98 protein-coding genes, 1 pseudogene and 1 riboswitch (1 of these 100 running past the window's edge) are annotated in these 115,343 nt (G+C 66.2%); of the genes and pseudogenes, 46 read left to right on the top strand and 53 right to left on the bottom strand.

Annotated features, from left to right (window positions below; translation table 11 throughout):
• The 5 genes from trpA to VGG53_RS20730 form a co-directional block, all read right to left on the bottom strand.
• Positions 1–797: the 5' portion of a tryptophan synthase subunit alpha gene (gene trpA / locus VGG53_RS20750; RefSeq protein ID WP_331519996.1), read on the bottom strand. 19 nt of this gene lie to the left of the window's left edge; 797 of the gene's 816 nt are visible here — the first part of the coding sequence; it begins with the start codon at positions 795–797; its stop codon lies beyond the left edge, outside the window.
• Entirely contained in the window at positions 791–2,065 is a 1,275-nt protein-coding gene (gene trpB, locus VGG53_RS20745; protein WP_331519995.1) for a tryptophan synthase subunit beta, read from the bottom strand. The genes trpA and trpB overlap by 7 nt, the downstream gene beginning before the upstream one ends.
• A 42-nt stretch (positions 2,066–2,107) precedes the next feature.
• Positions 2,108–2,926, bottom strand: a complete 819-nt coding sequence (gene trpC / locus VGG53_RS20740; RefSeq protein ID WP_331519976.1) for an indole-3-glycerol phosphate synthase TrpC — start codon at positions 2,924–2,926, stop codon at positions 2,108–2,110.
• Positions 2,927–3,006: 80 nt separating this feature from the next.
• The gene (locus tag VGG53_RS20735; RefSeq protein ID WP_331519974.1) at positions 3,007–3,654 is read right to left on the bottom strand and encodes a TIGR02234 family membrane protein; all 648 of its coding nucleotides are present in this window, start codon (positions 3,652–3,654) and stop codon (positions 3,007–3,009) included.
• Positions 3,647–5,188, bottom strand: a complete 1,542-nt coding sequence (locus tag VGG53_RS20730; RefSeq protein WP_331519972.1) for an anthranilate synthase component I — start codon at positions 5,186–5,188, stop codon at positions 3,647–3,649. Before VGG53_RS20730 ends, VGG53_RS20735 begins: the two co-directional genes overlap by 8 nt.
• 60 nt (positions 5,189–5,248) lie before the next feature.
• On the opposite strand from VGG53_RS20730, the gene VGG53_RS20725 reads away from it, so the two are divergent.
• A complete protein-coding gene (locus VGG53_RS20725) occupies positions 5,249–5,704 on the top strand; it encodes a peroxiredoxin (RefSeq protein WP_331519971.1) in 456 nt (151 codons plus the stop codon).
• A gap of 9 nt (positions 5,705–5,713) precedes the next feature.
• On the opposite strand, the gene VGG53_RS20720 is transcribed toward VGG53_RS20725, so the two are convergent.
• From VGG53_RS20720 to hisD, 9 genes are all read right to left on the bottom strand, one after another.
• Positions 5,714–7,273 (bottom strand): HNH endonuclease signature motif containing protein, encoded by a 1,560-nt coding sequence (locus tag VGG53_RS20720; protein ID WP_331519970.1) that lies wholly within the window; start codon positions 7,271–7,273, stop codon positions 5,714–5,716.
• A gap of 113 nt (positions 7,274–7,386) precedes the next feature.
• On the bottom strand, positions 7,387–7,734 hold the full coding sequence (gene hisI / locus VGG53_RS20715) for a phosphoribosyl-AMP cyclohydrolase (protein WP_331519969.1): 348 nt from the start codon (positions 7,732–7,734) through the stop codon (positions 7,387–7,389).
• Positions 7,731–8,528 (bottom strand): imidazole glycerol phosphate synthase subunit HisF, encoded by a 798-nt coding sequence (gene hisF, locus VGG53_RS20710; RefSeq protein WP_331519968.1) that lies wholly within the window; start codon positions 8,526–8,528, stop codon positions 7,731–7,733. Before hisF ends, hisI begins: the two co-directional genes overlap by 4 nt.
• Complete coding sequence (locus VGG53_RS20705; RefSeq protein ID WP_331519967.1) at positions 8,518–9,318, bottom strand: inositol monophosphatase family protein; 801 nt, start codon at positions 9,316–9,318, stop codon at positions 8,518–8,520. The genes hisF and VGG53_RS20705 overlap by 11 nt, the downstream gene beginning before the upstream one ends.
• A gap of 7 nt (positions 9,319–9,325) precedes the next feature.
• Positions 9,326–10,060 (bottom strand): bifunctional 1-(5-phosphoribosyl)-5-((5-phosphoribosylamino)methylideneamino)imidazole-4-carboxamide isomerase/phosphoribosylanthranilate isomerase PriA, encoded by a 735-nt coding sequence (gene priA / locus VGG53_RS20700; protein WP_331519966.1) that lies wholly within the window; start codon positions 10,058–10,060, stop codon positions 9,326–9,328.
• Between the two features lies 1 nt (position 10,061).
• Positions 10,062–10,682, bottom strand: coding sequence for an imidazole glycerol phosphate synthase subunit HisH (gene hisH, locus VGG53_RS20695; protein WP_331519965.1), 621 nt, complete (start codon positions 10,680–10,682; stop codon positions 10,062–10,064).
• Entirely contained in the window at positions 10,679–11,293 is a 615-nt protein-coding gene (gene hisB / locus VGG53_RS20690) for an imidazoleglycerol-phosphate dehydratase HisB (protein WP_331519964.1), read from the bottom strand. Before hisB ends, hisH begins: the two co-directional genes overlap by 4 nt.
• A complete protein-coding gene (locus VGG53_RS20685) occupies positions 11,290–12,414 on the bottom strand; it encodes a histidinol-phosphate transaminase (RefSeq protein ID WP_331519963.1) in 1,125 nt (374 codons plus the stop codon). Before VGG53_RS20685 ends, hisB begins: the two co-directional genes overlap by 4 nt.
• Positions 12,414–13,739, bottom strand: coding sequence for a histidinol dehydrogenase (hisD, locus tag VGG53_RS20680; protein ID WP_331519994.1), 1,326 nt, complete (start codon positions 13,737–13,739; stop codon positions 12,414–12,416). The genes VGG53_RS20685 and hisD overlap by 1 nt, the downstream gene beginning before the upstream one ends.
• An 85-nt stretch (positions 13,740–13,824) precedes the next feature.
• Between hisD and VGG53_RS20675 the strand changes: the two genes are divergently transcribed.
• Positions 13,825–14,235 (top strand): nitroreductase family deazaflavin-dependent oxidoreductase, encoded by a 411-nt coding sequence (locus VGG53_RS20675; RefSeq protein ID WP_331519962.1) that lies wholly within the window; start codon positions 13,825–13,827, stop codon positions 14,233–14,235.
• A 52-nt stretch (positions 14,236–14,287) separates the two neighbouring features.
• Here the strand turns inward: VGG53_RS20675 and VGG53_RS20670 are convergent, their stop codons facing one another.
• The 4 genes from VGG53_RS20670 to nadA form a co-directional block, all read right to left on the bottom strand.
• On the bottom strand, positions 14,288–15,316 hold the full coding sequence (locus VGG53_RS20670) for a zinc-dependent alcohol dehydrogenase (protein ID WP_331519961.1): 1,029 nt from the start codon (positions 15,314–15,316) through the stop codon (positions 14,288–14,290).
• 1 nt (position 15,317) lies between these two features.
• On the bottom strand, positions 15,318–16,172 hold the full coding sequence (gene nadC / locus VGG53_RS20665) for a carboxylating nicotinate-nucleotide diphosphorylase (RefSeq protein WP_331519960.1): 855 nt from the start codon (positions 16,170–16,172) through the stop codon (positions 15,318–15,320).
• Between the two features lie 65 nt (positions 16,173–16,237).
• Entirely contained in the window at positions 16,238–17,824 is a 1,587-nt protein-coding gene (locus VGG53_RS20660; RefSeq protein WP_331519959.1) for an L-aspartate oxidase, read from the bottom strand.
• Positions 17,821–18,843 carry a quinolinate synthase NadA gene (gene nadA, locus VGG53_RS20655; RefSeq protein ID WP_414689017.1) on the bottom strand — a complete coding sequence of 341 codons (1,023 nt, stop codon included), beginning with the start codon at positions 18,841–18,843 and terminating at the stop codon, positions 17,821–17,823. The genes VGG53_RS20660 and nadA overlap by 4 nt, the downstream gene beginning before the upstream one ends.
• Before the next feature lie 100 nt (positions 18,844–18,943).
• On the opposite strand from nadA, the gene VGG53_RS20650 reads away from it, so the two are divergent.
• On the top strand, positions 18,944–19,654 hold the full coding sequence (locus VGG53_RS20650) for an NUDIX hydrolase (protein ID WP_331519957.1): 711 nt from the start codon (positions 18,944–18,946) through the stop codon (positions 19,652–19,654).
• A gap of 62 nt (positions 19,655–19,716) precedes the next feature.
• Positions 19,717–21,060, top strand: coding sequence for a lipase family protein (locus tag VGG53_RS20645; RefSeq protein ID WP_331519956.1), 1,344 nt, complete (start codon positions 19,717–19,719; stop codon positions 21,058–21,060).
• Here VGG53_RS20645 and VGG53_RS20640 read toward each other — a convergent pair.
• The 3 genes from VGG53_RS20640 to bioB are packed head-to-tail and all read right to left on the bottom strand — an operon-like array spanning position 21,055 to position 22,973.
• Positions 21,055–21,687, bottom strand: a complete 633-nt coding sequence (locus tag VGG53_RS20640) for a DUF2567 domain-containing protein (RefSeq protein ID WP_331519954.1) — start codon at positions 21,685–21,687, stop codon at positions 21,055–21,057. The genes VGG53_RS20645 and VGG53_RS20640 overlap by 6 nt on opposite strands.
• Positions 21,684–21,926, bottom strand: a complete 243-nt coding sequence (locus tag VGG53_RS20635; RefSeq protein ID WP_331519953.1) for a hypothetical protein — start codon at positions 21,924–21,926, stop codon at positions 21,684–21,686. Before VGG53_RS20635 ends, VGG53_RS20640 begins: the two co-directional genes overlap by 4 nt.
• A 12-nt stretch (positions 21,927–21,938) precedes the next feature.
• Positions 21,939–22,973: a biotin synthase BioB gene (gene bioB, locus VGG53_RS20630; protein WP_331519952.1), complete on the bottom strand. Its 1,035-nt coding sequence runs from the start codon at positions 22,971–22,973 to the stop codon at positions 21,939–21,941.
• 196 nt (positions 22,974–23,169) lie between these two features.
• Here bioB and VGG53_RS20625 point away from each other — a divergent pair, with 196 nt between their 5' ends.
• The 5 genes from VGG53_RS20625 (at position 23,170) to VGG53_RS20605 (ending at position 28,370) form a co-directional block, all read left to right on the top strand.
• Positions 23,170–23,316 (top strand): hypothetical protein, encoded by a 147-nt coding sequence (locus VGG53_RS20625; protein ID WP_331519951.1) that lies wholly within the window; start codon positions 23,170–23,172, stop codon positions 23,314–23,316.
• A gap of 186 nt (positions 23,317–23,502) precedes the next feature.
• On the top strand, positions 23,503–25,278 hold the full coding sequence (locus tag VGG53_RS20620; protein ID WP_331519993.1) for a hypothetical protein: 1,776 nt from the start codon (positions 23,503–23,505) through the stop codon (positions 25,276–25,278).
• 50 nt (positions 25,279–25,328) lie between these two features.
• Positions 25,329–25,649 (top strand): hypothetical protein, encoded by a 321-nt coding sequence (locus VGG53_RS20615; RefSeq protein ID WP_331519992.1) that lies wholly within the window; start codon positions 25,329–25,331, stop codon positions 25,647–25,649.
• 51 nt (positions 25,650–25,700) lie between these two features.
• Complete coding sequence (locus tag VGG53_RS20610; protein WP_331519950.1) at positions 25,701–27,056, top strand: hypothetical protein; 1,356 nt, start codon at positions 25,701–25,703, stop codon at positions 27,054–27,056.
• Between the two features lie 126 nt (positions 27,057–27,182).
• Positions 27,183–28,370: an NAD-dependent formate dehydrogenase gene (locus VGG53_RS20605; RefSeq protein WP_331519949.1), complete on the top strand. Its 1,188-nt coding sequence runs from the start codon at positions 27,183–27,185 to the stop codon at positions 28,368–28,370.
• Here the strand turns inward: VGG53_RS20605 and VGG53_RS20600 are convergent, their stop codons facing one another.
• Genes VGG53_RS20600 through VGG53_RS20585 form a run of 4 tightly spaced genes read right to left on the bottom strand, consistent with a single transcriptional unit; the run spans position 28,371 to position 32,034 of the window.
• Positions 28,371–28,880: a 2'-5' RNA ligase family protein gene (locus tag VGG53_RS20600; protein WP_331519948.1), complete on the bottom strand. Its 510-nt coding sequence runs from the start codon at positions 28,878–28,880 to the stop codon at positions 28,371–28,373. It lies immediately after the preceding gene.
• On the bottom strand, positions 28,880–29,560 hold the full coding sequence (gene bioD, locus VGG53_RS20595) for a dethiobiotin synthase (protein WP_331519947.1): 681 nt from the start codon (positions 29,558–29,560) through the stop codon (positions 28,880–28,882). The genes VGG53_RS20600 and bioD overlap by 1 nt, the downstream gene beginning before the upstream one ends.
• Positions 29,557–30,705, bottom strand: a complete 1,149-nt coding sequence (locus tag VGG53_RS20590) for an 8-amino-7-oxononanoate synthase (protein ID WP_331519946.1) — start codon at positions 30,703–30,705, stop codon at positions 29,557–29,559. The genes bioD and VGG53_RS20590 overlap by 4 nt, the downstream gene beginning before the upstream one ends.
• 3 nt (positions 30,706–30,708) lie before the next feature.
• On the bottom strand, positions 30,709–32,034 hold the full coding sequence (locus VGG53_RS20585) for an adenosylmethionine--8-amino-7-oxononanoate transaminase (protein WP_331519945.1): 1,326 nt from the start codon (positions 32,032–32,034) through the stop codon (positions 30,709–30,711).
• 91 nt (positions 32,035–32,125) lie between these two features.
• Here VGG53_RS20585 and VGG53_RS20580 point away from each other — a divergent pair, with 91 nt between their 5' ends.
• From VGG53_RS20580 to VGG53_RS20550, 7 genes and pseudogenes are all read left to right on the top strand, one after another.
• Complete coding sequence (locus tag VGG53_RS20580; protein ID WP_331519944.1) at positions 32,126–32,566, top strand: hypothetical protein; 441 nt, start codon at positions 32,126–32,128, stop codon at positions 32,564–32,566.
• A 316-nt stretch (positions 32,567–32,882) separates the two neighbouring features.
• Positions 32,883–33,380: pseudogene (ripD, locus tag VGG53_RS20575) on the top strand (NlpC/P60 family peptidoglycan-binding protein RipD); the annotation flags it as partial.
• A 77-nt stretch (positions 33,381–33,457) separates the two neighbouring features.
• Positions 33,458–35,626: an acyltransferase family protein gene (locus VGG53_RS20570; protein WP_331519943.1), complete on the top strand. Its 2,169-nt coding sequence runs from the start codon at positions 33,458–33,460 to the stop codon at positions 35,624–35,626.
• A gap of 57 nt (positions 35,627–35,683) precedes the next feature.
• The gene (gene glgX / locus VGG53_RS20565) at positions 35,684–37,864 is read left to right on the top strand and encodes a glycogen debranching protein GlgX (RefSeq protein WP_331519942.1); all 2,181 of its coding nucleotides are present in this window, start codon (positions 35,684–35,686) and stop codon (positions 37,862–37,864) included.
• Between the two features lie 3 nt (positions 37,865–37,867).
• Complete coding sequence (gene treY / locus VGG53_RS20560; RefSeq protein ID WP_331519941.1) at positions 37,868–40,165, top strand: malto-oligosyltrehalose synthase; 2,298 nt, start codon at positions 37,868–37,870, stop codon at positions 40,163–40,165.
• Positions 40,158–41,888 (top strand): malto-oligosyltrehalose trehalohydrolase, encoded by a 1,731-nt coding sequence (treZ, locus tag VGG53_RS20555; RefSeq protein ID WP_331519940.1) that lies wholly within the window; start codon positions 40,158–40,160, stop codon positions 41,886–41,888. Before treY ends, treZ begins: the two co-directional genes overlap by 8 nt.
• Positions 41,889–41,924: 36 nt before the next feature.
• Positions 41,925–42,350 carry a hypothetical protein gene (locus VGG53_RS20550; protein WP_331519939.1) on the top strand — a complete coding sequence of 142 codons (426 nt, stop codon included), beginning with the start codon at positions 41,925–41,927 and terminating at the stop codon, positions 42,348–42,350.
• Positions 42,351–42,387: 37 nt separating this feature from the next.
• On the opposite strand, the gene ilvA is transcribed toward VGG53_RS20550, so the two are convergent.
• Together ilvA and VGG53_RS20540 are read right to left on the bottom strand one after the other, a co-directional pair.
• Positions 42,388–43,695: a threonine ammonia-lyase gene (gene ilvA / locus VGG53_RS20545; RefSeq protein WP_331519938.1), complete on the bottom strand. Its 1,308-nt coding sequence runs from the start codon at positions 43,693–43,695 to the stop codon at positions 42,388–42,390.
• A gap of 28 nt (positions 43,696–43,723) precedes the next feature.
• Complete coding sequence (locus VGG53_RS20540; RefSeq protein ID WP_331519937.1) at positions 43,724–44,161, bottom strand: nitroreductase family deazaflavin-dependent oxidoreductase; 438 nt, start codon at positions 44,159–44,161, stop codon at positions 43,724–43,726.
• Between the two features lie 228 nt (positions 44,162–44,389).
• Between VGG53_RS20540 and VGG53_RS20535 the strand changes: the two genes are divergently transcribed.
• The gene (locus tag VGG53_RS20535; RefSeq protein WP_331519936.1) at positions 44,390–45,616 is read left to right on the top strand and encodes an acyl-CoA desaturase; all 1,227 of its coding nucleotides are present in this window, start codon (positions 44,390–44,392) and stop codon (positions 45,614–45,616) included.
• Positions 45,617–45,618: 2 nt separating this feature from the next.
• Here the strand turns inward: VGG53_RS20535 and fadD11 are convergent, their stop codons facing one another.
• Complete coding sequence (gene fadD11 / locus VGG53_RS20530) at positions 45,619–47,451, bottom strand: fatty acid--CoA ligase FadD11 (RefSeq protein ID WP_331519935.1); 1,833 nt, start codon at positions 47,449–47,451, stop codon at positions 45,619–45,621.
• 35 nt (positions 47,452–47,486) lie between these two features.
• On the opposite strand from fadD11, the gene VGG53_RS20525 reads away from it, so the two are divergent.
• Positions 47,487–48,308: a class I SAM-dependent methyltransferase gene (locus tag VGG53_RS20525; protein ID WP_331519934.1), complete on the top strand. Its 822-nt coding sequence runs from the start codon at positions 47,487–47,489 to the stop codon at positions 48,306–48,308.
• A gap of 20 nt (positions 48,309–48,328) precedes the next feature.
• Positions 48,329–49,570, top strand: coding sequence for an amidohydrolase family protein (locus VGG53_RS20520; RefSeq protein WP_331519933.1), 1,242 nt, complete (start codon positions 48,329–48,331; stop codon positions 49,568–49,570).
• On the opposite strand, the gene VGG53_RS20515 is transcribed toward VGG53_RS20520, so the two are convergent.
• Positions 49,546–49,938: a MerR family transcriptional regulator gene (locus VGG53_RS20515; RefSeq protein WP_331519932.1), complete on the bottom strand. Its 393-nt coding sequence runs from the start codon at positions 49,936–49,938 to the stop codon at positions 49,546–49,548. The genes VGG53_RS20520 and VGG53_RS20515 overlap by 25 nt on opposite strands.
• A 58-nt stretch (positions 49,939–49,996) precedes the next feature.
• Here VGG53_RS20515 and VGG53_RS20510 point away from each other — a divergent pair, with 58 nt between their 5' ends.
• Together VGG53_RS20510 and VGG53_RS20505 are read left to right on the top strand one after the other, a co-directional pair.
• Entirely contained in the window at positions 49,997–50,449 is a 453-nt protein-coding gene (locus VGG53_RS20510; protein WP_331519931.1) for a PPOX class F420-dependent oxidoreductase, read from the top strand.
• Positions 50,450–50,513: 64 nt separating this feature from the next.
• Positions 50,514–51,368 carry an MBL fold metallo-hydrolase gene (locus tag VGG53_RS20505; RefSeq protein WP_331519930.1) on the top strand — a complete coding sequence of 285 codons (855 nt, stop codon included), beginning with the start codon at positions 50,514–50,516 and terminating at the stop codon, positions 51,366–51,368.
• 51 nt (positions 51,369–51,419) lie between these two features.
• Here VGG53_RS20505 and dnaE read toward each other — a convergent pair whose 3' ends face one another.
• The 5 genes from dnaE to VGG53_RS20480 form a co-directional block, all read right to left on the bottom strand.
• Positions 51,420–54,962 carry a DNA polymerase III subunit alpha gene (gene dnaE, locus VGG53_RS20500; RefSeq protein WP_331519929.1) on the bottom strand — a complete coding sequence of 1,181 codons (3,543 nt, stop codon included), beginning with the start codon at positions 54,960–54,962 and terminating at the stop codon, positions 51,420–51,422.
• A gap of 74 nt (positions 54,963–55,036) precedes the next feature.
• Positions 55,037–57,952 (bottom strand): RND family transporter, encoded by a 2,916-nt coding sequence (locus VGG53_RS20495; RefSeq protein WP_331519928.1) that lies wholly within the window; start codon positions 57,950–57,952, stop codon positions 55,037–55,039.
• Positions 57,953–58,070: 118 nt separating this feature from the next.
• Positions 58,071–58,502, bottom strand: coding sequence for a type II toxin-antitoxin system Rv0910 family toxin (locus tag VGG53_RS20490; RefSeq protein WP_331519927.1), 432 nt, complete (start codon positions 58,500–58,502; stop codon positions 58,071–58,073).
• Positions 58,502–59,305, bottom strand: a complete 804-nt coding sequence (locus VGG53_RS20485) for an SDR family oxidoreductase (protein WP_331519926.1) — start codon at positions 59,303–59,305, stop codon at positions 58,502–58,504. Before VGG53_RS20485 ends, VGG53_RS20490 begins: the two co-directional genes overlap by 1 nt.
• Positions 59,306–59,312: 7 nt before the next feature.
• Positions 59,313–60,329: an SDR family NAD(P)-dependent oxidoreductase gene (locus VGG53_RS20480; protein ID WP_331519925.1), complete on the bottom strand. Its 1,017-nt coding sequence runs from the start codon at positions 60,327–60,329 to the stop codon at positions 59,313–59,315.
• A 162-nt stretch (positions 60,330–60,491) separates the two neighbouring features.
• On the opposite strand from VGG53_RS20480, the gene VGG53_RS20475 reads away from it, so the two are divergent.
• Together VGG53_RS20475 and VGG53_RS20470 are read left to right on the top strand one after the other, a co-directional pair.
• On the top strand, positions 60,492–60,899 hold the full coding sequence (locus VGG53_RS20475; RefSeq protein ID WP_331519924.1) for a group 1 truncated hemoglobin: 408 nt from the start codon (positions 60,492–60,494) through the stop codon (positions 60,897–60,899).
• Positions 60,900–61,126: 227 nt separating this feature from the next.
• Positions 61,127–61,894 (top strand): DUF732 domain-containing protein, encoded by a 768-nt coding sequence (locus VGG53_RS20470; protein ID WP_331519923.1) that lies wholly within the window; start codon positions 61,127–61,129, stop codon positions 61,892–61,894.
• A 17-nt stretch (positions 61,895–61,911) separates the two neighbouring features.
• Here the strand turns inward: VGG53_RS20470 and VGG53_RS20465 are convergent, their stop codons facing one another.
• Positions 61,912–63,294, bottom strand: coding sequence for a nitrate/nitrite transporter (locus VGG53_RS20465; protein WP_331519922.1), 1,383 nt, complete (start codon positions 63,292–63,294; stop codon positions 61,912–61,914).
• 178 nt (positions 63,295–63,472) lie between these two features.
• On the opposite strand from VGG53_RS20465, the gene VGG53_RS20460 reads away from it, so the two are divergent.
• Positions 63,473–64,648, top strand: a complete 1,176-nt coding sequence (locus VGG53_RS20460; RefSeq protein WP_331519921.1) for a putative sulfate/molybdate transporter — start codon at positions 63,473–63,475, stop codon at positions 64,646–64,648.
• Here VGG53_RS20460 and VGG53_RS20455 read toward each other — a convergent pair.
• The 3 genes from VGG53_RS20455 to glp are packed head-to-tail and all read right to left on the bottom strand — an operon-like array spanning position 64,639 to position 66,844.
• Complete coding sequence (locus VGG53_RS20455) at positions 64,639–65,118, bottom strand: MogA/MoaB family molybdenum cofactor biosynthesis protein (RefSeq protein ID WP_331519920.1); 480 nt, start codon at positions 65,116–65,118, stop codon at positions 64,639–64,641. The genes VGG53_RS20460 and VGG53_RS20455 overlap by 10 nt on opposite strands.
• Positions 65,118–65,615 carry a cyclic pyranopterin monophosphate synthase MoaC gene (moaC, locus tag VGG53_RS20450; protein WP_331519919.1) on the bottom strand — a complete coding sequence of 166 codons (498 nt, stop codon included), beginning with the start codon at positions 65,613–65,615 and terminating at the stop codon, positions 65,118–65,120. The genes VGG53_RS20455 and moaC overlap by 1 nt, the downstream gene beginning before the upstream one ends.
• A 23-nt stretch (positions 65,616–65,638) precedes the next feature.
• A complete protein-coding gene (gene glp, locus VGG53_RS20445) occupies positions 65,639–66,844 on the bottom strand; it encodes a gephyrin-like molybdotransferase Glp (RefSeq protein WP_331519918.1) in 1,206 nt (401 codons plus the stop codon).
• Between the two features lie 121 nt (positions 66,845–66,965).
• Between glp and VGG53_RS20440 the strand changes: the two genes are divergently transcribed.
• Positions 66,966–67,391, top strand: a complete 426-nt coding sequence (locus tag VGG53_RS20440) for a molybdenum cofactor biosynthesis protein MoaE (RefSeq protein WP_331519917.1) — start codon at positions 66,966–66,968, stop codon at positions 67,389–67,391.
• Positions 67,392–67,412: 21 nt separating this feature from the next.
• Here VGG53_RS20440 and VGG53_RS20435 read toward each other — a convergent pair whose 3' ends face one another.
• Together VGG53_RS20435 and moaA are read right to left on the bottom strand one after the other, a co-directional pair.
• Positions 67,413–67,685 (bottom strand): MoaD/ThiS family protein, encoded by a 273-nt coding sequence (locus tag VGG53_RS20435; protein ID WP_331519916.1) that lies wholly within the window; start codon positions 67,683–67,685, stop codon positions 67,413–67,415.
• Between the two features lies 1 nt (position 67,686).
• The gene (gene moaA, locus VGG53_RS20430; RefSeq protein ID WP_331519915.1) at positions 67,687–68,757 is read right to left on the bottom strand and encodes a GTP 3',8-cyclase MoaA; all 1,071 of its coding nucleotides are present in this window, start codon (positions 68,755–68,757) and stop codon (positions 67,687–67,689) included.
• Between the two features lie 142 nt (positions 68,758–68,899).
• On the opposite strand from moaA, the gene VGG53_RS20425 reads away from it, so the two are divergent.
• The 4 genes from VGG53_RS20425 (at position 68,900) to VGG53_RS20410 (ending at position 71,846) form a co-directional block, all read left to right on the top strand.
• Positions 68,900–69,322: a TOBE domain-containing protein gene (locus VGG53_RS20425; RefSeq protein WP_331519914.1), complete on the top strand. Its 423-nt coding sequence runs from the start codon at positions 68,900–68,902 to the stop codon at positions 69,320–69,322.
• Positions 69,323–69,534: 212 nt separating this feature from the next.
• On the top strand, positions 69,535–70,020 hold the full coding sequence (locus VGG53_RS20420; RefSeq protein ID WP_331519913.1) for an oxidoreductase: 486 nt from the start codon (positions 69,535–69,537) through the stop codon (positions 70,018–70,020).
• A 13-nt stretch (positions 70,021–70,033) separates the two neighbouring features.
• Positions 70,034–71,524 carry a molybdopterin-dependent oxidoreductase gene (locus VGG53_RS20415; RefSeq protein ID WP_331519912.1) on the top strand — a complete coding sequence of 497 codons (1,491 nt, stop codon included), beginning with the start codon at positions 70,034–70,036 and terminating at the stop codon, positions 71,522–71,524.
• 1 nt (position 71,525) lies between these two features.
• The gene (locus tag VGG53_RS20410; protein WP_331519911.1) at positions 71,526–71,846 is read left to right on the top strand and encodes a hypothetical protein; all 321 of its coding nucleotides are present in this window, start codon (positions 71,526–71,528) and stop codon (positions 71,844–71,846) included.
• Here the strand turns inward: VGG53_RS20410 and VGG53_RS20405 are convergent.
• Together VGG53_RS20405 and VGG53_RS20400 are read right to left on the bottom strand one after the other, a co-directional pair.
• Positions 71,782–72,159, bottom strand: coding sequence for a hypothetical protein (locus VGG53_RS20405; protein ID WP_331519910.1), 378 nt, complete (start codon positions 72,157–72,159; stop codon positions 71,782–71,784). The genes VGG53_RS20410 and VGG53_RS20405 overlap by 65 nt on opposite strands.
• A 28-nt stretch (positions 72,160–72,187) precedes the next feature.
• Positions 72,188–73,225, bottom strand: coding sequence for a hypothetical protein (locus VGG53_RS20400; RefSeq protein WP_331519909.1), 1,038 nt, complete (start codon positions 73,223–73,225; stop codon positions 72,188–72,190).
• A 157-nt stretch (positions 73,226–73,382) separates the two neighbouring features.
• On the opposite strand from VGG53_RS20400, the gene VGG53_RS20395 reads away from it, so the two are divergent.
• The 5 genes from VGG53_RS20395 (at position 73,383) to nirD (ending at position 82,984) form a co-directional block, all read left to right on the top strand.
• Positions 73,383–73,790 carry a pyridoxamine 5'-phosphate oxidase family protein gene (locus tag VGG53_RS20395; RefSeq protein WP_331519908.1) on the top strand — a complete coding sequence of 136 codons (408 nt, stop codon included), beginning with the start codon at positions 73,383–73,385 and terminating at the stop codon, positions 73,788–73,790.
• Between the two features lie 347 nt (positions 73,791–74,137).
• Complete coding sequence (locus tag VGG53_RS20390; RefSeq protein WP_331519907.1) at positions 74,138–78,181, top strand: bifunctional nitrate reductase/sulfite reductase flavoprotein subunit alpha; 4,044 nt, start codon at positions 74,138–74,140, stop codon at positions 78,179–78,181.
• 56 nt (positions 78,182–78,237) lie between these two features.
• Positions 78,238–79,926 carry an NTP transferase domain-containing protein gene (locus VGG53_RS20385; protein WP_331519906.1) on the top strand — a complete coding sequence of 563 codons (1,689 nt, stop codon included), beginning with the start codon at positions 78,238–78,240 and terminating at the stop codon, positions 79,924–79,926.
• A 159-nt stretch (positions 79,927–80,085) separates the two neighbouring features.
• Complete coding sequence (nirB, locus tag VGG53_RS20380) at positions 80,086–82,578, top strand: nitrite reductase large subunit NirB (protein ID WP_414689016.1); 2,493 nt, start codon at positions 80,086–80,088, stop codon at positions 82,576–82,578.
• Between the two features lies 1 nt (position 82,579).
• Positions 82,580–82,984, top strand: a complete 405-nt coding sequence (gene nirD / locus VGG53_RS20375) for a nitrite reductase small subunit NirD (protein ID WP_331519904.1) — start codon at positions 82,580–82,582, stop codon at positions 82,982–82,984.
• Positions 82,985–82,991: 7 nt separating this feature from the next.
• Here nirD and VGG53_RS20370 read toward each other — a convergent pair whose 3' ends face one another.
• Both VGG53_RS20370 and VGG53_RS20365 read right to left on the bottom strand, forming a co-directional pair.
• Positions 82,992–83,711, bottom strand: coding sequence for a sirohydrochlorin chelatase (locus tag VGG53_RS20370; protein WP_331519903.1), 720 nt, complete (start codon positions 83,709–83,711; stop codon positions 82,992–82,994).
• A complete protein-coding gene (locus VGG53_RS20365; protein ID WP_331519902.1) occupies positions 83,708–84,859 on the bottom strand; it encodes a uroporphyrinogen-III synthase in 1,152 nt (383 codons plus the stop codon). Before VGG53_RS20365 ends, VGG53_RS20370 begins: the two co-directional genes overlap by 4 nt.
• A gap of 365 nt (positions 84,860–85,224) precedes the next feature.
• Here VGG53_RS20365 and VGG53_RS20360 point away from each other — a divergent pair, with 365 nt between their 5' ends.
• Both VGG53_RS20360 and VGG53_RS20355 read left to right on the top strand, forming a co-directional pair.
• Complete coding sequence (locus VGG53_RS20360) at positions 85,225–85,650, top strand: group 1 truncated hemoglobin (protein WP_331519901.1); 426 nt, start codon at positions 85,225–85,227, stop codon at positions 85,648–85,650.
• Positions 85,651–85,707: 57 nt separating this feature from the next.
• On the top strand, positions 85,708–86,463 hold the full coding sequence (locus tag VGG53_RS20355) for a class I SAM-dependent methyltransferase (protein ID WP_331519900.1): 756 nt from the start codon (positions 85,708–85,710) through the stop codon (positions 86,461–86,463).
• Positions 86,464–86,488: 25 nt separating this feature from the next.
• On the opposite strand, the gene VGG53_RS20350 is transcribed toward VGG53_RS20355, so the two are convergent.
• Together VGG53_RS20350 and lspA are read right to left on the bottom strand one after the other, a co-directional pair.
• Positions 86,489–87,415 (bottom strand): RluA family pseudouridine synthase, encoded by a 927-nt coding sequence (locus VGG53_RS20350; protein ID WP_331519899.1) that lies wholly within the window; start codon positions 87,413–87,415, stop codon positions 86,489–86,491.
• Entirely contained in the window at positions 87,412–88,029 is a 618-nt protein-coding gene (lspA, locus tag VGG53_RS20345) for a signal peptidase II (RefSeq protein WP_331519898.1), read from the bottom strand. Before lspA ends, VGG53_RS20350 begins: the two co-directional genes overlap by 4 nt.
• 69 nt (positions 88,030–88,098) lie before the next feature.
• Between lspA and VGG53_RS20340 the strand changes: the two genes are divergently transcribed.
• Positions 88,099–89,019: an asparaginase domain-containing protein gene (locus VGG53_RS20340; RefSeq protein WP_331519897.1), complete on the top strand. Its 921-nt coding sequence runs from the start codon at positions 88,099–88,101 to the stop codon at positions 89,017–89,019.
• On the opposite strand, the gene VGG53_RS20335 is transcribed toward VGG53_RS20340, so the two are convergent.
• Complete coding sequence (locus VGG53_RS20335) at positions 88,984–90,363, bottom strand: DNA polymerase IV (protein WP_331519991.1); 1,380 nt, start codon at positions 90,361–90,363, stop codon at positions 88,984–88,986. The two genes, VGG53_RS20340 and VGG53_RS20335, sit on opposite strands and share 36 nt — an antisense overlap.
• Positions 90,364–90,413: 50 nt before the next feature.
• Between VGG53_RS20335 and VGG53_RS20330 the strand changes: the two genes are divergently transcribed.
• A complete protein-coding gene (locus VGG53_RS20330; RefSeq protein WP_331519896.1) occupies positions 90,414–90,980 on the top strand; it encodes a class I SAM-dependent methyltransferase in 567 nt (188 codons plus the stop codon).
• Between the two features lie 37 nt (positions 90,981–91,017).
• On the opposite strand, the gene VGG53_RS20325 is transcribed toward VGG53_RS20330, so the two are convergent.
• The 6 genes from VGG53_RS20325 to VGG53_RS20300 form a co-directional block, all read right to left on the bottom strand.
• On the bottom strand, positions 91,018–91,923 hold the full coding sequence (locus VGG53_RS20325) for a DUF559 domain-containing protein (RefSeq protein WP_331519894.1): 906 nt from the start codon (positions 91,921–91,923) through the stop codon (positions 91,018–91,020).
• Between the two features lie 45 nt (positions 91,924–91,968).
• The gene (ileS, locus tag VGG53_RS20320) at positions 91,969–95,082 is read right to left on the bottom strand and encodes an isoleucine--tRNA ligase (protein ID WP_331519892.1); all 3,114 of its coding nucleotides are present in this window, start codon (positions 95,080–95,082) and stop codon (positions 91,969–91,971) included.
• Positions 95,083–95,406: 324 nt separating this feature from the next.
• Positions 95,407–95,781 (bottom strand): amino acid-binding protein, encoded by a 375-nt coding sequence (locus tag VGG53_RS20315; RefSeq protein WP_331519891.1) that lies wholly within the window; start codon positions 95,779–95,781, stop codon positions 95,407–95,409.
• A 141-nt stretch (positions 95,782–95,922) separates the two neighbouring features.
• On the bottom strand, positions 95,923–96,159 hold the full coding sequence (locus tag VGG53_RS20310; protein WP_331519890.1) for an Rv1535 family protein: 237 nt from the start codon (positions 96,157–96,159) through the stop codon (positions 95,923–95,925).
• A 297-nt stretch (positions 96,160–96,456) separates the two neighbouring features.
• A riboswitch (M-box (ykoK) riboswitch) is annotated at positions 96,457–96,627 on the bottom strand.
• Positions 96,628–96,751: 124 nt separating this feature from the next.
• Positions 96,752–97,393 carry a TetR/AcrR family transcriptional regulator gene (locus VGG53_RS20305; RefSeq protein ID WP_331519889.1) on the bottom strand — a complete coding sequence of 214 codons (642 nt, stop codon included), beginning with the start codon at positions 97,391–97,393 and terminating at the stop codon, positions 96,752–96,754.
• On the bottom strand, positions 97,390–98,514 hold the full coding sequence (locus VGG53_RS20300) for an NAD(P)H-dependent flavin oxidoreductase (protein ID WP_331519888.1): 1,125 nt from the start codon (positions 98,512–98,514) through the stop codon (positions 97,390–97,392). Before VGG53_RS20300 ends, VGG53_RS20305 begins: the two co-directional genes overlap by 4 nt.
• Before the next feature lie 539 nt (positions 98,515–99,053).
• Here VGG53_RS20300 and pks2 point away from each other — a divergent pair.
• The 8 genes from pks2 to VGG53_RS20260 all read left to right on the top strand — a co-directional run.
• Positions 99,054–105,362 carry a sulfolipid-1 biosynthesis phthioceranic/hydroxyphthioceranic acid synthase gene (pks2, locus tag VGG53_RS20295; RefSeq protein WP_331519989.1) on the top strand — a complete coding sequence of 2,103 codons (6,309 nt, stop codon included), beginning with the start codon at positions 99,054–99,056 and terminating at the stop codon, positions 105,360–105,362.
• A 95-nt stretch (positions 105,363–105,457) separates the two neighbouring features.
• Entirely contained in the window at positions 105,458–106,837 is a 1,380-nt protein-coding gene (locus VGG53_RS20290) for a condensation domain-containing protein (protein WP_331519988.1), read from the top strand.
• Positions 106,838–106,887: 50 nt separating this feature from the next.
• Positions 106,888–110,217 carry an RND family transporter gene (locus VGG53_RS20285; RefSeq protein WP_331519887.1) on the top strand — a complete coding sequence of 1,110 codons (3,330 nt, stop codon included), beginning with the start codon at positions 106,888–106,890 and terminating at the stop codon, positions 110,215–110,217.
• A 12-nt stretch (positions 110,218–110,229) separates the two neighbouring features.
• Positions 110,230–111,480, top strand: a complete 1,251-nt coding sequence (locus VGG53_RS20280; RefSeq protein ID WP_331519886.1) for a glycosyltransferase — start codon at positions 110,230–110,232, stop codon at positions 111,478–111,480.
• Positions 111,480–112,235, top strand: coding sequence for a GAP family protein (locus VGG53_RS20275; protein ID WP_331519885.1), 756 nt, complete (start codon positions 111,480–111,482; stop codon positions 112,233–112,235). The genes VGG53_RS20280 and VGG53_RS20275 overlap by 1 nt, the downstream gene beginning before the upstream one ends.
• A gap of 28 nt (positions 112,236–112,263) precedes the next feature.
• Complete coding sequence (locus VGG53_RS20270; RefSeq protein ID WP_331519884.1) at positions 112,264–113,706, top strand: PE-PPE domain-containing protein; 1,443 nt, start codon at positions 112,264–112,266, stop codon at positions 113,704–113,706.
• A gap of 18 nt (positions 113,707–113,724) precedes the next feature.
• A complete protein-coding gene (locus VGG53_RS20265) occupies positions 113,725–114,555 on the top strand; it encodes a glycosyltransferase family 2 protein (protein WP_331519883.1) in 831 nt (276 codons plus the stop codon).
• A gap of 79 nt (positions 114,556–114,634) precedes the next feature.
• Positions 114,635–115,343, top strand: a 709-nt coding sequence (locus VGG53_RS20260; protein ID WP_331519882.1) for a polysaccharide pyruvyl transferase family protein, incomplete at its 3' end; no start/stop codon positions are given.

Genomic DNA, 115,343 nt, shown 5'->3' with positions numbered 1-115,343 from the left:
TGGCGCACACCGGCAGCCAGTTCTCGACCTAATGCACGCATGGTCGGCAAACCATCAGCCAGCGCAGAGACGAGCGCCGAACCCACGATGACACCGTCGGCATAGCGTGCGATCTGGGCCGCCTGCTCCCGCGACCGAACGCCCAGCCCGACCCCGACGGGGATGTCCGAAACTTCTTTGACCCGGCGCACCAATTCCGGCGCTGCATTCGACACGGCGTCACGAGCACCGGTCACACCCATGATCGACGCCGCATAGACGAATCCCCGCGATGCCTCGACCGTTGCCGCCAGACGTTGCGGTGTCGATGACGGCGCGACCAGGAAGACGCGGTCCAACCGGTGCTGGTCAGATGCCGCCAACCAGTCGTCGGCCTCATCGGGAATGAGGTCGGGGGTGATCAAACCATGCCCACCCGCTGCTGCCAGGTCACGCGCGAACGCGCCGACGCCGTAGCGCAGAACCGGATTCCAGTACGTCATGACCACGGCGCGGCCGCCGGCTGCGCTGATCGCCTCCACGGCCGCCAGCGTGTCGCGGACCCGCACTCCCCCACGCAACGCAACCTCGGCCGCGTCGGCGATGGTTGGGCCGTCCATTCCCGGATCCGAATACGGCACACCGACCTCGATGAGGTCGCAACCGGATTCGGTCAGAGCCTTCATCGCGTCGACCGACGTCGGAACATCGGGGTATCCAGTCGGCAGGTATCCGATCAGCGCAGCCCGGTTGTCGGCCCGGCAGGTTCTGAAAAGTTCTGCCAGACCGCTTTTTTGGCTCTGCTCAACGGTCATGATCGTCCGTTGCCCGCGTCCTTGTCGAGCAAGCCGAACCACTTCGCGGCCGTCTCGACGTCTTTGTCCCCGCGGCCGGACAGATTCACCACAATGATTGCCCCGCTGCCCATCTCGACGCCCAGTTTGATCGCACCGGCCACGGCATGCGCCGACTCGATCGCCGGAATGATGCCCTCGGTGCGGCACAACAGCGCGAACGCGTCCATCGCCTCGGTGTCGGTGATCGGCCAATAGTCAGCCCGCCCGGCATCCCGCAGCCAAGCGTGTTCTGGTCCCACACCCGGATAGTCCAGGCCGGCCGAGATGGAATGCGATTCGATGGTCTGCCCGTCATCGTCCTGCAGCAGATACGAAAACGACCCCTGAAACGCGCCGGGCGAGCCGCCGGTGAATGTCGCGGCGTGGCGACCGGTTTCGACTCCGTCGCCGGCTGCTTCGAAGCCCACCAACCGGACGGCGGGATCATCGAGGAACGCGTGGAAAATGCCGATCGCGTTGGAGCCCCCGCCGACGCATGCGGTGACCGCGTCGGGGAGTCGGCCGGCCTGATCCTGGATTTGCACACGGGTCTCGAGCCCGATGACCCGCTGGAAGTCACGAACCATCGTCGGGAAGGGGTGCGGTCCAGCGGCGGTGCCAAAACAGTAGTAGGTGCTGTCCGCGTTGGTCACCCAGTCGCGGAACGCCTCATTGATGGCGTCCTTGAGAGTTTTCGAGCCCGACTCGACCGACACCACCTCGGCGCCCAGCAGCCGCATCCGAGCGACGTTGAGTGCTTGCCGCGCGGTGTCGACGGCGCCCATGTAGACCACGCAGTCCAAGCCGAGCAGCGCGCACGCGGTGGCGGTGGCCACCCCGTGCTGGCCCGCACCCGTCTCGGCGATCACCCGCGTCTTGCCCATCTGCCGCGCCAGCAAGGCCTGACCGAGACAATTATTGATCTTGTGAGAACCGGTGTGGTTCAAGTCTTCTCGCTTGAGGAATATCCGTGCGCCACCGGCGTGCTCGCTGAGCCGGGCGGCCTCATAGAGCGGCGACGGCCTGCCGGTGTAATCCTTTTGCAACTTGTCCAGCTCGTCCAGATAGGCCTGGTCAGTGCGCACTTTCTCGTAGGCCGCGGTGACCTCTTCGATCACCGCCATCAGCGCCTCGGCCACCAGCCGGCCCCCGTACACGCCGAAATGACCACGAGAGTCTGGATCGTGGTCAGTGGGCTCGGCGATCGCTGCGCTGGAGCGCGGAAGGTCCGGCCGCAAGATATCTGCCATCACCGACGCTCAACGTGCAAGCGGCTCATCGGGTTCACCCGCCTAGCGTGCCGGCTTCGGACACGACGGGTGTTTTCCGGCGGTGACCAGGTCGGCGACGGCCGCCCGCGGGTCACCGCTGGTCACCAGACCTTCGCCGACCAGCACGGCGTCGGCTCCGGCGCCGGCGTAGGCCAGCAAGTCGGCCCTGCCCCGCACCCCGGATTCGGCGATCCGGATCACGTCGGACGGTAGCCCGGGTGCGATGCGCGCGAAGCAGTCCCGGTCGACGTTCAGCGTCCGGAGGTCACGGGCATTCACGCCGATCACCCGTGCGCCGGCCGTCAACGCCCGGTCGGCTTCTTCTTCGGTGTGCACCTCGACGAGCGCGGTCATGCCCAGCGATTCGGTGCGCTCCAGCATCGACTCCAGCGCCGGCTGATCCAGCGCGGCGACAATCAGCAACAGCATGTCCGCGCCGTGCGCGCGTGCCTCGTGAATTTGGTAGGGCCCCACCACAAAGTCTTTGCGCAGCACGGGAATCGACACGCCCGCACGCACCGCGTCGAGGTCGTCGAGGCTGCCGTGGAAGCGGCGCTCTTCGGTCAGCACGCTGATGATCCGTGCGCCGCCGTCTTGGTAGGCGCACGCCAGTGCAGCCGGGTCGGAGATCGACGCGAGTTCGCCTGCCGACGGGCTGGCCCGCTTGACTTCGGCGATGACCCCGATGCCGGGCTCGCGCAACGCGGCCAACACATCAAGCGGTGACGGCGCAGCTTCGGCTGCCGCCTTGATCTCGGGCATGCTCACGGCAGCTTCACGAGCGGCAACGTCGGCACGGACTCCCTCGATAATGGAGTCGAGCACGGTTGCCGAACTCATGCTGTCGATTCCTCTCCCCGGCCGCCGCCAGATTCTTGACGGCGTCCTTCGAAGGGTAGCGAGCGCCGGCGCGCGCTCCGTCACCGACCCTCGGTGTGTCGATTGTCATCCGGCGGCGGCCCGGACTCGGTGGGGTCGCGGCCCTCGTCGAGCTGGTCCCAAATCATGCGCTCCGACACGACACCCTCCGCACCCGCTGCAGTCGACCGGCGGGCTGCGGACGTCAGGTATTTCGTTGCGGTGCGACCGGCCGAGGCCGCCGCACGCATCAACAGCACTGCGCCGCCCAGCGCGCAGACCGCGGTCGCCAGGGTCAGCACCGGGCCCGGGTAATGACGCGCGCTGCCCACCACCTCGAGCAGCGGCACCCGCGCGAGTTCGGCTGCCCGCACAGCGACGTCGGGCATCTCCAGCGTGCTCACCGCCAGGTATCCGGTCGCCAGGCTGGCAACTGCCACCAGTACCGCCAGCGCCCGCAACGCCCACCCCCGCACCGCCAACGCGGCGACGGCGGTAGCCACCAGCACCAGGGCCAGCGGCAGCAGGGCCGACGACCATGCCGCACCGGACAGCGTGACGAGCTTCGGCGGGCCAAGCCCGTCGAACGTGCGCAGGTCGACCCAGGTCAGCCGCGAGGCTGCCCACAATCCGCCGGCAGAGACCACCAGCAGGACCTGGGCGACCCGAATGGTCAGCCGGCCCGGATTGGCGGCCGGGGCGTCAGCCATTCCGATCGGCATCCGGGGCGGTCAGTGTCTCGGCGGCGGCGATCGCGCTGAGCACTGCGCGCGCCTTGTTCGTCGCCTCGGTGTACTCGTAAGGCCCGTTGGAGTCGGCCACTACCCCGCCGCCGGCCTGCACGTAGGCGGTGCCGTCGCGCATCAGCGCGGTGCGTATGGCGATCGCGAAGTCGGCGTTCCCGGCGAAATCGAGGTAGCCGATCACGCCGCCGTACAGGCCGCGCCGGGTCTTCTCCACTTCCTCGATGAGCTCCATGGCGCGGACCTTCGGGGCGCCCGACAGTGTGCCGGCCGGGAAACACGCGGTCACAGCGTCCAGCGCGGAGCGCCCCTCGGCCAGCATCCCGGTCACCGTGGAGACCAGATGCATGACGTGGCTGTAGCGCTCGGTATGGCTGTAGTCCTCGACCCGAACGGTGCCGGGCACACACACGCGGCCCAGATCGTTGCGGCCCAGGTCGACCAGCATCAGGTGCTCAGCACGTTCCTTCTCGTCGGCCAGCAGCTCCTTTTCCAGCAACTGATCCTCTTCCTCGGTGTGGCCGCGCCACCTGGTCCCGGCGATAGGGTGCGTCCTCGCCCACCGGTCCTGCACGGTCACCAACGCTTCAGGGCTGGACCCTGCGATCGAAAATGCTGTTCCCCCTTCATCATTCGGCACATGGAGCAGATACATGTACGGGCTGGGATTGGACACTCTCAGCATCCGATAGACGTCGATCGCCTCGACGTGAGTGTCCATCTCGAAACGTTGCGAGGGCACCACTTGAAATGCCTCGCCGCGCTCGATTTCACCGACGAGGCGTTCGACGATTGCGCTGTACTCCTCCACGGTCCGCTGGGAACGATGCAGCGGCTCGGGGCTGGTGAAGGTGGCGATGGTCGACGGCAGCGGCTGGCCCAACGCGGTAGTCATCACATCCAGCCGCGCGATCGCATCGTCGTAGGCCTCGTCGACACGCTCGTCGGTGCCGTTCCAATTCACCGCGTTGGCGATCAACGTGATGGTGCCCTCGTGGTGGTCGACGGCCGCCAGGTCGGTGGCCAGCAGCAGCAGCATGTCCGGCAGCTGAAGATCGTCGACCGCAAGCTCCGGCAGCCGCTCCAGTCGTCGCACCAGGTCGTAAGCAAAAAAGCCGACCATGCCGCCCGACAGCGGCGGAAGCCCCGGCAGTGCCGCTGTGGCCAGCAACTCCAGAGTCTCGTGCAGCGCGCGGAGCGGATCCCCGCCGGTGGGCGCATCCTGCGGCACGGCGCCCAGCCACACCGCCTGGCCGTCGCGCACCGTCAACGCCGACGGCGCACCGGCACCGATGAACGACCACCGTGACCAGGATCGACCATTCTCGGCCGACTCCAGCAGGAAGGTGCCGGGCCGGTTGTCCGCCAGTTTGCGGTATGCGGATAGTGGTGTCTCGGCGTCGGCCAGCACTTTGCGAGTCACCGGCACCACGCGATGCTCGGCGGCCAGTCCGCGGAAGTGCTCCCGCGATGTGGTGGCGGCGGCGAGGTTGGCGTGCACGCAGCCATCCTCCCAGATGGACAGATCCGCTCCGGTCGCTACTGGCGTAGCGTGACGGCCATGAAAACCGGTGACACCGTCGCTGACTTCGAACTGCCCGACCAGACGGGCACCCCCCGCAGCTTGAGCGCTCTGCTGTCCGACGGGCCGGTGGTGTTGTTCTTCTACCCCGCAGCGATGACGCCCGGGTGCACCAAGGAGGCCTGTCACTTTCGAGACTTGGCTCAAGAGTTCGCTGCCGTGGGTGCAAGCCGGGTGGGTATCAGTGTTGATCCGGTCGCCAAGCAAGCGAAATTCGCCGACACGCAGCGCTTCGACTACCCGTTGCTGTCAGACACCAGCGGCGCGATCGCCAACCAATTCGGCGTCAAGCGTGGGCTTTTTGGCAAGCTGGTGCCGGTCAAACGGACCACCTTCGTCATCGACACCAATCGGACCGTCCTTGACGTGATCTCCAGCGAATTGAGCATGGACAGCCACGCCGACAAGGCGTTGCAGACGCTGCGGGCGCGGTAAACGCGGCCTCTAGAAGGGCGGCGGTTGGTTGCGTTCGGCGATATGAGCACTGTTCAGTGCGCGGTCCGTGTCGATGCGGCGCGCGCGGTCCTGCTCCCGAGTTCGTCGGCGCACCGGCATCATCATCCCGCGGTAGCTCTGCGGTCGATCCACCATTGGGACAGAAGGCAATTCGCCGGTTGGCAGGCAAAGGCTGGGGAACAATAGACGACTTCCGGGGCGGGTGGTGTAGGTCTGGCCGCTGGGAGCGGTCCACACGATGGTCCCGTCCGACCGCTGTTCGTCGTGCCAGCCGTTGGCACCCGCCCAAAATGTCTTGAGCAAGTGGTGTTTTCGACATAGACATTTGAGATTAGAGGCATGTGTCGGCCCGCCATCGGCGTAGGCCACCGTGTGGTCCACGTCGCAGAACTCGGCAGGTCGATCGCAGCCGGGAAACCGACAGGTCAAATCCCGACAGCGGACAAACCGTTCCAGTGCGGCCGACGGCCGGTACCTCGATTCTGGTGGGGCGTTGCCGGGATGCCACAACGGCTGGAGCTTCGCACCACCTCTGATCAGCTCCGCCGAGAGCGGCGTGGGTACCATGCCACCGCTGGTGATGAGCGCGGCCGGCGGTTTGGCCGCCCAGCCGCCGGGTGGGTCGGGTTCCGGGTCAGGGGGCCGCACCAATGGTGCGCCGGGTACCAAGCGTTGGGGTGTTCGCTCGCCCGAGAGGTGCGGGTCGGGTTGCGCGTTCACCGCCGACGCTTCGGCGACGACATGTATCACCACACCCGTAGGGCGTTGGTCGCCTTCGGCGCCAGCCGGGCAATCCGCTTTGCCGCAAACGCACTGTAGCCGTTCGGCTCCGGCGGCCAGCGCCCCCAATGCGTCGGCGCGGCGTTGCGCGATGGTACGCGGATCGTCGTCGCAAACCTGGTGGGCCATCTGCATCAGTCGGCGATCCAGCACGGCCGCGTCGGTACCGAACAGCCGGCCCCACATTGCTGCGGTGCCGGACTGTTGGTCGGCTGAGTCAATCACCACGTCGCGGCTGCGCGCGTTTGCCCGGGTACGTCGCAACGCACCGGGATCGTAGCGATCCACGATCGCCTCGATGGCTTGCACCGTCTTGTTGACCGACATCGGTCCGAAAAGGGCGGCGTCGTCGGCGATGGTCTTATCGACCAACCGCAGGGCTTCGGGGTCTTTGATCAGGTCGGTGTGCCATGCGATCGTCCGCGCCAGCCAGTAGCTGATCATGCGGTCGGCGAAAAGCTCTGCTACGCAGGGCAGTCGATCACGTAATGCGACGGCCAGATACATCTGACCCGACGCCATGCCATGGCTAACGCCTTGTGCAGCAGCAACTTCAGCGGCCATCGCATCCCAGTTGTCGCACGACCACCGCCCGGAATCAGGAGAACCGCCTTCGACCCGGCCACTCACCAGCTCGGCTATGGCAGCAAGACGGCGCGCTGACGCGGCGGCCTCCACCCTCGCCCAGCCGGTGACCGCGGCCACCACCACCATCGAGTCATCGGCGCACTTCAGCTCCTCGAGACCCGGCAGCGCATTATCGAACATAATTTCGATCTTAGGGCCTTCAGCGACCCAACCTTTTCAGCCTGCTCGCAAAATGCTCGACCTGTGGATGAATACCCAACTGTGGATAACCACGCCTCGAAGACCGCCGACCGTCACTCGTCGGGTTGCAGGAGTACGTCGGCATCGAAGCAGCTGTGGTCACCGGTGTGACAGGCACCGCCGACCTGGTCGACCACCAGCAGCACCGCGTCGCCGTCGCAGTCCAGCCGCACCGAGTGCACCCGCTGGGTGTGGCCGGACGTGGCGCCTTTCACCCACTGCTCGCCGCGGGACCGCGAAAAATAAGTGCCCTCACGGGTTTCCAGGGTGCGGGCCAGCGCATCGTCGTCCATCCAGGCGACCATCAGCACGTCGCCGCTGCTGCGCTCCTGCACGATGGCGGTGAACAGTCCGTCGGCGTTGCGCTTGAGGCGTGCCGCGATGTCAGGGGCGAGTGTCATCGCACAGTGATCCCTTCTGCGGCCATGGCTTTCTTGACTTGCCCAATGGTCAACTGCCGGAAGTGAAATACGCTGGCAGCCAATACCGCATCGGCGCCCGCGACTACCGCGGGCGCGAAATGGTCGACCGCACCGGCGCCCCCGCTGGCGATCACCGGAACCGTCACCGCCGCCCGAACCGCCCGCAGCATCGGCAAATCGAACCCGGCCCGGGTGCCGTCGGCGTCCATGGAGTTGAGCAAGATCTCGCCCACACCCAACCCGGCGCCGAGGGCCGCCCACTCAACCGCGTCGATGCCGGTGCCGCGCCGCCCACCGTGGGTGGTGACTTCCCAGCCCGACGGTGTCGGGGCCGAGCCGACGGGCACGGTCCGGGCGTCGACCGACAACACGATGCACTGGGAACCGAATTGGGCCGCCAACTCGGCGAGCAGATCCTGCCGCGCGATGGCGGCGGTGTTGATCGACACCTTGTCGGCGCCTGCCCGCAACAACGCGTCGACGTCGGCGACGGTCCGCACCCCACCTCCGACGGTAAGCGGGATGAACACCTGCTCGGCGGTGCGACGGACCACCTCCAGCATGGTGGCCCGCCCCGACGACGACGCGGTGACGTCGAGGAAGGTCAGCTCGTCGGCTCCCTCGGCGTCGTAGGTGGCGGCCAGTTCCACCGGATCGCCGGCATCGCGAAGGTTTTCGAAGTTGACGCCCTTCACCACCCGGCCGTCATCGACGTCCAGGCATGGAATCACCCGGACCGCAAGGCTTGTGCCGCAGGAGGATTCAGTACTCATCCGGTCGCCCTACCCGCTGCACCATCTCGAGTAACTGGTCGTGAACACCCGGGGCGGCGGCCAACGCCGAACGCGAATCGGGCTTCCATTCTTCGCCGGCCAGCGTGGTGACGACACCGCCGGCCGCCCGTACCAGCGCCACGCCGGCGGCGTGATCCCACACGTGGTCACCGAAACTGATCGAGCCGCCGAGTACGCCGTCGGCCACATAGGCGAGGTCGATGCCGGTGGCGCCGTGCATCCGCATCCGAGACGACACCCGGCTGAGTTCTTCGATCACCGCCAGCCGGTACCGCCCGGGGAATCGGCCACGCGAATCGGCATTGAATGCTCCGACGCCGATGACCGATTCGGTAAGCTCGGCACGCGCCAATGGCTTCTGCGGCACACCGTTTTTCATCACCGGGCCACCCGACACCGCCGCGTAGCGCTCATTCATGAACGGCAGCCAGGTCAACCCCGCAACCGGATCTCCGTCCTGCAGCAGGCCCAGCAGAATCGCGGCCATCGGCGACCCGGCGGCGTAGTTGAACGTCCCGTCAACCGGGTCGAGTATCCAAACCCACGGCGAGTCGAGATCCGCACCGCCGAACTCCTCACCGTGCACCGGAATTCCGGTCGCCGACACCAGCGCGTCGACAACTTGGCGCTCGATGGCCAGGTCGACCTTGGTGGCGAAATCGTCGCCTCGCTTGGCGACCGCGGAGTCCGCTCGATGACCGGCGACAAACGGCTTGGCGGCGGCGTCGAGGATGGCCGACGCCTCGGCCACCAGTGCGTCGAGATCCATTGCGGCCCTAGCCTGCCACCGCCGCCAGGGCCTGCGGCAAGCTGAATCGTCCGGCGTAAAGCGCCTTGCCGACGATCGCACCCTCCACGCCGCTGCCGGTCAACGTTGCGATGGCGCGCAGATCCTCGAGGCTGGACACGCCGCCCGAGGCGATCACCGGAACGTCGGTACGCTCGGCGACGCTGCCGAGCAAGTCGAGGTTGGGTCCGGTCAACGTGCCGTCTTTCGTGACGTCGGTGACGACGAACCTCGAACATCCTTCGCTGTCAAGGCGTTTCAGCACTTCCCACAAATCCCCGCCGTCGGTCTCCCAGCCGCGGCCACGCAGGCGGTGATCACCGTCGACGATTTGCACGTCCAGGCCCACCGCGACCTTGTCGCCGTGCTCAGCGATCGCCTGAGCACACCACCGCGGGTTTTCCAGCGCGGCCGTCCCAAGGTTGACCCGGGCACAGCCAGTCGCCAGCGCGGCCGACAGCGATTCGTCGTCGCGGATACCGCCGGAAAGTTCGACGTGCACATCGAGCTTGCCGACGACCTCGGCCAGCAGCTCGCGATTGGACCCACGGCCGAACGCCGCGTCCAGGTCGACCAGGTGCACCCACTCGGCGCCATCGCGTTGCCAGCCCAGCGCCGCCTCCAGCGCTGAGCCGTACTCGGTCTCGCTGCCGGCCCGACCCTGCACCAAGCGCACCGCCCTACCCTCGACGACGTCGACGGCGGGCAACAAAATCAACGGCACGTCATAACCCCTCAACCCAGTTGCTCAATACGGCCGCTCCCGCATCCCCGCTCTTCTCCGGATGAAACTGGGTAGCGGCCAGCGGACCGTCCTCCACCGCGGCCAGGAACGGCACCCCGTGGGTGGCCCACGTCAGCAGCGCCTCGGGCCCGCCTTCCCACTGCTGAGCGGCATAGGAGTGCACGAAGTAGAAGCGGGCCTCGGTGTCCAGGCCTTTGAACAGTGCGCTGCCAGGCGCGGCCGCCACCACGTTCCAGCCCATGTGCGGAATCACCGGCGCATCCAACCGGGTCACCGCGCCCGGCCACCGGCCGCAGCCGCTGCTCTCCACGCCGAACTCGACGCCGCGGGCGAACAGAATCTGCATCCCGACGCACACCCCCAGCACCGGTCGCCCGGCGCCGATCCGTTCGGCGATGACCCGCGCTCCGTCAATCCCCCGCAACCCGGTCATGCACGCCTCGAAGGCGCCGACGCCCGGCACCATCAGCCCGTCGGCCGCCGCTGCCGCCTCGAGGTCGGCCGTCACGTCCACCGCGGCACCGACGCGCTGCAGCGCGCGTTGGGCCGAACGGAGGTTGCCGGAGCCGTAGTCCAGCACCACAACGGATTTGCTTCTCACAGACTGCCTTTGGTGGACGGCACACCGGATACCCGGGGGTCGGCTTCGACCGCCTGCCGCAATGCCCGGGCGACGGCCTTGTACTGGGCCTCGGTGATGTGGTGCGGGTCGCGACCATAGAGCACCCGCACGTGCAGCGCGATGCGGGCGTTGTTCGCCAGCGTCTCGAACACATGCCGGTTGATCACCGTGTGGTATGGGACCGAGCTGCCGGCAATCGTGGTGTGCCGCAGGTGATCCGGCTCGCCGGTGTGCACGAAGTAGGGTCGGCCGGAGACGTCGACGGCGGCGTGCGCTAACGTTTCGTCCATCGGGATGTAGGCGTCGCCGAATCGGCGAATGCCTTTCTTGTCGCCGAGGGCCTGGCCCAGCGCCTGACCGAGCACGATCGCGGTGTCCTCGACGGTGTGGTGCGCCTCGATCTCGACGTCGCCCTTGGCACGCACGGTCAGATCGAAGCTGGCGTGGCTGCCCAGCGAGGTCAGCATGTGGTCGTAAAACGGGACACCGGTGTCGACCTGAACGACGCCGGTGCCATCGAGGTCGAGTTCGACAACGATCTCAGATTCTTTGGTGGTGCGCTCAACGCGTGCGCGGCGACCGGCGGTCATGACGCTCCTAACGGCTGGGCCAACTCGGTGGTAGCCAGATCCGCGCTGGCCGCCAGGAATGCGTCGTTCTCCGCAGCCAGTCCCGTCGTGGCACGCAGGTATCCAGGGATGCCCACGTCGCGGATGAGGACGCCGGCGTCGAGGTAACGCTGCCAGGTGCTCGGCGCGTCGGCGAACCGCCCGAACAGCACGAAGTTCGCGTCGCTGGGAACGACCTGAAAACCCATGCCGCTCAAAGCCGTTGTCACCCGTTCACGTTCGGCCATCAGTGTCGCGACGCTACCCAGTGTGTCGTCGGCGTGCCGCATCGCCGCCCTGGCCGCTGCCTGGGTGAGCGAGGACAGATGATACGGCAGCCGCACCAGCAGCATCGCCTCGATCACCGCCGGGGTGGCGACCAGGTAGCCCAGCCGCCCTCCGGCGAAGGCGAACGCCTTACTCATCGTGCGGCTCACGACGAGCTTGGTCGGGTACTCCTCGACCAGTTCCACCGCGCTCGGCCGTGATGAGAACTCGCCGTATGCTTCGTCGACGATCAGAATCCCGGGTGCCGCATCCAACAGCCGGCGTAGATCGGCCAGTGAAACACTTTGCCCCGTAGGGTTATTCGGGCTCGCGACGAACACCACATCAGGCCGGCGATCGATGATCGCTGCGACCGCGGCGTCGGCGTCGAGGCTGAAGTCGCCGGCGCGAACCGTCTCCATCCATTCGGTGCGGGTGCCGTCGGAGATGATCGGGTGCATCGAGTACGACGGCACGAAGCCGATCGCACTGCGCCCGGGTCCGCCGAAGGCCTGCAGTAGCTGCTGCAGGATCTCGTTGGACCCGTTTGCCGCCCAGAGGTTTTCCACGCCGAGCCGGACCCCGGTCTGCGCGCTGAGATAGCTGGCCAGGTCGGTGCGCAGCGCCACCGCGTCACGGTCGGGATAGCGGTGCAGCTCGACGGCGGCATCGCGCACCGAAGCGACGACGTCGTCGACGAGCGCCTTGCTGGGCGGGTGCGGGTTCTCATTGGTGTTGAGCCGTACCGGAACCGCCAGTTGCGGAGCGCCGTAGGGAGATTTGCCGCGCAAGTCGTTGCGCAGCGGCAGATCATCGAGCGACGGCCGGCGGGTCATCAACCGAACCTCCGTCGTATCGCCTCGCCGTGAGCGGGCAGATCTTCGGCATCGGCGAGCGTGATCACGTGCCCCGACACGTCTTTCAGCGCCGACTCGGTGTAGTCGACGACGTGGATGCCGCGCAGGAAGGTCTGCACCGACAGGCCGCTGGAATGCGCGGCGCTGCCCGCCGTCGGCAGCACGTGGTTGGACCCGGCGCAGTAGTCACCGAGGCTGACAGGCGAATACGGGCCGACGAAAATAGCGCCGGCCGAACGGATCTGGGCGGCAACCTGGTCCGAGTTTGCGGTTTGGATCTCCAAATGTTCGGCGGCATAAGCGTTGACGGTTCGGATACCGGTTTCGATGTCGTCGACCAGGATGATGGCCGACTGTCGTCCGGCGAGCGCGGTCGTCACCCGCTGACGATGCACGGTGGTTTCCAACTGGGCGGCCAGCTCGGTGTCGGTGGCATCGGCGAGGTCGGCGCTGGGCGTGACCAGGACACTGGCGGCCATTTCGTCGTGCTCGGCCTGGCTGATCAAATCGGCGGCGACGTGCACCGGGTCGGCGGTGTGATCGGCAAGGATCGCGATCTCGGTCGGCCCGGCTTCGGCGTCGATGCCGACCCGCGAGCGGCAGAGCCGTTTAGCCGCGGTCACATAGATGTTGCCCGGCCCGGTGATCAGGTCGACGGGCTGCAGCTCGGTACCGTCGGTGTCCACGCCGCCATATGCCAGCAGCGCCACCGCCTGCGCTCCGCCGACCGCCCACACCTCGTCCACGCCGAGCAGCCGGGCGGCCGCCAGGATCGTCGGATGAGGTAGTCCGGTGAAGCGGCCTTGCGACTGCGCCTGCGGCGGGCTGGTCACCACCAGCGAGCCGACACCGGCGGCCTGGGCGGGTACCACGTTCATCACCACGCTGGACGGGTACACCGCATTGCCGCCGGGCACATACAGCCCGACCCGCTCGACCGGAACCCACCGTTCGGTGACGGTGGCGCCGGAACCCAGTGTCGTCGTCACGTCGGAGCGACGCTGATCCGCGTGCACCGCACGGGTGCGTTCGATCGCCACCTCGAGCGCGGATCGGACGTCGCCGTCCAGGCCGGCCAGCGCGGCGTCCAGCTCGGCACTGGGCACCCGGACCGTCGGCGGGCGTACTCCGTCGAACGATTCACCGTATTCCAGCGCGGCTTCGGCGCCTCGGTCGGCGACCGAGGCGACGATCGGGCGAACCGTGGACAGGGCGGCTTCCACGTCCACTGCGCTGCGGGGTAGCGCCGCCCGCAGCTGGGCGACGGACAAGTCAGCGCCCCGCAGGTCGATGCGCGCCATCACGTTCACGTCAACCATTGTCCCAGAACAGAGCAACTGCATATCGGACCGGTACAGTGACGGCACCGGAAAAGAAAAGAGAGCCGCCATGTCCGCGAAGGACCATCCCAACAACGCCCCGGGCGTTCCGATGATTTTCCCGCCCTGGCTGGAGAGCTTTCAAATCAAATACTTCAACCCCGCGGTCCGGCCGTTCGCGCGCTACCTGCCCGGGTTTTCGGTGATCAAGCATCGGGGCCGCACGTCCGGCAAGCCATACGAGACGATCGTGACGGCGTACCGCAAAGGCAACGTGCTGGCCATCGCGCTGGGCCACGGTAAGACCGACTGGGTCAAGAACGTGCTGGCTGCGGGCGAGGCTGATCTGCACTTCATCCGCAAGAATGTGCACCTGATCAATCCGCGGGTGCTGCCGGCCGGCAGCGACGGCGCGGGGTTGCCCTTTCTGGCTCGGCAGCAGATCGGCCGGGTCGGGGTTCTCGTCGCCGACATCGCCTAGTCCGGATTGCCGCACTCCTCCTCGGGCCGTTCCGGCCCGCATCGTCACACGGCTAACCGCGGGTGAAGACGGTCTTACCGGTCATCGTCGGCCAGACCGACGGCGCTTCCTCCCACGGGACGACGCGGTCGAGCACCGGTGACAGGTCGCACCCGCCGCCCAGCAAATCCAGAATTTCCGGGATCACGGCCCGCGCACTGACCCGCCCGGTGATGAACCGCACTCCTCGCGTGTAGGTCCGCAGCATCGGCAGTTCGACGGTCGGCTGGAAGTAGATACCGGTGTCGGTGCACACGCCGTCCGGCCAGGTCGCGCGGAGCGCCGCGGCGAGCAGCGACGGATCACCGGACGTGTGCACGGTGATCGGGTAGGGGTCCCAGGATTTGTCTGGCTTGGCGGCGTCGTGAACGACTGCGCCGAGTTTCTCCGCTGCGGCGAGGCGGACCGGGTCGGTGTCGACGTAATCGACGTGATAGCCAAGCGCCGCGGCGAGCGCGGCCGCGTACATCCCTATCGACAGTTTGCCGATGACCAGCACACGGCGGTCGGCCGCATCAAGGTCGGCCAATTCCGCCCTGAAGGGGCCAACCGTGCGCCAGCCGTCGGGGACGTTGTCTGACAGCGAGGCGACCGCGATCGGGTCGACGGTTGCCGGCAGGGGGATCAACATCGCATCGGCGTAGGGCACCAGCACCAGATCCGACATGAACCCGCCACCGTCCAGGCCGGCGAGCGGGCCCAGTCCGTACATCGCCATCAACGGCAGCGAACCGCATGAACTCGTGACGCCGCGGCGGCATTCGCGGCAGGTTCCGCAGCTGAGCTGGAACGGCACCACGACCCGGTCGCTCACCGCGACTCCCGAAACAGCGTCACCGACTGCGATGACCTCCGCGATCCCCTCGTGTCCGACCGCATACCCCGGCGGTAGCGGCGCCGCGCCGCGCGCAACCGCGACATCGAGGTCACAGCACGCCACCGCCAAGGGCCGGACCAACGCTTGCTGCGGCTGGGTGATCTCCGGGTCCGGGACATCGCGCCATGCGTATAGGCCGGCCTCTTCGAACGTCAGCTGCTGCATCTCAGATATCCAGCCCGATGTCGAGCACCCGCACCGAATGCGTGAGCGCCCCGACTGCGAGGTAGTCCACCCCGGTCCCGGCGTAATCCGCGGCGGTATCCAGCGAAAGCCCGCCCGAGGACTCGAGTTTGGTGTCCGGCGCGCGGGTATCGCGGCGTTGCACCGCGATCTGGGTCTGCCAGACCGGAAAGTTGTCGAGCAACACCAATTCGGCGCCCTCGGCCAGGATCTCGTCGAGCTGCTCGAGCGAGTCGACCTCGACCTCGCACGGCAGATCGGGCGCGGCCGCCCGCACCGCGCGCAGCGCCGCGACCACCGATCCCGCCGCGGCGACGTGATTGTCCTTGATCAGCGTCGCGTCACCCAGGCCGAGCCGGTGGTTGAGGCCGCCGCCGACTCGCACCGCGTACTTCTGCAAAGCCCGCAGACCGGGCAGCGTCTTGCGGGTGTCGCGGATCTTCGTCGTGGTGCCGTGCACCGCGTCGACCCACGCCGCGGTCGCGGTGGCGATCCCGGACAGATGGCATACCAGGTTCAGCAGCGTGCGCTCCGCGGTCAACAGATCCCGCGTCTGCGCCTCCACCGTCAACGCCGGCGCGCCCGGCTGCAGCCGGGTCCCGTCCTCGACGCGGTTGAGGACTCGGTAGCCGCCAGTACCGAGCACCTCGTCGAGCACCAGCAACGCGACGTCGACCCCGGCGATCACACCGGGCTCGCGGGTGATCAGCGAAGCGGTGGTGATTGCACCTTCGGGCACGGTAGCCGCAGTCGTGATGTCCGGGCCGTAGCGCAGGTCTTCGTCCAGCGCGCGGGTGATCGTGGCACGAGCCTCGGCGAGCTCGTCGTCAGACAACATGACGCCGCTCCTCCTGCTTTGTTCTGATCGCACTGCCCTGTTGATCGTCGCCGGCGGGAGGCCCATCAGCTGACCGCCGCCAACTCCTCGACCTGCGCGCTGTAGTCATCGCCCAGTCGGACGATGAGGCTGCGTGCCGGCGCGACGGCGGCCTTGGGGTATTCGGCGCGGTGGTGACAACCTCGGCTCTCCTCGCGGGCCAGCGCGGCCGTTGCCACCGCGCGGGCGGCGACGGTCAATGCCGCCTCTTCCAGGCCGGCTCGGGAGGTGACCGCGACCCGCGGCGCCGTCGACAGCGTGACGATCAAGCGGTGCAGGCCGTCGGCGTCGCGGACCACCGAGGCATCGCGGCTCATCGCCTGCTGTAGGTCGCTGCGGACCAGCGCCGCACCGTCGGCGGGTTGCACGCCCGTCGCGCGGACACGTCCCAGCAGCGCTGCGTGCTGTGCCGCAGCCCGTCCCGCCCGGCCCCCGACCACCAGGCCCTCCAACAGACTGTTGGATGCCAGCCGGTTGGCGCCGTGCATCCCGGTTCGCGCGACCTCGCCCGCGGCGAACAGCCCCGGCAGTTCGGTGCGGCCGTGCACGTCGGTGACCACGCCACCGCAGCTGTAGTGCGCACCCGGGGCCACTGGGATGGGTCTGCGAACCGGATCGATGCCGGCTGCCCGGCACGCGGCCGCAACGGTCGGGAAGCGGCGGGCGAAATCGTCGATGCCGCGCGCGTCAAGGTAGACGCACTGTTCGCCGAGCGCGCGCAGCCGCGCGTCGATGGCACCGGCCACGACATCGCGTGGCGCCAGATCCCCCATCGGGTGTACCCCGGTGGTCACCGAATTGCCTTGACTGTCAACCAAAACCGCGCCCTCACCGCGAATGGCTTCGGTGACCAGCGGTCGGCGACCGCCGTCACGACCGTCGAAGAGCATCGTCGGGTGGAACTGAATGAACTCGATGTCACTCACCGCGACACCGGCCCACAGCGCCAGCGCGATCCCGTCGCCGGTGGAGCCCGCGGGATTGGTTGTCGCGCCGTAGAGTTGCCCCAGCCCGCCGGTGGCCAGGATCACCGACGGCGCGTGCACGACGCCGATCCCCCTGCGATCGGCCACCAGCACTCCGGTCACGGCGTCGGCACCCGAACCGGCGTCATGCAGCAACCGCAGCGCGGCATGGCCAGCGCGGATGTCCAGGGTGCTCGCCGCATGGTCAAGCGCCCGTTGCACCTCGGCGCCGGTGGCATCACCGCCGGCATGCACGATGCGCCGTCGCGAGTGGCCACCCTCCCGGCTAAGTGCCCAGCCTCCGGTCGCAGCCTGATCGAATTGTGCTCCGTCGCCGACTAATTCGGTGACGGCGTGGAACCCGTCGGCAACGATCGACGTCACGGCGTCGGGATCGCACAGTCCGGCGCCGGCCGCGAGCGTGTCGGCGACATGCGCCTCGACCGAGTCGTCGGTGTCCGGCAGCACCACTGCGATCCCGCCCTGGGCGTAGTGTGTCGCCGTCGCGCCGGGTTTGCGGCCCGCCTTGCTGAGCACCACCACCCGTTGTCCGGCACGATCCGCGGCCAGCGCCGCGGCCAGACCGCCGACACCCGTGCCGATGACGACGACGTCGGCGCTCTCCTGCCAGGCGGGGTAAATGCTCATTCGGCGCCGCCGGGCTGACCGATCGCGATCATTCGCTGCACGCTTTGCCGCGCACGTTGCGCGGTCTGCGCATCGACGTGGACCTCGTCGGCCCCGTCAACCAGGCACCGCAGCAGCGCCGCGGGGGTGATCATCTTCATGTACTTGCACGACGCGCGATCGTTGACCGCGCGGAAGTCGACGCCAGGGGCGGCGTTGCGCAACTGATACAACATCCCGACCTCGGTGGCGACCAACACCTGGCGGGCCTGGGTGGCACGCGCGGCGTCCAGCATGCCGCCGGTTGACAAGATCTTGACCCGATCCTCGGGGAAGGCGCCCTCGCCGGCCAGGTACAGCGCCGAGGTCGCGCAGCCACATTCCGGGTGGACGAACAACTCGGCATCAGGATGCTTGCGCGCCTGGTCGGTGAGCTCGTCGCCGTTGATTCCGGCGTGCACATGGCACTCACCGGCCCAGACGTGCAGGTTTTGTCGGCCGGTCATCCGGCGCACATGGGCGCCGAGGAACTGATCCGGGCAGAACAACACCTCCCGTCCGGCGTCGATGGAGGCGACGACGTCGACGGCATTGGAGGAGGTGCAGCAGATGTCGGTGAGTGCTTTCACTGCGGCGGTGGTGTTGACGTAGGAGACGACGACCGCGCCGGGATGGTCGTCCTTCCAGGCTTGCAGATCCTCGGCTGTGATCGAGTCGGCCAATGAGCACCCGGCGCGCTGATCCGGAATGAGCACCGTCTTATTCGGGCTGAGGATTTTCGCGGTCTCGGCCATGAAGTGCACGCCGCAGAACACGATGGTGTCCTCGGGCGCCTCGGCGGCAACCCGGGACAGCGCCAGCGAGTCACCTACGTGGTCGGCGACATCCTGGATGGCCGGCAGCTGATAGTTGTGCGCCAGGATCGTGGCGTTGCGCAGGTCGGCCAGTCGACGGATCTCGGCCGCCCATCGCGCGTCGCCCTCGATGCCGCCGAAACCGTTGGAAGAGTTGGTGATTCCCGCGGCCAGATCGTTTGCCATGTCTTCCACTAACCCATTTGACAGCAAATCGGTGCGATTCACGACTGTCATAGTCGATCCTTTCGCCCTCCGGCTGGGTTTTCGACTTATAATCGAAAACATGGCCCATATTAGCACTGCGCATGAAGTGCTCGCTGTCGTGTTCCAGGTACGCGGGCTCGGATCAGGCCCCAAAGCACAGAAGCCGCAGCTCAACGTTCTGCTGTGGCAGCGCGCCCGCGACCCGCAGCGAGGAGCGTGGTCTCTGCCGGGCGGGCAGCTGCGCCACGACGAGGACATGACGACGTCGGTGCGGCGCCAGCTCGCCGAGAAGGTTGACCTGCGGGAAGTAGCTCACCTGGAGCAGCTCGCAGTGTTCTCCGAACCCGAGCGACTGCCCGGCACCCGTACGATCGCGTCGACCTTCCTGGGGCTGGTGCCCTCCCCTGCCATCCCGGAGCTCCCGCCCGACACCCGCTGGCATCCGGTCACCGCGCTGCCGCAGATGGCGTTCGACCACGGGCCGATGGTCGGGCACGCTCGCACCCGGCTGGTCGCCAAAATGTCCTATACCAATATCGGATTCGCCTTGGCTCCAACCGAATTCGCGTTGTCGACGCTGCGCGACATCTACAGCGCCACCCTGGGCCACCAAGTCGATACCACTAACCTGCAGCGGGTGCTGGCCCGCCGCGGCGTCATCAGCCCGACGGGTACTGTCGCACAGTCCGGCCGTAGCGGCGGCCGCCCCGCGGCCTTGTACCGCTTCGCGGATTCACAGTTGCGGGTCACCGACGAGTTCGCCGCGCTGCGCCCTCCCGGCTCGACATGACTTTGGTGACTCACCGGCGGGCCGACTGGATTCTTAATGCCCTCTTAAGCAACAATGCCCGGATGGACATTGGCAACCTTGCGAGCGCAACCGAAACCGGTGCCGAGTGGATCGGTCGTACGCCCCATGAGGACCTGCAGGCCAAGACCCGCCCGCTACTGCCGTCGGACGACTCGTTCTACGACCCGCCGCCTGGTTACCAGCACGCCACGCCCGGCACGGTGCTGCGTTCGCGCGACGTGGAGCTCGCGTTCCTGGGCCTGGTCCCGCAGCGGGCCATGGCCACCCAGCTGCTGTACCGCACGACGGGCATGCACGGGCAGCCGGAGGCGACGGCGACGACGGTGATCGTGCCCCCGGACGCCACGCCTGACCGGCCCTGCCCGGTGTTGTCCTACCAGTGCGCGATCGACGCGGTGTCGTCCCGCTGTTTTCCGTCGTATGCGTTGCGGCGACGTGCACAGGCCGTCGGCGCCCTGGCGCAGCTGGAATACCTGCTCGTCGCCGCCGCCCTGGCCGAAGGCTGGGCGGTGTCGATCCCCGACCACGAAGGCCGCGCCGGAATGTGGGGCGCGCCCTTCGAACCTGGCTACTTCATTCTCGACGGGGTTCGCGCCGCGCTGAACACCGAGCGGCTCGGGTTGTCCTCGTCGGCCCCGGTGGCGCTGTGGGGCTACTCCGGGGGTGGGCTGGCGACCGCGTGGGCCGCCGAGCTGTGCGCCGACTACGCGCCCGAGCTGGACATCGTCGGCGCGGTGCTCGGGTCACCGGTCGGTGACCTCGGCCACACCTTCCGCCGCCTCAACGGCAGCTTCTTGTCGGGTTTGCCGGCGATGGTGATCGCCGCGCTGGTCCACATCTACCCCGACTTGGATCGGGTCATCGACGAGCACGCCAGCGACGAGGGACGCGCGCTGCTGCGGCGGCTGGAAACCATGACCACGGTGGGCGCGGTCATCAGGATGGCCAAGAAGGACGTCGGCAAATTCCTGGACCGCCCGCTGGAAGAAATCCTGACGATGCCCGAGGTGCAGCACGTCTTCGACAGCATCAGGCTGGGCGCCAAGGTGCCCACCCCGCCGGTGCTGATCGTGCAGGCGGTGCACGACTACCTGATCGACGTCGGGGACATCGACCGGCTGGCCGACGCGTACTCCGCAGGCGGCGCCGATGTGACCTATCACCGCGATGCGTTCAACGAGCATCTGCTGCTGCATCCGCTGTCGGCGCCGATGGCGTTGCGCTGGCTGCAGGACCGGTTCGCACGCCGGCCGCTGCGCGATCATCTCATCAGAACGACATGGCCGACGATGTTCAACCCGGCGACCTATGTCGGCATGGCGCGACTGGCCGTGATCGCGGCCAAGGTGATCAGCGGAAAGGCCGTGCACCGCCGCCCGCTATAACGGTGGCGCGCTTTCAGCGCTTTCGGTCCGGGGATGCACCGCCTCGACGGCCGGATAGCCACCGAGATCGTCCCGCGCTGTTGCGGCAGCCGGTACCGCGTACACCAGCGCGGCGGTCGCGGCCGGCAGCAGCAGCGTGCAGGTGCCCTGCAGCCGAGAAGGTCCGAAGAACACCGACGGCGTCTCAGTGAAGTAGTACAGCGGGTGATCGTGGCTCACCGGTGCGGCAGCGAAATTCACTGTGCCATAACGCAAGTGCGCCAGCAGAACCCCGACGCCGATCGCGGCGCCGGCCGCGATCACCATGCCCGCGCACAGCCCGGCCACCATCTCGGGGCCGCGATGTGGGCGCCACTGCCAGGCGAGCACCGCTGCCACGGCGGCCACGACGTTCAGCAGCCCGAGCATCAAGAACGCGGCGACGAAGAAATGGTCGGCTTCGCTGCCCAGGTATTCGTGCAGCCGCTCACCGCTATGGGTCAGCGCCACCGCACCCTTGACCGGTGAGGCGAGCCACGCCCAGAGCGCGCCGACCAGCACTCCCATGGGCAGCAGCCCCGCCGCCATCGTGATGGCCGCGCGCCGTCGAGAAATTCGCGGCGCGCTGTGGGCCTGCACGTCGGTCATCGGCGCGCCTCCAGATCGCTCGAGTCCACCAGTCCGTGCCGCGAACACCTGGCCCACCAGCCGTCGGGGCGGACCTGCACCACCATGCGGCGGCCGCACTCGGCGCAGAACCGGGGCGGTTCCAAGCCCAGCTGAGCCGCCGTCGGTATCGGGGTGCCGGCCACATCGTCGGCGCACGCTTCACCCGTATAGATGTTGTAGAGGCCCGCACTGACAGGCACCGGCAGATCGCGGAGCATCACCGTCTCGTTCTACAGGCTGGCGTTGAGCGCCTTGATCGGCATCTGCAGATCGTCGAGCAGCTCCAGATCGGCCTCGGCGGGCCGTCCCAACGTGGTCAGGTAGTTGCCCACGATGACGGCGTTGATGCCGCCCAGGATGCCTTGTTTGGCGCCCAGGTCGCCCAGCGTGATCTCGCGACCGCCGGCAAAGCGCAGCATGGTGCGGGGCAGCGCCAACCGGAATGCGGCCACCGCCTTGAGCGCTTCGCTGGCCGGCAGTACGTCGAGGTCGCCGAACGGCGTGCCCGGTCGCGGGTTGAGGAAATTCAGCGGGACCTCGTCGGGGTCCAGCTCGGCCAGATCGGCAGCGAACTCGGCGCGCTGCTCGACGGTCTCGCCCATGCCCAGGATGCCTCCGCAGCACACCTCCATGCCGGCCTCGCGCACCATCGACAGCGTCTGCCAGCGCTCTTCCCAGCTGTGGGTGGTGACGACGTTGGGGAAGAACGAGCGCGCGGTCTCCAGGTTGTGGTTGTAGCGGTGCACGCCCATCGCCGCGAGCCGGTCCACCTGCTCGGCGCTCAGCATGCCCAGCGAACAGGCGATCTGGATGTCGACGGCGTCGCGGATCGCCTCGATGCCCGCCGCCACCTGTGCCAGTAGTCGCTCATCGGGTCCGCGCACCGCGGCGACGATGCAGAACTCGGTGGCGCCGGTCTTGGCGGTCTGCTTGGCTGCCTCTACCAGGCTGGGGATGTCCAGCCATGCGCTGCGCACCGGCGAGGCGAACAATCCCGACTGTGAGCAGAAGTGACAGTCTTCCGGGCAACCGCCGGTTTTCAGGCTGATGATGCCTTCGACCTCGACCTCGGGACCACACCAGGCCATCCGCACCTCGTGGGCCAGGGCCAACAGCTCCTCGAGCCGTTCGTCGGCTAGCTGCAGCACTTCCAGCACCTGCTGCTGGCCCAGACCCTCGCCGCGCTCGAGCACTTGCCGGCGGGCCACCGCCAGGATGTCGGTGCTGTCGGTATCGGATGTTGACCGAGTCGCCGCCTGCGTCACCAGCTACTCCTTAACTCTTGTCTTTGTCCCGTCCACGCCCGCGGGATGCGGGACGATCCCGGGCTTACGGCAACCAGCGTCGAACGGTGCCCAGGCTAGGCTAGCGGTGTGCACCTGCACAAACGTCATGTGGTCGGCTCGGCGGATGCCGGGTACTCCACTGGGGTAAGTAGTAGAGCCCCGGGAGTGACCGCGATTGAATAGTCCACACGTCGAATACCTGGGCCACCATTGGCTCTTGCTGGCCGGCCCCGCCTTCTTGCCGGCGGTGATCGTCGTCGCCGTGGTGTTGTACGTCGCGATCAAAGACCGGCGCCGCGATGAGGAGGAGCGGCGCCGCTAGCTAATACCGCGAAGTTTGAGCGGACGACCCGCAGGCTACCTACCGTGAAGTCAGTTGGTGCCCCGGGAGACGTCCGGACGGCGCGGCGTGGTGGGAGGTAGCACGGTGATTCCGACACTTCTTGCAGCGGAGCCGCCGGCGCGCGGTGCCGGCCTCAACCAGATAATTGGTCTGTCGTTCGCCGCGATGATCATCGGCGCGGTCATGCTCTATGTCGGCTGGGCCCACCGCACGCACCGGATCACCTGGTTCAACACGATCGCCGAGCGGCTGGGAAACAAGTTCCACCGGCCGTCCTGGGTCGCGCTGACCATTCTCGTTTTCACGACGTCCATCATCTGCGCCCTGTTCGGTTTCATCTGGGACGTCAGCTGGCATATCGGCAACGGCCGCGACCCCGGTCCGCTGGCGAACCCGGCCCACTACTTCATCATCATCGGCCTGTTCGGAATCTTCCTGGCGGGGATGATCTCGGTGGTGCTGCCGTTCGACAAGCCGGGTCCGGCCGCGGTACGCATCACCCGCAACTGGTACGCCCCGGTCGGCGGGATACTGATGGCCGGATGCGGCCTCTACGCGATGCTCGGCTTCCCGCTCGACGACATCTGGCACCGCATCTTCGGCCAGGACGTCACGCTGTGGGGTCCGACTCATCTGATGATGATCGGCGGCGCCAACTTCTCCCTGTTCGCGGTCCTGCTGCTGGAGTACGAGGGCGCGCGCAAAATTGAAGAAACACCCGCTGACGAAGCGCTCGAACGCCATGACAGGCCGTTCATCAAATTCCTCCGCTATTTGTCCGCCGGCGGCCTGCTGATCGGTATGTCGGTTTATCAGATCGAATTCGACTTCGGCGTCCCGCAATTCCGACTGGTCTTCCAGCCATTATTGATCGCCGCGGCCGCTGCCATCGGAACCATCGTCGCCCGGATGACCCTCGGCAAAGGCGCCGCGATCATCGCGGCACTGTTCGCGATCGCGCTACGCGGAGCTGTCGCCTTGATCGTCGGGCCGATCCTGGGTGCCCCGATCAACTGGTTCCCGCTGTACCTGGGTCCGGCCCTGGTCGTCGAGTTGGTTGCCCTGACACCGCTTTTCCGTCGCCCAATCCTGTTCGGCGCCGTGTCCGGACTTGGCATCGGCACAGTGGGTTTGTGGCTCGAGTCGCTGTGGATCGGCGCGGTCTACCACTACCCATGGCCGATCGACCTGTGGCGGGAGGCGCTGCCGACGGCGGTGCCGGTGGCGATTTTGGCCGGAGTGTGCGCGGCGTTGTTCGGGATGGTGTTGACCAGCCAGCGGCTGCCGAGCCGCGCGTTCGGCATCACCGCGGTGGCCCTGACCGTTCTCGTCATCGGCGGCACTGTCGCCAACGGTCTGCACATCCACGTCCCCAAGCAGGACACCGCGACCATCAAGCTGACCGACCTGCCCAGTCCACCCGGACCGCGTCTGGCGTCGGCTGACGTCCAGCTCAACCCGCCCACCATGGCCGGCGAACACCCGGACTGGGTCACGATCTTGGCTTGGCAGGGCAAAATGCAAAACCACCGCGGACTAGTGATCAACCGGCTGCAGAAAGTCGGGCCCGGCCATTACGTGTCCACCGAGCCGATCCCGGTTTCGGGTGACTGGAAGACACTGCTGCGCGTCCACGACGGCCGGGATCTGGCCGCGGTGCCGATCTGGGCGCCGGCCGATTCCGCCATCCCGGTGCCGGAGATTCCGGCGTTGACCAACGGCACCCGGCCGTTCGCCTTCGAGGTCTCAATCCTGCAGCGCGAGCGCGATCCGGGCGTTCCCGCGTGGCTGTTCACTGCGGGCGGAATAGTGGTGTTGTTCTTCACGCTGTGCGTGGTCACCGCGCTGACATGGGGTGCCGGACGGATCAGCAATTCGGAGCACGCACCGAACGAGCCCGGAGAAGAGGCCGTACAGCACGCGCCTCCGCGGGCAGCGTGAGCGCCTTGCCGGGAATTCGCAAAGCGATTGTCCCCGTCGCGGTTTCGGCGCTGTTTGTCGTCGCGGCCGGGTGTGACAGCGCGCCGAAAACCGCCAGCAGCGGCGGCCTGACGGTCGACATCACCATCGCGCACGGGCAGGTCACGCCGGCCAACGCGACATTGCAGGCAACGGTTCGCCAGCCCATCACGCTGCATGTCACCAGCGACGTCACCGACGAGTTGCATGTGCATTCGGTGCCTGACCACAAGTTCGAGGTGGCCGCCGCAGCCAACCAGACGTTCCAGTTCAGCGTTGACGTTCCGGGCAGTGTCGACGTCGAGCTGCATCATCTCGACCGCACCGTCGCGACGATCCACGTGCATCCGTGACCGACGCGCCGGCGACAATGCAGAACGCAGCGATGAGGAGGAGCGGCGCCATTGGCTGAGGTCATCCTGGCGCACGGCCTTGGCGGGTCGAGTGATCTTCCCGTGCCGTACGCCTTTTCGGTGATCGGGGCGGCGTGGGCGTTGACGTTCACCTTCGCCCTGGTCGCCTTCGCCTGGCGCCGGCCACGGTTCGATCCGGATAAGCCCGCGCACCCGTTGCCGGCAGTGTTGACCACGCTGGTGGACTCACGCGTTATCCGCGGGCTCGCCGCCGCCACGGCGTTGGCTTTCACCGGGTGGGTGCTGCTGGCCGGGCTGTGCGGACCACAGACTCAGGCCAACGCGCTGCTCGGCGTCTTTTACGTGTTGCTGTGGGTCGGGCTGGTGGCGATGTCGTTGCTCCTCGGACCCGTGTGGCGGGTCATCTCCCCGGTGCGCACCGTTTACCTTCTGCTGCAACATTTTACGCCGGAACCCTTGGCGCGGCCGCGGCTGTCCTACCCGGAGTCCTGGGGGTATCGGCCGGCTGCGGCGGGGCTGTTCGCCTTCGTCTGGATGGAATTGGCCAGCCCCAACCCGGCCGCGCTGGGTTGGGTGAAAACATGGCTACTGTTTTACGCCGTTGTGCTGTTGGGCGGCGCATGGCTGTGCGGGCAACGATGGTTCGCCCGGACGGACCCGTTCGGCGTGTACAGCATGGCGGTTTCGCGGCTCTCGCCGTTTCGGCGCGATCCTCAGACGCACAGAATTGCGATCGGCAATCCGTTCGATCATCTGCCGTCGCTGCCCGTTCGGCCGGGCGCGGTCGCCGTGCTGGCGGTGCTGTTCGGCTCCACTGCATTCGACAGCTTCTCGTCGTCGGCAACCTGGCGCAACTTCGCCGATCGGCTCGCCCACGGCATTCACGCAGTGCCCGTGTCGATTTCGTTGTGCGCCTTGCGCACGCTCGGGTTGCTGTTTTTCGTCGCGGTGGTGGCGACGACCTTTTCGCTGGCCGCCCGTGCGGCGGGCGGGGTCGACCGTGAGCAGCGTCGCGCGTTACCCGGGCAGCTGGCGCACTCGCTGATCCCCATCGTGGTTGGCTACATCTTCGCGCACTACCTGTCGTATCTGGTCGAGCGCGGGCAGCAGGCGCTGTTCGCCCTGGCCGATCCCCTCGGCCGGAACTGGAATCTACTCGGGCTGGGGCATTTACACGTCACCTATCTGCTGTCGTTGCACCCCACGGTGCTGGCAGTCATCAAGGTGACGTCCGTGGTCACCGGGCACATTGTCGCGGTGATCGCCGCGCACGACAAGGCGCTGAGGCTGTTGCCCACGGGCCACCAACTCACCGGCCAGCTCACCATGATGCTGGTGATGGTCAGCTACACGTTCACCGGGTTGTACTTACTTTTCAGCGCCTAGCCGTCATTCCGGGCCAACGGACCCTGCCGGGCCTTTCGCGATCGGGGTGGTGAAGGCTGAGAGAATCCCGTCGGGCGAGCATCGGCCCCGGGGAGCCGCTGGGCACGTCGAGAAAAGGAGATTGTGATGGCCAAAGTACTGCTTGTTCTCTATCCGGACCCGGTCACCGGCTATCCCCCGGGCTATGCGCGCGACAGCATCCCGACGATCGATGGTTATCCCGACGGACAGACCGTGCCGACCCCATCGGCGATCGATTTCACTCCCGGTGAGCTGGTGGGCTGTGTGTCCGGTGCCCTGGGGTTGCGGCAATTCCTCGAAGACGGTGGCCATCAACTGGTCGTCACATCGGACAAGGACGGCCCGGATTCGGAGTTCGAGCGGGAGCTGCCCGACGCCGATGTCGCGATCTCCCAACCATTTTGGCCGGCATATTTGACCGCCGAGCGGATCGCCAAAGCGAAGAATCTCAAGCTGGCTCTCACCGCCGGGATCGGTTCGGACCACGTCGACCTCGACGCAGCGATCGCGCGCGGAATCACGGTTGCCGAGGTGACCTTCTGCAATAGCATCAGCGTCGCCGAACACGCGGTGATGCAGATCCTGGCGCTGGTACGCAATTTCGTCCGCTCACACCAGTGGGCGGCCGACGGAGGGTGGAACATCGCCGACTGCGTCGAACGCGCCTACGACGTCGAGGGCATGGACGTCGGCGTGGTCGCGGCCGGACGCATCGGCGTCGCCGTATTGCGACGGATGGCCCCCTTCGATGTCAACCTGCATTACACCGACACGCGGCGACTTCCGGAGAACCTCGAACAGGAACTGGGCGTCACCTACCACCCCGATGCCGCGTCGCTGGTGCGCGCCGTCGACGTGGTGTCCATCCACGCTCCACTGCACCCGCAGACCTACCATCTGTTCGACGAAAAGCTGCTGGCAACCATGCGGCGCGGCTCCTACATCGTGAACACCGCCCGCGCCGAGATCTGCGTGCGCGACGCGGTCGTGGCGGCGCTCAAGAGCGGCCAGCTGGCCGGTTACGCCGGCGACGTGTGGTACCCGCAGCCGCCTCAGGTGGACCACCCGTGGCGCACCATGCCGAACAACGCCATGACGCCGCACATCTCCGGCACGACGCTGTCGGCGCAGGCCCGCTACGCCGCGGGTACCCGGGAGATCCTCGAAGACTTCTTCGCCGACAAACCTATCCGCGACGAGTACCTGATCGTGGCCGGCGGAGCATTGGCCGGCACCGGCAAGGCATCCTACACCGCTGGCGGTGGCGCAAGCCCCGGTAGCAGCGGTCGGTAGTCAACGGATCCGGTGCTCGACGCGTTCGGTGCCGTCCCACCGCCGCAGACCCGCGAGGTTGCCGCGAAGCTCCGACGGTTGACCCGCTGCACGCAGGATCGGCCCGAGTGGGGCGCCCTCAACTCGGCGGGCCAGCGTGACGTGCGCCGTCCACTGACCGGGCAGGCTGTTCGGCAACGGGCCGGGAAACAGGTACGGGCCGCATATCCGATGCACCTCGGCGTGCAGTGCGAGCAGTTCAGCCGTCGGCACGACAAGCCGGGCCAGGACGGCATTGGATTGGCCGAACAGCAGCGGCGCCCCGACCGTGCACGCCAGCGGCAGTCGCTGCGCGATCGGCCGCAGCAGTGCGTCGACATCGGGCTCGATCCGTTGCGCCACCGCCACCGTCACGTGCGGGCGGCCCGCCGGAACGCGGCTCGACAGATGCGCGGCGGCCAGGTCATCCCAGATGCGACGCAACGCCGCCTCAGTGTCGGAATCGAAGAGCAGCTCGATGGAGTGCACCATCAGCTGAGCAGACTGGTCACCCAGGCCCGGTCGAACGCGTGCGCGCTCATCGCCGCGAACTCGCCGGGGCTCATCGATCCGGCACCGGCCGGCAACGCAGCGCGCAGCGGAGCCAGACGCACCAGCGCGGACCTGTTGGATGCCTCCACCACCCCCGGCTGCAGCGGCCAGTTGCCGATCACCAGCCCTGCACAGGAAACGTTATGTGCTGCAAGCGATTCCACCGTCAGCGCGGTGTGGTTGAGAGTGCCGAGGTCCGCGGTGGCGACCACCAGCGCTGCTGCCCCCAGCTCCGCGGCGAGATCCCGCACGGTGACGCCGCCGTCGGCGAGTTCGACCAGCAAGCCGCCGGCACCCTCGACCAGGGTCAGCTGTCCCGGATGGTCGACCGCGCGGATGAGTTTGAGCACGTTGCTGCGACTGGGCAACGACCGCCCGGTCTGCTCCGCCGCCGCCAGCGGCGCCAATGGCTGCGGGTAGCGCGCGAGCCCGACCACTTTGGTCAGCCCGGTCAGCCGGGTCACCTCGGCGAGGTCGTCGTCGCCGGCATCGGTGCCGGTCTGCACCGGCTTGCAGACGGCGACGTCGACGCCCGCGTTACGCGCGGCAGCCGTCAGGGCCGCGGTGGTGATGGTCTTACCGACCCCGGTCCCCGTCCCGGTGACGACCAGAACGGTCAACGCCGTGCCGCGGCCAGCACGTCGGTCAGCACCGCGTGGGCCAGCCCGAGATCGTCGTGATCCAGCGACGCACGTGCGGTCAGCCGCAGTCGAGACGTGCCGGCGGGCACCGTCGGCGGCCGGAAGCAGCCAACCCGGACCCCGGCCTCCAGGCAGGCCGCCGCGGCGGCCAGCGCCACCTCGGGCTCGCCGAGGATCACCGACACCACGGCGGACTGCGGAATCTGCGCGACGTCACAAATCTCGGCCAGCGTGCCCGCATGCCGCAGCACCGCCTGGGGCCGCCACGGCTCGGTGCTCAAAACCCGTAGTGCCGCCAGCGCGGCACCGGCCGCCGCGGGCGCCAGACCGGTGTCGAAGATGAACGGCCGAGCGGCATCGATGAGGTGGTCCCGCACCGCCACCGAACCCAGCACCGCGCCACCCTGGCTGCCCAGCGCCTTGGACAACGTCGTGGTCATCACCACATCGGGCGCGCCCGCCGAGCCCAGCTCATGCAGCAACCCGCGACCGCCGGCGCCACGGACCCCCAGTCCGTGGGCCTCGTCGACGATGAGCAGCGCCCGGTGCCTGCGGCACACCTCGTGCAGCTGTCGTACCGGAGCCAGCGCGCCGTCGGCGGAAAACACCGACTCGGTGATGACGACGGCGCGATCCTCATCGCGTGAGGCCAGCGCCGCGTCGACCGCGTCGATGTCGCGGTGTGGGGTCACCACCACCCGCGCCCGCGACAGCCGGCACGCATCGACCAGCGAGGCGTGTGAGTAGGCATCCGACACCAGCAGCGAACCCGGGCCGGACAATCCGACCACCGCGCCCTGGTTGGCGGTGTACCCGGAGGAGAACACCAAACCTGCTGCGGCGCCGACAAATTCGGCAAGGCTGGACTCGAGCTCCTCGTGCAGCGAGGTGTTGCCGGTGACCAGCCGCGAACCGGTCGCACCCGCGCCCCAGGTGCGCAGCGCATCCACGCCGCCTTCGATGACGTCGGGATGCTGCGACAGGCCCAGGTAGTCGTTGGACGCCAGGTCGAGCTCGGTCGCCACTGCGGGTCGCGGGCGCAACTCTCGTCGCAGCCCGGCCTGGCGGCGCGCCTCGGCATGCGCCTCCAGCCACGCCAGCGGCGACGTATCGATCTGCGTCATCGCCTAGAGCCTACGAGAGCCGGTGAGCCGAGCCACCTCGACCATCGCGGAGGTGACCTGCGCGATCTCGTCGGGTGTGCAGATGAACGGCGGCATGGCGTACACCAGATTGCGGAATGGCCGCAGCCACACCCCGCGGTCCAGGGCGGCCGGCGTGGCGATGGTCAGGTCCACGGGCCGGGCGCATTCGATGACGCCGATGGCACCGCACACGCGGACGTCGGTTACTCCCGGTAATGCCCGCGCCGGCTCGAGTCCAGCGGTCAACCCGGCGCCTATCTGGGCGACCGTCGAGCGCCAATCCTGGCCGAGCAGCAACTCCACGGCGGCTACCGAGACCGCGCAGGCCAGCGGGTTGGCCATGAAGGTGGGCCCGTGCATCAGCGCGCCGGCCGCACCGGAGCTGATCGTGTGCGCGACGTCGGTGGTGCACAACGTGGCGGCCAGGCTGAGGTAGCCGCCGGTCAGGGCCTTGCCGACGCACATGATGTCGGGGCTGACGCCGGCATGGTCGGCGGCGAACAACTCGCCGGTGCGGCCGAACCCGGTGGCGATCTCGTCGAAGACCAACAGCACGTCGTGCCGGCGGCAGATCTCCCGTAAGTCGGTCAGGTAACGCGGGTCGTGAAACCGCATCCCGCCGGCACCCTGCACCACCGGCTCGACGACCACGGCCGCCAGTTCGGCGGCGTGCGCGGCCAGCTGCGCCTCGAACGCCGCGCTGTAGGCCGGGTCGTAATCGCGGGGAACCTGTGCGGCGAAAACCTGATCTGCCAGCACGTCGGACCACAAGGCGTGCATGCCGCCGTCGGCGTCGCAGATGCTCATCGGTGTGAAGGTGTCGCCGTGGTATCCCCCACGCCAGGTCATCAGCCGTCGCTTGGCGGGCCGGTCTCGGCCGCGCCAGTACTGCAGCGCCATCTTCACCGCGACCTCCACCGACACCGACCCGGAGTCGCTGAAGAACACCGTCTCCAAGCCCTCGGGGGTGATCTCCACCAGCAGCTGCGCCAGCCGGGCGGCGGGCTCGTGGGTGAGTCCACCGAACATGACGTGGTTCATGGTGGCCAGCTGGCCGGTCAGGGCCGCGTCCAGCACCGGGTGGCCGTGGCCGTGGACAGCCGTCCACCAGGAGCTCATCGCGTCGAGCGCCTGGACCCGGTGACCGTCGCGGACCAGTGTGAGCCAGGCGCCGCGGGCACCGACCGCGACCACCGGGGGCGCTGCTTCGGCACCGATCGTGCTGTACGGGTGCCACAGGTGGGCCGCGTCGATCGCGCTGATCTGCTCGGGTGTGAGCCCAGACGGTCCTGCGGCCGCAGAAGTCATAGAGAACGAGGGTAAAGCAGCCCGACGCGCGCCATAGCCGGCGAGGCGTTCGGTCGCAGAAAACCCGGACATCCGGCAGCATTGAACCACCATGGCCTCGCCGCAGCAGTTCGACGACCCGCCCCCGGGCCACCACGCCGGCTCCCTGCCGCGGCTGCGGCTGCGGCTGGTCGGATGGGACGTCCTCTCGTTGCTCGGGTTGCTGGCGCTGCTTGCGGCGGTCGCGTTCGGGACCGAATGGTATTCCACACTTTTCGGCTTCCTCAAGGACGTCTGCACCGGCGACTGTCCGCCGGCCCCGTTCGGCGTCGATTTATACATCTACCCGGTGGTGTGGGGCGGCGTCGGCGCTGCGATCGCAGCCGCGCTGATCGGCCCGTTGGTGTCGCTGCTGAAGGGGTGGTATCTGTCCTTCTGGCCGATTTTGGCGATCTCGCTCGTGCTGTTCAGCTCCGCGACCGGCTCGGCGCTGACCGACTTCAGCAGCACGTACTGGCATAGCGGACCCGAGACCGTCGACGTCGGCGAATGAGAGCGAAATCACAGCTGCGCCCGCAGGATTGAGGCTCCGGCATGCAGCCGATCACCGTTGGGTCACGGTACGACAAAAAATCCAGCTCAGAGGGCCCGTGCGGTGGCTGCGGCGGCAGTTTGTTGCCACAGTGTCTGTAGTGACTGTTGTGAATTCAGCGGTTCACCGACGGGCACCGCTCCCAGATCCGCGCTGGATCGAGGTGGCGGCGTGCGGCCTCCAACGGGGCGGGCCGGCGTATGAGTCTCCGTGGTGAACCGGGAACGGCGGCGGAAGCGTGAAGTCACCGCGCTGAAGCCACAGAGAGGTGATCAACATGAGACGCAACTACGCCGTCCCGCTCAGCCTGGCCCTGTTGTTGACGCTGCCGATGGTCAACCCCCACATCGCGGGCGCCGATCCGGACGGCCCGACGCTGGTGGGCTACCAGCAGTCAACCAGCTACGCGATTCAGCGTGCGCTTTCCCAGCGCGGCGTGCCGTTCCTGTATGGCGGCGGCAACGCCGCAGGTCCCACCCGCGGCACCGGGCTGAAAGCCAACATCGTGGGCTTCGATGCCTCCGGCCTGATCCAGTACGCCTATGCGGGCGCCGGTATCAAGATGCCGCGGACCTCGGCCGAACAATGCAACATCGGCCGCAAAGTACCGCCCGCGCAGGCGCGCCCGGGCGACCTGATGTGCTATGGCCCCGGCGGCACGCAGAGCGTGTCGATGTACCTCGGCAACGGCCAGATGATCGAGGCCACCGAGCCTGCCGTCACGGTCTCGCCGGCGCGCACCAATGGAATGACTCCGTACCTGACCCGGATCCTGGAGTCCTGACCGGGAGCTGACCGCCGGTTTACGAACACGCGGGGTGGCCGGCGGGTTAGGTAAATTGTCTGTCAACCATGACTGTCTCCCTGACCCGCCCGCCCGACGCAGGCGCTGCGCACCCCGCGCAGCCCGCGACGGATAAGCGGGCAACGGCGTTCTACCGCCACGACCTGGACGGGCTGCGTGGCATTGCCATCGCGTTGGTGGCGATGTTCCACGTGTGGTTCGGCCGGGTTTCCGGCGGCGTGGACGTGTTCTTGGCTCTCTCGGGGTTCTTCTTCGGCGGCAAACTGCTTCGCGCGGCACTCAATCCGGCGTCGTCGCTGTCACCGGTACCCGAAGTCGTTCGGCTGGTGCGCCGACTGCTGCCGGCCCTGGTGGTGGTGCTGGCCGGCTGCGCGCTACTGACCATCCTGATCCAGCCGGAGACCCGCTGGGAGACCTTCGCCGACCAGAGTCTGGCCAGCCTCGGCTACTACCAGAACTGGGAGCTGGCCGGCACGGTGGCCGACTACCTGCGGGCCGGCGAAGCCGTCAGCCCGTTGCAGCACATCTGGTCGATGTCGGTGCAAGGACAGTTCTACATCGCATTTTTGGCGCTGATCTTCGGTTTCGCGGTCCTGTTCCGGCGCCGACTCGGCGACCGGCTACGGACGGCGTTCGTGCTGGTGCTGAGCGTGCTGATGGTGGCGTCGTTCAGCTACGCGATCATCGCCCACCAGGCCAACCAGGCGACCGCCTACTACAACAGCTTTGCGCGGGCATGGGAGTTGCTGCTGGGCGCACTCGTCGGCGCGCTGGTGCCTTACGTCCGGTGGCCGATGTGGCTGCGCACGGCGGCCGCCACCATCGCCTTGGCCGCGGTGCTGTCCTGCGGCGCGCTGATCAACGGTGTCAAGCAGTTCCCCGGCCCGTGGGCGCTGGTCCCCGTCGGCGCTGCCGTGCTGTTCATCCTGGCCGGCGCCAACCGTCAGGCTGACCCGACGACCCGTGACAGGCTGCCGCTACCCAACCGGCTGCTGGCGACGGGTCCGCTGGTCCGACTCGGCGCGATGGCCTACTCGCTGTACCTGTGGCACTGGCCGCTGCTGATCTTCTGGCTCGCCTACACCGGTCATGCGCACGCCAAGTTCGTCGAGGGCACCGCCGTTCTGCTGATCTCCGGAGTGCTGGCCTACTGGACCAACCTGTACATCGAAGAGCCGCTGCGGCATCGCGGAGCCGCCAATCCTGCGCCCCAGCCGACGCGGGCCGTGCCTTGGCGGACACGGCTGCGCCGCCCCACGATGGTGCTGGGATCGGTGGTCGGGCTGCTGGGCGTGACGCTCACCGCGACGGCATTCACCTGGCGCGAGCATGTCAGCGTCGAACGCGCCAGCGGCAAAGAACTCAGCGCACTGAGTACCAGCGACTATCCCGGTGCCCGCGCGCTCGTCAAGCATGTGCGAGTGCCCCGCCTGCGGATGCGGCCCACGGTGCTGGAGGCCCAGACGGACTACCCGCCCTCCACCCGCGACGGCTGCATCGGCGACTTTTCCAACACCACGGTGATCAAGTGCACCTACGGCGACAAGAACGCCACCCGCACCATCGCGCTCGCCGGCGGCTCGCACGCCGAGCACTGGCTGACGGCGCTGGACGTCCTCGGCCGGCGACATCACTTCAAGGTCACCACCTACCTCAAAATGGGCTGCGCGCTGTCCACCGAGCAGATGCCGTTGGTGATGGGAAACAATGCGCCCTACCCGGAATGCCGCGACTGGGTGCCCAAGGCGATGGCACAGGTGGTGGCCGACCATCCGGACTTCGTGTTCACCACCTCGACGCGGCCGTGGAACATCAAGGCCGGCGACGTGATGCCGGGGACCTATGTCGGGATCTGGCAGACGTTCTCCGACAACAACATTCCGATTCTCGCCATGCGCGACACCCCGTGGTTGGTCAAAGACGGTCAGCCGTTCAACCCGTCGGACTGCCTGGCCAAAGGCGGCGACGCGGTGTCGTGTGGAATCAAGCGCTCCGATGTGCTCGCCGACCACAACCCCACCCTCGACTGGGTCGAGCAGTTCCCGATGCTCAAGCCGTTGGACATGAGCGATGCGGTTTGCCGCGCCGAGATCTGCCCTGCCGTTGAGGGAAACGTGTTGGTATATCACGACGCTCACCACCTGTCGGCTACCTATGTGCGCACCATGACCAACGAGCTGGGCCGGCAGATCGGTCCGGCCACCGGTTGGTGGTGACGCGCTCGCCGAACGCCCGGACGGCCAGATCCGGGCCATCGCCACTAAGGTCGAGAGATGCCTCCGTCCGAACCCAACAGTGGCGCCGCGGCATCTCCGCCCCAGCTGGCCACGGTGTGGCCCGGGAGCAGCTATCCACTGGGCGCGAACTTCGACGGCGGCGGCACCAACTTCGCGGTGTTCTCCGAGATCGCCGACAAAGTCGAGTTGTGCCTGATCGGCGCTGACGGTGAAGAATCGCGCATCTGCCTCGACGAGGTCGACGGGTATGTGTGGCACGCCTACCTGCCCAACGTCAGCCCGGGCCAACGCTACGGCTATCGGGTGCACGGTCCGTTCGAGCCGTCGGCCGGCCACCGGTGTGACCCCAGCAAGCTGCTGCTCGACCCATACGGCAAGTCGTTCGAGGGCGAGTTCTCCTTCGGCCAGGCGTTGTTCTCCTACGACCTGACCGTTGCGGCCGAGGACCCTGACGAGACCGGCACTCCGCCGCATGTCGATTCGCGCGGCCACACGATGACCAGCGTCGTGATCAATCCGTTTTTCGATTGGGCGGCCGATCGCGCGCCGCGCACGCCGTACCACGAGACGGTGATCTACGAGGCACACGTCAAAGGAATGACGCAGACCCATCCCGCGGTCCCCGAAGCGCTGCGCGGTACCTACGCCGGCCTGTCTCACCCGGCGGTCATCGAGCACCTCAAATCGCTGAATGTGACCGCGATCGAACTGATGCCGGTGCATCAGTTCTTACACGACCACCGCCTGCTGGATTTGGGTCTGCGAAACTACTGGGGCTACAACACTTTCGGATTCTTCGCACCGCACAGCCAGTACGCCGCCAACCCACAGGGCGGCGGTGCGGTGCCCGAATTCAAGGCCATGGTCCGGGCGTTTCACGAGCAGGGCATCGAGGTCATCCTCGACGTGGTGTACAACCACACCGCCGAAGGCAACCACCTCGGCCCCACGATCAACTTCCGCGGCATCGACAACGCCGCCTACTACCGGCTCGTCGACGAGGATCTGCGGTTATACAAGGATTTCACCGGCACCGGCAACAGCCTCAACGCCCGTAACCCGCACACCCTGCAGCTGATCATGGATTCGCTGCGCTACTGGGTGAGCGAGATGCACGTCGACGGCTTCCGCTTCGACCTCGCCTCCACGCTGGCCCGCGAGTTCTACGACGTGGACCGACTCAGCGCATTTTTCGATCTCGTGCAACAAGATCCGGTGGTCAGCCAGGTCAAGTTGATCGCCGAGCCGTGGGACGTCGGCGAAGGCGGCTACCAGGTCGGCAATTTCCCAGGTTTGTGGACCGAATGGAACGGGAAATACCGCGATACCGTGCGTGACTACTGGCGGGGCGAGCCCGCGACACTGGGCGAGTTCGCGTCCCGGCTGACCGGGTCGTCGGACCTCTACGAGGCGACCGGTCGGCGGCCCAGCGCGAGTATCAATTTCGTTGTGGCTCATGACGGATTCACACTCAACGATCTGGTGTCCTACAACGAGAAGCACAATGAAGCCAACGGCGAGAACAACCAGGACGGCGAAAGCCACAACCGCTCATGGAATTGCGGTGTCGAGGGCCCGACCGATGATCCGGCGATCCTGGACCTGCGCCGCCGGCAGATGCGCAACATCATGGCGACGCTGATGCTCAGCCAGGGCACGCCGATGATCGCCCACGGCGACGAGATCGGTCGCAGCCAAAACGGCAACAACAACGTCTACTGCCAGGACTCCGAATTGTCTTGGATGGACTGGTCGTTGGTCGACGAGAATAGTGAGCTACTGGACTTCACCCGCAAGGTCACCGCGTTGCGCGCCGCCCATCCGGTGTTCCGTCGCCGCCGGTTCTTCGACGGTGAGCCGATTCGCAGCGGTGACGAAGTACGCGATATCGCCTGGCTGACCCCGGCAGGCAAGGAGATGCAACATCAGGACTGGGGCGGCGAATTCGGCAAGAGCGTCGCGGTGTTCCTCAACGGCCAAGCCATCCCCGAACCCAATGCGCGCGGCGAGCGGGTGATCGACGAGTCGTTCCTGATGTGCTTCAACGCCCACGATCACGAGGTGGATTTCGTCATTCCCTCTGATGACTACGCCAAAGAGTGGACCGCCGTCCTGGACACCACCGATGCCAGCGGTTCGGTGACGCTGGTCGTCAACGACGGCGACGATGTTTCACTTCCCGGGCGGGCATTGCTCGTATTCCGTAAGACCCAGTAACGCATGGCTTTTCCGGTACTGTCCACCTACCGGCTGCAGCTGCGGGGCGCCGCCAGCGGGTTCGCCTTCACTTTCGCAGATGCCGAGAATCTGTTGGATTACCTTGACGATCTCGGGGTGTCGCACCTGTATCTGTCGCCGATTTTGACCGCGGTCAGCGGGTCCGGGCATGGCTACGACGTGACCGACCCGACAACGGTGTCGGCCGAACTCGGCGGCGCAGCGGGTCTGGCACGGCTGTCGACGGCGGCGCGCGCTCGCGGTATGGGTCTGATCGTCGATGTCGTGCCCAACCATGTCGGGGTAGACAAGCCCGAGCAGAATTCGTGGTGGTGGGACGTGCTGCGGCACGGCCGATCCTCGGAGTACTCATCGTTCTTCGACATCGACTGGGAGCTTGGCGATGGCCGGATTATGCTGCCGCTGCTGGGTTCTGACGACGACGCCGCCGACCTCACCGTCGACGGAGACCGGCTGCGGCTCGGCGATCTGGCGCTGCCGATCGCACCGGGCACCGGCCACGGTAGCGGCCCGCAGGTGCACGACCGGCAGCATTACCGGCTGATCGGCTGGCGCAACCGGCTGACCGGGTATCGCCGGTTCTTCTCGATCACCTCGCTGGCCGGGCTCCGCCAAGAGGATCCGTCAGTGTTCGACGCCAGCCACGCCGAGGTGGGTCGTTGGTTCGCCGAGGGGCTCGTCGACGGGGTGCGCATCGACCATCCCGACGGTTTGGCGGATCCGTCGGCGTATCTTCGCGCGCTGCGCGAACTGGTAGGCCCCGACGCGTGGATCGTGATCGAGAAGATTCTCGCCGTCGACGAGGCGCTGGAGCCGAGCTTGCCGATCGCCGGGACGACGGGCTATGACGCGCTCCGAGAGATCGGCGGAGTTTTCGTCGATCCGAAGGGGGCGCAGGCCCTGACCGCACTGCTGGAATCCGCCGGCGTCGACTACTCGCTGATGCCGACCATGCTGGCCGAGCTCAAGGTCGCCGCGGCTACCAAGACGCTGGGCAGTGAACTGGGCCGGCTGGGGCGCTGCATCGTCGCGGCAGCCGGCGTCGAGCACCCCCGGCTGTCTGACGCGGTGGCGGCGTTACTGACCCATGTGGACGTCTACCGCAGCGACTATCGCGGGCTGGCGGCGGTATTGCCCGTTGCTTTGGCGGCAACCACCGCTGCTGCACCAGAATTGGACGTCCCGCTGCAGCTGATCGCCGCCGCGGTGGCCGACGGTGGCGAGGCCGCGGTGCGACTGCAGCAGCTCTGCGGTGCGGTCACCGCCAAGGCCGTTGAGGATTGCCTGTTCTACCGTGACGCTCGGCTGGTGTCGCTCAACGAAGTCGGCGGCGAACCACGGGAATTCGGCGTCGGTCTCGCCGAATTCCATTCGCGCGCCACAACCCGCGCCCGGCTGTGGCCGCACGCCATGACCGCGCTGACCACCCATGACACCAAGCGTGGCGAGGATGTCCGGGCCCGCATCAGTGTGCTGTCGCAGGTGCCGTCGCTATGGTCCGAGTTCGTCGCTCGCTGGGAGTCCACTACCCCTTCCCCCGACCCGGCGACCGGATTGTTTCTGTGGCAGAACATCTTCGGCGTGTGGCCCACGGACGGCGAGGTCACCGCCGAGCTGCGCGACCGGTTGCATGCCTACGCCGAGAAGGCCATCCGGGAAGCGGCCTGGCATACCTCCTGGGACGACCCGGACGCTGACTTCGAGGGGTCGGTGCATCGTTGGCTGGACGCGGTGCTGGACGGTCCGGTAGCACGCGAGCTGACCACCCTGGTGGTCCGGTTGCGGTCGCATGCCGAGAACGACGCGCTGGGCCAGAAGCTGCTGGCGCTGACCGCCCCCGGTGTCCCCGACATCTATCAGGGCACCGAGTTGTGGGACGACTGCCTGGTCGACCCGGACAACCGGCGCCGGGTGGATTACGCCGCCCGGCGTGCAGCGCTGAAATCCATGCAGCACAACAAACTTCGCGTTGTCAGGGCCGCCCTGCGGCTACGGCGTGCGCGCCCGGACTCCTTCTTGCGCGGCGACTATCATCCGTTGCCGGCAGCGGGCGAGGCGGCAAACCACGTGGTGGCGCTCCGGCGCGGCGACGACGTGCTGGTCGCGGTCACCCGCTGGACGGTGCATCTCGAGCAGGCCGGTTGGGGCGACACGGCTGTCACGCTGCCGGACGGCGCGTGGACCAACGCGCTGACCGGTGCGGAGGTTTGCGGGACGTTGCCGGCCGCGGAGTTGTTCGCCGATCTGCCGGTGGCCCTGTTGGAGCGCGTCGATGCGTGAATTCGCGGTGTGGGCACCGAAACCGGAGCGGGTGCGCCTCGACGTGGACGGGGCGGTGTCGTCGATGACGCGGGATCGCGGCGGCTGGTGGCGGGCCACCGTCGACGCGGCCGCTGATGCGCGTTACGGGTATCTGCTGGACGACGACCCGACATTGCTGCCCGACCCGCGATCGCCACGCCAGCCCGACGGAGTGCATGACCGTTCGCAGCTATGGGAACCCACGCAGCAGGACTGGACGGACGAGGACTGGATCGGCCGTTCGGTTCAGGGTGCGCTGATCTACGAGCTGCACATCGGCACGTTCACCCCGGCGGGTACTTTCGACTCGGCGATCGAAAAGCTGGACTACTTGGTCGATCTCGGTGTGGACTTCGTCGAGGTGATGCCGGTCAACGCGTTCTCCGGCACGCACGGCTGGGGATACGACGGCGTGCTGTGGTACGCCGTGCACGAACCCTACGGCGGACCTGACGGACTGGTCCGTTTTGTCGACGCCTGCCATCGCCGCGGGCTGGGGGTGTTGATCGACGCGGTGTTCAATCACCTGGGCCCGTCGGGCAATTACCTGCCACGGTTCGGGCCCTACCTGTCGTCGGCGAGTAACCCGTGGGGCGAAGGCATCAACATCGCCGACGCCCAGTCCGATGAGGTACGCCGCTACATCATCGACTGTGCGCTGCGCTGGATGCGCGACTTCCACGCCGACGGCCTGCGACTGGATGCGGTGCACGCGCTCTTCGACACCACCGCGATCCACATCCTGGAAGAGCTGTCCGCCGAAACCGATGCGCTCGCCGAGCAACTGGGCCGCCCGTTGTCACTGGTCGCCGAGAGCGACATCAACGACCCGCGAATGATCACTCCGCTTGCTGATCATGGCTACGGGATGACCGCCCAGTGGGACGACGACATTCACCACGCCATCCACACCGCGGTGTCCGGCGAACGGCAGGGCTATTACGCCGACTTCGGGTCACTGGCCACCCTGGCAAAGACGTTGCGGCACGGCTTCTTCCATGCCGCCACCTACTCGTCTTTCCGGCAGCGGCGGCACGGTCGGCCGTTGGACACCGAGACGATCCCGGCCACTCGGCTGCTGGCCTACTCCTGCACCCACGACCAGGTCGGCAACCGCGCGCTCGGCGACCGGCCGTCGCAAAACCTGACCTACGGCCAGCTGGCAGTCAAGGCCGCGCTGGTGCTGGGTTCTCCCTATACGGCGATGCTTTTCATGGGGGAAGAATGGGGAGCGACAACGCCTTTCCAATTCTTCAGCTCCCATCCAGAACCAGAGCTGGCGCGCGCCACCGCAGCCGGCCGCAAGAAAGAATTCGCCGCTCACGGGTGGGACGCCGCCGACATCCCCGACCCGCAGAACCCGCAAACCTTTCAGCGCTCGAAGCTGGATTGGTCCGAACTCGACGCCGACGAGCATGCAAAGCTCCGACGGGTCTACCAGGACCTGATTGCGCTGCGGCGCACTGAGTCCGACCTGACCGACCCGTGGTTGGAGCAGTTGACCGTCGACTACGACGAAGAACACCGCTGGATCGCCATCCGGCGCGGCAGCGTCACGGTGGCCTGCAATCTGGGCGCCGAGCCGGCGAGTGTTCCGTGCACCGGCGAGTTGGTGCTGTGCTCGGACTCCCCCGCGGTCGGCGACCAAAGTACCGAGTTGGCGCCGCATTCGTTCGCGATCCTGCGGACTGTGGATATCTGACTACCGGCACCGCGCGCGACCGTTGATGATGCGCGGATGAGCCATTCCGAGCTGTTGCCGATACCGCCCATCCAGACCGCCTGCGACCCGGTGCATTCGATCGACGATCTGCGTCAGCGGTGGCGGGCGCTGATGGGGCCGTTGGGGTTTGGGACACGATTACTGTGGTTCGGTCTGATCGGACCGGACCGCTGCTTCGGCCAGAAGATCAGCCGGGTGGCGCTCCGCCCTCGGCCCCGCGGCCCGGTCGTGTGGAATCTGATGTCCTCGCTACGGACCCTGCTCGACGATCTGGAGCCGGGCACCACGGTGGCTCTGCTGCTGTCGGGGCCCGGACGCGGGCCGACCTCGACCATCGAACTGATGTGGTCGAAGTCGCTGACCGACATGGCCGCCAGGTTATCGATCCCGCTGGAGCCGATCTTCCGCGCCAACGACGTATCGGTCGCACTGCTGGGCTGATCGACGCCGATATGCGTTGGCGCCGAACCGCATACGCCTACAACAGATAGCGGTAGGCCGGTGAGCCCGGCTCGATGGCCTCGATCTGCATCTCGGTGGCCCGCATGCGCTCCAGCAAGCCGTCCAGACCGGCAGCCGAGCCCAGCTCGATGCCGACCAGCGCCTCACCGGTCTCGCGGTTGTTGCGCTTGACGTATTCGAACAGCGTGATGTCGTCGTTCGGTCCGAGCACGCCGTCCAGGAAGCGGCGCAGCGCACCGGGCTCCTGCGGGAAGTCAACCAGAAAATAGTGCTTGAGCCCGAGGTGCACCAGCGACCGCTCGAGTATCTCCCCGTAGCGCGACACGTCGTTGTTGCCGCCCGAAACCAGGCACACCACGGTGGACCCCGGTTCGATTTCGGCTTCCAACAGACCCGCCACCGCCAGCGCACCCGCGGGTTCGGCGATGATCCCCTCGTTTTGATACAAGTCGAGCATCGCGGTGCACACCGCACCCTCGTCGACCGTGGTGATCGACACCATGTCGCCCGCGGCGGCCAATGCGGCGTAGGTCAGCCGGCCGGCCCGGCTGACCGCGGCACCGTCGACGAACTGGTCGACGTGATCGAGGGTCACCGGGCCGCCGTTGGCCAGCGCGGCCATCATCGCCGCCGCGCCTGCCGGCTCGACACCGAGTACCGAGGTGTTGGTGGTCTGCTGGGCGAGGTAGGTGGTGATGCCGGCGATGCACCCGCCACCGCCGACCGGGACCACCACCAGGTCCGGCTCCCCACCGAATTGGTCGAGCTGGTCTAGCAGCTCGACAGCGATCGTGCCTTGGCCCGCCATCGTGCGCGGGTCGTCGAATGGCGGGACCAGCGTGGCCCCGGTGCGCGCCACGTCGGCGAGCGCCGCCTCGGCCGCCAGATCATAGGTCGATCCGCCCACGATCAGCTCGATGAATTCTCCGCCGTGGTAGCGGATGCGGTCACGCTTTTGCTTCGGCGTCTTGGCCGGCACGTAGACGCGACCGCGAACCCCCAGCGTCCGGCAGGCGAAGGCGAAGCCCTGCGCGTGGTTGCCCGCCGACGAGCACACCACGCCGGCGGCGATCTCCTCTTCAGACAGCTGGACGAGCAGGTTGTAGGCGCCGCGCAGCTTGTAGGACCGCACGGTCTGCAGGTCTTCGCGCTTGAGGTAGACGTTGGCACCGGTCGTCGCGGACAACCGGTCGCAAAGCTGCAGCGGGGTGGGTGTGACCACCCCGGCAATTCGCTTCGCCGCACTGTCGACATCGGCCGCCGAAAAGGACGGCAGCGGCCCGTTACCCGGGGTGTTCGGGCTCTGACTCAGTTCGGCGGACACCGGTCAATGGTGCCACCAAGCTGCGCGTTCAGTGCACAGGGGTGAGCACAAAGACCGGAATCTGCCGGTCGGTCTTGGTCTGATAGTCGGCATAGTCCGGCCAGGCCGCCACCGCCCGCTCCCACCACACGGCCTTTTCGTCGCCGAAGACCTCGCGTGCGTCGTAGTCGTGCGTAACGTCACCGTCCTGCAGTTCGACGCGGGGGTTCTTGGCGATGTTGTAGTACCAGACCGGGTTCTTCGGGGCTCCGCCCAGCGAGGCGACCACGGCGTACTGGCCGTCGTGTTCGACCCGCATGAGCGGCGTTTTGCGGAGCTTGCCGGTCTTGGCGCCGACGGTGGTCAGCAGGATGATGGGCTTGCCCTTCATGTCTGCGGCGTCGGCTCCACCGGATTCGGCGTACTTGTCGGCTTGTACACGGGACCAATCCAGCGGGCTCGGTGCATATTCACCTTCGAGTGGCATACCGCCACCTTAGGCCCCGCAGCTCAGGGCATTGAGATCTCGGAGTGACCATCTGGTGATGCGTCCCGTGTAGAGTCTGCGAGCGACACCGACAATCCACGGTCAGACGCACGGCGCAGAGCCGGCAAGCAGGGAGTCAAGCAGATGCTCCAGCCGTATAGCTGGCCGCCGCGCGCCGTCGCGCGGACAGGGGCATACGCCGACGCTGCCCGTGATCGATAAGCCTCGATGGCAATCGCCGAGGTACCCGAATACGCCCATCTGAGTGATGCGGATGTCGCCGCGCTCGCGGCCGAGCTGGACACGATTCGTAGCGACATCGAGCAGTCGCGCGGCACCAAGGACCTCGAGTACATCCGGCGCGCGATCGCCTTTCAGCGCTGCCTCGAGGTCGCGGCGAGGCTGACCATCCTTGCCAGCAAACGCAGGTTCGGCTGGATCGTCGGAACCAGTGCGTTGGCCGCGGCCAAGTGCATCGAGAACATGGAACTCGCGCACAACATCACCCACGGTCAATGGGATTGGATGAACGACCCGGAAATCCACTCCGCGACGTGGGAATGGGACATGGTCGGTCCTTCGTCGCACTGGATGTCCTCGCACAACCACCGGCACCATGTCTTCACCAATGTCGTCGACGTGGACCACGACCTCGGCTTCGGCGTCATGCGGGTCACCCGCGACCAGGAGTGGCGGCCGGGCAACTTGCTCCAGCCGTTGCGCGCAGTGCTGCTGGCGGCCCTCTTCGAATGGGGTGTCGCAATGCACGGCCTGTACTCGGTGCAGGATCGCGCGGACACCGAGGCCGCCAAATCTGCCCATACCAAGACGATGATCCGCAAGATGGTCCGCCAGTCCGTCAAGGATTATGTGCTCTTTCCCGCGTTGAGCCGGCGGCGCTGGCGCCGCACCCTGGGAGCCACCGTGATGGCCAACGGACTTCGCAATGCGTGGGCCTACATCGTCATCGTCTGCGGGCATTTCGCCGACGGCGCAGAGAAGTTCACCGCCGCGGTTTTGGAGGACGAGACGAAACCGGAGTGGTATCTGCGGCAGATGCTGGGCACCGCGAACTTCCGGGCCGGACCGGTACTGGCGTTCATGAGTGGAAACCTCTGCTACCAGATCGAACATCACCTGTTCCCCGATCTGCCGAGCAACCGGCTACCCGAGATCGCCGAGCGGGTCCGCGCGTTGTGCGTCACCTACGACTTGCCTTACACGACAGGTTCTTTCATGCGCCAGTACCTGCTCACGGTGCGCACCATCTGCAAATTGGCGCTGCCGATTCGCTATCTCTCCGCCAGCTGCGACGACGCACCGGAAACGGCCTCAGAGAACAAGTTCCGGAATGTTCTGAAACGACCGGACTCGTCATTCGCAGGCGACGATGTGCGGCGAAGCGGATTGGCGACTGCCATACGCGCCCATCGCACTCGAGCCAAGGCCAGCTGAGGTCAAGCCGGCTGCGTTGTCTCGGCGCGGGTGGGCTGGTGGATGTCCGGGCCCGGCTCGCGGGCGTACAACTCCTCGATCTCGGTGGCGTACTTGGCCACAATCGGCCGGCGTTTGAGTTTCATCGTCAGGGTGATCTCTTCGCCGCCCGGCTCCCACAAGGTCGGCAGCACGCGGAAACGTTTGATCTGCTCGACCCGTGACAATCTCGCGTTGCCCGCGGCCACCCCTGCCGAGATCTTCTCGAGCATCTGCGGGTGCGCCGCCAGCGCCTCGGGCGAGGGGTCGGCGAGCCCGAGGTCGGCCGCATAGGGCCCGACCGAGTCGGCATCGAAGACCAGCAGCGCGGTGTTGTACGGGCGGCCGTCGCCGATCGTGAGCATCGCGCCGACCATGGGACAGGCCGCCAAGATCGTGGTCTCGATGTTGGCCGGTGACATGTTCTTTCCGGCCTCGTTGATGATCAACTCTTTCTTGCGGTCGACTATCCGCAGATAGCCGTCGCTGTCCACGTCGAGGATGTCGCCGGTATGCAGCCAGCCGTCGGGGTCGATCGCCTCGGCGGTTTTGGTCTGCTCGCCGCGGTAGCCCTTCATCACCAGGGGTCCACGCACCAGGTATTCGCCGTCGTCGGCGATCTTGGCCTCCAAGCCAGGCAACAGCTTGCCGACCGTGCCCAGCCGCGCCTGGCTCGGATGTGCCACGCTGGCAACACAACTCAGCTCCGACATACCCCACACCTCGGCGATCGGGATCCCGATGCCGGCGAAGAAGGCCAGCGTCTCCCGCGGGATCGGCGCCGCACCCGAGACCGCCCACCTGAGCTCGTCGAATCCGAGCTTGACACGCAGCTTCGAGAGCACCAACTCGTCGGCTTGGTCCCATTCCGCGGCCAGCTCGTCGGACAGGTCTGCACCGGCGACCAGCGCCGCCGCCCGTTTCGCTGCGACCGACATCCCCCATTGCAGAGCTTGTCGCTTGGCCTCGTCCGGCTCCTGGGTGACCGCGAATTCGATTGCCGCTTTGAGCTTTTCCCACACCCGGGGCACCGCACCCCAGGTGGTTGGGCGCACGTCGGACAGCGCGGCGGCGATCTCACGAGCATCGGAGACCACGGTGACCTGGGCCCCGAACACCTCCTGGTTGTACAGCGCCATGGTGCGATCGGCGATGTGCGCCGACGGCAGGAAGGAGGTCACCCGATCGCCGAATTGAACACCCAGAACAGCGTCCAGGGCTTGCGCCTCGAACAGCAGGTGGGCGTGCGTCATCTCCACCCCTTTGGGATTACCCGTCGTCCCGGAGGTGTAGATCAAGGTGATCACGTCGTGGGGCTGCACGGCCCGCCACGTCGCGTCGAAATCGAAGTCGTCGGCGGCGGCCGCGTAAAGATCATCCAGCGACAGGGCGCCCTCGGCGGCACCGTCGATGCAGATGATGTGCTCCGTCGTGGCACCGCTGGCCCGGATCCGGTCGACGTACTGCCGCTCGCAGATCACCACTTTGGTGCCGGCGTTGTCGAACACGTAGGCCAGCTGTTCGGGTGCCAGCGTGTTGTACACCGAGAACGAGGTCGCCCCGACGTGCTGGGCGCCCACTTCCAGCGGGTAGAACTCGATGCGGTTGGCCATCATCAGCGACACGGTGTCGCCGCGGCGGACCCCCAGTCCGTGCAGGCCGGCCGCCACCCGGCGCACGTCTTCCCCGTACTCCCGCCAGGTCATCGTCTGGCCGCCGCCCGGTGTGCGCAGCGCGACCGCGTCCGGATCGATCGCCGCGGTCCGCTGGAATGCCTCGCACAGCGTGGTCGGTGGCTGGGCTTTCGAATCAGTCACCCAGCCGAGGCTAGTCGTGGGAGTACGTTGCCGGTATGGGAATCGCGATCACCGGCTTGACGCCTGTCGAGCACACCGCGTTTGTCACCCAGTACGCCCGTGCACTCGATAGCCGTTGGCCCAGGCCGATACTCGGCGACACGCTGGCCGACGACATCGTCGCCAAAATCGACTACGACTTCGAAGGTCTGGGCGTGCCGTCGAGCGCGGTACGCCAGACCGCGCTGCGCGCGAAGCTACTCGACGACCGGGTACGTCATTTCGTCGCCGAACATCCCAACGCTGTGGTGGTTGACCTCGGCGCGGGCCTGGGCACCGCCATGCCGCGCGTCGCGCCGCCCGCCACGGTGGACTGGTACAGCGTCGATCTGCCCAACATGATCGCGCTGCGGGACCACGTCGTGCCCGCCAACGACCGCGCCTATTCGGTCGCGGCCTCGCTGGCCGACGACAGGTGGACCGACCAGATACCGTCCGATCGGCCCACCATGCTGATCGCCGACGGGTTGCTGGCGTTCTTACCGGAGTCAGTGATCGTCAACCTGTTCCGCCACATCCCCGAGTACTTCGGCTCCGGCGAAGTGGCGATGAACGACTATGGCCGAGTCGGCCGGCTCAACATCGCCGCCATGAAGATCGTCTTCAGCGCCGTCGGAACACAATGGGCCTACCGGGGTTTCAACGATGCCCGGGTCCCGGAGAGCTGGAGTCCGCGTCTGCGGCTGGTCGAGGAGAGCAGCCTGTCCCACGCGCCGGAGATCGCCCTCTATCCGCCCGCGGCCCGGGTATCGACCCGAGTGATGGGCATGACCAAATCCGGTGCCCGCACGGCGCGGATCCTGCGCTACAGCTTCTGAAATTTTGAAAGGTGGCGATGATGCCGGCAACGCTGATCACGGGTGCGGACGTGTGGGACGGGATCTCGGCGCAAGCCGGGCCACGCCAGGTGCTGGTCGTCGACGACCGCATCGAGCGAGTCGCTGACGCGATCGACGCACCGGCAGACGCGCGGGTAGTGGATCTGCCCGGGCACACCGTGACGCCGGGCTTCATCGACTGCCACACTCACGTGACGTTGGCACCCCCGGTGGGTCTGCTGCTGGCGCTCGATTCGAGCACGACGAAGACCTTGAAGTCGTTGCCGGTGCTGCGCGCGCTGCTGATGAACGGATTCACCACGGTGCGCGACTTGGGTTGCGGGGACATCGATTACCCCACCATCGCCCTGCGCGACGCGCTGGCCGCCGGGATCATCGTCGGTCCACGGATGGTGGTGGCGCCGCACATGATCTCCGCGCGCGGCGGCCACGGCGACTTCAGCGGCATGGTCGCCGACGAATATCAAGACCCCTGCCGACCACTGGAATTGGCCGCGGCCGACGGCGCCGACGAGATCCGCACCCGGGTCAGGCAGCAAATCCGGGCCGGTGCCGACTGGATCAAGTTCGGCGCCACCGGCGGCTTCGCCTCACCGTCCGACGACCCCGGGCACGCCACCTACAGCCAGGACGAGATGGACGTTCTCGTCGCGACGGCTACCGACCTCGAAATCCCGGTCACCCCACACAGTTACGGCGACGAAGGTATCCAACGCGCCGTCCGGGCAGGCGTGCGCAGTATCGAACACGGCAACCTCGCGTCGGCCGAGACGCTACGCATGATGCAGGATGCCGGCGTGTTCATGGTGCCGACCCAATACACGATCCTCTCCGGCGCCCGTCAAGGCGAGGACGACCCGCTGTGGGCCGCCCTTCCGGAACACTCGCGGCGCAAAATGCAGAAGTATCGTGGCGCCCTGTTGGATGCGGCAGAGGGCTTGGCCGCCAGCGACGTTCGGATCGCGTACGGCACCGACGCCGGAATGTTTCCGCACCACGACAACTGGCGCGAGTTCCCGATGATGGTCTCGACCGGCATCACACCGTTGCGGGCTTTGCGCGCTGCCACCAGCGTGGCCGCCGAACTGCTGCGCCTCGACGATCTCGGGGTGGTCGCCGAAGGCAAGCTCGCGGACCTGATCGCGATGCCCGGTGATCCCTTCGCCGATATCAACGTCACCGGTCAGGTGGACTTCGTCATGAAAGAGGGTGTGGTTTACAAAGATCCGGCCGGCGGATGAATGCCGCATGTGCACGCATCGATTGACGGGCATGTGCAGCGCATCCCCCATTCGATGACTGCGCGCGCCTGGACCAACGACTCCATGCGCGCGTCGATCTCGGCGAGCTTGGCCTCGGCGAGGGCGCGGCTGGCGGGACGCCCGGGTGCATCGTCGGCGAACAGCACCGCGATCTCGTCCAACGCGAAACCGGCGGCTTTGCACAGCGCGATCACCTCGAGTCGGGCCAGCACCGAATCGTCGTAGCGGCGCTGGCCGCCCACCCGGACCGGGACCGGCACCAGACCGATCTGTTCGTAGTAGCGCAGCGTGGTGGCCGCGACCCCGGTTTCTTGGGCCACCTTCCCGATGGTCAGTGCGGTTGCCATGTTCTCTCCAGAATTCGGGGCTTGACTTAGAGTCAACTCTAGGTCGTTGACTGGTGTTATGCACAGACCCGCCTCCAATCAACTCAGCTTCGCCCGCTACGCCCGGCTCCGGTCATTTCACCGGGACGGCACCGGCGTCGATACCCCGGTTTGGTTCGCGATGGACGGTCGGCAGGTGCTGTTCCGCACCAAGGTCGGCCCCAAGACCAGACGGTTGACGACCTGCCGTGACGTAGAACTTGCTGCATGCGACTACCGGGGACGAGTTCGCCCCGACGCAACGACCGTGACCGGGCAGGCAACAATCCTCTACGGCGCCGAAGCCGAGCAGGCCAATCGGACACTGCACCACCGGTATGGCTGGCAGTGGAACATCGTTCCGCTGATCAACGTCCCGGGGGTCACCGGCGTTCACCGGGATCTCTGCCTGCGGGAGAAGTTGCGTCGCTCGCGTGACCGCGGTGTCTGGTCCGACAGCGTCATCGTCCGAGTGGAGCTCAGCGATGTCTGATCCGGTTCGATCTCCAAGTATGCGTCAATGCTGCTGAGCCGCAGTCGGTTTGGTTGTGGGGTCAATGCGGCCGCGACGGGTCGATCAGCGCTTCGTTCGCAGCGTCACCGATGCCGGGCTGCCGGACCCCGCAGCAACCGTCACGGTCACGGCACTACCTCAAGTCCCCCATTCGGTGCCGACCGCCGCAATCGTCGAGGGCACTTTCTCGCCGGCTCGTATCGAGAACTCGCTGACATCGTTCGTCCTCACCCATCCGGCAGCGACGTTCATCATCGATCCCGCGCTCTGCGTCGACGTCGAGGAGCGGGCCATCGCTCAACTGCCGGCGGTGCTGCGGGCGGCGGTTCATCCTCCCGCCGATGCCATTCCGACTGTCACCGGGTTGGCCGCGTTACCCGACGTGCCGACGGTGGATTTCGCGTTGCCGACACACGCACACTGGGATCACGTGTGTGGCCTGCTGGACTTTCCCGGCCTGCCTGTTCACCTGCACCGGGCCGAACACGACTGGGCGAGTTCCGGGCCGGTGGCACCCGTGGGCGGCGTTCGCGATTCGCTGCGCGATCGCCCTCTCGTCGCCTACGACTTAGATGGCCCGCCGGTGTTGACCTTCACCCGATCGCACGATCTGTTCGGCGACAATTCCGTCATCCTGGTGGACCTGCGCGGCCACACCCCGGGCAGCGTCGGGGTGCTCGCGCACACCCAGCGCGGATGGATCCTCATCGCCGGCGACGCCGCCTGGCACGATTTGCAAATCGAGAATGTGCGGCAAAAATCGGGCTATCCGGGCGTTTTGGTGGACGAGGACCGTGACGAGACTTTCAAGACGCTGCAACGGCTCCATCTCGCCCGGCACGCCGTGAAGATCATCCCCACCCACGATCATCAAGCGACCCTTCTGTTGTCCGCTTGACTTGATGGCGGCGACCCGCCGCGCCCGGCTTCGCCGCGCTCGCGATCCCCGCTAGCCGCCCAGACAGCCCGGACCGAGCAGTGCCTTGAGATCGCCCATCAGCGCCGGGGACAGCGTCACCCGCAGTGATGCATCCAGCTCGAGGGTGGTCGTCCGGTCGCCGCTGAGCAGGCGCAGATGCACCTGCGACGTGCCGGGGTGTTGTGCCAGCACTTGTTTGAGCGCGCTGACCTTGTCGATGGTGCACTGCCGGGTCGGCAGGCTGACCGCCAGCGGCCGGTTTGCCTGTGCGGTCGTAAAGTCAGGCACCACAAGGTCGTTGGCGATGAGCGAGATTCGGTCGTCCCGGATCGCGACTTTGGCGGTGACGAGCACCACCGTGTCGTCGATGACATCAGCGCCGAACGCGGAGTAGGTGTGCGGGAAGAACATCACCTCGATACCACCGGTGAGGTCTTCCAGTTGTGCCGACGCCCAAGGCATTCCGTTCTTGTTCACCCGTCGGTTCACCGACGCCAGAATGCCGCCGACTTTCACCATGGTCTCGTTGGCGACGTCGCCGTCGAGAATTGCCGGGATGGCGGTATCAACCTGGGTCGCCAGCAGATGCGCCACTCCGTTGAGCGGATGTCCGGATACGTACAGGCCGAGCATCTCGCGCTCCAGCGCGAGTTTGTGCTTGTCGTCCCATTCCTCGTCGGGAACCCTGATGGTGAAAACCGCGTCAGCGCCTGCTCCGCCGTCATTCGGGTCGCCGCCGAACAGGTCGAACTGACCCATCGCCTCGGCCTTCTTGGTGCCCAGCACCGAATCCACCGCGTCGGTGTGCACCAAGAACAGCCCCTTGCGCGGGTGCTTCAGCGAGTCGAAGGCGCCGGCTTTGATGAGCGACTCGGTGACCTTCTTGTTGCACGCCGCGATGTCGACCTTGTTGAGGTAGTCGGAGAAGTCGGTGAACTTGCCCTTCGCGGTGCGGGTATTGATCAGCGACGCAACGACATTGGCGCCGACGTTGCGCACGGCGCCCAGCCCGTACCTGATATCGGTGCCGACGGAGGCGAAGTTCAGCCCGGACTCGTTGACGTCGGGCGGCAGCACGATGATGCCGAGCTTGCGGCAGTCGGCCAGGTATACCGCGGCCTTGTCTTTGTCGTCACCGACCGAGGTGAGCAGCCCGGCCATGTACTCGCCCGGGTAATTCGCCTTCAGATACGCCGTCCAGTAGGACACCAGGCCGTACCCGGCGGCGTGCGACTTGTTGAACGCGTAATCAGCGAACGGCAGGATGGTGTCCCACAGCGCTTTGATCGCTTTGGCGGAGAATCCGTTGGCCTGCATGCCTTCTGAGAAGCCCTCGAACTCCTTCTCCAGGACTTCGCGCTTCTTCTTGCCCATCGCCTTGCGCAGAATGTCTGCTCGGGCGAGCGAGTACCCGGCCACCTTCTGCGCGATGCGCATGATCTGCTCCTGATACACGATCAGGCCGTAGGTTTCGGCGAGGATCTCGCGCAGCGGTTCCTCGAGTTCGGGATGGATCGGTCTGATCGCCTGCCGGTTGTTCTTGCGGTCGGCGTAGTCGTTGTGGGCGTTCATGCCCATGGGTCCGGGGCGGTACAACGCGAGCACCGCGACGATGTCCTCGAACCCGGTGGGCTGCATGCGGCGCAGCAGGTCGCGCATCGGCCCGCCGTCGAGCTGGAACACCCCCAGCGTCTCACCGCGGCCCAGCAGTTCGAAGGTGGCCGGGTCGTCGAGCGGGACCGATTCCAGGTCAAGGTCGATCCCGCGGTTGTCTTTGATGTTCACCAGCGCGTCGCCGATGATCGTCAGGTTGCGCAGCCCGAGGAAGTCCATCTTCAGCAGGCCGATCGCCTCACACGACGGGTAGTCCCAGCCGGTGATGATCGCGCCGTCCTGCGGCCGCTTCCACAGCGGGATCACATCGGTCAGCGGCTCGCTGCTCATGATCACCGCGCAGGCATGCACACCGGAGTTGCGGATCAGACCTTCCAGCCCGCGTGCAGTCTGGTAGATGGTCCGCACATCGGGATCGGTGTCGATCAGGCCGCGGATCTCGGCGGCCTCTTTGTAGCGTTCGTGGTTGGGGTCGGTGATGCCCGACAGCGGGATGTCTTTGGCCATGATCGCCGGCGGCAGCGCCTTGGTGATCCGGTCGGCGATCGCGAATCCCGGCTGGCCGTAGTGGATCCGGGCGGAATCCTTCAGTGCGGCTTTGGTTTTGATGGTGCCGAAGGTGATGACCTGCGCGACCCGGTCCTGGCCCCACTTCTCGGCGGCGTAGCGCACCATTTCGCCGCGTCGACGATCGTCGAAGTCGATGTCGATGTCGGGCATCGAGGCGCGCTCGGGGTTGAGGAACCGCTCGAACAGCAAACCGTGCTGGATCGGGTCGATGTCGGTGATGCCCAGCGCGAAGGCCACCAGCGATCCGGCCGCCGAGCCACGCCCGGGGCCGACCCGGATGTCGACCGAGCGTGCGTAGTTGATCAGGTCGGCGACGATGAGAAAGTAGGACGGAAAACCCTTGTCGCAGATGACGTCGATCTCGTAGGCGGCCCGCTGGGAGTAGCCGTCGGGCAGCGCATCGGGGAAACGGCGTCGCAGGCCGGCCTCGACTTCGTGGCGCAGCCAGGACGCCGGGTCGTGGCCGTTGGGCACCGGGAAGACCGGCATCCGGTCGCGGGGCTCCCACACGTCGGCGTACGAGCTGACCCGCTCGGCGATCAGCAGCGTCGAGTCGCAGGCGCCGGCGACCTCGCCGTCCCAGATCTCGCGCATCTCGGCGGCCGACTTGAGGTAGTAGCCGTCGCCGTCGAACTTGAAGCGGGTGGGATCGGTGAGCGTCTTACCGGTCTGCACACACAGCAGCGCCTCGTGGTTGTGTGCGGCGTCGCGGGTGACATAGTGGCAGTCGTTGGTGGCCAACGGTGGAATGTTCAGCGCGCGACCGATTTCCAGCAGCCCGTCGCGCACCCGTCGTTCGATGGACAGCCCGTGGTCCATCAGCTCCAGGAAGTAGTTCTCGGGCCCGAAGATCTCCCGCCATTTGGCGGCCGACTCCAGCGCTTCGCGGTGGTGGCCGAGCCGCAGCCGGGTCTGCACCTCCCCGGACGGGCATCCGGTGGTGGCGATGATGCCGGCGGCATGTTCGGCGATCAGCTCGGCATCCATCCTCGACCACTTGCCCAGCTGGCCCTCGAACGATGCCAGCGACGACAGCTTGAACAGATTGCGAAGACCGGTGGCGTTTTCGGCGACCATTGTCATGTGGGTGTAGGAGCCACTGCCGGACACATCGTCGCTCTTCTGGCCCGGATCGCCCCACAAGATGCGGCGGGTATTGAAACGAGAATCGGGTGCCACATACGCCTCGATGCCGATGATCGGTTTAATACCGGCGGCGGTGGCTTCGTTGTAGAACTCGCTGGCGCCGAACATGTTGCCGTGGTCGGTCATCCCGATCGCGGGCATCTGCAGCCGCTGCGCCTCGGCGAGCATCGGCGCGACCTTCGCGGCACCGTCCAACATCGAGTACTCGGTGTGGTTATGCAGGTGCACGAAGGAGTGACTCATAGGGACGCCAGTCTATGGCCGCACACCGACTCGTTCCCGGCGTGTCGCAGAGTGTGTCTTTCGGTCCTGTCGACTCACGAGCGAAGCGCGACCGTGTCGGGATCGGCGCCTTCAGCGACGTCGACCCGGCTGGCGTGCCGGCCCGGGTCCACACCGGCCGTGGCGTCCTCCGCCGCTTCGGACGTTGGTGGGGGCTCGTGCGGGGATAACCGCTCTGGTCGTTCGCGCGGCGCAGGCGGCGGTAATCGCGAAGGCCACCAGTTCGCGTCCCCCACCAGCACGGCGATGGCCGGCACGGTGATGGTGCGCACCAGGAAGGTATCCAGCAGCAGCCCGGTCCCGATGATGAAACCCGCCTGCACCAAGGTGCTGATGCTGGCGAACAACATGCCGAACATCGAGGCGGCGAAGATGACACCGGCCGCGGTGATCACACCACCTGTCGAACCCACCGTGCGGATAACCCCGGAGCGCAACCCGTGCGGCGACTCCTCCCGAAGCCTCGAGATGAGCAGCAAATTGTAATCCGCACCCATCGCGACCAACACGATGAAAGTCAGCCCCGGGATGCTCCACGTCAATTCCTGGCCGAAGATGAATTGAAAGACGATGACGCCCACGCCGAGTGCCGATAGGTAGGAGATCACCACTGAGGCGATGAGGTACAGCGGTGCGACAACGGCACGCAGAATCGCGACCAGAATCAGGAACACGATCAGAATGGTCATGACGATGATGAGGTTGATGTCCTGACCGTAATAGGCCCGGGTGTCCCGCAGCATCGCGGTGACTCCCGACGCCGATATCGAGGCTTGCTTCAGCAGGGCGTTCGGGTGCGGTCCCCGAGCGGCATCGACGATGCTGTGAATCTGATTCATCGCCTCGGTGCCGAAGGGGTTCAGCTTGGTTTGCACCAAGTACCGCGCCGTGTGTCCATCGGGCGAGATGAAGGACGTCAACGCACTGTTCAGTCCTCCCCCGGTGTGTTCGGTTTGCTTGATCAGATCTTTGACGCCGTCGATCATCTGCGTGATCGCGTCGGCGTAAGTGTGCGCATCGTGCTGCGCGGCTTTGGTGGTCTCCTTGTCGCCGCTGCCCAGTGTGCGTAGGTCGTTGCTGGCGTTGTCCAGTATTTGACGCACATTTCGCGATGCCGACTCGATGCTGTCCGCATCCGGCATGGTCTCCAGCTGTTCAGCGAAGTCAGACATCTTCTTGAGCGCTCCACCGTCGCGCGCCGAGGTAGCAACCACGTCCAGCACCGTCACCGGCGCGGCGTTGACGGTGTTGGCGATCTCTGCCACGTCGACCGACATGGCGAAGCCGAGCCCATGCACGGTGCTGACGAACATCGCCGTCTCGTCGCCTTCTTCGGTCGGGGCGGTTGGCAGGCCAAGATCGGGGGCCGCATTTCCGGTAGTTGCGACCGAATACAGCAAGTTGGCCACGTTGGGGAAACCTTCGACTCCCCCGCCTTCTTGTTCGGTGACGGGTTCTCTCCGCACCGTGGAACCGTTAGCTGCACCACCATCGGCAGAATTTTGGTCGGTTGATTTTTCGGTGGGCGGCGGGGCACCGCGGATCGCCGCGATATCGGGCAGTTGGCCCACCCGCTGTTCCATCTGCTTCAGGTCAACAAGGGTCGCAGGTTTACGCAAGTCTTGTGGTGAGTGCACGACGAGATACTCGGGAATGGTGGCGTTCAACGGAAAATGCCGGGCCAGCGTCGCATATCCGACGCTGCTCTCGACGGACTGCGGGAGTGTTTTGCTGTCGTCGTAGTTGAAGCGGGCGAACATCGCGCAGCCGGCCAGAATGATCAACACGGTGAGACTGCCGATCAGATGAGCCGCGGGTCGGCGCACAATGCGTATTCCCGAGCGCCGCCAGAAGCGGGTGGTGAGCTCGCGGCGGGGCTTGATCCAACCTCGCCTTCCGGCGAGGACCATCAGGGCCGGGAGGAACGTCACCGCGGCCAGCAATGCCACCGCAATTGAACAGGCCAACGCCGGACCGACGTTTCGGAAGGCGCCCAAGTGAGTGAAGACCATCCCGAGAAAGGTGATCGACACCGTGGCCGCGGACCCGGCGATCACTTTGCCGATCGACGTCAACGCCCTGACGACGGCTTGATCCGAATCCATCCCGAGCCGCAAATAATCGTGGTAACGGCTGATGAGAAACACGGCGTAATCGATTCCGGCGCCCGCCATCATCGTTGTCATCAACGTGATCGTCTGGCTGGAAACGCCCAAACCGAGTTCGGCGATGCCCGCCACGATGGACTGCGCAACCCCTACCGAGACGCCGATCGTGATCAACGGCAACATCATGGTGAGCGGATTGCGATAAATAACCAACAGGATGATCAGGACCATCAGCACCACGGCGATCTCGATCACATGCATATCGCGAATACCGACGTACATCAGGTCGTCCCCGCTGGCCGCCGGCCCGGTCAGGTTCGCCGTCAGCGTGGTCCCGGCGACGGATTCTTTGACGATGTCGGCGACCCGGCCGAACCCCGCATGCAGCTCGGGTGTCCCCACTCCGCCGGCGAGCACCATGGGCAGAAACCAGGCTTTGTGATCCTTGCTGGTCATCGCGTCGCGCAGGACCGGCGTTGTGATGAAATCCTGCAGCATGACGATGTCGCGAGTGTCCGGCCGCAGGTTGTCGACCAGTGTGTGGTAGGTGGTCAGATCGGAGGGGTTCAGTCCTTTCTCGTCGGTCAGGACGACCAACAGGACGTTTTCATTCTCGGACCCCGATTGATGAAAAGCCTCGGAGATCTGTCTTGTCGTGATCAACACCGGAGCGTCGGACGGCAGGATAGGGACCGGCCGCTTGCTGGCCATCTCGGTCAGCGGTGGAATCGTCACCGACAGAACGGCGGCAAGCGCGATCCAGAACCCGATGACAACCCACGGCCACCGCCGCACAACCACGCCGATCCAGCCGAAAAGACCCCTGGCCCTGGGTTCGGACATAGTGGCTCGACGAGCCCCCCGCAACATCCGGCCAGGCTACCGCCGTTCGCCCGATCTTTAGGAACTTCGGACACAGCGCGCCGCCCTTGCGATCGCCGCGGCGTCGGCGGCCGGGCCGCTATCCGTAGAGCTGGACGAACTGCTTCAGCGATTTCTCGACGTCTCCTTTGACGGCGCGGGCCGCCGCCGCGCCCACCGGGCCGAACAACGCACGACCGCCCAGCTCGAGCCGCACGCCCAGGTTCGAGCCCGTTTTCGTGGGCGAAACGCTGAGCGTGACGATGTATTTGGCCCCGCCCTTGCCCGATCCCGACAACGCGACCCGGTGCGGCGGATCCCAGGTAGTGACCGTCCACGTGACCCGATTGCGAAGCCCCTTGGCGCGCGCGACGCCCACGACTTGGGTTCCTTCGCTGAGCCCCTCGGGCAGCTCGCTGCGCCATGCCTCGTGCATCACCAGCCACTCGCCCAATTCGGACAGGTCGGACACGTGATTCCACATGTCCTGCGGGCTCATCGGCACGTCAGCTGTCACATCGACAGCGGCCATCAGCGACGTGGTCCGCCGCGGAAGCGGTTGCCGATCCGCATGCCGGGCAGCAGCAGGCTGCGCGGCACATAACGGCCGCCGATACTCACGGCCTTGGGCACGATTCCGGGCACCACACTGCGCTTACCGGCCAGCATCCCGCCGATCGCCTCTTCGGCGACGTCGTGCGGCGACACCTGTGCAAGGGGGATGCTGAACCGCTCGGCGCTGGCGATCTCGCCCCACTCCGTCGGCACCGGGCCCGGGCACAGCACCGTCACCGAGACGCCCGTTCCGTGTAGTTCCTCGTGCACCGCTTCGGAGAAGGTCTGCACAAAAGCCTTGGTCGCCGAATACACGGCCATATAGGGCATCGGCTGAAACCCCGCGATCGAGGCGATGTTGAGCACCGCTCCGGCGCCCCGTTCGACCATGCCCGGCAGCGCGGCATGGGTCAGTTCCATCAGCGTCAGCGAGTTGAGGACGACCTCCTCGCTTTCCCGTTCGACCGGCAGCGTCTGGAACACCCCGCTGGTGCCGAAGCCGGCGCTGTTACACAAACCGGCGATCGGCTCGGTGCGCAACCGCTCGGCCAGCTTCCGGCGAGATCCGGCGTCAGCGAGGTCGAGCGGAAAGACATCGGTGCCAACCGAGTATTGCGTGCGCACCTCGTCGGCGAGCTCGTCCAGGCGTTCCTGACGGCGGGCGACCAGCACCAACGGGTGTCCGCGCCGGGCCAGGCCGCGCGCCAGCTCGGTGCCGATGCCCGAGGAGGCACCGGTGATGACGACGGGTGCTTGGTTGGTCGGTTTCGGAAGACTCATGATCACCTCACCAGTGGATTCCGCGGGTCGCTCGAACGAACGTCTCGCTTCGATCATCGAATTCTGTTGTGCTGCTGTCGGATTGGTCTCCCTTAGCCGCCGAAGAGTCGCCGAACATGCTGAAGGCGCGGTTGCGCACCCGGTCCATCACCGCGGGGTTGACGGCGTCGGCGACGGCGGCGAACTGCCCGAAGGGCGAGCTGGCCCGACGGGGCCGGTGCACGATCGCGTCGGTGATCACGCCGGCGGCTTGCTCTGGTGTCAGCGCCGGGAACTTGTCGTACATCGTGGTGGGGCTGATCATCGGCGTTCGCACCAGCGCCATGTGCACGGTTGTGAACTTGATGTCGTCGCTGACCACCTCGGCCTGCAGCGCGTCGCACAGGCTGTCCAGCGCCGCCTTGCTCGCGATGTAGGCGCCGAACCGCGGCGCCCGGGTCTGCACGCCGACCGAGGACACGTTGATGATCTGGCCGAAACCACGTTCCCGCATGCCCGGGATGAACTTGAGGATCAGCTGTACCGCACCGAGGTAATTCAGCTGCATGGTGCGCTGATAGTCGTGGATGCGGTCATAGGACAGCGCCAGCGAGCGACGTATCGATCGTCCGGCGTTGTTGATCAGCATGTCGACGCCGCCGAGATCTTCGAGCACCTTGTCGGCCATCTCGGCGATCGCGTCCATATCGGTCAGATCGCACGGGTAGACATATGCGGTCCCGCCGCTGCTGCGGATTCCGTCGGCGACTTTTTCCAGGTTTTCCCGGGTCCGCGCGACCAGGACCACCTCGCCACCCGCGTCGGCGATCTTCCTGGCCGCCGCTTCCCCGATACCCGACGAGCCCCCGGTGATGAGGGTGATCGTGCCCTCGACGGCGTCGCGCAATGTCCGGCCCTGCACCGCGTCGAGAAGATTACGCAGGTAGAAGGGCCGGTATCGGCCGGCCGAGTTCGGGGTGTTGACGAGGTTGGACATGGCGGCGAACGGCTTCTCGACGAAACCGGTCAGATCACCCAGATTCATAGCTTCCACGCTCCCGGTGGTGATTCGCTGGATTCCCCACCGAGTCTGCTACACCGCCGTCAAGTTCTCCGCGGTTCTGCGGCAATCCGGTTGTTACGCCGGGTAATCGCGCGGTGATGGCGCGCTTACGACCAGGCAATCCTGCAATGGTGAGCTATCTGCATGGCAAGACTCACCCGATTCCGCAGACGCGGGACGGCCTCACTGTACGAGAAGATCGGCGGTCACGACGCCCTCGAAGTCGTCGTCGAGGACTTCTACTGCCGGGTTCTTGCCGACGACCACCTGGCCGGCTTCTACGCGGCCTCGACGATGGAGTGCGTGAAAGCCAGACAGGTCGAATTCCTCAGCGCTGTGCTCGGTGGACCCGGACCCTATGGCGGCCTGTCGATACGCCAGGCACATCAAGGCCGCGGCATCACCATGCATCACTTCACGATGGTCGCCGCGCACCTGGCGGACTCGCTGTGCGCGGCCGGGCTGCACCCGGAGACGATCACCGAGATCCTGCGGGTCATCGCGCCGTTTGCCGGCGAGATCGCGTCGGAAGACGTCAAGGCGGTTGTCTGAGCGCCACTTCAAGCTTCGCCGAGCGTGCCTCGTCCGCGAATGAGCGGCCTGGTTTATGCCGCGGATGGCACGCTCGGCGGACCCTTACCCTTGCCGCCCAGCCGGCTGCGCGGTGAACGTCATTGCGGCGACGGCCGATTGCAGCAGTTGGGCGCCGATCGGCGCGCGGCCTAGACTGGAATTCTCAGCTCGTCAGGTGACGTTTTTGGCAGAACGGAAACCCGGCCATGTTTTCCGGAATCATCGGCCACCTCCCCGCCGCGGTGGCCGCCGTCGCCCTGCTCAGCGCGCCGGCAGTGCTGCCCGGCGACACCGCAGCAGCCGACCCGAGCCAGGACCAGACGTTCTTCGAACTCCTCGGCGAGAAGGATGTTCCCCCCGTCGACAACGCGAACAGCCTCATCGAGACAGCGCACAAAGCATGTTCCAAACTCGATGGCGGCATGCCGGTGGGCGACTTGGTGGAGTTGATCAGGAACAACGGTTACAACGAAAATCCGCTCACCCGCCTGAATCCCCCTGACCGGGTTACCAGAACCATCAACCAATTCATCATCGCGTCAGTACAGGCCTATTGTCCCTACGACGCAGGCAAGATCGCTTCGATAGCGGCGTATGTCGGGCCTGGCTCGCGCGGCATCGTGACGGACAGCCCCGATCGGCATGTCCGGTCGCATGTCGTAGTGCTGGCCTCGCTCACCGACGCGATTCCCGCCGGAGAAATCCCGCCGACAATGCCCTTGCCGGTTCCACCGCAACCACCGCCAGTACCACAAGAGGTTCAGCCTCAACAGCCGCCGCCGCCACCGCGACGTGTGCAGCCCGTGCCACAACAGGCACCGCCGTCACAAGAGGCGCCTCCACCGGAAGCCGGGCCACCGTCCCAGGGTGGGCCTCCCGCTGCTTCTCCTGAGCCTGGAGACGGCGGCAACGCTCCGGCGAGCCCGACGCCGAATCAGCCCGCGCCGCCCGGACATATCAGGCTCGCGCCGTAGAAAGTGGCGAGCCGGCGTCAGCGGGCGGTAACCAACACGGGCCGATCGGCGAGGCCGCCGGACGGAAGCCGCACGTAGAAACGCATAGTGACCAGCACGGCCAGCGCATAGAACACCGCGAAGTCCCAAAATGCGATGGTCGCGGTGCCGTCGACGAGGTAACTGCTGCGCAGCGCCAGATTGATCGCCACACCGCCAAGGCCACCGATCGCGCCGGTAATACCGATGACCGCACCCGACATCGACCGGGAGTAGTCGGCCCGGGTCTCCTCGTCGGCCTCCAGGGAGCGCGACGCCGCGTGAAAGATCGACGGAATCATCTTGTACACCGCGCCATTGCCGATGCCGCTGAGCAGGAACAGAACCACGAACCCGATCACGTACGCGACCATGGTGGCCGTAGTGGTTCGACGGCCCGCGAGGGTCGCGGTGATTGCCAGGATCCCGTCGGCGCCGATCATGCCGACGAACGCCCACAACGTCACCGTGCCGCCGCCGACGCGGTCGGCGATGCGGCCGCCGTAAATCCTTGCGACAGAACCGAGCAGCGGCCCGATGAAAGCGATTTCAGCGGCATGCAGCGATGCCTGGGCCGCGCTCTGCCCGCTCGCGGCGAACGATATTTGCAGCACCTGGCCGAAAGCAAACGAGAAGCCGATGAATGAACCGAAGGTACCGATGTAGAGCAGGCTGACCAACCAGGTGTGGCGACTGCGCAGCGCAGCACGCATCGCACCGAGGTCGACAGACACCACGTCGAGGTTGTCCATGTACCGGGCCGCCCCGACCGCGGCGACGACCAACATCACGAGATAGAACGCGCACACCCAATACGGCTGGCGATTGCCCGCGATGGCGATGACGAACAAGCCGACCAGCTGTACGGCCGGCACGCCGATGTTCCCGCCGCCTGCGTTGAGGCCCAGGGCCACGCCCTTGAGACGCTGCGGGAAGAACGTGTTGATGTTGGTCATCGACGACGCGAAGTTGCCGCCGCCGAGGCCGCACAGTGCCGCGCAGACCAGGTAGAACCACAACGGCCGACCGGGTTCGGCGAGCACGACGATCGTCGCAAAAACCGGCACCACGAGCACACACGCCGAGAACACGGTCCAGTTTCGGCCGCCGAACCGCGCGGTACCCATCGTGTAGGGCAACCGCAGGGCCGAGCCGACCAACGTCGCGGTGGCGGCGATCAGAAACTTGTCACCGGCCGTCAGCCCGTACACCGACTGCGGCATGAACAGCACCATCACCGACCACAGCGACCACACCGAAAAACCCACATGCTCCGCGGCGACCGACCACGCCAAATTGCGCCGCGCGACGGCTTTTCCGCCCGCTTGCCATGCGGCCCGGTCCTCCGGGTCCCATCCTGTGATCGTGTGCGATCGCGCCACCGCGTGCTCCCTTGAGATTCAGACACTTCCGACGCGAACGTAAAGATGCGATGTTGCCGCCCGGCGTCCCACGATGTCGCGACCGTGAAATCAGCCTCACGCGTGGGCTGGAGGCCTCGTGAGCGGGCGTTGATGATCGAAGGCTGGCCGAGGTGGCGCGCGGCATTAGAGTGCTGGCATGGTCGGCACGACGCCATCGCAGATCGAGTCGAGTCCGATGCGGTTCGATCGGGCGGAATTAGCAGGAGCGGTAGGCGATCTGGGCGTGTTGGTCCCGATCGCGGTGGCGCTGATCGTGAAGAACGGACTGACGCCGACCGCGGTGTTGTTGCCGGCCGGTCTGCTGTACGTGGTGGCCGGCGTGATCTATCGACTGCCGGTGCCGGTGCAACCGTTGAAGGCATTCGGGGCGATCGCGATCGCGCATGGTTTCGGCGCCGACGACATCGCGGCGGGCGCACTGCTGATGGGCATGCTTTTTCTGGTACTGGGCGCGTCGGGTGTGTTGGATTGGGTCGCAAAAGTGTTCCCCCATCCGATCATTCGGGGGATTCAACTCTCGGTCGGGCTGTTGTTCTGTCAGCTGGCCTGGCGGCTGGTGTCCACCACACCGAAGGCGTTCACCGACGATCGGCACTCCATCTGGTGGCTGGGGTCCGCCACCGTGGTGGTCATCGCTGTTGCGCTGTTGCTGCGACGCCGCCAGATCACCTTGGTCTTCATCGCGATTGCCGTGGTGGCGATGGTGTTGAGCTTCCACGGCTCATTGACTTTCGGCCCATCGGCGGTGCACACACCGCACCTGAGCCGGGCCGCGTTCGCCGCGGCCGCCGTTGCCTTGGTGCTGCCACAGGTGCCGTTGTCGTTCGCCAACTCGTGCTTGGCCACCGCGGACACCGCCCGCAGCTACTTCGGCGACGCCGCCCGGCGGGTGCGGCCGGGACGGTTGGCAACCACAATCGGTCTGGCCAATCTGTTCGCCGGCTCGATCAGCGGCATGCCGGTGTGCCACGGCGCCGGAGGCATGACAGCGCACCGCGCTTTCGGTGCCCGCAGCGGCGGCGCCCCGATCATGCTGGGCAGCACGCTGATTGTGCTTGCGCTTGCGGTGGGCGCGACCCTGACCGCGGCGCTGTCGGGTTTCCCGGTGCCGATCCTGGCGGGCCTGTTGACGGTCGCGGGCCTGCTGCACATCACCTTGCTGAAAGATCTACGCGGACGCTGGCATTGGGCGCTGGCAATCGCGGTCGGCGTCACCGGCTTCCTGACCAACCTCGCCGTCGCTCTTGTCGGGGCGCTTGTGATCTGGTGGGCACTGCGACTGATCCAGGCACGCCGAGGCCGTTACGAGTGATCTTTCCCGGCGATTTGGTCCAGCGCGTGATCGAGCACGCCGGCGAGCACGCCGAGCCCGTCGCGCACCCCGCCCGGTGAACCGGGCAGGTTGACCACCAGGGTCCGACCGGCCACCCCGCACACACCCCGTGACAGCACCGACGTCGGCACTTTCGGTAAGCCGGAACGCCGGATCTCATCAGCGAGCCCGGGAATCTCGAAGTCGAGCACGGCCTTGGTCTGGGCCGGAGTGTCGTCGGTCGGCGAGATACCGGTGCCTCCCGAGGTGATGACCACGTCGACACCGTCGGCGAGCGCGTCGCTCAGCGCCTTGCCGACCAACTCGCCGTCCGCGACGACCGCCGTCCGCACCGACGAGAACCCGTGCTGCGCAAGCCATTCGGCGATCAGCGGCCCGCACCGATCGTGGTAGACACCGGCCGCCGCACGAGTCGAGGCGATGACCACGGCCGCGGATCGGGCCGTCATCAGCGCGTCCACCGTCCGTGCCGGCCGCCATCCTTGCGCAGCACCCGAACGTCATCGATCCGCGCCGCCGGGTCCACCGCCTTGACCATGTCGTACAGCGTCAACGCCGCCACGCTCACCGCCGTCAGCGCCTCCATCTCCACGCCGGTGCGATCGGTGCTGTGCACCGTCGCGGTGATGTCGACGTCGCTCGCACCGATGGTGAAATCGACGTCGACCGCGGTGAGCGCCAACTGATGACACAGCGGAATCAGCTCGCTGGTGCGCTTGGCAGCCAGAATGCCCGCAACCCGCGCGGTCGCCAGCGCGTCGCCCTTGGGCAGACCACCCGCCGAGATCAGCTCCAGCACCTGTGCGGAAGTACGCAGCGAGCCCGCGGCGATCGCGGTGCGTTTGGTGGCGGTCTTTTCGGTGACGTCCACCATGTGAGCCGCTCCTCCGGTATCGATGTGTGAGAGCGGACCTTTAGGCGGCGAGGGCGCGGCGTCAGACACCACCCCATTCTGGCAGTTTTGTCGGGTCAGTCGAAGTCCCAGACCTGCACCTGGGCACCGGCCGGGAGCTGCGTCGCGTCGGCCGGAATGTCGATCAGGCAGTTCGCCGAGGCCAGCCACCGCAGATGATGTGAGCCGGCCGGACCGTGAGTGGCCACCGTGCCGGCGGTGGCGTCGAATACCCCACGCCGGAACTGGCGCTTTCCGGCCGGTGCGGTCAGCGTCTCGGTCAGCACTGCGGATCGCAGTGGGCGATGCGGGGCAGGCAGTCCCATCGCGGAGCGCAGCGCCGGACGGATGAAGACCTCGAAGGACACCAGTGCGCTGACCGGATTTCCGGGCACCGTCACGATGGGGGTGCCGCCGACTCGGCCGGTGCCTTGCGGCATGCCGGGCTGCATCGCCACTTTGACGAACTCCACGCCCTGATCTCCGTTTCGCCCGAAGGCGTCCTTCACCACCTCGTAGGCGCCCGCGCTGACGCCGCCGCTGGTGACGATCAGGTCCGACTCGGCCGCGTACCGGTCGAGCACCGCCGTGAACTCAGCAACGTCGTCAGTGGCGGTCACCGCCGCGACCACGTCGGCGCCGGCCGCACGGATCGCGGCGGCCAGCATGAACGAGTTCGACTCGTAGATTTGGCCCTGGCGCAGCGCCGCACCGGGCTGCACGAGTTCGGATCCGGTGGATATCACCAAGATGCGCTGGCGCGGGATCACTGTCAGCGCGGGCCGGCCGAGAGCGGCGGCTAATCCGACCGCCGCCGGGGTCACCACTTGTCCGGACCGCAACACCGTGCTGCCCGCCGCGACGTCCTCGCCCGCGCGACGGATGTACCTACCCGTTGCGCTGGGTGCGGTTATCGTCACGACGTCGGTGCGGCCATCGGTGGCCTCGACGGGCACGATTGCGGTGGCACCGGCGGGCATCGGTGCGCCGGTCATGATGCGATGCGCAGTCCCGGGACCCAGTGCCGGGATGTCGGTGCGGCCAGCCGGAATATCTTCGGCGACAGGCAATTTCACTGGACATTCAGCCGTTGCCGAAGCCACGTCGTGGGCGCGCACGGCGTAGCCGTCCATCGCGGAATTGTCGAAAACCGGCAGCGACAACACCGCGGTCACGTCCTCGGCCAGCACCAGGCCTTCGGCGTCGCGCAACTCGACGGCCACGGCGGGCCGGGTCGTGATCAAGTCGGTGACGACGCGCTGATGCTCTTCGACCGACCGCATGCCGTCAGACCGAAAACCGTTGGCTATCAATCATCGACAAACTCCGCCCAGCCGAGCCTTCGCCCCGGAAACTCTTGAAGTTGCCAATATAGTTGGTTCTCATGACAGTCGTGGCTCGGCGATGACCCGGGTGCTGCGCGCCGCGGTGACCGACCAACCGATCCTGCTGGCCGAACACCAGGATCTGGTCTGCCATCAAGCGGCGGGAGCCGTCGTGGGATTTGTCGGCGCGATTCGCGACCACGACGGTGGGCGGCACGTGGTCAAACTGGAGTATTCGGCGCACCCGTCGGCGGGCGACGTCATCGCCGAGGTGGTGGCCGACGTGGCCGCGAAATCGGCTGGAGTGCGCGCGGTTGCGGCCAGCCACCGCATCGGCCTGCTGAACATCGGCGAGGCGGCCCTGGTCGTGGCGGTCGCCGCGGACCATCGCCGGGCCGCATTCGACACCTGCGCGCAACTGGTGGACGCCATCAAGGCGCGGCTGCCGGTGTGGAAGCACCAATTCTTCGCCGACGGAAGCGACGAGTGGGTGGGCTCGGCCTAGCGCCCGGATCAGACCCGCGGGCTATCCCCCGGCGAACGGCGGCAACACGTCGATCGTGTTGCCCGACCGCAGGGGCTGAGCCTTGTCGTGCACCGCAACCCCGTCGCATAGAAACGAGCACCGCAACAGCACGCGCGCCAGTTCCGGGCCTCGGCTGCTCAGCTCGTCGACGAGCTCGCCGACCGTGACGCCGCCGCGCACGGTCAGCTTCTCGGAATCGGAGCCCGCGGCGGCGCAGGCGGCCGCGAAATACCGCACACCGACCTCGATCAGGCGGGCTGTCTCGGCGTTCATCTCAGCCGCCGATCGCGCTCATCGGCCGTTTCGGCTGGACGAAATCGGCCGCGTTGATCCCGTGGCCTGCGGGTTTGCCCCACATCGCCACTCGCCAAGCCGCCTCGATCCCGGCGTCGTCTGTGCCGTCGCGCAGCAACGCCCGCAGGTCGGTTTCCTCGGTGGCGAACAGACAGCTGCGCAGCTGGCCGTCGGCGGTCAGCCGGGTGCGATTGCACGTCGCGCAGAACGGTTGAGACACCGAGGCGACGATCCCCACCTTCCCGGTGCGGCCCGTCGCGGAATCAGTGATCTGCCATAGCGCGGCCGGCGCCGCACCCCGCGGAGCCACATCGGGTGTCAACCCGAATCCGTGGCGCCGCAGCTCTGCCAGCACCTGGTCGGCGGTCACCATGGTCTGACGTTGCCATTCGCGCCCGGCGTCGAGCGGCATCTGCTCGATGATGCGCAGCTGGTAGTCATGTTCGAGGCAGAACCGCACCAGCGGCACGGTGTCGTCCAGGCCGCTCACCGGATCCAGTACCGCATTCACCTTCACGGGCCGCAGTCCGGCTGCGGATGCGGCGGCCAAGCCGGCCAGCACGTCGGCCAGCCGGTCGCGACGGGTGATGGCCGCGAAATTCGCCGAGTTCACGCTGTCCAGCGATACGTTGACCCGGTCCAAGCCGGCGCGCGCCAGCGTCTCGGCACGTCCGGCCAACAAAACCCCGTTGGTGGTCAGCGTGAGCTCCGGGCGGGGCCGCAGGGCGGCCGCCGCGGCGACGATGTGCTCAAGACCCTTGGCCAGCAACGGTTCTCCACCGGTGAACCGGAGTTTGGTGACACCCAGGCGGGTCACCGCGATACGCACCAACCGGACAATCTCGTTGGGCTGTAGCAGTTGGTCTGCGCTCAGCCACGGCAGACCGGCGGCGGGCATGCAGTAGGTGCACCGCAGATTGCAACGATCGGTCAGCGACACCCGTAGGTCGGTCGCCGACCGCCCGTAACTGTCGATCAGTGGTCCGGCCGACGGAGCGGCGCCGCCGGGCTCACGGCGCACCGACGGGAGACCGAGCGTCGTGATCGTCACGGCACCGCCCGGTCGCTGGTCCCCCGCTCGCGCGGGCGTTGAGAAAGCATTGCTGCCCATTATTCCCCGAGTCGCCCCGGATCGCTCGCGCCGCCCGGCGCGGCTGGTGCGAGTGGAACTGGCCCGCGGCTACTATTTGCTCGTGTCATCGATGCGGATCCGCCAGGCGGCCGAGTTGCTCGGGGTCAGCGACGACACCGTCCGGCGGTGGATCGACAACGGTGCGTTGCCGGCCAGCCAGGATCAGGCCGGTCGGATGGTGATCGCCGGGCATGTTCTGGCGCAGTTCTGGCGCACCAATGCCCCAACGCCACCGCCGAACCCGCTCGGCATCAGCAGTTCCGCGCGTAACCGCTTCGTCGGACTGGTCACCGATGTGCTCAGCGACAAGGTGATGACACGCGTCGAGATGCAATGCGGGCCGCACACCATCGTGTCGCTGATGAGCACCGAGGCGGCCCAGGAGCTGAAACTCGAGCCCGGCAGTCTGGCCGTCGCCGTCGTCAAAGCGACCACCGTGATCGTCGAGACCCCCCAGACACCGGAACAGCCGCCCGCGGACTGAGTCCTTACGCTTGGAGTTTCAGCGTTCTGTACGGCTTCTGACAGCGTTTTTACAGGATGTCCGTTCCGATCACCAGTTAAGACATCGAGACCGGCAAAATGACTGTGCTGCAATTGTTTTGAGTGCCCCCCTGCCAGGTGCGGGCCACTGATCCCGCCGTTTGGCCTCAGCCGCACGGTTTGTGGCGAACCGCCGGGGGGTAGGTTGCCGCCATGGGTGTGGTGACCCAGGGGTTGAAGCGCAGCCAATTGTATGAATGGCTGCGGCTGAAAGGCTATGTCGCCTTCAATCTGCCTCGAACCGTGACGATGCTGGGCGCAGCGTTGCTGATCGGGATCTGCGTAGCTCATCTGTACGTGTTGGCCAGCCAGCTGGCGCTGCCGACGTACTTCGTGGTGTACACCGGCGCGGTGATCGCGTGCTGCGTGCTGGCGGCCGCGGCGATGTGGCTGGGCCGCAACCCTCGGGTGCCCCAGTTGGGTTGGTTGTTCGGTGACCTGATCTCGGTCGTCTTCATCGGCGTGTATCTGGCCAGCCGAGCCGCCAGTCTGCCCGGGCTGGTGGCGGTGACCGGACGATGGGACTTCGCACCCGCAACGTTCGCGGGCGCGTTCGCATTGGCCTTCCCCGCCATACACATGTCGGTTTTGCTCGGCATCAACGTGGCATATCCACAACGACAACAGTGGACGGATTGATGGGGCCCAGGCGATGACAACGTTCGACTATCCGCTGTGGCTGCGGGTCGACCATTGGCTCAACGTGTTGTTCGTGACGTTGATCATTCGCAGCGGCATCGAGATCCTCGCGACCCACCCGAAGTTGTACTGGCATGACGACAGCAGGCCCGGCAGCGAGTGGGCGCGGTTCACCCGCAAGGTGATGCCGACGGACCGGCTGTTCGACACTCTCGATGAGGAAGAGGACTACAGCCCGTTCATTTCACTGCCCGGCCGTGCGCAATTGGGCATCGGCCGGCACTGGCATTTTTTCGCGGTGATCGGCTGGATTCTGGTCGGACTGTCCTACTACATCCTGCTTTTCGCGACCGGGCAATGGCATCGCTACTGGCCGGCTTCGTGGTCGATCTTCCCCGACGCATGGGATGACATCGTCACCTACATGTCGTTCAACCTGCCGCCACTGCTGCCCGGTGAACCGCTGGACGCCATGCAGAAGCTGGCGTATGCGGGCGTGATCTTCGGCTTGGCACCCTTCCAAATCCTCACCGGCGCAGCCCAATCCCCGGCGATCGAAGCCAGGTTCCCGTGGTACGTGCAGATGTGGGGCGGACGGCAATGGGCCCGAAGCCTGCATTTCATCGGACTGGTTGCCTTTGTGGTATTCATCGTCATCCACCTCTCGATGGTGTTCTTCTGGGGCTGGGGCCACCTCACCGCCGCAATGATCTTCGGTTCGATTCGCAACACCTACTGGGCGACCGCCCTGTCGTTGCTGATCATCGCGGCGATCGTTGCCATCCACGTCGCGGCGACGGTGTGGAGCCTGCGCAACCCCCGCTCAGTTCAGCGGGTCCTGGGCGCAGTGGTGACCCGTGCGCGCCTTATTCTGTTGCGGCCGTTGAACTCACGGCAGAATTATCCGGAACGAAAACTCACTTTGCAGCATCGTGTCAACGGCAAACCGCCGTGCTCGGCCGAGTACAAGGTGATGGCTGTGCACAACTTCGCCGACTGGCGGCTGCGGGTCGGTGGATTGGTCGAGAACCCGGTCACCTTGGATTTGGCGGGGCTGCGCGCGCTGGCCGGCCCGGAGACGCAGCGGGTGATGCACAACTGCGTTCAGGGTTGGACCAGCATCGGTCAATGGAGCGGCCTGCATCTCAGTGCGCTGGTCGAACTGGTGCGCCCGCTGCCGGGGGCGAAATACATCTGCTCGATGACCATGCAGGACAACGACCGCGACGAGCCCAGTTCACATGGCGGAGGCCAGTTCTACGAGGTGATGGACCTCGAACTCGCGTACAAGCCGCAGACCATCTTGGCCTATGAGATGAACGGCAAGCCGTTGCCGATCAAACATGGCGCGCCGTTGCGGCTGCGAGTGGAAACCCAAGTCGGATTCAAAATGGCCAAGTGGATCAACCAGATCGAGTTCGTCAACGACTATTCCGGCATCGGAAAGGGTGCCGGAGGGTGGCGTGAGGACAACGTCTACTACGACAAGGACGTGGAGATCTGACATGACCGACGAAGAGGATGTGCGCCCCGAGTTGATCAGCCTGGTCCCCGTCGACCGGGACCGCGTCGTAGAACAGATGACCGCCAAGGGCGGGCACTGCGAAGCCTGCGACGGTACCGATTTCGAGGTCGGCCATGCCCTCTACCTCGGTTTCCTCTTTCTCGACGAAGACAGTGACGCCTACCTGGTGGCGTTGACCTGCCGCAACCCCGAGTGCGGACGGCACACCGCAATCAGGTTGCGGGAGAAGGAATTCCTCAGCCGCGGCGAAAGCGAAGCCCGGGCCGCGACTTGGCTGGCTTCGGCTCCCGCCGGCGCCTGACCCTGCCGGGCGCCGAGTCGGTCAAGACCGGCCGGGTCAACCCGATCCGATCGATCAGGTCGGACAGCCCGCGCAGCTCGTCGCACAACGCGTCGAAGCGGCGCTGGTCGGCCTCGTCGAGCAGGCCGCGCGAACTGTAGTGCACCAACCGCGGTAGCCGCCCGGCCAGCGCGGTACCCCACCTGATGCTGAAATCGTATTTCTGGCCCTCGTCGACATCATCTTGTCGGCCAAGCTGTTTGAGTGCCTCGATCTGTTCAGTGAGCCATTCGACATCATCGTCGATCAGGACCGGGGCCGGTTTTTCTTCCATCTCAGCGCTATTGTCCTTCACGGCTGTGTCACAGGTGCGGTTTGGCGACACTGACAACCAACGGCGTCCCGGCAAAAGTGAGATACACCCGGTGCGGCCCGAGTGCCATACCCGACAGCGGCGCGAACCGTTGCGATTCGGGAAGAGCCGATCGGTAGTCGGTGATCCGCAACACCGGGATCTTGTCGTTCTCGAAGCGCATGAAACTGTTCGTTTCCAGGGTCGCCAGCTCCCGATCGGTGGCCGCATAGATGCGGGTGTCGTCGGAGCCGATTCGCCGGATCGGCGACGGCAGCCGGGTTGCGGCCCGCACTCTCATGTCCTCTCCAGTGCGTTGCACGTCGACGACATAGAGCGTGTGGTCGTTGGGGTGTGCCACGTAACTGCGCGTCACCGCGGTGCCATCGCCTGCCGAGACCGCAACATCCATGTCCAGCGACCCGTGCTCCTCGGGCGGCGACGAAGGCCCTTTGTAGTAGCGGACTCCCGATGGCCCGCAGAGATGGTATTCGATATCGCGCCCCCGGTTGGCGCCGTCGATGATGTCCGCGGGATCACCGGCGACCTTGGCAGTAGGCAATTTGCGGAAGCCGAACTCGTCGACGGGGGTCACTGACAATCCGTCCTGCGACAACGCAAGCAGTACCCGCATACCGCCGTCTTCGGCGAGGTAGGCCGGCGCAGGCCCGGCGTCGAACTCGTCAACCTGGCGCAACGTCGCGAGGTCGATGACGGAGACCTTGCCGCGCTGCGGCTCGGGTACGAATACGTGCCGGTCGTTTTTGCGGCTGATCTGCAGATTGCGGCCCACCGCCATCGGCGGCGACAACCGCGTCGTGGGGTGGCCGGAGAGCGGATCGGAGATTTCGGCCACCCGGCCATCGCCGGTCAGCCCAACCAGGGTGTTGTTGTGATACGACCACACCGGATCGCGCAGCGTCGCCCCCGCCGTCAGCACAGCGACCTCCGGCGAGTTTTCCACCGCGGTCCCCGGTGCCACACAGCCGGCGACCGCAATGACACTGACAGCCACCGGAACCCAATATCGGAACAGTGCAGTGTTCACGCTCTCTCACCGCTGACCATGATGCCGCCACCCTCGTGTCGCACCAGCTAATACCCTGACGGAGGCTTGGCCACACAGATTTTTACTACTTAGTAACGTAAAAATTGCTGTGAGTCTTGTCCAGGTCGGCACGGCGTTGGGCGCATACGATTTCAAGATGAGCCCCGGGACAGCGAAAAAGGTTGACTTTGCGCGACTCGGTGCCGCGTTGGCCGACTATCGCTTTGCCTATCTGCTGACCGTCGATGACGACTACCGCATGCACACCGTGACCACCGAACCTGAATTGCGCGAGGGCGTCATAGTCGTCGGCCTGGTGGGGGGCCGAACTCGCCGGAACGTTGAACATCGCAGCGCCGTCACGCTGTTGTGGCCACCGTCCGAGCCGGGCGGCTATTCGTTGATTGTGGACGGCCGAGCCGAGCTGGCCGACTCCGACGACGACGCCGCCCGGCTTCGGGTGGTGCCGACCCGCGCGCTCCTGCACCGCAACGCCGACCCGGAGACTCCCGGGTCCGCCAACGGCTGCCTGCACGACTGCGTCGTGTTTACCGAACCGCAATAGACCTCCGATACAGCCGCTCGGCTCGCTGTCAGGTATTCACTTGGACAGCAAGAGAATTCCGGCCGCGACCAATGCGGCCCGGGCTTGTCAACTGCCCGGCCATGGCATCGGCCCACCGGTAGCTCTCCGCCTTGTGATTCCTGTCACCACACGCACCGGCGATCATCCAATTTCCCTGCATGTTTGGCGATCTCACAATGACCGTGCAGGGGGCTGGCAGGACGAGTTGATACGTCTGTAACAGCCGGCGGGGAGCGTCGAAACATGTCGGCGCCACCATGGGCCGATCGAAATACGTGTGGGCGCCGTGGGCTTCGCCGGCTACGGCGCAGAGATGAGGAAGGTGGATGGCTTCCACGGCAAAGGTCGCGACGGTGTGCGGATATTGCGGCGTGGGTTGCGGTATGGATCTGCACGTCGCCGATGGCGTAGTCACGAAAGCGACCGGAAGTCGGAACCACCCTGCTAACCGGGGCCGACTGTGCACCAAGGGCAACACCACCCCGGAGATGCTGCGCGCCGGCGGGCGACTGACGACGGCCCAAATCCGGCCCGAGCGTGGCGCGGAGGCCGTGCCAACCGCCGTGGACACCGCCGTCGAAGAGGTGGCCGCCCGGTTGTCGGCGATCCGCGACGAACACGGACCGGACGCGATCGCCCTGTACGTGTCGGGTCAGATGACCACCGAAGCGCAGTATCTGGCCAACAAGCTGGCCAAGGGGTATTTGCGGACCCAATGGATCGAGTCGAACTCACGGTTGTGCATGGCCAGCGCCGGGACCGGCTACAAGCAGTCGCTGGGGGCGGACGGTCCGCCCGGCAGCTATGACGACCTGGACACCGCAGACCTGTTTTTGGTGCTGGGCGCCAATATGGCCGACTGCCATCCGATCCTCTACCTGCGCATGATGGACCGTGTCCGGGACGGCGCGAAGCTGGTGGTCGTCGATCCCCGCCGGACGGCCACCGCCGCCAAGGCGGACCTGTACCTTCCGATACGTCCGGGCACCGACTTGGCTCTGCTGAACGGCCTACTGCGGCTGGTGCGCGACGCGGACGGTGTGGACACCGATTTCGTGACCGCCTACACCGAGGGCTGGGAGCCGCTGAATGCCCTGCTCGACGAGTATCCAGCCGATCTGGTCGCCGACATCACCGGCCTGGACGAGCCGGATCTGCGAGCCGTCGCCGACCTGGTCTGCCGGACGAAGAACTGGGTAAGCCTATGGACGATGGGCCTCAACCAATCCACGCATGGCACCTGGAACACCAACGCGTTGTGCAACCTGCACCTCGCGACCGGCGCGATATGCCGCCCGGGCGCGGGCCCGTTCTCGCTGACCGGACAGCCGAACGCAATGGGCGGCCGGGAAATGGGGTACATGGGGCCTGGCCTGCCCGGCCAGCGATCGGCGCTGGATCCCGATGACCGGGCGTTCGTGGAGGCCCGTTGGGGACTGCAGCCCGGCACCATCCGCGCCGAGGGCGGCACCGGCACTGTCGACATGTACCGCCGGATGGCCGACGGCGAGGTCCGGGCGGCGTGGATCATCTGCACCAACCCCGTTGCCTCCGTGTCGAATCGAGCCTCGGTGATCGCCGGTCTTCAGCGTGCCGAGCTGGTGGTGGTGCAGGAGGCGTTCACCGGCGCAGAGACCACCGAATACGCCGACGTGGTGCTGCCCGCCGCGCTGTGGGCCGAGGCCGACGGGGTGATGGTCAACAGCGAGCGCACCCTCACGCATTGCGCAACCGCGATACAACCGCCCGGCGAGGCCGCCCCCGACTGGCACCTGATCTGCCGGGTCGCGACCGCCATGGGCTACCCGGGCTTTGACTTCGATTCGGCTGCAGCGGTTTTCGATGAGCTAGCCACATTCCACAACCCCCGCACCGGCTGGGATCTGCGCGGCGTGGACCACCGGCGACTGCGCCGCGGCCCGGTGCAGTGGCCCGCCGCGCCCGGCTGCGCCGACCGCAATCCGGTCCGCTACCGGAACGACGGCGTGAGCCAGGACCTGCACACCGCCGCCGACGGCACCGTACCCGCGCTGGCCTTCCCGACGCCGAGCCGTCGCGCCCGATTTCTGCCCCGTCCCTACCTGCCCGCTGCCGAGCTGCCCGACGACGAATTCCCGATGGTGTTCACCACCGGCAGGCTGGCGCACCAATGGCACACCATGACGAAAACGGGACGCGTCGCCACGCTCAACAAACTCAACCCCGAACCGTTCCTCCAGCTGCACCCCGAGGACGCCCAACGGCTCGGGGTCGGCGACGGCGACCGGGTCGAAATCCGTTCCCGGCGTGGTCGAGCCGTACTTCCGGCGGCCGTCGACGATGCGGTACGCCCGGGCGTGTGTTTCGCCCCGATGCATTGGGCCGACGCGTTCGCACCCGACGTCGCCGTCAATGCGGTGACCAACGATGCGGTCGACGCCGACTCGCTGCAGCCGGAGCTCAAAGTCTGCGCCGTGGCGTTGATCCCGATCGAAAGCGACGCTCGCACAACCGAAGAGACACCGCAAATGTCTACTGCACCGCTCGAGGCGCTTGCCACCGTCCTTGGCCCGCTGCCATCGCGCGCGCAGCTCAATACTGATGAGCAGCTGTTCCTATCCGGCTACCTGGCCGGAGTACGCGCTAACCCGCCCGGGAACGATGTGCCGACGCTGCCGACAGAGACTCCGCTCGCGCCCGGGAACCGGGCATGGGTCGACGGCGTACTTGCCGGAATCTTCTCCCGCGGAACGAAATCGACGACCGACCGACAGGAGCAAGCTGCCGACAGCCCGATGGCGACGGTGGTGTGGGCGTCGCAGACCGGCACGGCTGAGGAGTTCGCCCAGACCTGTGTGGAGCAACTCACCGGCGCGGGAATCGTCACACGATCACGCGGAGCCGAGGAGATATCGGTAACCGATCTAACTGGGACCGTCTTATTTGTAGTGGCCACGACCGGCGACGGCGACCCGCCCGACAACGGCATCGCATTATGGGAGGCGCTGGCCACCGCCAAACCGGGCGATTTGGACACCCTCGACTACTCGGTGCTCGGCTTCGGTGATTCCTCTTATGCAGACTTCTGCGGCTTTGCCCGGCGGCTCGACTCTCGGCTGGAGCACCTCGGAGCACACCGCATTGTGGAGCGGGCATCATGCGAGCCCGATTTTGAAGCCACGGCACTGACCTGGACCGATCGCGTCGCCGCGCTCTTGAGCGATGAGTCCACCGGGCAGAGGGAACCGACGACGCCTCTCGCACAATCGTATTCGCGACGCAATCCGTTGTATACGACCGTGGCGAGCAACGATGCACTCTGTGGGGCGGGCTCCGAGAAAGACGTGCGCGACATCGGCATACATTTGCCTGAGGGCACCCTCGAATACAGCCCGGGCGACTCACTCGGTGTATGGCCGCACAACCGGCCCGAGGTCGTGCTCGAGTTTCTCGAGCGCAGCCGCTTGGACGGCTCTGCCGAAGTCAGCGTGCTCGGAGAGACGACGGTGCTGGCCGAACTATTGTGCGCGCGAATGGACATCACCCGAATAACACCCGATCTGGTCCGCTTCCTGAACGAACGTCAGCCGGACGACGAACTGACGGCAGTGATCGACGATCCCACCCACTTCGCCGAATGGAGTTACGGGCGTCAACTCCTGGACCTGCTCGCGAGCCATTCCGTCGACGCGGAAATCGATGAATGGTTGCGCGTGCTGCGCCCGTTGACGCCGAGGTTGTACTCCATCTCGTCGAGTCCGCTCGAGGATCCGACTCGGGTGCACGTGACGACGTCGGTTGTCCGCTACCAGTCCAGAGCCGCCGCGACCGATGGCGCCATCCGACACGGCGTCTGCTCGGGCTACTTGGCGAGCTTGCCGGCCGGAGCCGAGGTGGAGGTATTTATTCAGCGCACCAAGCATTTTCGTCCACCGCAGGATCCGGATGCGCGGACGATCATGATCGGGCCCGGCACCGGTATCGCGCCGTTCCGCGGATTCCTGCACGACCGCGCAGCCCGCGGGCATTCCGGCGACAACTGGCTGTTCTTCGGCGAGCGCCACGAAGCCTCCGAGTTCTACTACCGCGACGAATTGGACACCTTCGCGCAGTCGGGGGTGCTGACCCGTATCGATACCGCGTTCTCCCGCGACGGCGTCACCAAGCTCTACGTCCAGGACCGGATGCGGGAGAATGCCCCCGACCTGTGGAAGTGGATCGCCGACGGCGCCTACGTGTACGTGTGCGGCGACGCAGCCCGGATGGCCCGCGACGTTGACGAGACGCTGCGCGGCATCATCGCTGAGCAGAGCGGTCGCAGTCCGAAAAGTGCGTCGACGTATCTGCGGGCGATGTTGGCCGAGCGGCGATATGTGCGGGACATCTATTGAGCACCGCCGCCGCCAACCGCAGCGCATCGGCCTCAGACAGGGGGAGCCGCCGACCGTTGCGCGCCATCATCCTGGCCGGCGGCGCGTCGACGCGCCTCGGTGCCGACAAGCCGGAGCAGCGTGTGGGCGGACGACGATTGCTCGACATCGCGCTGGCCGCCGTCGCAGACGCCGACACCGTGGTCGTGGTGGGCCCACCGCGCGATCTTCCGTCCGGAGTCATCGTGGTGTGCGAAAACCCGCCCGGGCGCGGCCCTGTCGCCGCGCTCGCCGCGGGCTTTGCGACGCTGCCCGACGGGCCCGCCGATATCGTGGTGCTCGCCGCCGACCTGCCATCGATCACTGCGGCCGCCGTGACGACGCTGGCCGCCGCCCGCCGCGACGCGCCGGTCGCCCTTGCCGTCGACGACCGCGGCCGCCTCCAATACCTCACTGCGGTATGGGATTCGGCGGCGTTGGCGGCCGCGCTCACCGCCTACCCATCGCGAATGCGAGACCTGCTGCCGGGCAACCCGCTAACCGCTCGGGTGAGCGACGTCGGCGACGTCGATACCCCCGAGCAACTCGCCGCTGCCCGTGCCCACGCCGACCGCACACCCGACAGCGTCCGCGCCGCCGTACGCGGCGCGCTCGGTGGGCTACCCGCCGTCGAACGCAGCCTCTTCGAGGCCGTCGGCGCGGTGCTCGCCGAACCACTCACGGCCACTACACCGTTCCCGCCGTTCGATGTGTCCGCGATGGACGGCTGGGCCGTCGCGGGGCCCGGTCCGTGGATCCCGGAGGACGATGCCATCGCTGCCGGAATGCACAGTGGCGCACTGGTCGACGGACAGGCCCGTCGCATCGCCACCGGTGCCCGCCTGCCCGACGGTGCGCACCGGGTGATCCGCGACGAGGAGGTCGACGCGACCGGTGAACTGGTGTACCAGTGCGCTTCCGGGCCTGCCGCCCGCGACGACACCCGTCGCCGCGGAAGCGAGTGGACGCCCGGCGCTCTGCTCGCACCGAGTGGCACCCGGGTCGACGAAGCACTGGCGTCGCTGGCCCGCTCGGCCGGTGTCGAAAGCTTGGTGGTGCGCGGGCCGGTTCGGGCCGCAGTCCACAGTTCAGGCGATGAAATCGCTTCCGGTGCAATGGTTCACGATCCTGCAGAAGCACTGCTGCCCGAAACCACCGCCGGGCCGGTAGCCGCCCGGTTACGGAGCTTGGGCGCCATAGTCGACACCGGCGTGCACCTACCCGATGATCCGGCCGCGCTGGAATTCGCTCTGACCGGTGATGCGGATCTGGTCGTCATCATCGGCGCCACCGGCCGCGGGGTGGCCGATCACCTGCGCGGTGCGATCGCCCGGGCCGGCGGCTTTGTCGTCGTCGACGGGGTGACCATGCGCCCCGGTGGCTCGGTTCTGGTCGCGACAATGCCCGGCGATGGCTTGCGTGCGCGAGTGCTGCTCGGCGTCGGCGGCAACCCGCTGGCGGCGATCGCCGGTGTGGCGTTGCTGGGCCCGGCCGTCATCGACGCCCTCACCGCGGCCGAGCCTGCTGCCGTCGAGCTGATTTCGGTACGCGGCGTGGCTCGCACAGATCGGTGGCGAGTGGTTCCCGTCGAACCCGACGGCGACGGCGCCTGGACGGCACCCAAGCAGGCCGCGACATCTCATCTCGCGGCCATGGTCGGGCGACGTGGCCTGGCCCTGGTCCCGCCCGATTCGGCGGAGGGGGCGCTGGTCGAGCGGCTCGGATAAACCCCTCACGCGCACACGTCATACGGCGTGAGAAAGGCGTGACGGGGCGGCAACCCAGCGCGATGCCAGCGCAATACAGGACTTTTAGCGTCAATCTGGAGAACCGGGAAGGGAGCGCAAGCAGTGCGTCAACGCACAGTGGCGGTGATCGGGCACGGGATGGTTGGGCACCGCTTCGTCGAAGCCTTACGGGCGCGCGACGTAGACGGGGCTTGGCGGATCGTCGTGTTCGGCGACGAAGCCGACGCCGCCTACGACCGGGTCGGGTTGTCGTCCTATGTGGGCGCCTGGGACCGCTCGCTGCTGGCACTCACGGGCAACGATTACCCCGGCGACCCTCTGGTCGAGCTTCGCCTGGGCAACGCGGTGACCGGCATCGACCGCAACGCCAAACGCCTCACCGCCGCCGACGGATCCGCCTTGGACTACGACGCGCTGGTATTGGCTACCGGCTCTTACCCGTTCGTGCCGCCGGTGCCCGGCAAGGATTCGGCCGGCTGTCACGTGTACCGGACGTTGGACGATCTGGATGCGATCCGCACCGACGCCGAGACCGCATTGGCCACCGACCCCGAAGCGGTCGGCATCGTCGTCGGTGGCGGGCTGCTGGGGCTGGAGGCTGCCAACGCGTTGCGCATGCTTGGAATGCGGCCGCACGTCGTCGAATTCGCGCCGCGGCTGATGCCCCTGCAGGTCGACCAGGCCGGCGGCGAACACCTGTTGCGTTCGGTGCGCGAGCTTGGCATCGGCGTCACCGTCGGCGCGGGCACCTCGGCCATCGAGCAGATCCACGGCGAGGGCGTCAATCGGCTTCGGGTGACCCTGACCAACGACGAGGTGATCGACGCGGCCTTGCTGGTGTTCTCGGCCGGAGTTCGACCACGCGACGAGCTGGCCCGCACCGCGGGCCTCGACATCGCCGAACGCGGCGGGGTGGTGTGCGACTCAACCTGCGCCACCAGCGATTCCGCTATCTATGCCATCGGCGAGGTCGCCGCGATCGAAGGCCGCTGTTACGGCCTGGTCGGCCCCGGCTATGCAAGCGCCGAAGTAGTCGTCGACCGGCTGCTCGGCGGCGACGCGGCGTTCCCCGGCGCCGACCTGTCCACCAAACTCAAGCTGCTCGGGGTCGACGTGGCCAGCTTCGGCGACGCGCTGGCCACCACGCCGGGCGCGCTGGAGGTCGTGGTGTCCGACCCGATCGGTGGCACCTACGCCAAGCTGGTGCTCTCCGACAGCGCGCAAACCCTGCTCGGCGGCGTCCTGGTCGGCGACGCATCCAGCTACGGCGTGCTGCGACCGCTGGTCGGCTCGCAGCTACCCGGCGACCCGGTCACCCTGATCGCGCCCGCCGGCGACGGGCCCGCGATCGGGGTGGGCGCACTACCCGACAACGCGCAGATCTGTTCGTGCAACAACGTCGTCAAGTCGACGTTGTGCGCGGCGATCGCCCAGGGTTCGTGCACCGTGGCCGACCTCAAAGGCCGTACCTCTGCGGGCACGTCGTGCGGATCGTGTGTGCCGCTGCTGTCCCAGCTGCTCGCCGCCGAGGGCGTCGAGGTTTCGAAAGCATTGTGCGAACACTTCTCTGCGTCGCGGACCGAGCTGTTCGAGATCATGCAGGCCAGTGGCGTCCGTACCTTTTCCAGCTTGATCGAGCGCTACGGCACCGGCACCGGCTGCGACATCTGCAAGCCGGTGGTGGCCTCGATCCTTGCCTCCACCAGCTCCGAGCACATCCTCGACGGTGAACAGGCGTCGCTACAAGACACCAACGACCACTTCCTGGCCAACCTTCAGCGCAACGGCACCTACTCGGTGGTTCCCCGGGTACCCGGCGGCGACATCACACCCGGGCAGTTGATCCTCATCGGGGAGATCGCCCGCGATTTCGGGCTGTACACCAAAATCACCGGCGGCCAACGGATCGACATGTTCGGCGCCACCGTCGACCAGCTTCCGCAGATCTGGGCCAGGCTCGTCGAGGGCGGCATGGAATCCGGGCACGCCTACGGCAAGGCGTTACGCACCGTCAAGAGTTGTGTCGGCACCGACTGGTGCCGCTACGGTCAGCAGGATTCCGTCCAGATGGCCATCGATCTGGAGTTGCGCTACCGGGGGCTGCGAGCGCCACACAAAATCAAGATGGCCGTCTCAGGCTGCGCCCGCGAATGTGCCGAAGCCCGTGGGAAAGACGTGGGCGTGATCGCCACCGAGGCCGGCTGGAATCTCTACGTCGCCGGCAACGGCGGCATGACACCCAAACACGCCCAGCTACTTGCCTCCGACCTCGACGGCGAAACCCTGGTGCGCTACATCGACCGCTTTCTCATGTACTACATTCGCACCGCAAGCCGGTTGCAACGCACCGCGGCGTGGCTCGACGAACTCGACGGCGGGCTCGACCACCTACGCGAGGTCATCATCGACGACTCGCTGGGCCTGGCAGCCGATTTCGAGGCAGCGGCGGAGCGCCACGTGGCCGGCTACATCTGCGAATGGAAAGCGGTTCTCGACGACCCGGACAAGCTTGCCCGGTTCGTGTCGTTCGTCAACGCGCCCGGCGCGCCCGACGCAACCGTCGAATTCACCGAGAAGAACGGCCGCAAGGTCCCCGTCCTGATCGGCACACCCACTGTGAGGAACCACTGACATGGCAACGTCATTCGATCTCGGCCGCTGGCGTCACGACTGGACCGCAGCCTGCCCGACAGCGCGGCTGGAGCCGATGCGCGGCGTCGCGGTGCTACTGCCCGACAGCGCACAAGTAGCGCTTTTTTTGTTGGCCGACAACAGTATTCGTGCGGTCGGCAACATCGATCCGATCGGCCGGGCGGCAGTGCTGTCGCGCGGCATCGTCGGCGACCGCAACGGAGTGCCGATCATCCAATCCCCGCTGAAAAAGCAAGCTTTCAGCTTGCTCGACGGCCGGTGCCTCGACGCCGAGGGGATATCCATTCCGGTCTATGCAACCCGAGTCGGCGTGGACGGCACGGTGTGGGTCGCCAACTCCCCCGACATCCGGTTCGGCTACCGCCGCGCCGGGCTGTCCGCTTGAGCGGCAGCTACCCCGGCACGCACGCGAACGCCGGCGCGTCGGACAGCGCGGCTTCGCGTCGACGACGGCAGGCGAGCCGGATCACCGCGGGATGCAGACCCAGTGGCGCGCCCACAACGTCGGCGCCCGCCAAATGCAGGCGACTCTGAAACAACCCGTCCGCCAACAGGTATGACGCCAGCGCGACCCGGCGGGCGCCGGATCGACGAGCCTTCGACACGGCATCAGGCACCGACGGGTAGCCCGACCCGTCGTGACAGGGCGCGGCGAACGCGATCGACACCCGGTGCCCGACCAAGGCGGACAACGACGCCGCGGCGAACCGCAGCTCTCCGCGTGCCCGTGGGTCGCGGGTGCCGGCAGCCACCAGCACCACGTGATCGTCGCGATGCCATCCCGCGGCGATCAACCTGGCCAGCATCGCACGCGCCAACTCCGGCGACGGCCCCAGCGGGCCGGTGACGGTGACGCGCTCATGCCCCGACTCGGCAACGTAGCGCGGCACGTCCACGCGGACGTGGTATCCACTGGACAGCAGAGCCGGCACCAGGACCGCCGGCTCATCGGGCAAGGTGCGTAACACCTCGGCCGGCGTGGGGCCCAGGACGTCGACGAATGCCACCCGCACCTGCTCACCCAGCACACCGGCCACGGCCGCCGCGAGATCACCGATCATGTTGACGCCCAGAGGATTGCGAGTCCCGTGTGCCACCAGCAGGGTGGTCATCGCGGCACTGCGATGTCGTCGTCAGGCATGAAGTCCACAGCCAGCCGGTAGCCACGTTTGACCGCGGTGGCGATGAGCTCCTTGGTGCCGAGCGCCGACCGCAGTCGGGCGACCGCGGCCTCGACGACGTGTGGGTCGTCACCACCGAGCGCTTCCAGCAGCACGTCGCGCGACACCACCGCGCCCGGGGCGGACGCCAGCAGCCGGAGCAGAACCAGCGAGTTGGGTGACAGGTCGCGCACGACGCCGTCGACGACGGCACAGGTAGCGCGCACACCCAAGGTGTGCCCGGCGACCGTGAGATCTGGTTGCCGGCGCGGTAATTCGTCAGCGACGGCACGTGCCAACGCGCCGAGCCGCATCCGTTCGGGTTGCACCGAGGGCACGCCGGCCTTGCGCACCGGCCGGGCGGTCACCGGCCCCACGCAGAAAGCCGTCACCGTGGTATTCATCGCGTGCCGCACAGCTTCGGTGAGCCGCAACTCGTCGGCCCGCATCAAGAACGACGCCGCCGCAGGCGCGGATGTGAACGTGATTGCGTCCACACCGCCGAGCGCGACCTTCTCGATCAGGGCGTCCAGCGCGCCGAGGTGTTCCGGCGGCTCCCACCGGTATACCGGCACCCCTACGACGGTGGCGCCGCGTTCGACGAGCGTGTTGATGAACCCCGGTACCGGGTCCCAGTCGTCGGTGGCGCCGTGCAACTGCACCGCAACGCGTTTGCCCTGCAGGTCATCGACGCTGAGGTGGGCGAGCACCTCCTCGGAGGACTCCGAGACCGGTGACCACTCTTCGCGCAGCCCGGCCGCCCGCAGAGCGCCGGTGGCTTTGGGTCCCCGCGAGATAACCCTGGCCTTGCCCAGGGCCGCCAGCAGCGCCTCGGCCACTCCCCAACCCTCGGCCGCCTCAACCCAGCCGCGAAACCCGATTCCAGTCGTCGCGATCAGGATGTCCGGCGGCGCGTCGATCACGTCATCGGTGGCCGCACGCAGTCGGGCGTCGTCGGCGAGCGGAACCATGTTCATGGCGGCCGCCGCCACGATGTCGGCCCCACGACGGCGCAGCATCGTGGTGAACTCGTCCACCCGCCGCGACGCGGTGATCGCCACTGTGAACCCCGTCAGCGACGCGGCATCCTGCTCGGTCATACCGTCGCTTGGTCCGATCGCTTCGCCACTTCCCCTGCCATCCACTGTGTTGTCTGGAAAAACATATGAGCGTGATGTTGCTCGCCCGGTGCAAGCGATGTCGCCGCGATGAATTCGGCCTCACGCCCGGCCGGGCGGCAATGTGAGCCGGGGAAGTACCAGGTGGCGCCATGTCTTTTCGAGTAGTTCCAGCCTCTCCCAAGGAATTGTTACGTGCAAATCCTGGGGGTGTTCAATTGCTCACCGAGCGTGTCGCGCCGCTGAGAAGTCCCGGTCATCGGCGGCAATCGACTGGTTACCACCGGTAATCGGCCGGTGATGGCGGCCTAATGGTCGGGCAACGGCGCGGTGGTGAACTTCTGCACATGGGAATGCTTTCGCTTTTACGCCGCCGCCAGGCAACTGCTGCGGTCGGGCCGGCCAGCATCTACGACGCGATCGGCGGCTACCCGGCGATCGAAATCGTCGTCGAAGACTTCTATACCCGGGTGCTTGCCGACGACCAGCTGTCGGGCTTTTTCGCTGGATCGAACATGAACCGGTTGAAGGGCAAGCAGGTCGAATTCTTTGCCGCCGCGCTCGGCGGGCCGGAACCCTACACCGGCGCACCGATGAAGCAGATCCATCAGGGCCGCGGCATCATGATGTCGCACTTCGCCTTGGTGGCCGGGCATTTGGCGGATTCGTTGTCGGCGGCGGGGGTGCCGCCGGCGACCGTCGACGAGATCATCGGCGCCATCTCTCCGTTGGCTGCGGATATCGCATCAGACCACGCCACCGCCGGCATCTGAGCGACATCGCACCCCGGCAATGGCCGGGGCGCCGCCGGCGTCAGCGACAATGCAGTGATGAGCCGGTCATTCGATGAGCTGGTCTGCGAAGCCGCTGCGGCACCGGTGGACGGCTGGGACTTCTCCTGGCTTGACGGCCGGGCCACCGAAGAACGTCCGTCGTGGGGCTACCAACGACTGATGAGCCGGCGGTTGGCGACCGCGTCAGCAGCTCTGGACATCGATACCGGCGGCGGCGAGGTGCTGTCCGGAGCGCCGGCCTTCCCGGCGACGATGGTCGCCACCGAATCGTGGCCGCCGAACGCGGCGCTGGCCACCAGGTTGCTCCACCCGCGCGGGGTCGTGGTGGTGGCAACGCGAGATGAGGGATCGTTGCCGTTCGCCGGCGAAGCGTTCGACTTGGTGACCAGCCGGCATGCGACGGTGGTGCGGTGGAATGAGATCGCCCGGGTGCTTCGCCCCGGCGGCAGCTACCTGGCCCAGCAGATCGGACCCGCGACGATGTCGGAGTTGTTCGAATATTTCCTCGGGCCTCAACCAGGCAAATGGGCCGAGCTGGCACCAGACAACCAGAGCGCGCAGGCACAAGCCGCCGGTCTGCAGGTCATTCGGATGCGCCTGGAGCGTCTCCGGGCGGAGTTCTTCGATGTCGGTGCGGTGATCTACTTCCTGCGCAAGGTGATCTGGACGGTGCCCGACTTCAGCGTCGACCGCTATCGCGAGCGGCTGCGCGAAATGCATGAGCTCATCGAGGCCGACGGCCCGTTCGTCGCGCATGCAACGCGGTTGCTCGTGGAGGCCCACAAGCCGTAGCGACCGATCCAGTGCGGAATCAATCTCAACCCTCGCCGCGCAGCACGTCCAGTGCATGTTGCAGATCCTGCGGATAGGGGCTGACCACCTCCATCAGCCGTCCGTCGCCCGGATGGGCAAACGACAGCGATCGCGCGTGCAGCCACTGACGTTGCAGCCCAAGCTTTTTCGCCAGTTTCGGGTTGGCGCCGTAGGTCAGGTCTCCGCAGCAGGGATGGTGCAGCGCGGCGAAATGCACCCGAATCTGGTGTGTGCGGCCGGTTTCCAGGTGCACGTCGAGCAGGCTTGCAGCGACGAATGCCTCGACGGTGTCATAGTGGGTCAGGCTGTGCCGGCCATTGGAGGTGACCGCGAATTTCCAGTCGTGACCGCGATGGCGGCCGATCGGCGCGTCGATGGTGCCGCTGGACGGATCCGGATGTCCCTGCACCAGCGCGTGATAACGCTTGTCGACCGTGCGCTGCTTGAACGCGCGCTTGAGCAGGGTGTACGCCCGCTCGGAGATCGCGACGACCATGACCCCCGAGGTACCGACGTCGAGGCGCTGCACGATCCCCTGCCGCTCGTGCACCCCGGAAGTGGTGATCCGGTAGCCGGCGGCGGCCAGTCCACCGAGCACCGTCGGCCCGGTCCAGCCGACCGACGCGTGCGCGGCAACACCGGCCGGCTTGTCGACGACGACGATGTCGTCATCGGAGTACAGGACCGTCATGCCCTCGATGTCGACGGGCGTGTTCTGCAACGGTGCAGGCGGCTCGGGCAGCCGTACCTGCAGCCACGCCCCGGCGGTCAGACGATCCGATTTGCCGGCCGGCACCCCGTCCAGCTCGACGCCGCCGTCTTCGGCCAGCGCCGCCGCAGCCGTCCGCGAAACGCCCAGCAGCCGTGCCACCCCGGCGTCGACACGCATACCCGCGAGGCCCTCCGGCACCGGCATCGACCGATCGGTCATTGAGGTTTGTCGACGCCTTCGGCAGGCTCGTCCTCCGCGAGGTCGCCGGAGCGCCGGCGGCCGACTGTGTCGAAATCGAAACCGAGCGCGGACAGCGCGACCAGAAGAATTGCCCCGCCGACCACCGAGGGGTCGGCAACGTTGAACACCGGCCACCACCCGATCGACAAAAAGTCCACGACATGTCCGCGCAGCGGCCCCGGCGAACGGAAGAACCGGTCGATCAGGTTTCCCATCGCGCCACCCAGGATCATCCCGAGGCCGACGGCCCACCATGGCGACACCAGCCGGCGTCCCATCCAGAAAATGCCGACCACGACGGCGCTGGCGATCAGCGTCAGCATCCAGGTGTAGCCGGTCGCCATGGAAAACGCGGCTCCGGAGTTGCGGACCAGCGTCCAGCTCACGGTGTCACCGAGGATCGGCACCGGCTGACCGGGTGTCAGCAGTCTGACGGCGAGCACCTTGGTGACCATGTCCAGCGCCAGGACGACCCCCGCGACCGACAACAGCAGCGGCTGCCGCCGCCGAGGGATCGGTGCCGAGGCCTCGGTTTCCGCGGCCGTATCGGCCTCGGTCACCGGGTCAGCCGACCCGGTTGGTTGGTCCGTCACCCCTCCATCATCCACTAACGCCTGCGGCCATCATGATCCGCCGCACTGGCGATACGGGATGATCGGACCATGAGCCGCGTCACCGTCATCGCCACCGGCGGCACGATCGCCAGTAGCGCCGCGGCCGACGGGGTGCACCGACCCACCCGCGGCGGCGCGCAGTTGACCGTCGGTCTCGACGTCGACGTCGTCGACGTGCTGGCCCTCGACAGCTCCCAGTTGAGCCCGGCCGACTGGGATGTGATCGGCGCGGCGGCCCGGGCCGCGGCCGACGGCGGTGCCGCAGGTGTGGTCGTGACGCACGGCACCGACACCCTCGAGGAGACGGCGCTGTGGCTGGATCTCACCTATGCCGGCACGGTTCCGCTGGTGATCACCGGCGCCATGCGCGGTGCCGACGCGCCGGACGCGGACGGGCCGGCGAATCTGCGCGACGCGGTGTCGCTGGCGTCCGACCCCGCCGCCCGCGACCTCGGTGTGCTGGTGTCTTTCGCCGGCCGGATCTTGCAGCCGTGCGGGCTGCACAAGGTGGCGACCGGCGAGGGCTTCACCGGCGAGCTGCTCGGCAGCGTGAACGGCGGGGTGACCTTGGCGGGGGTCAAGGCTCATGCCTTCCTCGGTGAGCTGACCGCGGCGAGAGCGCCGCGCGTCGATATCGTCGCGGCATATCCGGGCGGTGATGCGGTGGCGATGGACGCCTGCGTGGCCGCCGGTGCGCGGGGCATTGTGCTTCAAGCGCTTGGTTCGGGGAACGCCGCCGACGCCATCATCGACGGGGTGCGCCGGCACTGCCGCGACGGGGTGGTGGTCGCAATTGCGACGCGGGTCGCCGGCGGCCGCGTCAGCCCGGGGTATGGACCCGGCCGCGACCTGGTCGACGCGGGCGCGGTCATGGTGCCTCAGCTGCCGCCGAGTCAGGCCAGGGTGCTGGTGATGGCCGCGTTGGCGGCGCGGCTACCGCTGCGCGACATCGTCGGCCGCCTTCGCTGAGGCGGTTTCGGCGAGGGCGGCGAGATAGTCGGGCCAGTCCAGGCTGTCGAGCGGATTCGCCCGGGTGATGTCGCCGGTGTCGGAGGCGAATGTTCGGGCCGGGCCCGGACCCGCGCGGCGAGTTTCGAATCGCACGCTGACCACGCCGTGGCCGGCGCCCTGCACCCAGCCGTGCCCCAGCTCGCGATGCGCGACGTCGTCGCCCACCCGCCACTCTGTCGTCGCCGGCGCGACAGCGTCCCGCTCGGCGTGCGAGGTGTCGGCGCCGGCATCGGTATCCGACACCGTCAACTCCAAGTCGGGGAACAACGAGTCCTGCCGCACATTAGTCAGGCCCGAAAAGCCCACGCCCAGTAGACGAATCGGTCCGATCTGGCGTGGATCCAGCAGCAGCCTAACGGCCAGCGCGGCCAGCGCGGCGGCGTCGGTGGTCGCGTAGGGCAGGGTGGCCGAGCGGGTCAGCGTGCTCATATCCGATTTCTTCAGTTTGACCGTGACGGTCCGCGCACCACGGCCGTCGCGGCACAGCCGTTGGTGGGCGTGCTCGGCGATCGGCGCGATCGCCTCGCGTAACTCCTCGAGCGTGGTCAGATCGGTCGCGAAGGTGGATTCGGCGCTGATTTGTTTGGCCACGGCGCGTTCGGCCACGGGGCGGTCGTCGATCCCCCGGGCCAGCCGGTGCAACGCAGGCCCGATCGTCGCACCCAGGATGTTGGCCACCTCGGCTTCGCTGAGCGCAGCCAGCTGCCCGATCGTGTCGATGCCCAGCCGGTGCAGTTTCTCCTCGGCGACCGGACCGATCCCCCACAGCTTGCGCACCGCCAGACCGTCCAGTAGCCGCCCCTCGTCGGCGCGCCGAACCACCTGGATGCCATCGGGTTTGGCCAACCCGGACGCGATCTTGGCGACCTGCTTGCCCGAGCCGGCGCCGACCGAGGCGATCAGGCCGGTCTCGTCGCGCACCCGTCGCCGCAACTGCGCGCAGAAATCTTCGACCTCGACCGCCGACGCGCCGGCCAGCTCCGGTGGCTCACCGAACGCCTCATCGAAGGACAGCTGCTCGACGACGGGCACGATGGCGCGCACGGTCTCGAAAACCCGGCGGCTGGCTACGCCGTACACCGCGCCGCGCGGCGGCAGCACAACCGCCGTCACGCCGATCAACCGGCGCGCCTGGTGCATCGGCATCGCCGACCGCGCCCCGAACACCCGCGACTCGTAGCTGGCCCCGGCCACCACGCCGCGCCCGCCCAACCCGCCGACCAACACCGGCCGACCGCGCAACGTGGGACGGGTGAGTTGCTCGACAGACGCGAAGAACGCGTCCATGTCGAGGTGCAGCACCCACCGGGAATCCACAATCACCGATGCTATTGCGCTAACGTCTGAAGACCATGGCGATGAATCTCTGCCATCGCGTTTTCTGCAGCTCCAACCGCTACTTCAAGTCGGTCGAAGACGGGCTGCTGCCGTGGGCGCTCACCGATGTCGAACTCGGCGACAACGTACTGGAGATCGGGCCGGGCTACGGCGCCAACATCCGGGTGCTGATCGACAAGGCGCCGCAGTACACCGCCGTCGAGATCGACCAGACGATGGCGGGCCGTCTGCAGGACAGCTACGGCGAGCGCGCAAAGATCATGCACGGCGACGGCACTAACACCGGCTTGCCGTCAAACGAATTCAGTTCCGTGGTGTGCTTCACCATGCTGCACCACATCCCAACGGCGCAGTTGCAGGATCGCCTATTCGCCGAGGCGTTCCGCGTACTGCGCCCATGCGGGGTGTTCGCCGGCAGCGACACTGCCTCCTCGATTCCGTTCCGGATCCTGCATTTCCGTGACATCTGCAACCCGGTGTCACCCGAAGAATTGCCGGAGCGGTTGGGTGCGAACGGGTTCGGCGATGTCCATGTCGACACCGTCCGGGGCCGTCTGCGCTGGCGGGCGATCAAGCCTTAGGCCGGCAGCCGCCGCGAGAGTGCAACTACCGACGGGGCTACTCGAGAAATGCGTCGGCAGTTGCACTTTCGCGGTATCCGCGAGCGCGCAGCGCCTCGCGGGCCCGGGCGACGATAACGTGCGGACGATGCCGCAGCAGGTCCGCGCTCACCCGGATCAGAATCCAGCCCCGGCGCTCCAGTTTGACGGTGCGCTCGATGTCGTTGGCGCGAATGCGCGGGTCGGTCCAATGTTGAGCGCCGTCGTATTCGACGCCGACCAGCCACTCCTCCCAGCCCATGTCGATGCGGTAGTCGCGAACCACGATCTGGGTCTGGGGCCTCGGCAAACCTCCCGCGATAAGCAACAGTCTGGTCCGAGTTTCCTGCGGCGACTCCGCGCCGGCGTCGACTAACGGCAGCACCCGTCGCAGCTGCTTGATACCGCGAGCGCCGCGGTGGGTGTCGATTACGGGTTCGACATCCTCGACCGTCATGCCGGTGGCCCGCGCCAAAGCGTCGATGCGGACGACGGCGGTGTTTAAGCCACGGCGCCGGCCGAGGTCGAATGCGGTACGAGCGGGCGAGGTTACCAGTACACCAGCGGCCATTGTGGTCTCACCGGCAAGCAGCGTCTCGTTGCGAGTGATAATCAGCGGCGGCGGACGTTTGCGATCGGCGATGAGTTCGGCAGGTGCCTGCGGGTCGACCCACTTCGCACCAAGCAGCGCGGCCGCCGAGATTCCCGCGACCACGGCTTGCTTATCCGACCACAGCCACGCCGCGAGGGCCCGGTCTTTAGCGGAGAGCTCGGCACCACGGCGCTGGTAGACATTGCGGTAAATACGTGTGCACGACCGCTGCAGCTCACGCTCAGTTAGCCGGCCCGCCTTGAGGGCTTCAGTACCGACGAACGGTGAATCCCCCGCCACGACCACCACCCCTATCCGCGAGAGTGCAGCCACCGACGCGCCTTCTCGGGAAATGCGTCGGCAGTTGCACTTTCGCGGTCAGATTTTAGAGATGATCACGCGGACGCCGTCACCGATTTCCACACCGTCGGTCGGCTCGCCGAACTCGAAGCTGGTGGCCAGGATTTCACCGGCGATCAGTGCGCGATGAGCCGCCGCCCAGTCGGCCCGCTGCGACGGCACCGACATCACCACGCTGATCCGGTCGGACACGTCGAGCCCGACCGACTTGCGCAGCTCCTGCAATTCGCGGATGCGGTCCTTGGCCCAGCCTTCGGCCTCGAGCTCGGGGGTGACGGTGGCGTCGAGCACCACAAGTCCGGCCCCGTCTGGCAAGGGGGCGGTGTACTCCGGGTCGGCGGCGACCAGCCGTGAGGTGTACTCCTTCGGCTGCAGCACCGCTCCGCCGGCGGTCAGCGTTCCGTCGGAATTGACGACGCCCGCACCGGCCTTGACCGCCTTGATCGCAGCCTGCACATCCTTGCCCAGCCGGGGTCCGGCAACTTTGGCGTTGACGCTGAGCTCAAAACGACCGTAGCCGGCGATGTCTTCGGTGAGCTCGACCGCCTTGACGTTCAGCTCGTCGGCGATCAGATCGGTGAACGCTTCCAATCGCTGCGGGTTATCCACCGCCACAGTGAGTTTCGGCAGCGGCAGCCGCACCCGCAGCTGCTTCGCCTTCCGCAGTGACGACGCCACCGAGCACACCTCACGCACCTGGTCCATCGCGGCAACCAGTTCGGCGTCGGCCGGCAGCAGTTCGGGCTCCGGCCAGTCGGACAGGTGCACAGAGCGCTCGGCGGTGATCCCCCGCCAGATGATCTCGGTGGTGATCGGCAGCAGCGGGGCGGCCAGCCTCGCCGTCACTTCAAGCGCGGTGTGCAAGGTGTGAATCGCGTCGGGGTCCTCCGCCCAGAACCGCGAACGTGAGCGCCGCACATACCAGTTCGTCAGCGCCTCGGTGAACTGGCGCAACTGCTCACATGCCCCCGAGATGTCGCAGCGATCCATCGCCGCGGTCAGCTCGTCGCGCAACACCGCCAGCTTCGCCAGGATGTAGCGATCCAGCACGTGGCGCGAATCGGTACGCCAGCTCCCGACTTTGGGCGCGTAGAGCGCCAAGAAGCTGTAGGCGTTCCAGACCGGCAGCAGCACCTGACGCACCCCGTCGCGGATGCCCTGTTCGGTCACGATCAAGTTACCGCCGCGCAGAATCGGCGAGGCCATCAGGAACCAGCGCATGGCATCGGATCCGTCGCGGTCGAAGACCTCGGTGACGTCGGGATAGTTGCGCAGCGATTTGCTCATCTTCTGGCCGTCGCTGCCCAGCACGATCCCGTGCGCCACACAGGTTTTGAACGCCGGCCGGTCGAACAGCGCGGTGGCCAGCACGTGCAGGGTGTAGAACCAACCGCGAGTCTGCCCGATGTATTCGACGATGAAGTCGCCCGGGTAGTGCGTCTCGAACCAGTCACCGTTCTCGAACGGATAGTGCACCTGTGCGTAGGGCATAGAGCCGGAATCGAACCACACGTCGAAAACATCCGGGATGCGCCGCATGGTCGACTGCCCGCTCGGGTCGTCAGGGTTCGGCCGGGTGAGCTCGTCAATGTAGGGCCGGTGCAGATTGTCGGGCCGAATGCCGAAGTCGTGCTCCAGCTCGTCGAGGCTGCCGTAGACGTCGATCCGCGGATAGCCGGGGTCGTCGGACACCCACACCGGAATAGGTGTGCCCCAGTAGCGATTTCGTGATATCGACCAGTCCCGGGCACCCTGCAGCCATTTGCCGAACTGACCGTCCTTGACGTGTTCGGGGTACCAGGTGATCTGCTGGTTGAGCTCGACCATGCGGTCGCGGAATTCGCTGACTTTGATGAACCATGACGAAACCGCCCGGTAGATCAACGGATTACGGCACCGCCAGCAGTGCGGGTAGGGGTGGTCGTATGTTTCCTGGCGGAGCAGCAGCGCACCGTTCGCGGCGGCCGGCCCGGTGTGATTCTTCAGGTCGCGGATGATCTGCGGGTTGGCGTCGAAGACGTGCCGACCGTGGTAATCGGGCACGGTGGCGTCGAATCGGCCCTTGGCGTCGACCGGCGTCACCGGCACGATGCCGGCCTGGTCGGCGGTCTCCTTGTCGTCCTCGCCGTAGGCCGGTGCCAAGTGCACGATCCCGGTGCCGTCATCGGTCGTCACGAAGTCGGCACCGAGCACCTGAAAAGCGTTCGGCGCGTCCATGAAGTACGGGAACGGCGGCCGATATCGCGCACCGACAAGATCGCTGCCGGAATAGGTGCCCAGCACTTCCGGTTCGTCGCCGAGTTCTCGTGCATAGGCGGCCAGTCGGGCCTCGGCCAGCACGACGCGATGCTCGCCGGCACGCACCTGCACGTAGGTGACCTGGGGGTTGACGGCGACGGCCTGGTTCGACGGCAGCGTCCAAGGCGTCGTCGTCCACACCAACAGATACGAGCCCGCCAAATCGCCTTCTGAGACAGCGAATCCAACGGTGAGGGCCGGATCTTGCCGGCTCTGGTAGACGTCGTCGTCCATCCGCAGCTCGTGATTGGACAGCGGGGTTTCGTCACGCCAGCAGTACGGCAGCACGCGGTAGCCTTCGTACGCTAACCCTTTGTCCCACAGCTGTTTGAACGCCCAGATCACCGATTCCATATAGGGCAGATCGAGCGTCTTGTAGTCGTTGTCGAAGTCGACCCAGCGCGCCTGGCGGGTCACGTAGGCCCGCCATTCGTCGGTGTAGCGCAATACCGATTCGCGGCAGGCGTCGTTGAATGCGGCGATGCCCATCGCGTCGATCTGGGACTTGTCGGTGATGCCCAGCTGCCGCTCGACCTCGAGTTCGGCCGGCAGCCCGTGGGTGTCCCAGCCGAAACGACGGTCCACCTTGTAACCACGCATGGTGCGGTAGCGCGGGACGATGTCCTTGACGTAGCCGGTGAGTAGATGCCCGTAATGCGGCAGGCCGTTCGCGAACGGCGGACCGTCGTAAAACACGTATTCAGGGGCATCGGCGCGACGGGCGATGCTGGCCCCGAATGTGTCGTCGGTCGCCCAGTAATCGAGGACCTCGAGTTCCAGCGCGGGCAGGTCGGGTGCGCCGCCGGCCGGCTTGGGATAGGTGTTCTCGGTCACTGCGCGTCGTCTCCATGTGCCGCTGTCAGGCACGGGGACGACGTCGCGCTGGGTGCGCAAGCGCCGCGGTACCACCCCGCTTGCCACACTGTGACGTGGCCGCTCGTTGTCGGCTGTGACGGGCCTACCCGTTCGGTTCTACTGGGCCTGCTGCCGGCTGTTCTTCCGAAGGCTTCCCGGTGATGGCCGGATCGACGCCGTGGGTCCGATTCTACTGGCGCACCGCAAGCACGACGATCGGGTCCTACCGCCGTCGACGGGCCAACGCATGCATTTCGGGCATCGACGTGCGACCTCCTGAGTTCTGCTCTGCCGCAGCCGCGTTCAGGCCAGCGCAGCCTTGGCGTCGGCCAAATTGTCCGCGCCGAGCACCAAACGGGTGTTAGTGGCCAGATACGCGGTCTCCACGTTGATCTTCGCGGCGCCGAGTTTGTGCACGACCTCGCCGAGCGCGCCGGGACGATCCTTGATGTCCAGCACGATGACCTCTTGCTCTTCGACGATCTTGAGTCCGGCGCCTTGCAACGCCTCGAATGCGGGGGTGGCGTCGTGCACCAGGATGTGCACTTCTGCCCGCCCTCCCCCGCTGGTGAGGGCGCACAAACCGGCGATGTTGACACCGGCCCTGCCCAGTACGTCACCGATGAGGGCCAGTTCGCCGGGCTCGTCGTCGAGATAAAGCGTCAGATCGGTAGCCATGACGCGCTCCCTTCGCCCCGGGTCTGGCCGGATCGTATGTCAACTCGGCACGGCTTTTCTAGACGCGGCTGTGGCATTCGACCCGACAAGGCGGCCATACCGGGAGCGATACAACTCAGACGAGCACTCCGCGAGCGCTCTTCAGGCGCCAACCTCGATTACGCCCGCGCGCCACAGCGCGGCGTAGAGCTGACGCAGTGGAACGCACAGCAACCGGGCAGCTCCCATCACCAACGGGTCGCCACCCATCGGCTGGGGCTCAGGCGACCTGGAGGTCTTCAGCGTCGGCACAGCCGTCGGCGTGGGGTCGGGTACCACCCTGAGCCGGGGTGCGGACGTCGCCGCCACTACTACGTCATCGTGGAAAACAGCGGTCATGGTCGCCTCCTAAGCGGAAAGTCAAACGGGCACAACGGGATTCGATGTCCGTCCGACACGGCGTCGAGTGGTCTGGTCTGGACCACTCGTCCGATGAGGCGACGTGCTGACTAGGCCGAAGAAGGCTTAGCTGGAAAGTACGCGCCGCTGGCCGGATCGGGACGAAACGGAATCCGGATATCGATCCGGACTAGAGTCGGAGCTCATTTGTCCCTCACCTCCTCGCGGTCGCGACGCGTGCGGTGAACCGCACATTGGCACGCAAGCAGGAATACAGAACCCGATACAGGTCGGGAAACCGCACCCCACTCGTCAGAGTTTCGGCACTACACGCCGTATCCGGTAGACCCGGAAGCCACTTGGGCTCAACCCTTAACCCGGGAGGAGCTGTCCTGACCCTGGGCGTCTCTCGACGTTCGGGGTCAGTGGCCTATATCCGTGTAGACGCCTCACCTAACGAGGTGCTTACCCTATCGATGATGCATGAACATTCCGCCGAGGTCAATTCGCCACGCCCAGGAAATCCCAGAGCACTACGAACCGTGCTGAACAGCCGTTATCCGGCCGGCGCGGTCTAGTCTGGCCGAGTATGTCAGCTCTCCCGGGGCCGCAGCCCGTTGAGGGAAAACGAGACAACCATATCTGCGACTTCGCCCGCGGTCACGCCGTCATCGGTGGTCAGCCGGCGATGCGCCAGCTGACCGATCAGCGCCGCCAGGCTGAAGGCCAGCATCCGGGGCGGGGCGTTGATCACCGTCCCGAGCTCCTGGGCGACGATCATGTGCTTCTCGATGTCGTCGATGAAACGCTCGTAGATGCTGCCGAGGTGCTTCTCGAACTGGTCGCCGAGCGCGTAGGCGTCGCGCAGCAAAAGTTTGGTGACCGCCTTGTCCGCCTCGAAAAACTCCAGAACGGCCCGCACCGTCACGCGGAGCGGCTCCCAGTCCTTGTCAGGCCGTTGGCCGGTGGCGGCCAGCGGCGCCGCGATGTAGGTGCGTAAGGCTTCACCCTCAGCGGACATCAACGCATGGAAGAGCTCGTCCTTCGAGTCGAAATACCAGTAGACCGACCCGTAGGACAACCCCGCTTCCTTGGCAATGTGGGCGATAGTCGTGGCGTGAAAACCGTTGCGCGCGAAAACTTTCTTGGCTGCGGCCATGATCTCAGCGCGCCGCTTCGACTTGTCTTCTTTGCTGACCGCACGGCGCCTGCGGGTGCCCGCGCCGTCGCTCACTGGTCGACCAACTCGTTGAGACGACCAACGGCATCGATGAATTCGGTAACCATGTCCAACACCACCGTGGCGGTCGGCTGCACTTTGTTCATCGAGCCGACAACCTGGCCGACGAAGTAGGTAGCGAGATCTCGGGCCCTCGAATCAGGTTGCGCGGCAGCCTGATTGATGCGCCGCTGCGGATCTCCAATGAGGGCGCTCTGCAGCGGCATGCCCAGCGGGTCGGGGCTGTCGGCCCGCTCCCACTCCTTGGTCCACGCGGTACGCAGCATGCGCGCGGGCTTTCCGGTCAGCGATCGCGATCGCACCGTGTCCGACGACGTCGCGTGCAGGAACTTGTCTTTCACGACAGGCAGAGTCTCCGCTTCCTCAGTGGTCAGCCATACCGAACCGCACCACACACCTTCGGCGCCCAACGCCAGCGCCGCGGCGATCTGGCGGCCCCGGGCGATGCCGCCCGCCGCCAGCACCGGCACCGGGGCCACCGCGTCGACCACCTCGGGAACGAGCACCATCGTCGCCACCTCGCCGGTGTGTCCGCCGGCCTCGGTGCCCTGAGCAACGATCAGGTCGACACCGGCCGCAGCATGCCCCAGCGCGTGCTTCGTGGTTCCGGCCAGCGCGGCCACCAGTACGTCGTCGTCGTGCGCACGGGTGACCAATTCAGCCGGCGGCGATCCCAGTGCACTCGCGATCAGCCGGATACGGTGGGCGAACGCAACGTCGAGCAATGGTTCGTAGCCCTTGGGCGAGATGTTCAGATCACCTGGCGGACGGCGCTTCTCGTCGGTGGGCAGCGGGATGCCGTAACGGACCAGCAGGTCGTCGACGAACTCGCGATGCTCCTCGGGAAGCAGCTCGCGGGCCTGCTCGGCGTCGATCCCGCCCTGCTCGGCGCCCACATATTTGGGCGGCAACAACAGATCAACGCCGTAGGGCTTGCCGGCGGTCTGCTGTTCGATCCAGCTCAGCTCGCTCTCCAGACGGTCGGGGCTGTGCCCGACGGCACCGAGGATGCCCAGTCCGCCGGCATTGGAGGCGGCCGCCACCACGTCTCGGCAGTGAGAGAACGCACAGATCGGAAACTCCACGCCGAGCATTTCGGCCGCCCTAGTTCGCATCGCAAAGACGCTACGAATTACTGATTCGCATGTCAATGTGATGTGCCCGAAATACTGATTGATATGTCAATCAGACCCGGCATACCGAAAGTGAGGCATTTCGAGTCCGGCAGAACCAATTTGACTTCGCCGTCGCGTATACAACAACCGGCTCGGAAAGGCAACTATTAAAGCGCCTCCTGCGTTAAGAGTGCGCAACGAAAACGGGCTGGCTGAAACGCCGCTGAGAATCAGTTAAGACCCGGATAAATAACCGTCTCCCGAGTTGACGGAACTCCAGAATAACATCACGATTATGTAACGATCCAGCCCGTAGGATGTTCGTGCTGGATGTATGTCGAATAACGTCCGTTTGTCCCGCACGCCCCTGACATGCAAGAAAGCATTCACCAGAACGTTCCGCAAAATTGACGTCAACGTAGAGGCCTGCAACGCGGCGGGACAAGCTTTACACTCAGGCCCGAGTCCGCAGTAGCCCACTCTAGCCATTGCTATTAGGAGGGGAATTGACCGCTTTTGACACGATTCATGACCGTTCGGTGAACCCGGGTTCGGCTCATGTCTTGCTCGCCCAAGGTAAAACAAGAACCACTCCGGTTGCAATTATCGGCATAGCGTGCCGGCTACCCGGGAGTATCGATTCTCCGGACCTGCTGTGGGAAGCTTTGCTGCGAGGTGACGACCTGGTCACCGAAATTCCTCCGGACCGGTGGGATGCCGAAGAGTTTTACGACCCGGAGCCGGGGGTCCCGGGCCGATCGGTATCGCGCTGGGGCGCATTTATCGAGGATGTCGGCGGCTTCGACTCCGAATTCTTCGGGATCAACGAGCAAGAGGCGACTGCGATCGACCCGCAGCATCGTTTGCTGCTGGAAACCTCGTGGGAGGCGATGGAGCACGCCGGTGTCAGCCCGGCCAGCATCGCGAATTCGTTGACCGGTGTCTTCGTCGGCTTGACGCACGGCGACTATCAGTTGCTCGCCGCCGACGCGCACTCGGTGGAGGGCCCCTATGGCTTTACCGGCACCACCTTCAGCCTGGCGTCCGGACGCATCGCCTACGCCTTGGGCGTTCACGGCCCGGCCATGACGCTGGACTCGGCGTGCTCCTCTGGTTTGCTCGCCGTACACATGGCCTGCCGGAATCTGCACGACGGCGAAAGCGATCTGGCCCTGGCCGGCGGCGCCAGCGTGATCCTGGACCCGCGAAAATATTCTTCGGGCTCGGCGCAAGGCATGCTCTCTCCGACCGGACGCTGCCATGCCTTCGACGCTGCCGCGGACGGCTTCGTGGCCTCCGAGGGATGCGCGGTCGTGCTGCTCAAGCGGTTGGCCGACGCCCAACGCGACGGCGACCGCATTCTGGCGGTGATACGCGGCAGCGCTGCCAACCAGGATGGCCGAACCGTCAACATCGCCACACCGTCGGCAACCGCTCAAACAGTGGTCTACCGCAACGCATTGGCCGCCGCGGGGGTCGACCCCCGAACCGTGGGCATGGTCGAAGCGCACGGCCCTGGTACACCGGTGGGCGATCCGATCGAATACACCAGCCTGGCCAACGTTTACGGCACCGAAGGCCCGTGCGCGCTGGCGTCGGTGAAGACAAACTTCGGACATGCGCAGGCGGCTTCCGGGACGCTGAGCCTGGTCAAAACGGTCTTGGCACTGCAGCACGGTGTCGTTCCGCCGAACCTGCACTTCGACCGCCTGCCCGACGAGCTCAGCCGGATCAACACCCAATTGTTCGTGCCTCAGACGACCACCCCGTGGTCGACCAACGGTCGGCACGCGCGACGGGCAGCCGTGTCGTCCTATGGGCTGTCCGGCACCAACGTGCACGTGATCCTCGAAGAGGCACCGGCACAGGCACTTCCGGAAAAGCGGAACGGATCCGCGGTCGCCACGCCGTTGCTGTTCGCGCTGTCGTCGAGCTCAGAAGACGAGCTACGCAGGACCGCCGGGCGGCTGGCCGACTGGGCGACCGCACACACAGACGACGTCGCACTGCCGGACCTGGCCTACACGCTGGCCCGCCGGCGTGGTCATCGTCCGGTGCGCGCGGCGGTGATTGCCGCCACCACCGACGAGTTGGTGCAGTCGCTGCGCGAATTGGCCGACGGTGACACACCTCACCCTCCGGCAGTCGGTCAAGACGACCGGGGACCGGTGTGGGTGTTCTCCGGACAGGGCTCGCAGTGGGCCGCGATGGGTGCCCGGCTGCTGGCCGCCGAGCCGGTGTTCGCCGCCGCAGTCGCCGAGGTAGAGCCGCTGATCGCAAGCGAGGCAGGCTTTTCGGTGACCGAGGCGATGTCGGCGCCCGAGACGGTCACCGGCGTGGACCGGGTCCAGCCGACCCTGTTCGCTGTGCAGACCGCGCTGGCCGCGACCATGAAGGCGCACGGGGTGCTTCCCGGTGCAGTCGTCGGGCATTCGCTGGGTGAGTCGGCCGCCGCCGTGGTCTCGGGAGCACTGTCGCTGGAAGATGGTGCCCGGGTGATCTGCCGGCGCTCGCGACTGATGTCCACCATTGCCGGCTCCGGAGCAATGGCCTCGGTGGAATTGCCCGCCCAGCAGGTGCTTTCAGAGCTGATGGCACGCGGCGTACACGATGTCGTGGTGGCAGTGGTGGCGTCGCCCCAGTCCACGGTGATCGGCGGTGCCACCGAGACGGTTCGCGAGTTGGTCACTGCCTGGCAGGAGCGCGATGTGATGGCCCGCGAAGTGGCCGTCGACGTCGCGTCCCACTCGCCGCAGGTCGATCCGATCCTCGACGATCTGCTGGACGCTTTGGTCGACTTGCGTCCGTCGACACCTGAAATTCCCTATTACTCGGCAACGCTGTTCGACCCTCGTGAGCAGCCGGTGTGCGACGCCGACTACTGGGCCGACAATTTGCGGCACACGGTGCGGTTCGCCGCCGCGGTACAGGCGGCCATGGAGGACGGCTACCGGGTCTTCGCGGAGCTGGCTCCACATCCGCTGCTCACCTACGCCGTCGAGCAGACCGGCAAGAGCGTCGACGTGCCGGCGGTCGCGCTCGCCGGCATGCGTCGCGAGCAGCCGATGCCGCACGGGATGCTCGGATTGCTGGTCGACCTGTATTGCGCCGGCGCCGCAATTGATTTCGCGGCGCTCTACCCGGTCGGGCACCTGGTCGACGCGCCGCTGCCGACCTGGACCCGCCGGCCGCTGTTGTTGAGTCGCGGAGGGCACGAATCGCCGACACACGGCAGCCGCACGGTTTCGGTGCATCCGCTGTTGGGTTCGCACGTTCGTTTGCATGAGGAGCCCGAACGCCACGCCTGGGAGAGCGAAATAGGCACCGATGCCCTGCCATGGCTGGGAGACCATCAGGTGCACAATGTCGCGGCCCTTCCCGGGGCGGCCTACTGCGAGATGGCGCTGGCTGCGGCGCGCACAGTATTCGGTGCGGCGTCGGAGGTTCGCGACGTCCGCTTCGAGCAAATGTTGTTGTTGGACGAAAAGACCCGGGTCGACGGCATCGCCACGGTGGTTTCCCCAGGCGTCGTCAATTTTGTCGTCCAGACCGACCGGGACGGCGAACATCTGCGGCGAGCCAGTGCAGTGCTCGGCTCGGTGGACGCCAGAGAGCGGCCGCCGGTACGCGACATTGCCGCGCTGCTGGCCGAGCATCCCCGCCTCATTGAGGGATCCGAGATGCGGCGATGGTTCGATGACCGTGGCATCCAGTACGGACCGGCATTCACCGGGCTGACGTCGACCCGCACTGGTACAGAAGCAGTTTCGACTGTGCTGGCCGAGGTGGCGTTGCCGCGGTCGATCCGCTCACAGCACGACGCCTACGGCGTGCACCCTGCGCTGCTCGACGCTTGCTTCCAGTCCGTCGCGGTCCATCCCGATGTCCAAGGCGCCGCCGGCACCGGCCTACTGTTGCCCTTGGGCGTGCGTGAGCTGCGCGCCTACGACGCCACCCGCAACGCGCGGTACTGCTACACACGGGTGACCGCGGTCGACATCAACTCGGTCGAGGCTGATCTCGATGTCTTGGACGAGAACGGTACCGTCTTGCTGACCGTATCCGGTCTGAGACTGGGCAACGCGGCATCCGAAACCGCAGACCGCGTACTCGGTGAGCGGCTGCTGACCATCGAATGGCAGCAACGCACGCTGCCCGAGTCCGCCGATACCGAGTCCGGGCCGTGGCTACTGATCAACGCGTCGACCGGCGACGACGTGCTGGCGGCCGGCTTGACTGATGCGCTGACGCTCCTCGACGCACCACCGACCACGCTGTCGTGGCCGCACGACGCCGACCACGGCACCAAGGCCGAGCAACTGGGCTTGCACCTGGCCGACCGCGAGTTCAACGGCGTGGTGGTCGTGGTCGGGCCCGAGAATCCCACCGGGGACGATCAATTCGCATCTCGGGGCCGCGAGTATGTCGAACATCTGGTGCGCATCGCGCGCGAACTGCCTGACGCCCCTGGCGAGCCGCCGCGGTTCTACGTCATTACCCAGCGGGCCCAGACAGTGGTGGCAGGCGACCGACCCAATCTCGAGCAGGCCGGCCTACGCGGCTTGATCCGGGTGATCGGCTCCGAACATCCACACCTGCGTACCACCCAGATCGATCTCGCAGCCGACACCGACACCGGCCAGCTCGCGCAACAACTGTTGAGCGGGTCCGACGAGGATGAGACCGCGTGGCGCGACGGTCGGTGGTACGTCGCCCGGCTGTCCAACACCCCGCTACGGCCTGACGAAAGGCATACCGCCACCGTGCATCCCGAGCACGACGGATTGCGGTTGCAGGTCCGTACGCCCGGAGACCTGGACTCGATGGAGCTGGCAGCGTTCGACCGCATTCCGCCTGGGCCCGGGGAAATCGAGGTCGCGGTGAAAGCATCGAGCATCAACTTCGCCGACGTGCTGGTCGCCTATGGCCGCTACCCCAGCTTCGAGGGACGGCTTCCTCGAACGGGAACCGACTTCGCTGGGGTGGTCACCGCGGTCGGACCCGGCGTCACCACGCACCAGGTCGGAGACCACGTCGGCGGTATATCGCCGAACGGCTGCTGGGCCACGTTCGTCAACGCTGACGCGCGGCTTGCGGTTACGCTGCCGCAATCGCTCGCCGACGAACAAGCTGCCGCGATCACCACCGCGTACGCCACCGCCTGGTACGGGCTGCACGATCTGGCCCGAATCGACAAGGGCGACCGGGTGCTCATCCATTCCGGGACCGGCGGGGTGGGCCAGGCCGCCATCGCGATAGCCCGCGCCGCCGGGGCGGAGATCTTTGCCACCGCCGGCAGCGAGGCACGTCGGGAACTGTTGCGGGAGATGGGCATCAAGTATGCCTACGATTCACGCAGCATTGAGTTCGCCGACCAGCTCCGCCGCGACACCGACGGTTACGGTGTCGACATCGTCCTCAACTCCGTTACCGGCGCCGCGCAGCGCGCCGGTCTGGAACTGCTGGCCTTCGGCGGGCGTTTCGTCGAAATCGGCAAGCGCGACATCTACGGTGACAGCCGCCTGGGCCTCTTTCCGTTCCGTCGCAACCTTGCGTTCTACGCCGTCGACCTGGGCCTGATGTCAATCAGCCATCCCGAAAAGGTCCGGGGCATACTGGATACCGTCTACCGGCTCACCGCAGAAGGTGTGCTGCCGCTGCCGCAAAGCACGCACTACCCGCTCGCCGACGCAGCTACCGCCATTCGGACGATGAGCGGTGCCCAGCACACCGGCAAGCTGGTGCTGGATATCCCGCGGACCGGCAGTGTCCAGGCGGTGGTTCCTCCGGATCAGGCTCCGGTGTTCCGGGCCGACGGCGCCTACATCATCACCGGTGGGCTGGGTGGTTTGGGCTTGTTCCTCGCCGAGAAGATGGCTACCGCCGGCTGCGGGCGTATCGTGCTGACCTCGCGGTCGCAGCCAACGCTGAAGGCGCTGGAGACAATTGAGCTCATCCGGGCCATCGGCGCCGACGTCGTGGTGGATTGCGATGACATCGCGAAACCCGCCACGGCCGATCGGTTGGTGCAGCTGGCCACCGCAACCGGAATTCCGGTGCGCGGAGTTCTGCATGCGGCGGCCGTCGTGGAAGACGCGACCTTGGCCAACGTCACCGACGAGCTCGTCGAACGTGACTGGGCGCCCAAAGTGTACGGTGCGTGGAATCTGCACAGCGCGACGGCGGGCCAGCCGCTGGATTGGTTCTGCTCGTTTTCCTCGGCGGCAGCGCTGGTCGGTTCACCGGGACAGGGCGCTTACGCGGCAGCCAACAGCTGGCTGGACGGGTTCACGCACTGGCGTCGTGCTCAGGGCCTGCCTGCGACTGCGATCGCATGGGGGGCGTGGGCGGAGATCGGTCGGGCCACCGCAATGGCGGAAAGCTCCGGTGCCGCAATCGCTCCGGACGAAGGCGCCTACGCATTCCACGCACTGCTCAGCCACGACCGTGCTTACAGTGGATACGCACCGGTGACGGGAGCACCGTGGTTGATCGCTTTCGCTCAGCGCAGCAAGTTCGCGGAGGCGTTCCGCGCATCTGGGCAAAGCCGCAGGGGCGCAAGCGAATTCCTCGCAGAGCTGAAGGCACTCCCAATCGAAGAGTGGGCCGGGCGGCTTCGACGGCTGATCTCCGATCAGATCAGCCGGATCCTGCGCCGCAGCGTCGACCCCGACCGTTCGCTATCGGAGTACGGCGTTGACTCACTCGGCAACCTCGAGTTGCGTACCCGCATCGAGACCGAGACGGGCATACGCATCACATCCACCGACATCACGACGGTGCGCGGGTTGGCCGAGGTGCTGCGGGAAAAGCTGACTCCCAAAGAGGATGCTGCGCTGCGGTCGTAACCGGCGGGTCTGTTGTCACGAACCATTGAACAAATGCGGAAGGAGTCAACGTGCTCGGACTCGGGAAGGTGAACGTCGGCCCGATCTATGACTGGATGCCCGAACGGGGTTCGGTGGTGTCGTGGGATCCGTCGCCCGCCTCACTCGCGAAAGCCAGGGAGGCGCCGTCCAGTGACGTGCCGGCCAGCTATATGCAGAGTGAACACCTGCGGAGCTATCGCGAGTACTCCGACCAGGGACTCGATATGGCGCGGCTGTGCATCGCGGCGTGGGACATACCGGGACGCTGCGATCTGCGCGCCATGACCTACGTGATCAATGCTCACCTGCACCGGCACGACACCTACCGCAACTGGTTTGAATACACCGACGACGCCAGCATCGTCCGGCGGACCATCCCCAACGCCAGCGACATCGAGTTCGTCGCGACCAGACATGGCCGGATGGACCCTGAGGACCTGCACCGCAAGATACTGGCCACTCCGAGCCCGCTGCAGTGGGACTGCCTGCGCTTCATGCTGATTCAGCAAGCGGATCACTTCACATTTTGTGTGGTTGTCGACCATCTGTACATCGATGCGATGTTCATCGGGATGATGTTCACCGAGCTGCACATGATGTACCAGACATTGGTCAGCGGCGGTGCGCCGCTGCGGTTGCCGCAGCCGGGGAGCTACCTGGAGTACTGCAGCCGGCAGCACGAAAGCCTGTCGGCACTCACCCTGGAGTCGCCACAGGTGCGTGCCTGGCTCGATTTCCTGGAGAGCAACGGGGCCACCCTGCCACATTGCCGGTTGGAGCTGGGCGATTCGGCTCCTACCGATCTGATGAGCACGACCCTTTTGGATGAGCGCCAGACGGCCGCGTTCGAGGCAGCTTGCCTGGCAGCGGGGGCCCGGTTCAGCGGCGGCGTCTTCGCCTGCGCCGCACTGGCCGACTATGAATTGACCGGCGAGCGAACCTATTACGGGCTGACCGCTACGGACACCCGGAGCGTCCCGACGGACTTCGTGACGACGGGGTGGTACACCGGCTTCGCGCCGATCACGGTGCCCATCGGGGCGACCTTCGGCGAGACCGCCTGCGCCGCGCAGGCATCGTTCGACTCCGGCAAGGAGTTGGCGAGCGTGCCGTGGGGCCGGGTGCTTGAATTGGCGCCGTGGCTTAAAAGGCCGAACGGGCGTGTCCCCCTGTTGTTCTTCCTCGACGCCGGAATTCCGCCGCTTTCGGCCCTCGTCAACTCGCATCTGGACGGATCCAACGCCAGGATCTACCACGATGGCGGCGTTCCAGCACAATTCGACATACGGGTCAATCGGTTCGAGAGCGAAACTCACGCGGCGGTATTGTTCCCGAACAATCCGATCGCGCGAGCATCGGTTACCCGCTATCTGGCAGCGCTGAAGTCGGTATACCTGCGTGTCGCATGCGGTCGTGAAGTAGTGATGCTCCAGGCCGACGCCGCTGTCGCCTGATTGCCAGAAACTGACAGAGGTGAGGAGAACGGCTTTCTGCGTTCCGCGATATGAAGATTCGGTTACCTAGTACACAGGCTTTTGCTGCCGCGGGAAACATCTACCGGCGGTTGGCAAAGCTCGCGGTGCGTATGCCGTTGGTGTTCATCGGCTTCTGGATTGCGTTGGCGGCGGTGCTGGCGTTGACGTTGCCGCCGCTTGCGGTGGTCGCGGCAACAAAGCAACCCCAAATGCTGCCTGACGACTCCCCGGTGATGGTGACGACTCGAGAGATCGTCAATGCGTTCCACGACAAGGGATCCGACAACATCGTGTTGGTCGTTCTCAGCGATGAGAAAGGATTGAGCCCGGCCGACGAAGGCACTTACCGTGCCCTTGTCGACAAATTGCGTCAAGACACCCGCGACGTCGTGGCGTTGCAGGACTTCTTGTCGACCAAAGAATTGCGCGAAGTCTTTACCGCCAAAGACAACAAGGCTTGGTATCTACCCGTCAGCCTGGTCGGAAACGCTGGCTCACCGCAGGGCCGGGTCTCTTATCAAAATGTCACCGGGCTGGTCAAGAACACAGTCGCGGGATCGACGCTCAATGCCAACATGGCTGGGCCCGCGGCCACCGCCGAGGATCTCACCGAGATCAGCGAGCGGGACATCCACGTGATCGAGATCGGCACCACCGTACTGGTGCTACTCATCCTGCTTGTCGTTTACCGCAATCCCATCACGATGCTGGTGCCGCTGATCACCATCGGTATATCGCTGGCTGCCGCCCAAGGCATTCTGGCCGGTGCTGCGGAATTGGGTCTCGGCATCTCGAGTCAGACCCTGGTCTTCATGACAGCGATAATGTTCGGCGCCGGAACCGATTACGCCGTCTTCCTGATCAGCCGCTATCACGATTACGTGCGCATGGGCGCACCGTCAGACGAAGCGGTGCAGCGGGCGCTGGAGTCCATCGGCAAGGTGATCGCTGCGTCGGCAGCGACGGTGGCGGTCACGTTCTTCGCGATGATCTTCACCCGGCTGCCGGTGTTTTCCACGGTTGGTCCGGCGCTGGCGATCGCGATCTTCGTCGCTTTTGCGGCAGCGGTGACCTTGCTGCCCGCAATTTTGGTGCTGATCGGCAGACGGGGCTGGATCAATCCGAGACGCGAACTCACTACACGGTTGTGGCGAAGATCCGGTGTCCGGATCGTGCGCCGGCCCAAAGTCCATCTCGCTGCCGGTTTGGTGCTGCTCGCCATTCTGGCAACGTGCGCAAGTTTCGCGCGCTACAACTACGACGACCGCAAGACCTTGCCCGACACGGTCGAGAGCGCCGCGGGATACAACGTGATGAGCCGCCATTTTCCGTTGGATTCGATCATCCCGGCGTACCTTTTCGTCCAGTCGCCACACGACCTGCGTGATCCCAAAGCTCTTGCCGATATGGAACAGATGGCCTCGCGGGTCAGCCAGGTGCCAGGTGTCGCACTTGTCCGGGGCATCACCCGGCCGATGGGCGAGTCGTTGGAGCAGGCCAGGTTGGCCTGGCAAGCGGGTGAAGTGGGTAGCAAGCTCAACGACGCTTCCCAAAACATCCACGAGCACAACGGCGACCTCAGCAAGCTGACCAACGGTGCCGACCAACTGGCCGATGCCCTTGGTCAGGTGCGGGATCAAGTCGGCCAGGCGATGACCGGCGTCCGGGGTGTGGTCGACGCGCTGACGCTCCTCGACAAGCAAGTGGGCAACGGAAAGACGTTTGACCAGATCGACAACGCCATCAAATTGGTCAACGAAATGCACACGCTCGGTGGCTCGCTCAGTGTGAACATTCAAGACATCAGCAACACTGCCGGATGGGCGGGTCCTATCCTGGCTGCGCTCGACGCCACCCCGGTCTGCTCCTTGAACCCCGATTGCGTTGCGTCCCGGGAACAGTTGAGGCGCTTGGCCGATGCCCGCGACAGTGGAGCGTTGAACGACCTCGCCGATCTGGCCAAGCAATTGCAAACGACAGAGGGCGCCGACTCGTTGCGGACGACCACGCAGGGCTTGCTACGAGCAGTCAAGACTGCCGCCAACGGCATGCGGTCGGTGGCGGGCTCTAATCCTGGTGGCATACCGGGCAAGCTCGATGAACTCCAGCACGGAGCCGAGCAGCTCGCAGACGGCAGCCGCCAACTGGCGGGCGGCGTCCAGGAACTCGTAGACCAAACCCGGCACATGGGTGCGGGTTTGACCGACGCGTCGGGGTTCTTGCTCGCGATGAAGCAGGGTGCTTCCTCACCTCAGATGGCGGGATTCTTCATCCCCCCGCAGATCATGACCCAAGCTGATTTCAAAAAGGCCGCAGGGCTTTTCATATCCCCGGACGGCCACTCCGCGAGGTATCTGGTGCAAACCAAGTTGAATCCTTTCAGCGTGGCCGCGATGGACCAGGTCAATGAGATCACCGACACCGCTCATCAGGCCCAGCCGAATACCAGCTTGGCGGATGCCAAGGTCTCCCTCGCCGGGATCTCGGTCGGGCTTCGGGACACCCGCGACTATTACAACAATGACTTCCGGTTCATCATCATCGCGACCATCGTCATCGTGTTCATGATCCTGATCGCGTTGCTGCGGGCAATCGTTGCACCGCTGTATCTCATCCTGTCCGTGGTGATTTCCTACTTGTCGGCGCTCGGCATCGGCGTCATCGCATTTCAATTCATCCTTGGCCAGGAACTGCACTGGAGTGTGCCAGGACTGACCTTCATCATCCTGGTCGCCGTCGGCGCGGACTACAACCTGCTGCTGATCTCACGGATCCGTGACGAGTCTCCGCACGGCGTGCGATTCGGTGTCATTCGCACGGTGACGTCCACCGGCGGGGTTATCACCGCGGCGGGCCTGATCTTCGCGGCCTCGATGTTCGGGCTGCTGCTGGCCAGCATCAGCATGATGGTTCAGGCCGGTTTCGTTCTGGGCATGGGAATCTTGCTGGACACCTTCCTGGTCCGCACGGTCACCGTACCTGCGATTGCGGCGCTGATCGGCCCGGCGAACTGGTGGCCGTCACGATTCCGTCCGCAGACGCATACGCCCCGGAAGCGTGACCGTTACCTAACGACAAATGAAGCCGTTCCAGACGATCCGTCGACAACGAATCGCGACGGCGTGCCGACAGCGCACACCGAGACTACGATCGAAGGCGAACCCGCGGTCGACATCAAAGCCGTTGCCGCATCGAAGAACCGGACGCGTCGACGGTTTCCTCGGCTGAAGCCGGGTAAATCGCCGGCGCTGCCGACGGTTGATGAAGATTCTCCTGACTGGATCACGGCGGCCGACGACCACGAGCCCTTCGAAGACCAATACTCGGTAGCCCGTATCCCCAACCTCTTCTCGCGGTAGGAGGTGAACCCGATGAAATTCGCTCTGGCGGTGCATGGAACTCGCGGCGATGTCGAGCCTTGCGCCGCAGTGGGTATCGAGCTACGGCACCGCGGGCACGAGGTGCGCATCGCGGCCCCACCCGACATGCTCGGCTTCGTCCAGTCCACCGGGCTTTCCGCGGTTCCCTATGGGCCGGACGCCCAGGCGATGCACGGCGAGGATTTCGTGCACAACTTCTGGAACGCCAAGACACCGATACGCGTGGTGCGCGCGGCCAAGGAGCAGCTCAACCAAGTCTGGGCCGAGATGGGTGACACGCTGGCATCACTGGCGGAGGGTGCCGATCTGCTGTTGACCGGCATGATCCAACAGGGCCTGGCCGCGAATGTCGCAGAGTATTACGACATTCCGCTCGCGGGCCTTCATTGCTTCCCGGTTCGGGCCAACGGGCAGCTTCTTCCGATGCTGCCATCGCCGATGACCCGTTCCGCGGTATCGGCACTGTGGTGGCTGCATTGGCGCATGACGAATGCCGCGGAGGACGCTCAGCGCCGTCGACTGGGCCTTTCCAAGGCGACATCGAACTCGACGCGACGGATCATGGATCGGGAGTCGCTGGATATCCAGGCCTACGACGCGCTCTGCTTCCCCGGTTTGGCAGCCGAATGGGCGAAATGGCACGGCCGACGACCCTTCGTCGGCGCCCTCACCGTCGCCCGCCCGTCGGATGCTGACGACGAAGTTGTGTCCTGGATTGCCGACGGCGCGTCGCCCATCTACTTCGGATTTGGCAGCATGCCGTTGGCATCATTTGCCGATACCGTCGCGATGATCAGCGGGGCGTGTGCGCAGCTGGGCACGAGGGCGTTGATCTGCGCTGGGCCAAACGACTTCACCGACATCCCCGACCGCGACGACGTAAGGCTTGTTCGTGCCGCGAACCATGCGGCCATTCTCCCGTTGTGTCGGGCGGTGGTGCATCATGGTGGCGCCGGTACCACGGCGGCAGGCATGCGGGCAGGCATCCCCACATTGATTCTGTGGGTGACGGCCGACCAGCCGATCTGGGCCGCTCAGATCCGACGCCTCAAAGTCGGTTCTTCCCGGCGCTTCTCGGCCACGACCCAGCGTTCGCTCGTCGCTGATCTGCAGTCCATCCTTGCCCCCGGATGCGTCGCCAGGGCCCACGCGGTCGCCAGTCACATGACCGCGCCCGAGGTCAGCGTCAGCACGACCGCCGATCTCCTGGAATACGCCGCCACCGTGAGGCGGGTGGCCTGATGTGGAGCGCAGTTTTGTTGTTTGCGATCGCTGCCGCCCACGATCCGGTGCGGATCGGGATCATGGCCCTGCTGATTTCACGTCCGCGGCCGCTGTCCAATCTGTTGGTCTACTGGTTTGGTCTGATGGCTACGGGTTTCGGCGCCGCCCTGGCCGCGCTGTTTCTCCTGGACGACTTCCTGGCTCCCGTTGTGAGGCTGACACATTCGATTGCGGCACATCCTGCTGTGCCGGCCGTCGAAGTTGCCGTTGGTGCGCTCGCCATCTCGGCAGCCGGAATGCTCGCGATGCCCCGCCCGGGGCGCCAGCCTGCTAATGCGCTGATGCCCGCCAGTGATCCGACCCCGCAGGCGATCGAGCCGGCAAAAGCACCGGCAGTGTTGCCCCGCTTGGTGCTTCCGCGACTGTCATGGACGGCGGTCCTTGACCGAAGATCGCTCGGGATGCCGTTCGTCGCCGGTATGTGCACATCGACTCAGCTGCTCGAGTTCTGGGGCGCAATGCTGGTCATTCTGGCTTCCGGAGCGACCGCAGGCATGCAAGTGGCGGCCGCGCTGGTTTTCACACTGGTGGCATACACCATCACCGAAATCCCGCTTGTCACCTATCTGGTGTCGCCGGCGAAGACGGAGGCAATCGTGATGGGTATGCACGGTTGGTTATGCGCTCACCGGCGGCCGATCTTCGCCTCGGCCGTTGGCGCAATCGGTGCGATGATGATCGCGAAAGGGGTGGGTGGTCTTGCGTCCTACTGAGGGTAAGTTTCGGTGCCTGTGGTTTGGGATGCTGGCAACCGCCGGCACGGGTCTGCTATCGCTGACGTCGACGATGACGCCGGCGTGCGCCCACGCTGACGTCGGCGACGACACCTCGATGCCATTCGAGGTCATGGGCGGCACTGGCATGCCAACGCCGACCGACAGCTTTATCGACGCCGTTCAAAGTCTCTACTTTCCGCCCACGGCGCTCTTCGACGGGCAGCCGACTTTTCCCACTGCCGTCGCGGACGCTCTGTATACCCCGGAGCAGTTCTACCCACTTGGCGGCGACGAGCAGACGCTCGATGCGTCGGTGGCCGAGGGCCTGACGAATTTGAACAACGCACTCGAGCCCTACATTTCTACCGACACCCCGGTGGGCGTATTCGGCTACTCACAGAGCGCAGTCATCGCCTCGCTCGAAATGGAACAACTTGAGGCAGAGGGCGTTCCGAGTTCCGAGGTCAACTTCGTGCTGATCGGTGACCTGATGAACCCCAATGGCGGGCTGTTCGAGCGCTTTGCCGGTCTGGACCTGCCCAGTCTGGGAGTCGACTTTTACGGGGCGACCCCATCCGACGACTACGTGACCACGATCTACACCCTGGAATACGACACGTGGGCCGATTTTCCGCGCTACCCGCTCGACATTCTGTCGGACCTCAATTCCTTCGAGAGCCAAGTCCACTTCGACTATGCGAACCTCACGGCTGAGCAGCTTTCACAGGCTGTCCAATTGACCACGACGGGAGGTCTGACCGACTACTACATCATTCCGGTGGACGACCTTCCGCTGTTGGATCCGCTGCGCGAGATACCCGTCCTCGGTAATCCACTGGCCGATCTGCTCCAACCGGATTTGACCGCGCTGGTGAATTTGGGGTACGGGGATCCCGATTACGGCTGGTCGACCACGGCGGCCAACGATGCCACCGAGTTCGGGCTCTTCCCGAGCCTTGCTGATTTCGAAAAGCTTCCTGCGCTTTTGGAGACCGGTACCGTCGCTGGAATCGAGGATTTCATCGGTGATTTCACCGGCACCGGGCCGAATCCCGTTTCGCTGTCGCTGGAATCGCTGTTCTCCGGGCTGACGGATTCGTCGTCGGTCACCTCGAGCAGCTTATTCGATCCCGATGCTGTGTTGTCGGGGTTGTCGAACCTGTTGACCGATCCCACTGCCCTGGCCGCCGTTCCGGACGATATCGCCAGTGCGCTTTCGGAGGTGGGTGCCGCGTTATATGGCACCATCGCACCCACCGAAGACATCCTCCAGGCGGCGTTGGTCAGTGTGCCCGAATACGACATCAGCTTGGTTCTGGACAACCTGAACAACCCAATCGAGGCGATCGGCCTGCCGATCGCGGCAGACTTTGCGCTGTACCCGCTGCTAGCGGGATTCGAGACGTCGGTCCTCGATACCGCGGCCGAGTCGATCATCACGTCGCTGACCAGCTTGATACCTTCCTGATCCTCGAAGGTGACAATCATGGTTCAACGGATACCCGTCGTCGCGGCAGTCCCCAACTACAACATGGGAAGCCATCTGCGCGAACTCATTCCGCAATTGTTGGCTCAGCGCTACGACCGGATCTTTGTGCTCGATGATGCCTCCACCGACGACAGCGTCGGCGTTGTCAACGAATTCGGTCATGACGTGCGACTGGTGCGCAGTCCGGAGAACCGCGGGGCGGGCGCTAATCGCAACCAGATCATCGATCAGGTCGACGATGGGACGCTGATCCACTTCGTCGACGCCGACATGGAATTGCGAACGGCCGATATTCCTGCAGTGGCACGAGAGATTGCCGGACGCTACGTCGGCCAAGACGTCGGCGTGATCGGAGGACTGGTCAGCCGACCCGACGGCAGTCAGGAATACTGCAATTATGGTGCGGCGTTTTCGCTTTGGGGCAATGTCACCTCCAACATTCCGAGACTGATCGACCACTGGAGACATAAGCCGCGCCTTGCCGGCACAGTGCATCGCTTGGTAGGTCCGATCGCGACGGGCTGGCCTGACGTACTGGACGAACCGACGGCGCGTCCTGCCTACTGGCTTCACGAGGGCAATATGCTCGTCTACTCCGACGTCTTCAAGGCGGCCGGCGGCTACGACCCCACGTTGCGCTCGCACGAGGCCCAGGATTTCGCGATCCGCCTGGATAAAAAAGGCATCAAGCGACAGTTTGATCCGGGTATCCGGGTGATTCATCACCACATCGACGTTCGGGGCAAGAATCGGGCGAAGTGGCAGAACAAAGCTGCGCGCCAGCTGATCCGCAAGCATGGAATAGTGCGGTTCGTTGCCGGCAGCTAGTCCGATCCCGCCAAGCCACAGGAGCCGCCATCTGGCGGCGCCTGCAGATGCGCTCGTCGCGTATCTGGGTTGGCAGCGGATGGGCAACATCGGTGACGATGCCATCTACGACGCTGTGCGGTCACAGCTGCCCGGAGCAACCGTGCTGGACCTACCGCGCTTTCCCCGCGATAAGATCTATGCAGCGGCAACAGGTTTGAACCGATCACTGCGGCGCAGCACCCAAGTCGTCGGCGGCGGCACCCTTGTCGGGCGGCGCCATTGGCGGCGATTGGTCACTCGCGGACAGGCGCTGACCCGAGACAACGGAAGTTACGCCATCGGCGTCGGCGTCGAAGACCCCAGCTTTGTCGGACGCCGTAGCGGCTCCGGTAAAGGAGAGCTGAAACGATGGGTGCCGATACTTTCAGAGTTTCACACCGTCTCCGTGCGCGGCCCCCGAAGTGCGCAACTGCTCGCTGAAGCTGGCCTGGACGTCAACGTATCCGGTGACCCCGCGCTGCTGCTACCCCGCCCCGACGTCGCCGCCGAAGACGGACTGATCGGACTGAACCTCGGATTCGGCGACGACCTGTGGGGGCGAGATCCAGCACAGGTCGCCGAGCAGATAGCGGGCGCCACAAAACAACTGGCATCCCAAGGCCACCGCTTCGTCGGAATACTGATGAACCGCGCCGACAGACGATGGACCGAACGAGCGCTCACCGGCATCACCGCCGACATCGTGCACCCAGCAGACGCCAACGCCGCGGCACGCCAACTCGCACGCTGCTCGCTAGCCATCGTCA

The sequence above is a fragment of the Mycobacterium sp. genome (assembly GCF_036490025.1).
Classification (GTDB): Bacteria; Actinomycetota; Actinomycetes; order Mycobacteriales; family Mycobacteriaceae; genus Mycobacterium.
The sequence above is the reverse complement of the archived record's forward strand: the minus strand, read 5'-3'. Positions and strand labels throughout refer to the sequence as shown.

Excerpts from the sequence above, each read along its gene's own strand:
- VGG53_RS20420 (WP_331519913.1), top strand. The coding sequence starts at position 69,535 with ATGGGTGTGGTGACCCAGGGGTTGAAGCGCAGCCAATTGTATGAATGG.
- VGG53_RS20395 (WP_331519908.1), top strand. The coding sequence starts at position 73,383 with ATGAGCCCCGGGACAGCGAAAAAGGTTGACTTTGCGCGACTCGGTGCC.
- VGG53_RS20440 (WP_331519917.1), top strand. The coding sequence starts at position 66,966 with ATGACCCGGGTGCTGCGCGCCGCGGTGACCGACCAACCGATCCTGCTG.
- VGG53_RS20455 (WP_331519920.1), bottom strand. The coding sequence starts at position 65,118 with ATGACGGCCCGATCCGCGGCCGTGGTCATCGCCTCGACTCGTGCGGCG.
- VGG53_RS20720 (WP_331519970.1), bottom strand. The coding sequence starts at position 7,273 with ATGTTCGATAATGCGCTGCCGGGTCTCGAGGAGCTGAAGTGCGCCGAT.
- VGG53_RS20365 (WP_331519902.1), bottom strand. The coding sequence starts at position 84,859 with ATGACCGAGCAGGATGCCGCGTCGCTGACGGGGTTCACAGTGGCGATC.
- VGG53_RS20640 (WP_331519954.1), bottom strand. The coding sequence starts at position 21,687 with ATGACCGACGTGCAGGCCCACAGCGCGCCGCGAATTTCTCGACGGCGC.
- VGG53_RS20265 (WP_331519883.1), top strand. The coding sequence starts at position 113,725 with ATGGTTCAACGGATACCCGTCGTCGCGGCAGTCCCCAACTACAACATG.
- VGG53_RS20705 (WP_331519967.1), bottom strand. The coding sequence starts at position 9,318 with ATGGATCTCGACGCACTGGTGGCCGAGGCGTCGGCCATCCTCGACGCC.
- VGG53_RS20660 (WP_331519959.1), bottom strand. The coding sequence starts at position 17,824 with ATGAGCATTTACCCCGCCTGGCAGGAGAGCGCCGACGTCGTCGTCATC.
- VGG53_RS20685 (WP_331519963.1), bottom strand. The coding sequence starts at position 12,414 with ATGACCCGCCGGCCGTCGCTCGATGATCTGCCGCTGCGCAACGACTTG.
- VGG53_RS20585 (WP_331519945.1), bottom strand. The coding sequence starts at position 32,034 with ATGACTTCTGCGGCCGCAGGACCGTCTGGGCTCACACCCGAGCAGATC.
- VGG53_RS20475 (WP_331519924.1), top strand. The coding sequence starts at position 60,492 with ATGGCAAGACTCACCCGATTCCGCAGACGCGGGACGGCCTCACTGTAC.
- VGG53_RS20485 (WP_331519926.1), bottom strand. The coding sequence starts at position 59,305 with ATGAGTCTTCCGAAACCGACCAACCAAGCACCCGTCGTCATCACCGGT.
- VGG53_RS20580 (WP_331519944.1), top strand. The coding sequence starts at position 32,126 with ATGGCCTCGCCGCAGCAGTTCGACGACCCGCCCCCGGGCCACCACGCC.
- nadC (WP_331519960.1), bottom strand. The coding sequence starts at position 16,172 with ATGTTGTCTGACGACGAGCTCGCCGAGGCTCGTGCCACGATCACCCGC.
- hisI (WP_331519969.1), bottom strand. The coding sequence starts at position 7,734 with ATGACACTCGCCCCTGACATCGCGGCACGCCTCAAGCGCAACGCCGAC.
- VGG53_RS20510 (WP_331519931.1), top strand. The coding sequence starts at position 49,997 with ATGCACAGACCCGCCTCCAATCAACTCAGCTTCGCCCGCTACGCCCGG.
- VGG53_RS20435 (WP_331519916.1), bottom strand. The coding sequence starts at position 67,685 with ATGAACGCCGAGACAGCCCGCCTGATCGAGGTCGGTGTGCGGTATTTC.
- VGG53_RS20275 (WP_331519885.1), top strand. The coding sequence starts at position 111,480 with ATGTGGAGCGCAGTTTTGTTGTTTGCGATCGCTGCCGCCCACGATCCG.
- VGG53_RS20635 (WP_331519953.1), bottom strand. The coding sequence starts at position 21,926 with ATGCTCCGCGATCTGCCGGTGCCTGTCAGTGCGGGCCTCTACAACATC.
- VGG53_RS20600 (WP_331519948.1), bottom strand. The coding sequence starts at position 28,880 with ATGGTGCACTCCATCGAGCTGCTCTTCGATTCCGACACTGAGGCGGCG.
- VGG53_RS20415 (WP_331519912.1), top strand. The coding sequence starts at position 70,034 with ATGACAACGTTCGACTATCCGCTGTGGCTGCGGGTCGACCATTGGCTC.
- VGG53_RS20645 (WP_331519956.1), top strand. The coding sequence starts at position 19,717 with ATGGACATTGGCAACCTTGCGAGCGCAACCGAAACCGGTGCCGAGTGG.
- hisF (WP_331519968.1), bottom strand. The coding sequence starts at position 8,528 with ATGAGTACTGAATCCTCCTGCGGCACAAGCCTTGCGGTCCGGGTGATT.
- treZ (WP_331519940.1), top strand. The coding sequence starts at position 40,158 with ATGCGTGAATTCGCGGTGTGGGCACCGAAACCGGAGCGGGTGCGCCTC.
- VGG53_RS20650 (WP_331519957.1), top strand. The coding sequence starts at position 18,944 with ATGGCCCATATTAGCACTGCGCATGAAGTGCTCGCTGTCGTGTTCCAG.
- VGG53_RS20515 (WP_331519932.1), bottom strand. The coding sequence starts at position 49,938 with ATGGCAACCGCACTGACCATCGGGAAGGTGGCCCAAGAAACCGGGGTC.
- VGG53_RS20535 (WP_331519936.1), top strand. The coding sequence starts at position 44,390 with ATGGCAATCGCCGAGGTACCCGAATACGCCCATCTGAGTGATGCGGAT.
- VGG53_RS20670 (WP_331519961.1), bottom strand. The coding sequence starts at position 15,316 with ATGCAGCAGCTGACGTTCGAAGAGGCCGGCCTATACGCATGGCGCGAT.
- VGG53_RS20340 (WP_331519897.1), top strand. The coding sequence starts at position 88,099 with ATGAGCCGCGTCACCGTCATCGCCACCGGCGGCACGATCGCCAGTAGC.
- VGG53_RS20620 (WP_331519993.1), top strand. The coding sequence starts at position 23,503 with ATGATCATCGGCGCGGTCATGCTCTATGTCGGCTGGGCCCACCGCACG.
- VGG53_RS20315 (WP_331519891.1), bottom strand. The coding sequence starts at position 95,781 with ATGGCTACCGATCTGACGCTTTATCTCGACGACGAGCCCGGCGAACTG.
- VGG53_RS20735 (WP_331519974.1), bottom strand. The coding sequence starts at position 3,654 with ATGGCTGACGCCCCGGCCGCCAATCCGGGCCGGCTGACCATTCGGGTC.
- nirD (WP_331519904.1), top strand. The coding sequence starts at position 82,580 with ATGGCAACGTCATTCGATCTCGGCCGCTGGCGTCACGACTGGACCGCA.
- VGG53_RS20290 (WP_331519988.1), top strand. The coding sequence starts at position 105,458 with ATGCCCGAACGGGGTTCGGTGGTGTCGTGGGATCCGTCGCCCGCCTCA.
- VGG53_RS20490 (WP_331519927.1), bottom strand. The coding sequence starts at position 58,502 with ATGGCCGCTGTCGATGTGACAGCTGACGTGCCGATGAGCCCGCAGGAC.
- VGG53_RS20505 (WP_331519930.1), top strand. The coding sequence starts at position 50,514 with ATGCGGCCGCGACGGGTCGATCAGCGCTTCGTTCGCAGCGTCACCGAT.
- trpC (WP_331519976.1), bottom strand. The coding sequence starts at position 2,926 with ATGAGTTCGGCAACCGTGCTCGACTCCATTATCGAGGGAGTCCGTGCC.
- VGG53_RS20495 (WP_331519928.1), bottom strand. The coding sequence starts at position 57,952 with ATGTCCGAACCCAGGGCCAGGGGTCTTTTCGGCTGGATCGGCGTGGTT.
- nirB (WP_414689016.1), top strand. The coding sequence starts at position 80,086 with ATGGTTGGGCACCGCTTCGTCGAAGCCTTACGGGCGCGCGACGTAGAC.
- VGG53_RS20330 (WP_331519896.1), top strand. The coding sequence starts at position 90,414 with ATGGCGATGAATCTCTGCCATCGCGTTTTCTGCAGCTCCAACCGCTAC.
- VGG53_RS20460 (WP_331519921.1), top strand. The coding sequence starts at position 63,473 with ATGGTCGGCACGACGCCATCGCAGATCGAGTCGAGTCCGATGCGGTTC.
- VGG53_RS20520 (WP_331519933.1), top strand. The coding sequence starts at position 48,329 with ATGCCGGCAACGCTGATCACGGGTGCGGACGTGTGGGACGGGATCTCG.
- VGG53_RS20355 (WP_331519900.1), top strand. The coding sequence starts at position 85,708 with ATGAGCCGGTCATTCGATGAGCTGGTCTGCGAAGCCGCTGCGGCACCG.
- VGG53_RS20280 (WP_331519886.1), top strand. The coding sequence starts at position 110,230 with ATGAAATTCGCTCTGGCGGTGCATGGAACTCGCGGCGATGTCGAGCCT.
- glp (WP_331519918.1), bottom strand. The coding sequence starts at position 66,844 with ATGCGGTCGGTCGAAGAGCATCAGCGCGTCGTCACCGACTTGATCACG.
- VGG53_RS20390 (WP_331519907.1), top strand. The coding sequence starts at position 74,138 with ATGGCTTCCACGGCAAAGGTCGCGACGGTGTGCGGATATTGCGGCGTG.
- VGG53_RS20570 (WP_331519943.1), top strand. The coding sequence starts at position 33,458 with ATGACTGTCTCCCTGACCCGCCCGCCCGACGCAGGCGCTGCGCACCCC.
- VGG53_RS20370 (WP_331519903.1), bottom strand. The coding sequence starts at position 83,711 with ATGACCACCCTGCTGGTGGCACACGGGACTCGCAATCCTCTGGGCGTC.
- VGG53_RS20725 (WP_331519971.1), top strand. The coding sequence starts at position 5,249 with ATGAAAACCGGTGACACCGTCGCTGACTTCGAACTGCCCGACCAGACG.
- VGG53_RS20470 (WP_331519923.1), top strand. The coding sequence starts at position 61,127 with ATGTTTTCCGGAATCATCGGCCACCTCCCCGCCGCGGTGGCCGCCGTC.
- VGG53_RS20590 (WP_331519946.1), bottom strand. The coding sequence starts at position 30,705 with ATGACGCAGATCGATACGTCGCCGCTGGCGTGGCTGGAGGCGCATGCC.
- VGG53_RS20480 (WP_331519925.1), bottom strand. The coding sequence starts at position 60,329 with ATGAATCTGGGTGATCTGACCGGTTTCGTCGAGAAGCCGTTCGCCGCC.
- VGG53_RS20350 (WP_331519899.1), bottom strand. The coding sequence starts at position 87,415 with ATGACCGATCGGTCGATGCCGGTGCCGGAGGGCCTCGCGGGTATGCGT.
- glgX (WP_331519942.1), top strand. The coding sequence starts at position 35,684 with ATGCCTCCGTCCGAACCCAACAGTGGCGCCGCGGCATCTCCGCCCCAG.
- VGG53_RS20270 (WP_331519884.1), top strand. The coding sequence starts at position 112,264 with ATGCTGGCAACCGCCGGCACGGGTCTGCTATCGCTGACGTCGACGATG.
- VGG53_RS20410 (WP_331519911.1), top strand. The coding sequence starts at position 71,526 with ATGACCGACGAAGAGGATGTGCGCCCCGAGTTGATCAGCCTGGTCCCC.
- VGG53_RS20360 (WP_331519901.1), top strand. The coding sequence starts at position 85,225 with ATGGGAATGCTTTCGCTTTTACGCCGCCGCCAGGCAACTGCTGCGGTC.
- VGG53_RS20540 (WP_331519937.1), bottom strand. The coding sequence starts at position 44,161 with ATGCCACTCGAAGGTGAATATGCACCGAGCCCGCTGGATTGGTCCCGT.
- hisB (WP_331519964.1), bottom strand. The coding sequence starts at position 11,293 with ATGACCGCCGGTCGCCGCGCACGCGTTGAGCGCACCACCAAAGAATCT.
- VGG53_RS20300 (WP_331519888.1), bottom strand. The coding sequence starts at position 98,514 with ATGCGAACTAGGGCGGCCGAAATGCTCGGCGTGGAGTTTCCGATCTGT.
- treY (WP_331519941.1), top strand. The coding sequence starts at position 37,868 with ATGGCTTTTCCGGTACTGTCCACCTACCGGCTGCAGCTGCGGGGCGCC.
- VGG53_RS20605 (WP_331519949.1), top strand. The coding sequence starts at position 27,183 with ATGGCCAAAGTACTGCTTGTTCTCTATCCGGACCCGGTCACCGGCTAT.
- VGG53_RS20310 (WP_331519890.1), bottom strand. The coding sequence starts at position 96,159 with ATGACCGCTGTTTTCCACGATGACGTAGTAGTGGCGGCGACGTCCGCA.
- VGG53_RS20285 (WP_331519887.1), top strand. The coding sequence starts at position 106,888 with ATGAAGATTCGGTTACCTAGTACACAGGCTTTTGCTGCCGCGGGAAAC.
- VGG53_RS20675 (WP_331519962.1), top strand. The coding sequence starts at position 13,825 with ATGTCCGCGAAGGACCATCCCAACAACGCCCCGGGCGTTCCGATGATT.
- VGG53_RS20550 (WP_331519939.1), top strand. The coding sequence starts at position 41,925 with ATGAGCCATTCCGAGCTGTTGCCGATACCGCCCATCCAGACCGCCTGC.
- VGG53_RS20525 (WP_331519934.1), top strand. The coding sequence starts at position 47,487 with ATGGGAATCGCGATCACCGGCTTGACGCCTGTCGAGCACACCGCGTTT.
- dnaE (WP_331519929.1), bottom strand. The coding sequence starts at position 54,962 with ATGAGTCACTCCTTCGTGCACCTGCATAACCACACCGAGTACTCGATG.
- nadA (WP_414689017.1), bottom strand. The coding sequence starts at position 18,843 with ATGGCAAACGATCTGGCCGCGGGAATCACCAACTCTTCCAACGGTTTC.
- VGG53_RS20405 (WP_331519910.1), bottom strand. The coding sequence starts at position 72,159 with ATGGAAGAAAAACCGGCCCCGGTCCTGATCGACGATGATGTCGAATGG.
- trpB (WP_331519995.1), bottom strand. The coding sequence starts at position 2,065 with ATGGCAGATATCTTGCGGCCGGACCTTCCGCGCTCCAGCGCAGCGATC.